At 45.2% G+C, this 115,343-nt stretch carries 86 protein-coding genes and 1 tRNA gene (1 of these 87 running past the window's edge); 57 read left to right on the top strand and 30 right to left on the bottom strand.

What is annotated here, in order from left to right:
* Together NL643_RS13785 and NL643_RS13780 are read left to right on the top strand one after the other, a co-directional pair.
* On the top strand, nucleotides 1-1,032 hold the 3' portion of the coding sequence (locus NL643_RS13785) for a 6-phospho-alpha-glucosidase (RefSeq protein WP_006741068.1). It extends 297 nt beyond the left edge of the window; the window shows 1,032 of its 1,329 coding nt (coding positions 298-1,329); its start codon lies off the left edge, out of view; its stop codon occupies nucleotides 1,030-1,032.
* A 55-nt stretch (nucleotides 1,033-1,087) separates the two neighbouring features.
* On the top strand, nucleotides 1,088-2,638 hold the full coding sequence (locus NL643_RS13780) for an alpha-glucoside-specific PTS transporter subunit IIBC (RefSeq protein WP_074190707.1): 1,551 nt from the start codon (nucleotides 1,088-1,090) through the stop codon (nucleotides 2,636-2,638).
* Nucleotides 2,639-2,816: 178 nt separating this feature from the next.
* On the opposite strand, the gene NL643_RS13775 is transcribed toward NL643_RS13780, so the two are convergent.
* From NL643_RS13775 to NL643_RS13765, 3 genes are all read right to left on the bottom strand, one after another.
* Nucleotides 2,817-4,844: an acetoacetate--CoA ligase gene (locus tag NL643_RS13775; RefSeq protein ID WP_253644620.1), complete on the bottom strand. Its 2,028-nt coding sequence runs from the start codon at nucleotides 4,842-4,844 to the stop codon at nucleotides 2,817-2,819.
* 86 nt (nucleotides 4,845-4,930) lie between these two features.
* On the bottom strand, nucleotides 4,931-5,857 hold the full coding sequence (locus NL643_RS13770) for an electron transfer flavoprotein subunit alpha/FixB family protein (protein WP_253644619.1): 927 nt from the start codon (nucleotides 5,855-5,857) through the stop codon (nucleotides 4,931-4,933).
* Nucleotides 5,854-6,606, bottom strand: a complete 753-nt coding sequence (locus NL643_RS13765) for an electron transfer flavoprotein subunit beta/FixA family protein (protein WP_253644618.1) — start codon at nucleotides 6,604-6,606, stop codon at nucleotides 5,854-5,856. The genes NL643_RS13770 and NL643_RS13765 overlap by 4 nt, the downstream gene beginning before the upstream one ends.
* 156 nt (nucleotides 6,607-6,762) lie before the next feature.
* Between NL643_RS13765 and NL643_RS13760 the strand changes: the two genes are divergently transcribed.
* The 10 genes from NL643_RS13760 to NL643_RS13715 all read left to right on the top strand — a co-directional run bounded on the left by NL643_RS13760 (nucleotide 6,763) and on the right by NL643_RS13715 (nucleotide 19,573).
* Complete coding sequence (locus NL643_RS13760; RefSeq protein ID WP_253644617.1) at nucleotides 6,763-8,400, top strand: electron transfer flavoprotein-ubiquinone oxidoreductase; 1,638 nt, start codon at nucleotides 6,763-6,765, stop codon at nucleotides 8,398-8,400.
* A gap of 241 nt (nucleotides 8,401-8,641) precedes the next feature.
* Nucleotides 8,642-9,442: an ABC transporter ATP-binding protein gene (locus NL643_RS13755; RefSeq protein ID WP_005373297.1), complete on the top strand. Its 801-nt coding sequence runs from the start codon at nucleotides 8,642-8,644 to the stop codon at nucleotides 9,440-9,442.
* A complete protein-coding gene (locus NL643_RS13750) occupies nucleotides 9,442-11,394 on the top strand; it encodes a long-chain fatty acid--CoA ligase (RefSeq protein ID WP_253644616.1) in 1,953 nt (650 codons plus the stop codon). The genes NL643_RS13755 and NL643_RS13750 overlap by 1 nt, the downstream gene beginning before the upstream one ends.
* Nucleotides 11,394-12,287, top strand: a complete 894-nt coding sequence (locus NL643_RS13745) for a branched-chain amino acid ABC transporter permease (protein ID WP_005392598.1) — start codon at nucleotides 11,394-11,396, stop codon at nucleotides 12,285-12,287. Before NL643_RS13750 ends, NL643_RS13745 begins: the two co-directional genes overlap by 1 nt.
* 11 nt (nucleotides 12,288-12,298) lie before the next feature.
* Entirely contained in the window at nucleotides 12,299-13,366 is a 1,068-nt protein-coding gene (locus tag NL643_RS13740; protein ID WP_253644615.1) for a branched-chain amino acid ABC transporter permease, read from the top strand.
* Between the two features lie 54 nt (nucleotides 13,367-13,420).
* Nucleotides 13,421-14,665, top strand: a complete 1,245-nt coding sequence (locus NL643_RS13735; RefSeq protein ID WP_253644614.1) for an ABC transporter substrate-binding protein — start codon at nucleotides 13,421-13,423, stop codon at nucleotides 14,663-14,665.
* Nucleotides 14,666-14,745: 80 nt separating this feature from the next.
* A complete protein-coding gene (locus NL643_RS13730) occupies nucleotides 14,746-15,567 on the top strand; it encodes an ABC transporter ATP-binding protein (protein WP_005392594.1) in 822 nt (273 codons plus the stop codon).
* A gap of 9 nt (nucleotides 15,568-15,576) precedes the next feature.
* Nucleotides 15,577-16,779 (top strand): phenylacetate--CoA ligase family protein, encoded by a 1,203-nt coding sequence (locus tag NL643_RS13725; RefSeq protein ID WP_253644613.1) that lies wholly within the window; start codon nucleotides 15,577-15,579, stop codon nucleotides 16,777-16,779.
* A gap of 124 nt (nucleotides 16,780-16,903) precedes the next feature.
* Nucleotides 16,904-17,509: a methyltransferase domain-containing protein gene (locus NL643_RS13720; protein ID WP_253644612.1), complete on the top strand. Its 606-nt coding sequence runs from the start codon at nucleotides 16,904-16,906 to the stop codon at nucleotides 17,507-17,509.
* Nucleotides 17,510-17,659: 150 nt separating this feature from the next.
* Entirely contained in the window at nucleotides 17,660-19,573 is a 1,914-nt protein-coding gene (locus NL643_RS13715; protein ID WP_253644611.1) for a BCCT family transporter, read from the top strand.
* 91 nt (nucleotides 19,574-19,664) lie between these two features.
* Here NL643_RS13715 and NL643_RS13710 read toward each other — a convergent pair whose 3' ends face one another.
* The 3 genes from NL643_RS13710 to budA are packed head-to-tail and all read right to left on the bottom strand — an operon-like array spanning nucleotide 19,665 to nucleotide 22,938.
* A complete protein-coding gene (locus NL643_RS13710) occupies nucleotides 19,665-20,423 on the bottom strand; it encodes an SDR family NAD(P)-dependent oxidoreductase (protein ID WP_005392589.1) in 759 nt (252 codons plus the stop codon).
* Nucleotides 20,420-22,123 (bottom strand): acetolactate synthase AlsS, encoded by a 1,704-nt coding sequence (gene alsS, locus NL643_RS13705; protein WP_182036081.1) that lies wholly within the window; start codon nucleotides 22,121-22,123, stop codon nucleotides 20,420-20,422. Before alsS ends, NL643_RS13710 begins: the two co-directional genes overlap by 4 nt.
* A gap of 29 nt (nucleotides 22,124-22,152) precedes the next feature.
* Nucleotides 22,153-22,938, bottom strand: a complete 786-nt coding sequence (gene budA, locus NL643_RS13700; RefSeq protein WP_253644610.1) for an acetolactate decarboxylase — start codon at nucleotides 22,936-22,938, stop codon at nucleotides 22,153-22,155.
* A 97-nt stretch (nucleotides 22,939-23,035) separates the two neighbouring features.
* Here budA and NL643_RS13695 point away from each other — a divergent pair, with 97 nt between their 5' ends.
* From NL643_RS13695 to NL643_RS13685, 4 genes are all read left to right on the top strand, one after another.
* The gene (locus NL643_RS13695; RefSeq protein WP_253644609.1) at nucleotides 23,036-23,917 is read left to right on the top strand and encodes a LysR family transcriptional regulator; all 882 of its coding nucleotides are present in this window, start codon (nucleotides 23,036-23,038) and stop codon (nucleotides 23,915-23,917) included.
* A 129-nt stretch (nucleotides 23,918-24,046) separates the two neighbouring features.
* Nucleotides 24,047-24,703 (top strand): hexitol phosphatase HxpB, encoded by a 657-nt coding sequence (gene hxpB / locus NL643_RS13690; RefSeq protein ID WP_203347538.1) that lies wholly within the window; start codon nucleotides 24,047-24,049, stop codon nucleotides 24,701-24,703.
* Nucleotides 24,704-24,893: 190 nt separating this feature from the next.
* On the top strand, nucleotides 24,894-24,974 hold the full coding sequence (locus tag NL643_RS22775; RefSeq protein ID WP_309474313.1) for a hypothetical protein: 81 nt from the start codon (nucleotides 24,894-24,896) through the stop codon (nucleotides 24,972-24,974).
* A gap of 141 nt (nucleotides 24,975-25,115) precedes the next feature.
* Nucleotides 25,116-25,871 (top strand): PhzF family phenazine biosynthesis protein, encoded by a 756-nt coding sequence (locus NL643_RS13685; RefSeq protein WP_203347537.1) that lies wholly within the window; start codon nucleotides 25,116-25,118, stop codon nucleotides 25,869-25,871.
* A gap of 69 nt (nucleotides 25,872-25,940) precedes the next feature.
* Here the strand turns inward: NL643_RS13685 and NL643_RS13680 are convergent, their stop codons facing one another.
* Genes NL643_RS13680 through NL643_RS13670 form a run of 3 tightly spaced genes read right to left on the bottom strand, consistent with a single transcriptional unit; the run spans nucleotide 25,941 to nucleotide 28,526 of the window.
* Nucleotides 25,941-26,105, bottom strand: coding sequence for a DUF2474 family protein (locus tag NL643_RS13680; protein ID WP_253644607.1), 165 nt, complete (start codon nucleotides 26,103-26,105; stop codon nucleotides 25,941-25,943).
* 20 nt (nucleotides 26,106-26,125) lie between these two features.
* Nucleotides 26,126-27,133, bottom strand: coding sequence for a cytochrome d ubiquinol oxidase subunit II (cydB, locus tag NL643_RS13675; RefSeq protein ID WP_203347536.1), 1,008 nt, complete (start codon nucleotides 27,131-27,133; stop codon nucleotides 26,126-26,128).
* A gap of 28 nt (nucleotides 27,134-27,161) precedes the next feature.
* On the bottom strand, nucleotides 27,162-28,526 hold the full coding sequence (locus NL643_RS13670) for a cytochrome ubiquinol oxidase subunit I (RefSeq protein WP_253644606.1): 1,365 nt from the start codon (nucleotides 28,524-28,526) through the stop codon (nucleotides 27,162-27,164).
* 136 nt (nucleotides 28,527-28,662) lie between these two features.
* Between NL643_RS13670 and NL643_RS13665 the strand changes: the two genes are divergently transcribed.
* Nucleotides 28,663-30,096, top strand: a complete 1,434-nt coding sequence (locus NL643_RS13665; RefSeq protein WP_301339124.1) for a PLP-dependent aminotransferase family protein — start codon at nucleotides 28,663-28,665, stop codon at nucleotides 30,094-30,096.
* Nucleotides 30,097-30,105: 9 nt separating this feature from the next.
* Here the strand turns inward: NL643_RS13665 and NL643_RS13660 are convergent, their stop codons facing one another.
* Entirely contained in the window at nucleotides 30,106-30,654 is a 549-nt protein-coding gene (locus NL643_RS13660; RefSeq protein WP_253644604.1) for a sugar O-acetyltransferase, read from the bottom strand.
* A 248-nt stretch (nucleotides 30,655-30,902) separates the two neighbouring features.
* Nucleotides 30,903-31,223: a DUF1840 domain-containing protein gene (locus NL643_RS13655; RefSeq protein ID WP_005392576.1), complete on the bottom strand. Its 321-nt coding sequence runs from the start codon at nucleotides 31,221-31,223 to the stop codon at nucleotides 30,903-30,905.
* Between the two features lie 132 nt (nucleotides 31,224-31,355).
* On the opposite strand from NL643_RS13655, the gene NL643_RS13650 reads away from it, so the two are divergent.
* Entirely contained in the window at nucleotides 31,356-32,192 is an 837-nt protein-coding gene (locus NL643_RS13650; protein ID WP_367651909.1) for a phosphate/phosphite/phosphonate ABC transporter substrate-binding protein, read from the top strand.
* An 11-nt stretch (nucleotides 32,193-32,203) separates the two neighbouring features.
* Complete coding sequence (locus NL643_RS13645) at nucleotides 32,204-34,825, top strand: ATP-binding protein (RefSeq protein WP_253644602.1); 2,622 nt, start codon at nucleotides 32,204-32,206, stop codon at nucleotides 34,823-34,825.
* Nucleotides 34,826-34,911: 86 nt separating this feature from the next.
* Here the strand turns inward: NL643_RS13645 and NL643_RS13640 are convergent, their stop codons facing one another.
* The 6 genes from NL643_RS13640 to NL643_RS13615 form a co-directional block, all read right to left on the bottom strand.
* Nucleotides 34,912-35,814 (bottom strand): hydroxymethylglutaryl-CoA lyase, encoded by a 903-nt coding sequence (locus tag NL643_RS13640; protein ID WP_253644601.1) that lies wholly within the window; start codon nucleotides 35,812-35,814, stop codon nucleotides 34,912-34,914.
* Nucleotides 35,795-37,843, bottom strand: coding sequence for an acetyl/propionyl/methylcrotonyl-CoA carboxylase subunit alpha (locus NL643_RS13635; protein ID WP_253644600.1), 2,049 nt, complete (start codon nucleotides 37,841-37,843; stop codon nucleotides 35,795-35,797). The genes NL643_RS13640 and NL643_RS13635 overlap by 20 nt, the downstream gene beginning before the upstream one ends.
* Nucleotides 37,836-38,618 carry an enoyl-CoA hydratase/isomerase family protein gene (locus NL643_RS13630; RefSeq protein WP_253644599.1) on the bottom strand — a complete coding sequence of 261 codons (783 nt, stop codon included), beginning with the start codon at nucleotides 38,616-38,618 and terminating at the stop codon, nucleotides 37,836-37,838. The genes NL643_RS13635 and NL643_RS13630 overlap by 8 nt, the downstream gene beginning before the upstream one ends.
* Nucleotides 38,619-38,726: 108 nt before the next feature.
* Nucleotides 38,727-40,334: a carboxyl transferase domain-containing protein gene (locus NL643_RS13625; RefSeq protein WP_253644598.1), complete on the bottom strand. Its 1,608-nt coding sequence runs from the start codon at nucleotides 40,332-40,334 to the stop codon at nucleotides 38,727-38,729.
* Between the two features lie 114 nt (nucleotides 40,335-40,448).
* Complete coding sequence (locus NL643_RS13620; protein WP_253644597.1) at nucleotides 40,449-41,618, bottom strand: isovaleryl-CoA dehydrogenase; 1,170 nt, start codon at nucleotides 41,616-41,618, stop codon at nucleotides 40,449-40,451.
* Between the two features lie 45 nt (nucleotides 41,619-41,663).
* Nucleotides 41,664-42,050 carry a MerR family DNA-binding transcriptional regulator gene (locus NL643_RS13615; protein WP_005373242.1) on the bottom strand — a complete coding sequence of 129 codons (387 nt, stop codon included), beginning with the start codon at nucleotides 42,048-42,050 and terminating at the stop codon, nucleotides 41,664-41,666.
* Between the two features lie 209 nt (nucleotides 42,051-42,259).
* Here NL643_RS13615 and NL643_RS13610 point away from each other — a divergent pair, with 209 nt between their 5' ends.
* The 14 genes from NL643_RS13610 to choV all read left to right on the top strand — a co-directional run bounded on the left by NL643_RS13610 (nucleotide 42,260) and on the right by choV (nucleotide 59,960).
* Nucleotides 42,260-43,438: a thiolase family protein gene (locus tag NL643_RS13610; protein WP_104973579.1), complete on the top strand. Its 1,179-nt coding sequence runs from the start codon at nucleotides 42,260-42,262 to the stop codon at nucleotides 43,436-43,438.
* A gap of 70 nt (nucleotides 43,439-43,508) precedes the next feature.
* Nucleotides 43,509-45,002 (top strand): CoA-acylating methylmalonate-semialdehyde dehydrogenase, encoded by a 1,494-nt coding sequence (locus tag NL643_RS13605; RefSeq protein WP_253644596.1) that lies wholly within the window; start codon nucleotides 43,509-43,511, stop codon nucleotides 45,000-45,002.
* A 90-nt stretch (nucleotides 45,003-45,092) separates the two neighbouring features.
* Entirely contained in the window at nucleotides 45,093-46,247 is a 1,155-nt protein-coding gene (locus NL643_RS13600) for an acyl-CoA dehydrogenase family protein (protein WP_253644595.1), read from the top strand.
* Between the two features lie 49 nt (nucleotides 46,248-46,296).
* Nucleotides 46,297-47,073, top strand: coding sequence for an enoyl-CoA hydratase (locus tag NL643_RS13595; protein ID WP_229613336.1), 777 nt, complete (start codon nucleotides 46,297-46,299; stop codon nucleotides 47,071-47,073).
* A 10-nt stretch (nucleotides 47,074-47,083) separates the two neighbouring features.
* Nucleotides 47,084-48,214: an enoyl-CoA hydratase/isomerase family protein gene (locus NL643_RS13590; RefSeq protein ID WP_253644594.1), complete on the top strand. Its 1,131-nt coding sequence runs from the start codon at nucleotides 47,084-47,086 to the stop codon at nucleotides 48,212-48,214.
* Nucleotides 48,215-48,232: 18 nt separating this feature from the next.
* Nucleotides 48,233-49,129 carry a 3-hydroxyisobutyrate dehydrogenase gene (mmsB, locus tag NL643_RS13585; RefSeq protein WP_253644593.1) on the top strand — a complete coding sequence of 299 codons (897 nt, stop codon included), beginning with the start codon at nucleotides 48,233-48,235 and terminating at the stop codon, nucleotides 49,127-49,129.
* Nucleotides 49,130-49,138: 9 nt separating this feature from the next.
* Nucleotides 49,139-49,897: an SDR family oxidoreductase gene (locus tag NL643_RS13580; RefSeq protein ID WP_005392559.1), complete on the top strand. Its 759-nt coding sequence runs from the start codon at nucleotides 49,139-49,141 to the stop codon at nucleotides 49,895-49,897.
* A 429-nt stretch (nucleotides 49,898-50,326) separates the two neighbouring features.
* Nucleotides 50,327-52,375 carry a tetratricopeptide repeat-containing diguanylate cyclase gene (locus tag NL643_RS13575; RefSeq protein ID WP_006741032.1) on the top strand — a complete coding sequence of 683 codons (2,049 nt, stop codon included), beginning with the start codon at nucleotides 50,327-50,329 and terminating at the stop codon, nucleotides 52,373-52,375.
* A 530-nt stretch (nucleotides 52,376-52,905) separates the two neighbouring features.
* Nucleotides 52,906-53,505 (top strand): transcriptional regulator BetI, encoded by a 600-nt coding sequence (gene betI / locus NL643_RS13570; RefSeq protein ID WP_005392557.1) that lies wholly within the window; start codon nucleotides 52,906-52,908, stop codon nucleotides 53,503-53,505.
* 18 nt (nucleotides 53,506-53,523) lie between these two features.
* Nucleotides 53,524-54,984: a betaine-aldehyde dehydrogenase gene (betB, locus tag NL643_RS13565; RefSeq protein WP_253644592.1), complete on the top strand. Its 1,461-nt coding sequence runs from the start codon at nucleotides 53,524-53,526 to the stop codon at nucleotides 54,982-54,984.
* 181 nt (nucleotides 54,985-55,165) lie between these two features.
* A complete protein-coding gene (betA, locus tag NL643_RS13560; protein WP_253644591.1) occupies nucleotides 55,166-56,881 on the top strand; it encodes a choline dehydrogenase in 1,716 nt (571 codons plus the stop codon).
* 38 nt (nucleotides 56,882-56,919) lie between these two features.
* Nucleotides 56,920-57,858, top strand: coding sequence for a choline ABC transporter substrate-binding protein (locus NL643_RS13555; protein WP_253644590.1), 939 nt, complete (start codon nucleotides 56,920-56,922; stop codon nucleotides 57,856-57,858).
* 78 nt (nucleotides 57,859-57,936) lie between these two features.
* Nucleotides 57,937-58,779: a choline ABC transporter permease subunit gene (gene choW, locus NL643_RS13550; RefSeq protein WP_005392552.1), complete on the top strand. Its 843-nt coding sequence runs from the start codon at nucleotides 57,937-57,939 to the stop codon at nucleotides 58,777-58,779.
* 2 nt (nucleotides 58,780-58,781) lie between these two features.
* The gene (gene choV, locus NL643_RS13545; protein ID WP_104970601.1) at nucleotides 58,782-59,960 is read left to right on the top strand and encodes a choline ABC transporter ATP-binding protein; all 1,179 of its coding nucleotides are present in this window, start codon (nucleotides 58,782-58,784) and stop codon (nucleotides 59,958-59,960) included.
* A gap of 103 nt (nucleotides 59,961-60,063) precedes the next feature.
* Here choV and NL643_RS13540 read toward each other — a convergent pair whose 3' ends face one another.
* Nucleotides 60,064-60,720, bottom strand: a complete 657-nt coding sequence (locus NL643_RS13540) for an NAD(P)H-dependent oxidoreductase (protein WP_237285001.1) — start codon at nucleotides 60,718-60,720, stop codon at nucleotides 60,064-60,066.
* A 238-nt stretch (nucleotides 60,721-60,958) separates the two neighbouring features.
* Here NL643_RS13540 and NL643_RS13535 point away from each other — a divergent pair, with 238 nt between their 5' ends.
* A complete protein-coding gene (locus tag NL643_RS13535; RefSeq protein ID WP_046875967.1) occupies nucleotides 60,959-61,363 on the top strand; it encodes a globin in 405 nt (134 codons plus the stop codon).
* A gap of 84 nt (nucleotides 61,364-61,447) precedes the next feature.
* On the opposite strand, the gene NL643_RS13530 is transcribed toward NL643_RS13535, so the two are convergent.
* From NL643_RS13530 to NL643_RS13520, 3 genes are all read right to left on the bottom strand, one after another.
* Nucleotides 61,448-62,230 carry a slipin family protein gene (locus NL643_RS13530; protein ID WP_109169864.1) on the bottom strand — a complete coding sequence of 261 codons (783 nt, stop codon included), beginning with the start codon at nucleotides 62,228-62,230 and terminating at the stop codon, nucleotides 61,448-61,450.
* A 10-nt stretch (nucleotides 62,231-62,240) separates the two neighbouring features.
* A complete protein-coding gene (locus NL643_RS13525) occupies nucleotides 62,241-63,617 on the bottom strand; it encodes a nodulation protein NfeD (RefSeq protein WP_047008242.1) in 1,377 nt (458 codons plus the stop codon).
* Between the two features lie 255 nt (nucleotides 63,618-63,872).
* Nucleotides 63,873-66,521 carry an EAL domain-containing protein gene (locus NL643_RS13520; RefSeq protein ID WP_253644589.1) on the bottom strand — a complete coding sequence of 883 codons (2,649 nt, stop codon included), beginning with the start codon at nucleotides 66,519-66,521 and terminating at the stop codon, nucleotides 63,873-63,875.
* 709 nt (nucleotides 66,522-67,230) lie between these two features.
* On the opposite strand from NL643_RS13520, the gene NL643_RS13515 reads away from it, so the two are divergent.
* From NL643_RS13515 to NL643_RS13505, 3 genes are all read left to right on the top strand, one after another.
* On the top strand, nucleotides 67,231-68,199 hold the full coding sequence (locus NL643_RS13515) for a cytochrome-c peroxidase (RefSeq protein WP_167394253.1): 969 nt from the start codon (nucleotides 67,231-67,233) through the stop codon (nucleotides 68,197-68,199).
* A complete protein-coding gene (locus NL643_RS13510; RefSeq protein WP_253644588.1) occupies nucleotides 68,192-70,549 on the top strand; it encodes an ATP-binding protein in 2,358 nt (785 codons plus the stop codon). Before NL643_RS13515 ends, NL643_RS13510 begins: the two co-directional genes overlap by 8 nt.
* 98 nt (nucleotides 70,550-70,647) lie before the next feature.
* Nucleotides 70,648-71,115, top strand: a complete 468-nt coding sequence (locus NL643_RS13505; RefSeq protein ID WP_005392541.1) for an OsmC family protein — start codon at nucleotides 70,648-70,650, stop codon at nucleotides 71,113-71,115.
* Between the two features lie 75 nt (nucleotides 71,116-71,190).
* Here NL643_RS13505 and gdhA read toward each other — a convergent pair whose 3' ends face one another.
* The gene (gene gdhA, locus NL643_RS13500) at nucleotides 71,191-72,543 is read right to left on the bottom strand and encodes an NADP-specific glutamate dehydrogenase (RefSeq protein WP_253644587.1); all 1,353 of its coding nucleotides are present in this window, start codon (nucleotides 72,541-72,543) and stop codon (nucleotides 71,191-71,193) included.
* Nucleotides 72,544-72,845: 302 nt separating this feature from the next.
* Between gdhA and NL643_RS13495 the strand changes: the two genes are divergently transcribed.
* Together NL643_RS13495 and NL643_RS13490 are read left to right on the top strand one after the other, a co-directional pair.
* Nucleotides 72,846-73,856: a DUF2804 domain-containing protein gene (locus NL643_RS13495; RefSeq protein ID WP_085344413.1), complete on the top strand. Its 1,011-nt coding sequence runs from the start codon at nucleotides 72,846-72,848 to the stop codon at nucleotides 73,854-73,856.
* 7 nt (nucleotides 73,857-73,863) lie between these two features.
* A complete protein-coding gene (locus NL643_RS13490; RefSeq protein WP_005397136.1) occupies nucleotides 73,864-74,721 on the top strand; it encodes a sterol desaturase family protein in 858 nt (285 codons plus the stop codon).
* A gap of 17 nt (nucleotides 74,722-74,738) precedes the next feature.
* Here NL643_RS13490 and NL643_RS13485 read toward each other — a convergent pair.
* A tRNA-Gly gene (locus NL643_RS13485) sits at nucleotides 74,739-74,813 on the bottom strand.
* 371 nt (nucleotides 74,814-75,184) lie between these two features.
* Here NL643_RS13485 and NL643_RS13480 point away from each other — a divergent pair.
* Entirely contained in the window at nucleotides 75,185-75,703 is a 519-nt protein-coding gene (locus NL643_RS13480; RefSeq protein ID WP_005397138.1) for a DUF4136 domain-containing protein, read from the top strand.
* A 575-nt stretch (nucleotides 75,704-76,278) separates the two neighbouring features.
* The gene (locus tag NL643_RS13475; protein ID WP_005397139.1) at nucleotides 76,279-76,959 is read left to right on the top strand and encodes a DedA family protein; all 681 of its coding nucleotides are present in this window, start codon (nucleotides 76,279-76,281) and stop codon (nucleotides 76,957-76,959) included.
* 125 nt (nucleotides 76,960-77,084) lie between these two features.
* Here NL643_RS13475 and NL643_RS13470 read toward each other — a convergent pair whose 3' ends face one another.
* The 4 genes from NL643_RS13470 to NL643_RS13455 all read right to left on the bottom strand — a co-directional run bounded on the left by NL643_RS13470 (nucleotide 77,085) and on the right by NL643_RS13455 (nucleotide 82,136).
* Nucleotides 77,085-77,408, bottom strand: a complete 324-nt coding sequence (locus tag NL643_RS13470; protein ID WP_047008249.1) for a hypothetical protein — start codon at nucleotides 77,406-77,408, stop codon at nucleotides 77,085-77,087.
* An 86-nt stretch (nucleotides 77,409-77,494) separates the two neighbouring features.
* On the bottom strand, nucleotides 77,495-77,953 hold the full coding sequence (locus tag NL643_RS13465; protein WP_006741015.1) for a hypothetical protein: 459 nt from the start codon (nucleotides 77,951-77,953) through the stop codon (nucleotides 77,495-77,497).
* 331 nt (nucleotides 77,954-78,284) lie between these two features.
* Nucleotides 78,285-78,926: a murein L,D-transpeptidase catalytic domain family protein gene (locus NL643_RS13460; protein ID WP_005397144.1), complete on the bottom strand. Its 642-nt coding sequence runs from the start codon at nucleotides 78,924-78,926 to the stop codon at nucleotides 78,285-78,287.
* 843 nt (nucleotides 78,927-79,769) lie between these two features.
* Nucleotides 79,770-82,136 carry an EAL domain-containing protein gene (locus NL643_RS13455; RefSeq protein WP_253644586.1) on the bottom strand — a complete coding sequence of 789 codons (2,367 nt, stop codon included), beginning with the start codon at nucleotides 82,134-82,136 and terminating at the stop codon, nucleotides 79,770-79,772.
* Nucleotides 82,137-82,608: 472 nt separating this feature from the next.
* Here NL643_RS13455 and rbsD point away from each other — a divergent pair, with 472 nt between their 5' ends.
* From rbsD to vctC, 13 genes are all read left to right on the top strand, one after another.
* Nucleotides 82,609-83,028 (top strand): D-ribose pyranase, encoded by a 420-nt coding sequence (gene rbsD / locus NL643_RS13450; RefSeq protein WP_005397153.1) that lies wholly within the window; start codon nucleotides 82,609-82,611, stop codon nucleotides 83,026-83,028.
* A 23-nt stretch (nucleotides 83,029-83,051) separates the two neighbouring features.
* Nucleotides 83,052-84,557 carry a ribose ABC transporter ATP-binding protein RbsA gene (gene rbsA, locus NL643_RS13445; RefSeq protein WP_104972464.1) on the top strand — a complete coding sequence of 502 codons (1,506 nt, stop codon included), beginning with the start codon at nucleotides 83,052-83,054 and terminating at the stop codon, nucleotides 84,555-84,557.
* Complete coding sequence (gene rbsC / locus NL643_RS13440) at nucleotides 84,554-85,537, top strand: ribose ABC transporter permease (protein WP_006741011.1); 984 nt, start codon at nucleotides 84,554-84,556, stop codon at nucleotides 85,535-85,537. The genes rbsA and rbsC overlap by 4 nt, the downstream gene beginning before the upstream one ends.
* A gap of 77 nt (nucleotides 85,538-85,614) precedes the next feature.
* Entirely contained in the window at nucleotides 85,615-86,493 is an 879-nt protein-coding gene (gene rbsB / locus NL643_RS13435) for a ribose ABC transporter substrate-binding protein RbsB (RefSeq protein ID WP_005397160.1), read from the top strand.
* Between the two features lie 225 nt (nucleotides 86,494-86,718).
* Nucleotides 86,719-87,636, top strand: a complete 918-nt coding sequence (rbsK, locus tag NL643_RS13430) for a ribokinase (RefSeq protein ID WP_253644585.1) — start codon at nucleotides 86,719-86,721, stop codon at nucleotides 87,634-87,636.
* Nucleotides 87,637-87,669: 33 nt separating this feature from the next.
* Nucleotides 87,670-88,692, top strand: coding sequence for a substrate-binding domain-containing protein (locus NL643_RS13425; RefSeq protein ID WP_006741009.1), 1,023 nt, complete (start codon nucleotides 87,670-87,672; stop codon nucleotides 88,690-88,692).
* Between the two features lie 500 nt (nucleotides 88,693-89,192).
* Nucleotides 89,193-89,924: a nicotinamide riboside transporter PnuC gene (gene pnuC, locus NL643_RS13420; RefSeq protein WP_237285012.1), complete on the top strand. Its 732-nt coding sequence runs from the start codon at nucleotides 89,193-89,195 to the stop codon at nucleotides 89,922-89,924.
* Nucleotides 89,925-89,934: 10 nt separating this feature from the next.
* Nucleotides 89,935-90,666: a nucleoside phosphorylase gene (locus tag NL643_RS13415; RefSeq protein ID WP_046875984.1), complete on the top strand. Its 732-nt coding sequence runs from the start codon at nucleotides 89,935-89,937 to the stop codon at nucleotides 90,664-90,666.
* A 132-nt stretch (nucleotides 90,667-90,798) separates the two neighbouring features.
* Nucleotides 90,799-91,479, top strand: coding sequence for a Crp/Fnr family transcriptional regulator (locus tag NL643_RS13410; protein WP_005397172.1), 681 nt, complete (start codon nucleotides 90,799-90,801; stop codon nucleotides 91,477-91,479).
* A 163-nt stretch (nucleotides 91,480-91,642) separates the two neighbouring features.
* A complete protein-coding gene (locus tag NL643_RS13405) occupies nucleotides 91,643-92,551 on the top strand; it encodes a siderophore ABC transporter substrate-binding protein (RefSeq protein WP_253644584.1) in 909 nt (302 codons plus the stop codon).
* A 22-nt stretch (nucleotides 92,552-92,573) separates the two neighbouring features.
* On the top strand, nucleotides 92,574-93,509 hold the full coding sequence (gene vctD, locus NL643_RS13400; protein WP_041853077.1) for an iron chelate uptake ABC transporter permease subunit VctD: 936 nt from the start codon (nucleotides 92,574-92,576) through the stop codon (nucleotides 93,507-93,509).
* A complete protein-coding gene (vctG, locus tag NL643_RS13395) occupies nucleotides 93,502-94,452 on the top strand; it encodes an iron chelate uptake ABC transporter permease subunit VctG (RefSeq protein ID WP_005397178.1) in 951 nt (316 codons plus the stop codon). Before vctD ends, vctG begins: the two co-directional genes overlap by 8 nt.
* A 2-nt stretch (nucleotides 94,453-94,454) precedes the next feature.
* Complete coding sequence (gene vctC, locus NL643_RS13390) at nucleotides 94,455-95,210, top strand: iron chelate ABC transporter ATP-binding protein VctC (protein WP_253644583.1); 756 nt, start codon at nucleotides 94,455-94,457, stop codon at nucleotides 95,208-95,210.
* Nucleotides 95,211-95,264: 54 nt separating this feature from the next.
* On the opposite strand, the gene cueR is transcribed toward vctC, so the two are convergent.
* Together cueR and NL643_RS13380 are read right to left on the bottom strand one after the other, a co-directional pair.
* Nucleotides 95,265-95,651 (bottom strand): Cu(I)-responsive transcriptional regulator, encoded by a 387-nt coding sequence (gene cueR, locus NL643_RS13385; protein WP_253644582.1) that lies wholly within the window; start codon nucleotides 95,649-95,651, stop codon nucleotides 95,265-95,267.
* An 87-nt stretch (nucleotides 95,652-95,738) separates the two neighbouring features.
* Nucleotides 95,739-96,707 carry a helix-turn-helix domain-containing protein gene (locus NL643_RS13380; RefSeq protein WP_203347508.1) on the bottom strand — a complete coding sequence of 323 codons (969 nt, stop codon included), beginning with the start codon at nucleotides 96,705-96,707 and terminating at the stop codon, nucleotides 95,739-95,741.
* Nucleotides 96,708-96,823: 116 nt separating this feature from the next.
* Here NL643_RS13380 and NL643_RS13375 point away from each other — a divergent pair, with 116 nt between their 5' ends.
* Together NL643_RS13375 and NL643_RS13370 are read left to right on the top strand one after the other, a co-directional pair.
* Nucleotides 96,824-98,830, top strand: a complete 2,007-nt coding sequence (locus tag NL643_RS13375) for a TonB-dependent siderophore receptor (protein WP_253644581.1) — start codon at nucleotides 96,824-96,826, stop codon at nucleotides 98,828-98,830.
* Between the two features lie 42 nt (nucleotides 98,831-98,872).
* Nucleotides 98,873-99,154 carry a DUF2218 domain-containing protein gene (locus NL643_RS13370; RefSeq protein WP_005397185.1) on the top strand — a complete coding sequence of 94 codons (282 nt, stop codon included), beginning with the start codon at nucleotides 98,873-98,875 and terminating at the stop codon, nucleotides 99,152-99,154.
* A gap of 98 nt (nucleotides 99,155-99,252) precedes the next feature.
* Here NL643_RS13370 and NL643_RS13365 read toward each other — a convergent pair whose 3' ends face one another.
* Nucleotides 99,253-99,498 carry a YgjV family protein gene (locus NL643_RS13365; protein ID WP_005397186.1) on the bottom strand — a complete coding sequence of 82 codons (246 nt, stop codon included), beginning with the start codon at nucleotides 99,496-99,498 and terminating at the stop codon, nucleotides 99,253-99,255.
* A gap of 860 nt (nucleotides 99,499-100,358) precedes the next feature.
* On the opposite strand from NL643_RS13365, the gene NL643_RS13360 reads away from it, so the two are divergent.
* A complete protein-coding gene (locus NL643_RS13360; RefSeq protein ID WP_253644580.1) occupies nucleotides 100,359-115,262 on the top strand; it encodes a retention module-containing protein in 14,904 nt (4,967 codons plus the stop codon).
* Nucleotides 115,263-115,343: the final 81 nt, after the last annotated feature.

Below are 115,343 nucleotides of genomic sequence, written 5' to 3'. Positions count from 1 at the left end.
ATCCCGCTATCCAACTCTTGTGTTGGGCAAGAGACATGTGGCGCGGGAGGAATGGCATATGGACTTCGCTCTATCGGCGACATGATCCAGCTAGTGAACGAGATCCGACAAACGTGTCCAGATGCGTGGATTCTTAATTACACCAACCCGGCGGCAATTGTCGCTGAAGCTTTAAATCGTGAATTTCCGCATGATAAGCGAATTCTAAATATCTGTGATATGCCAGCAGCGATTATGGTCAGCTATGCGCAATTGTTAGGGTGTGAAATTTGGGACTTTGTTCCTGAATACTTTGGGCTTAATCACTATGGCTGGTTTACCAAAATTCGTAACAAACAGGGTTATGACTTAACGGATAAAATTAAAAATATCATCTTAAAAGAAGGGATCAGTGCGGTTGATGCGGAAATAGCGGATGACCCATCGTGGCAAGCCACATTCAAAAACATGAGAACGATGCTTGCTGATAATCCAGAGTTTTTGCCGAATACGTATCTTCAATACTATTTGTACCCTGAAAAAATGGTGGCGAAAGAGGATATCAACAATACTCGCGCAAGGCAGGTAATTAACGGCCGTGAGAAGCGAGTGTTCGAATTGAACGCAAGAATAATTGAAGCGGGCACCACGAAGCACGAAACACTGCATGCCGATATCCATGGTCGATACATGGTGAGAGTCGCGGCTTCGCTAGCCTACAACTTGAGCGATGTATATCTCGTCATCGTACCGAATAATGGTGCTATTACAAACTTACAAAATGACGCTATGGTAGAAGTTCCTGCAGCGCTAACTAGTGATGGACCGAAAGCTTTTACTGTAGGAAAAATCCCAACTTTCCAAAAAGCCATGATTGAGAGCCAACTTGGTTACGAGAAATTAGTCGTGGATGCTTGGTACGAAGGAAGTCAGCAAAAGCTGATTAATGCACTCACACTTAACCGTACCGTGGTTAATGTGCCAAAAGCTAAAGAAATAACAAAACAATTACTAGAAGAAAATAAAGCCTACCTTCCTCAATTTTTTCAATAACAACTGGACGTTCGGGGCCTACTTGTAGGCTCCGTGAATGAAACAAGAGGTTTATATGAAAGACATTATTCAAAGGTTCGGGGCCGCGATGTTTGTTCCCGTTCTATTATTTCCAGCAGCGGGCATGTTATTGGGTTTCTCCGTTGTGCTGTTAAATCAAGAAGTGTTTCCTTGGGCACTGGAGGGGAGTGCTTGGGTTAAAGTCTCGACGATCATTTTACAGGCATCACTCGCCGTATTTAAAAATATGGCACTTATTTTTGCCGTTGGGTTACCTATCGCTTTAGCTAAAAAAGCATCTGGTCGCGCTGTACTTGCAACACTCGTTTCCTACATTACGTTTAACTACGTTATTGGTGGAATCCTTCAATTTTGGGGACCAGAACTGGGCGTTAACTATACGGAAGGTGAGCGAGGTTTGACTGAAGTTGGTGGCATTCTAACGCTTGATACAAACTTGCTAGGTGCCATTTTAATTGCAAGTCTTTCTGTTTGGGTTCACAACCGATTCTTTGATAAAAAGCTACCGGATTGGGCGGCTGTATTTGGCGGAACGCCATTGGTTGTGATCATTAGTTTCCCAATTATGGTCGTGATGGCAATTCTAACTTGTTTGACTTGGCCAAGTATTCAGCATGGTATTAACAATCTGCAATCATTTTTGGTTTCTGCTGGATCTTTAGGGGTATGGCTATTTACGTTTTTAGAGCGAATCATGATACCAACGGGGTTGCATCATTTCGTATATGGTCCCGTTTTTTATGGGCCAGTTGCAGTCGATGGCGGGACGGTTGCCTATTGGATTCAAAATATACAGACATTCGCCCAGAGCTCGGAAAGTTTAACGACACAATTTCCCCAAGGTGGTTTGATGTTGACGGGAATGGGTAAAGTGTTTGGTTGTACGGGTATCGCACTAGCACTTTATTCAGTTGCGAAAAAAGAAAATAAAAAGATGGTGATGGGGTTAGTGCTCGGAGCCGCAATCACAGCAATTCTTACAGGGATCACTGAACCAATAGAGTTTACATTCTTATTTATCGCACCTGCGCTGTTTGCTTTGCATGCGTTGTTATCTGCGACAATGGCAACGATCGCCTTTATGTTTGGTGTTTCCGGTAACTTTCAGACTGGCTTGATAGACTTTATTTTCCAAAACTGGTTGCCTTTGGCTGGTAACCATGCGGGAACATACGTGATTCAGATTATTATTGGTCTCATGTTTACTGGTGTTTACTTTGTGACGTTTCGCGCGCTTATTTTAAAATACAACATACTTACTCCGGGACGTGAAGGTGCAGATAGTAAGTTGTATTCCAAAACTGACTACAAAGAAGCGAAAGCGGTCCACAACAGTAGCGCAAGTCCGTCACAAGCTAGTGCCTTTATTGAAGGTTTGGGTGGAAAAGAAAACATTGAATTGTTAACTAATTGCGCGACGCGTCTGCGTGTTAAAGTTAAAGATGTCTCCCTTGTAAAGGAGAACGCATTTTTCACACAGCACGGAGCGGTGAATATTGTTAGAAATCAAGAGAGCCTTCAAATCATCGTTGGTTTAACGGTGCCACAAGTTCGCGAAGATATGAGCCAACTGATAAAAGCTTAACCCCCAAACTAATGCTCCAGCTCATATGGTTCAAAGGTGAGATAGAATTATCTCACCTTTTTTGTGTACATGAAGCATATTTCGCTCAGTTTCCACAAAAGTGGGGAGGAGTTATCGAGCGAGCTAAAAATACAGTTAGGTTATACCCGCCTGTATTGTTGGAAGACTTGTTGGGTTTCTAAGTGACAGTGGCGCCTTCTATGTTGAAAAGCGTTTTAATTTCTTCCAGCACTTCTGGGTTAGCAATAGCACCAATATTTTTCACAGCTTGCCCGTTCACCAGTTGTTTCACGGCTAGTTCGACCAGTTTTCCTGATCGTGTTTTAGGAATATCACTGATAGCAAAAATTTGGCGTGGTACATGGCGCGGTGAACATTTTGTTTTTAATGTTTGGCGAATTGAATCGGTGAGTTGTTGGGTTAACTCGACGTCGTGAGCGAGTTTTACTAGTAACCAGATTTCTTCAGACTGCTGGTTTAACTTGCCGACGGCGATGGAGTCCTCGACCTCGGGTAACGCGTTCACTTGCTGATAGATCTCAGCGGTGCCGATTCGTACGCCGCCTGGATTCAATGTCGCATCGCTACGACCATAAAAAATAAAACCGCCATGTTCGGTTTGCATCACATCGTCGCCGTGGTGCCAGATATCAGTAAACTTGCTCCAATAAGCGTTGTGATAGCGTTCGCCGTCGTCGTGCCAAAAACCGATAGGGAAATTAGGTAGCGAGTTATTGCACGTTAGTTCGCCGCGTTGCTTTGTAATCGCATTTCCCTCGTCGTCCAAAACACGCACGTCGATTCCAAGCCCTGAACCTTGGCATTCGCCTTTGTAAACTGGTGAGATAGGGTTTCCAAGTACAAAACACCCACAAATATCGGTGCCGCCAGCGATAGAAGCTAGATGTAAATCCTGCTTGATGTGCTGATAGACATAATTAAATTGTTCTGGGTAAAGCACTGAGCCAGTCGAACACAGGGTTGTGAGTGATTTCAGGTCATGTTCTGACTTGGGAGAGTAACTCGCATGCTCCAGTGCCTCTAAGTATTTCGCTGACGTACCAAACAGTGACACGTTATGTTCTTCCGCTAATCGCCATAAGACGGAGTGATCAGGGTAAACCGGACTACCATCGTAAATCACTAAGGTAGCACCACTCGCAAGTGCTGAAACATGCCAGTTCCACATCATCCAGCCACATGTTGTGTAGTAGAAAACCTTGTCTTGTGGTTTGATATCGCAATGTAGTTGATGTTCTTTGAGGTGATTGAGCAAGGTACCGCCCACGGAATGGACAATACACTTAGGTTGACCTGTTGTACCAGAAGAATACAAAACGAATAACGGGTCATTAAACAGTGTTGGTTGATATTGAACTGGTTTTGGAGAAAAGTGGTGAGTAATATCAGACCAATACACAAAGTCAGAAGTGCTAGCATTCTTAGCATTTTGTAAATATTCGATTTGGCATACGCTAATAGTAGCGTCTTCGGAGGTACTGCTTAACTTACTACTAAGAGTGGTGTTTTTGTCCGTCATATCGAAAGCTTTGCCTCCGAACTGGTAGCCATCACAGCAAAAAAGAACTTTCGGTTTGACCTGACCAAAACGCTCTACGACGCTATCGATACCAAAATCAGGAGAGGTTGAAGTCCAAATGGCGCCAAGGCTGGTAGTAGCCAACATGGCTATAACGGTTTCTGGAAGGTAGGGCAAATAACCCGCAACGACATCGCCTTTGCCAACACCACAAGTGATTAGCCATTGCTGAACGACAGACACTTGTTCGAGCAACTGTGTACCAGTGAACTGCTTGTGTTCACCGCGTTCATTGCTAAAAACAATAAACTCGCGCTCTGGTGATTGCTCAGCCTGAGATAGGAGATTCTCTGCGTAGTTCAGCGTGGCGTCAGCAAACCATACTGTGTCTCTATTTACATGGTGATGATTAGAACCTGTTTGTGTCCATTTGGGACTGCCAAGGCTCTTGATTTGCGAACCCATATCTCCGATTACGTTGCAAAACTGCCAAGTATGTCGCCAAAATTCATCATTGTGCTCAATGGACCACTGGTGCAAAGACGCGTAATCATTGATTGAGATATCTTCGGTTTGGTGCGCATTAACCGTCTCGATAAACCGTAACAAGTTGCTATTGCTGACGCGCTCAGCAGATGGTGACCAAATAAGTGCAGAATTTGGCATAGGTCCCTCTAATTTCCATTCTTTTGAATATGACCAAAACAAAATAAAGGGGCGAACATAGCAGTGTTCGCCCTTTATCTGATTGTTTAAAGTTGTTCGGCAAGCTGAGGTAGTACCTCAAATAAATCACCAACCAATCCATAGTCGGCAACTTCAAAGATAGGAGATTCTGGATCTTTGTTGATCGCGACAATCACTTTGGATTCCTTCATTCCTGCAAGGTGTTGGATGGCACCGGAGATCCCAACTGCAATATAAAGCTTAGGCGCAACGATTTTACCGGTTTGACCCACTTGTAAATCGTTGGCAACAAACCCTGCATCAACCGCCGCGCGAGAAGCGCCAATGGCAGCACCTAGTTTATCGGCGACTTGTTCGATCAACGCGAAGTTTTCTTTGCTACCGACTCCGCGTCCACCTGACACAACCACCTCTGCCGCGCTTAATTCAGGACGCTCTGACACGGTTTTATCAACAGAAACCAATTCAACCATTGGGTCTGAGATAGTGACCTGCTGATGCTCGATATCAGCTTGGTTGTGACAAGTAACCGGCTCAAACGCAGACGCGCGCACGGTGACGACGCGAACCTTGTCGCTGGTGGTCACTTTGGCAAATGCGTTTCCTGCATAAATAGGGCGGATAAAAGTGTTTTCATCGATAACTTGGACAATATCGGAAATTTGCCCAACGCCGAACTTCGCTGCTACTCGCGGTGCAAGATCTTTCCCTTTTGATGATGAGCTAGCCCAGATTGCGTCAAAACCTTCAGCAATACTCACTACAATAGGTGCGATACTCTCGGCAAATTGATGCTTAAGTTGCTCATCATCGACACAAATTACGTTTGATATACCATCAACGCGACAAGCTTGCTGAGCGACTTCTTCACACTGGTGGCCTACTACGATCAAAACATTGTCTTGGCTGACTTGTTTTGCTGCATTAACCACTTTGAGTGTGTCCGCATGCAATTGGTTATTGTCATGCTCTGCTATGATTAAGTTCTTCATGAAATCACCTTCGCTTCGTTACGCAGCTTATCGAGAAGCTCTGAGACAGATTCAACCTTGATACCACCTTTTCTTTGCGCTTGCGGTGTGACTTCTTGAATGGTTTGGCTAAATACCACTTCAACACCCAGACTGTCAGGTGTGATTGTATCTAACGGCTTGCGCTTGGCTTTCATGATATTAGGCAAAGAGGCAAAACGCGGTTCATTCAGGCGTAAGTCAGTACTGATCACAGCAGGTAAGTTCATCGCGACCGTCATCAAGCCGCCATCCACTTCTCTCACGACCTGAACTTTTTGATCTTCTATCTTAACGTCGGAAGCGAAAGTTGCTTGAGGCCAGTCAAGTAGGGCTGCCAACATCTGAGCTACTTGGTTGTTGTCGGTATCAATCGACTGTTTACCCGTAATCACAAGCTGTGCTTGTTCTTGCTCAACCAGAGCTTTGAGCAGCTTAGCGACGACTAATGGCTCTATTTTGTCTTCAGTATCGACATGAATAGCGCGATCGGCGCCTAATGCAAGCGCGGTACGTAGTTGCTCCTGACATTGGCTACCGCCAGCACTGACAACGATGACTTCATCTGCAATACCTTGCTCTTTTAGTCGTACGGCTTCTTCAACGGCTATTTCGCAAAATGGATTAATCGTCATCTTGACGTTATTGGTTTCAACATCGCTATGGTCCGCTTTCACGCGAACTTTAATGTAGGGATCAATGACCCTTTTGATTGGCACTAGTATTTTCACGTTAGATTCCTTTTTACAGTGAAGACTATGTGTTTACAGGGAAGACGATGTGATGACGTCTTTAAAATGATGTTAATTTACCTTTACGTTTGCGTCAACTTTAAATATATTGTTGCTTAACAAGTTGGCAACATGCAAAGAAAAAGGAATGCAATCATGGAAAGAGACTGCATGGAATTTGATGTTCTGATTGTAGGCGCTGGTCCCGCAGGTTTGTCTGCGGCATGCCGAATCAAACAATTAGCAGCAGAAAAAGAACAAGACCTCTCTGTTTGCGTGGTAGAAAAAGGCTCTGAAGTTGGAGCGCATATTTTATCGGGTGCAGTGTTTGAAACGCGAAGTTTGGATGAACTGTTTCCTTATTGGCAGGAAAAAGGCGCACCGCTCAATACCAAAGTAAACCAAGATAAAACCTACTATCTAGGCAATGAAATTAATGGTCATGAGCTGCCTTCTTGGGCGGTGCCTAACACGTTACATAACGACGGTAATTACATTATCAGCTTGGGCAGTCTATGCCGATGGATGGCGTTGCAGGCCGAGAACTTAGGGGTGGAGATCTACCCAGGTTTTACCGCCAGTCAAGCGATCATCGGTGAAGATAGTCGTGTTTGTGGTGTGGTCACGGGAGACATGGGGTTAGACAAAAATGGTGAACAAAAAGGAAATTTCGAGCCTGGTATTGAGCTGCGCGCGAAGTTTACTTTATTTGCTGAAGGCGCGCGGGGTCATATTGGTAAGCAATTGATTAAACGATTTAATCTTGCTGAAGAGAAAACACCGCAACATTACGCTATCGGTTTTAAAGAGTTGTGGGAAATCCCATCAGAGCATCATCAGCAAGGTTTAGTAGTGCACGGATTAGGTTGGCCGTTATCAAACGAAGCCACAGGTGGCAGTTACCTCTACCATTTAGAGGGAAACCAAGTTGCCGTTGGGTTGATTGTTGACTTGAATTATAAGAATCCGCACTTGAGTCCATTCGATGAGTTTCAACGTTTTAAACATCACCCGTTGATTGAGCAATACCTCAAAAATGGTAAACGCATTAGTTATGGCGCAAGAGCGATCACCAAGGGCGGTTTCCATTCGCTTCCCACGCAACAGTTTGCTGGTGGTTTGTTGATTGGCTGTGATGCAGGAACGCTTAACGGCGCTAAAATTAAAGGCACGCACACCGCAATGAAATCAGGCATGCTTGCCGCCGAAGCAGTATGTGAAGCCCTTGAGAGTCAGTCAGTTACTGCTGATTATCAAAAGCTCTTCAAACAGTCTTGGCTGTATGAAGAGCTTTATCAAGCACGTAACTTCTCAAGTGGCATTCACCGCTTTGGATCGTGGCTGGGCGGTGGCTTAGCGCTGCTGGAACATAACGTGTTAAAAGGTAAAGCTAAGTGGCATATCCGCTGTGATAAGCCCGATCATCAGTCTCTGTTATTGGCGGAAAACAGCAATGAAATTGTCTATCCGAAGCCTGATGGCGTGTTAAGTTTCGATCGCCTCTCTTCTGTTTATCTATCCAATATCTTCCATGAGGAAGATCAGCCGTGCCACTTACGTTTGGCGAACCAGCGCATTCCCATCGAGCAGAATCTTGAGTTATATGCAGAGCCAGCACAGCGCTATTGCCCGGCTGGCGTGTATGAAATCGTACAGGGGGATCAGCAGCCAGAGCTACAAATAAATGCGGCAAACTGTATCCACTGTAAGACCTGCGACATCAAAGATCCAAGTCAAAATATTACCTGGACACCGCCGGAAGGTGGTGGTGGCCCTAACTATCCGAATATGTAGTCGCCTGAGAATAATTTTTATTAACAATTTATTTACTTAAAGTTTGCGTTAGTTCAAATCTTTCTCGATGAACTCGATTGCAACTTAATCTTTCAAGCACTATTCTGATTTTAAATTGACGTTTACGTAAACTGAATACAAAGTTGATGCATAGGTGTAAAAGCGGTTACCAGTATCAAAGTTAGGTTTGATCAAATAGTGCTCAATGGAACGCACTTAAATAACGAAAGGGAGATCAACTATGGTATCGGAATCGCCTCTGTTGCAGGTAAACGATATTTCATTGGCTTTTGGTGGGGTGAAAGCTCTAACTGACGTGAGCTTCCATGTGAATGAAAAGGAAATTTTTTCAATCATTGGTCCAAACGGTGCAGGTAAAACCTCAATGCTCAATTGCATCTCTGGTCGATACACACCAAACAAAGGCTCTGTAATCTTCGCTGGAGATGATGTAACCAAACGAACACCTAGCCAACGAGCTGAGTTAGGGTTGGGAAGGACCTTCCAGAACTTAGCACTCTTTTCTCATATGTCGGTACTGGACAACATCATGGTTGGCCGACACCACCTACTGAAAAATAACTTCGTCACGGGGCCACTCTATTGGTTCTCCAATGCGCAGAAAGAAGAGATGGCGCACCGCAAATATGTGGAAGACGTGATCGATTTTCTAGAAATCCAGCACATCCGAAAAGCGACTGCAGGCACCCTATCTTACGGCTTACGTAAGCGTGTAGAGCTTGCTCGTGCCATTGCCTTAAAACCTAAGTTACTGCTGCTTGATGAACCAATGGCAGGTATGAACTTGGAAGAAAAGGAAGACATGGCACGTTACATCATGGATCTGAATGAAGAATTAGATATCACGATCATCATGATTGAGCACGACATGGGCGTGGTCATGGACATCTCTAATCGCGTTTTGGTTTTGGATTTCGGTAAACACATTGCTACGGGTGAGCCTGAAGAAGTGATGGCCAACCCACATGTGAAACAAGCGTACTTAGGCGAAGAGTTACCGACATTAGAGGAGAGTGCATAATGGCACAGCAACATAATGATTGGGCAGATATAACCCGCTTAGATACCTTTCCAAAAGTGTTGCAACACAATGCCAAGAACTGGCCCGAACAAGTCGCAATGCGTGAAAAGGAGTTTGGTATATGGCGAGAGTTCACTTGGAAGGATTATGAAAACCGCGTCAAGTGGATGGCACTGGCACTACAAGATTTAGGTATTGGTGAGCAAGATGTCGTTGGTTTGCTAGGTGATAACCGTCCTGAATGGGTATGGGGCGAGTTAGCGGCACATGCGATCAAAGGTTTCTCGCTGGGCATCTATCAAGATTCCATGCACGAAGAGGTGGCGTACCTCATAAACTATGCCAAAGCAAAAGTCGTGGTTGCGGAAGATGAGGAGCAATGCGATAAGCTACTTGAGCTCGGTGATGAGATCCCAAGCGTAGAATTCATTATCTATTGTGACCCGCGTGGAATGCGCAAGTACGACGACCCACGACTAATTGATGTTGAGCAGGTCTATAAAAAAGGTCAACTGATCGACAAAGCGGATCCCGATAAATATCTCAATATGGTTGCGGCAACCAAAGGCAGCGATCTTTCGATTCTTTGTACCACGTCGGGTACGACTTCCAAACCAAAATTAGCTCAGCTACACAGCGGCACGTTCTTGGATCACTGTGCGGCTTATCTGCGTGCAGACCCGCGCTCCCCAGGCGACAACTACGTTTCTGTTCTGCCTTTGCCTTGGATTATGGAGCAGGTGTATGTGGTTGGTCAGGCGTTGATTTCTCGTCAAATAGTCAACTTCGTGGAAGAACAAGAAACCATGATGTCTGACTTGCGCGAAATCGGTCCAAACTTCGTCCTACTTGCGCCGCGAGTGTGGGAAAACATTGTGGCAGATGTGTCTGCGCGAATGATGGATTCCACGCCGTTTAAGCAGAAGATGTACAAACTGGGCATGAGCTTAGCGAATAAAGCGTTGGAGCAGGGTAAACGTTCAAAACTCGCTGAATGGATTTTGCTACGTGCTCTGCGTGACCGCTTAGGTTTCTCGAATCTAGCATCTGCTGCGACGGGTGGTGCGGCGATGGGACCGGATACTTTCCGTTACCTACAAGCTATTGGTGTGCCACTTAAGCAGCTTTATGGTCAGACCGAAATGTGTGGCGCATACACTGTGCACCAAGCGGATGATGTGGATTATGATTCCGTTGGTGTTGCGTTTGATAATGCAGATGTGAAAGTCATCAACCCGGACAGCAATGGCGTTGGTGAAATCATCGCGAAAAGTACCGGCATGTTTACTGGCTACCTGAACAACCAGGAAGCGTATGACGAAGACGTACAAGACGGATGGATGCATACGGGTGATGCGGGCTACTTTAAAGACTCTGGTCACTTGGTGGTGATTGATCGTCTGAAAGATATGTCGGAAACCAGCCATGGCGACCGCTACTCTCCGCAGTTCATTGAAAACAAACTCAAGTTCTCGCCGTTTATTGCAGAAGCCGTAGTGGTGGGCAAAGGTCGACCTTGGCTATCCGCCATCATCTGTATTCGCTACGCGATTGTTGCGAAGTGGGCAGAGCAGCGTGGTTTGGCATTTACTAACTACACCAACTTATCCGCTCAGCCAGAAGTGTATCAAGCGATTCGTGAAGAAGTGCTGAAAGTGAACGAATCACTGCCAGATGCACAGAAGATCAGCAAATTCATTCTACTTTACAAAGAGCTGGATGCCGACGATGGCGAGCTAACTCGTACGCGTAAAGTGCGTCGTGGTGTGGTTGCGGAGAAATACGGAGACATCATCGAAACCATCTACAGCGACGATCCAAAAGTCGATGTGGATACGGTGATCACTTATCAGGATGGCACCAAAACACGCATTCAAACGTCGCTAGTGATTGAAACGCTTATTGAACATGAGCCAACACTGGTGGATAGCGAACAACGGAGGATCGCATAGTGAATACGGATTTATTACTGCAACTCGTCATTAATGGCGTGATCGTTGGCATGTTGTATGGCGTGGTCGCCATGTGCTTTGTACTGATATACAAATCGACTCAGGTGGTCAACTTCGCTCAGGGTGAGTTCTTGTTGATTGGCGCGTGGGTATGCTGGGCGGCGCTTGTTCATCTGCAACTGCCATTTTTTATCGGCTTTTTACTCACGCTCGCGTTCATGATGGTGTTCGGTATTGCGGTGCAAACCATTGTGCTCAGGCCGTTAATTGGTGAACCGATTATCTCTGTGATCATGGTGACCATCGGTCTGTCTATGTTCTTCCAAGCATTGATGAAATGGATATTTGGTGTCTCAGCTGTGTCGTATCCGCAAGTGTTCGAAACAAATGTGGTGAATATCGGTGGTTTGAACGTTGAGTTCGCTTACATTCTGAGTTTGATCTTCTCGATGCTCATCATGGGCGCGTTCTACTGGTTCTTCAAATTCAGCAAAATGGGTCTGGCAATGCGCGCAACGGCATTTAACCAGCAAGTAGCCCAGAGTCTTGGCATTTCCATCAAGAAAGTGTTCGCCATTAGTTGGGCTATTTCGGCAATGGTATCTGCAACAGCAGGGATTGTTATCGGGATCGTTAACGGCGTATCTGACGCGCTATCCATTATTGGTATCAAAGTTTTCCCAGCCGTTATTTTAGGTGGCTTAGATTCTGTAGTCGGCGCAATTGTCGGTGGCATCACCATCGGGGTGCTAGAGAACTTAGCTGAGTTTTTTGATAGCCAATACCTGCAAGTGGGTAACCTGTACAACATCGCACCATTCTATGTGCTGTTAATCATTCTTGCCTTCAAGCCATACGGCCTGTTTGGTACCAAAGATATCGAGCGTATTTAAGGAGAAATAACATGGCTCAACTTAGCATGCGCCCATGTGGGGATTTTCGAACCACATACAAAAGTGATACGCCAATTTTTGAAACCAAAACCATCAGAAGCCTTGCGATTGCTGGTGTCATCGCCATGCTGGCAGCACCGCTGGTCTTGGATATTTACTTCCTCAATCTGTTTATTCAGGTTGCGTATCTCGGAATCGCGGCGCTGGGCTTAAACATTCTGGTTGGTTTTACCGGACAAATTTCCCTAGGTCATGGCGCGTTCTTTGGCTTTGGTGCCTTTGCATCGGCTTGGCTGAATAACCAGTTCAATATTCCAGTCGTGTTTGCGATTCCGCTTGCGGGTTACTTAACCATGATTGTGGGGATGCTGTTTGGTCTGCCAGCTGCGCGAATTAAAGGCTTATATCTCGCGATTGCGACTTTGGCTGCGCAGTTTATTTTAGAGGACTTCTTTGCTCGTGCAGATTGGTTCAGTGGCGGCTCATATGGTGCTGGTGCAAATCCTATCAATCTGTTTGGCTTTGAGTTTACGACCGATGAAAGCTTCTTCTACATTGCTCTGTTTGCGCTGATCTTTATGTACATGTGGGCATCGAACTTGATCCGTTCTCGTGATGGTCGCGCGTTTGTCTCGGTACGAGATCACTACCTGTCGGCAGAAATCATGGGTATCAACCTAACTAAGTATCGTCTGCTCTCATTTGGTGTGTGTGCGTTCTATGCAGGCATCGGGGGTGCACTCTACGGGCATTATTTAGGGTTCGTATCAGCAGAAGGTTTCACCATCATGATGTCTATCCAGTTCTTGGCAATGATCATCATTGGTGGCTTGGGTTCAGTCAAAGGCACATTGATGGGTACGATATTTATCGTATTACTGCCAGAAGTATTGGAGTTTGGCGTGACGGGGTTGGCTGCGTTTAGCAATAACACTTCGTTCGTTGATGGGCTTGCTTACTTCAAAGAAATGGCGATCGGCTTGGTCATCATGCTGTTCCTTATTTTCGAACCTCAAGGGTTATCGCATCGCTGGCAACAGATTCGAGCATATTGGAAACACTATCCGTTTTCTTATTAATCGGTACGTCGTGTACTTAAGTGGAATATACCTAAATAACAAGGACAACGAGTTATGAACAAAGGACATTTAGCGACAACGTTGGTGCTATCTTCGGCACTGTTTACTACCGCCACTTGGGCAAAAGACTCTGTATTTGTCGGGCAGTTGGTCGACTTTTCTGGACCAACAGCCTACGTGAGTAAGCCTTATGGTTCTGGTGTGCGAGACGCATTACGCTGGATCAACCAAAACGGTGGCATTAACGGTACTGAGCTCGAATTTGAAACGGTAGACATGGCGTATAAAGTGCCAGTAGCCATTTCCAACTACAAACGTTGGGTGGCGCGTAAAGACATGGTTGCGCTACAAGGTTGGGGCACGGCAGATACCGAAGCACTCATCTCGTTTGTGACCAAAGACAAAGTGCCAGTGTTCTCTGCCTCTTATTCAGGTCACTTAACGGACCCAACCGGCAAGAACCCAAAAACCGCGAAACCAGCGCCTTATAACTTCTTCTATGGTGCGTCGTACTCAGATGCGTGTCGTGCACTAGTGAAGTGGGCGAAAGAAGATTGGGAATCAAAGGGCAACCAAGGTACGCCGAAATTTACCCACATTGGCGATAACCACCCATTCCCGAATGCGCCAAAAGAAGCGTGTGCAGAATATGCTGAAGAGCTTGGTTTTGAGGTACAAAACCCAGTCGTTGTGTCACTCAAACCGGGTGATTTCAAAGCACAATGTCTGTCACTCAAAGAGTCTGGCACCAACTACGGTTACATTGCCAATATCGGTAGCTCGGTAATCTCACTCGTGAAGTCTTGTAATACGGTAGGTACAGAGTTCCAGTACATGGCGAACATTTGGGGCGGTGACAAACCAGTACTTGAAGCGGCGGGCGATGGCCTTAAAGATTATGTTTTTCCTGGCATGACGGCGTTTTGGGGAGACGATAACGAAGGCATGAAACTGGTTCGTGAGATTTCTAAGCAGTCTGAATCAGAACCGGGCGAGTTTAGAACTCACCACTACATTCGCGGCATTTGTTCTGCGTTCTACATGAAAGAAGCGATGGAGTGGGCGAAAGACAACGGTGGCATTACGGGTGAAAACATCAAGAAGGGCATGTATGTCCATGACAACTGGGTCCCACAAGGCTTAGAAGGTGTTTGTGTACCTGCGAACTGGAAGCCGGAAGATCACCGTGGCACAACAACCGTGAACGTCTTTATGGGCAACAACGATGGCGGCGCCGTTGATATTAAGAAAGTATCTCAGGTGACATTGTCACGTCGTGACGATTGGCTAGGTTACTAATCTACGACTTATTAATAACAAAGCTTACTGAAAATAAGGATGGGTGAGAGAACGCTCTCACCCTAGCAAGGAGTAGTTTGATGGCTGAATTAGCAACGAATATCGAACCGGCAGAAATACTGCTTTCAGTGAACAACATTGAAGTCGTCTACGACGAAGTAATACTAGTGCTTCGCGGTGTGAGTTTAGAAGTTCCAAAAGGGCAGATTGTGACCTTACTTGGTGCCAACGGTGCGGGTAAATCCACAACGTTGAAAGCCATTTCTGGTCTATTGAAAACCGAAGATGGTGAAGTGACGCGCGGCGAAATCAACTTCATGGGCGAGCGCATAGACAACAAAAGCCCGGAAGAGATCGTCCGTTCGGGCATCTTCCAAGTGATGGAAGGGCGCCGAATTGTTGAAGATATGACGGTAATAGAAAATCTTCGCTTAGGCGCTTACACGCGCACGGACAACGAAGTCGAGCAAGACATCGAAATGGTGTTTGATTATTTCCCTCGCCTTAAAGAGCGCACTGGTCTAGCGGGTTATTTGTCAGGTGGTGAGCAGCAAATGCTAGCGATTGGTCGTGCACTGATGGCTCGTCCAAAAATGATCTTGTTGGATGAACCTTCGATGGGGCTTTCGCCGCTGTTGGTGAAGGAGGTGTTCAGCATTATTAACAAGATTAATAAAGATCAAGGCATTACCATGCTTTTGGTTGAGCAGAATGCCAACTTTGCCCTTCAAGCGGCCGATTACGGTTACATCATGGAATCAGGTAAAATCGTTCTGGATGGTAGCAAGCACGAACTGCTAAACAATGAAGATGTGAAAGAGTTCTACCTTGGCGGTGGCGATGAAGATCGCAAGAGCTTTAAGAACCTGAAATCTTACAAACGTCGTAAGCGTTGGTTGTAAGGAGCGATGATGAACGAACTATTTGATGCGAAAGAGTCTTTGTCTCCACAGGCACGAGAAGAATCGCTGTTTCAACGTCTGTCAACGTTGATTGAAAATGCAAAAGCCAACAGCGAACATTATGCGGCGCATTTTGCTGAGTTAGAGCCTACGTTGGCGAATAATCGTGAAGGGCTTGCTCAGTTTCCGATTACGCGCAAATTCAATGTGCCAAACCAGCAGCAACTTAAACCGCCGTTTGGTGGTTTAAATAGTGTTGCGGTTGGTCAGATGGCGCGTGTTTTTCAGTCTCCGGGGCCTTTGTATGAGGCACAAACGGATGAGGCGGATTTCTGGCGTATGGGGCGCGCGTTCCACGCAGCTGGGTTTTGTGCGGGCGATTTAGTGCATAACACGCTCTCTTACCATTTCTCGCCTGGCGGATTTATTATGGATGGAGGCGCAAGAGCTTGTGGCTGTGCGGTATTTCCGGCGGGTGTCGGGAATACCGAAGCACAAATTGAAGCGATTAAACAGCTGCAGCCAACGGGTTATACGGGCACGCCTTCTTACTTGCTGACGTTGCTACAAAAGTACCAAGAGAAATATGGTGAGTCGCCGAGTTTTACCAAAGCGCTAGTCTCTGGTGAAGCAGTCACTGCAGACATGCAACAGATGTTTGAGGACAAAGGCATTACAGTCTCTCAAGCCTACGCAAGTGCTGAGCTTGGTTTGATTGCTTATCAAGTCACAGGCGAGCAAGGCTTGGTGATTGCCGAAGATATTATCGTTGAAATCGTTAATCCTGATGGCATTCCTGTACAACCGGGAGAAGTCGGTGAAGTAGTCGTGACATCGCTCGATGAGAAGTTTCCGCTGATTCGCTACGCAACGGGAGATTTATCGGCATACCTAGAAACGGGCTCGGATTCGCCACGCACGAATGCGCGAATTAAAGGCTGGATGGGGCGTGCGGACTCAGCGGTGAAAGTGAAAGGCCTGTTTGTTTATCCGCATCAGATCCAAGAAGTCTGTCGTCGCCACGATATTAAAGGCTCCTTGAAAATTGAGCGTGATGGCTTCAACGATACCATTACTTTCTGCTGTCATGATGTTCATGTATCAGCAGAGGACATTCAAGCAACACTCCAGTCTGTCACTAAACTGAAAGGCAATGTCCAGTTTGTACCGAACCAAGCGGAGCAGCCGTTAATCAATGACCTGCGCAGTTAACCCATCATTGTAAAACGCATTTATAAAAAGCTAACAACGTAAAAATCAAAGGCTAGGAGAGGGGATACCACATTGTGCTGCGTATCCCTTTCTTTTTGTGCCAGTACAATCAGGAGGGCGATAAATGAAGCAGGCACCGACCATCAATCAACAGTTTTGGGATAATTTGTTTACCCAAGGCACCATGCCGTGGGATGCAAAAACCACACCTCAAGAGCTAAAAGCTTACCTAGAAAACGCGCTTCATAGCGGTCAGTCTGTATTTATCCCTGGCTGTGGTGCTGCTTATGAACTCAGCTCTTTTATTCAATATGGGCATGATGTGATCGCGATGGATTACAGCCAACAAGCAGTAAAAATGGCGCAATCGATGTTAGGCAAGCACAAAGATAAAGTCGTGCTGGGGGATGTATTTAACGCTGACTCTACGCACTCATTTGATGTGATTTACGAGCGTGCCTTTCTCGCTGCACTACCGAGAGACCAGTGGCCAGATTACTTTGCTATGGTGGATAAATTGCTGCCAAGAGGCGGTTTGTTAATTGGTTATTTCGTTATAGATGATGATTACCACTCTCGCTTTCCTCCATTTTGTTTGCGAAGTGGGGAGTTGGAGGGTTATCTAGAACCGACGTTTAAGCTTGTGGAATCCTCAGTGGTGGCAAACAGTGTTGAGGTTTTTAAAGGTAGAGAGCGCTGGATGGTGTGGCAGAAAAGTTGCCGTATTTAAACGCTATGGCATCAAATAATGAATACAAAATCAGCGTCACATAATGCATCTTTTAAAGACAATTATTCTTGTGGTAACGATAAGTGTTGTGAATTGGCGAAGTTGTGAGAAATGTAGATCATGTCCTTTGAAAACATAAGGATATATAATATGGACAAATCATTTTCTCTCATCGATAAGCCTACCTTCTTAGGCTCACTCTTTCTTTTACTCAGCGTCGTTATACCTTTAATTTTATTTCCCACACAAGGTGCGGATTGGATAGCTTCGGCCAAATTTTTCATGACCGATAAGCTTGGTGTGTTATACCTCGCACTGGGTATCGCAGCAATGTGTTTTATGATTTACACGGTGTTCAGCGATCTTGGCCAAATCAAACTTGGTGAAGCCGACGAGCAACCAGAATTTGGTAACGCCTCATGGGCTGCAATGCTATTTTGTGGAGGTATTGGTGCAAGTATTCTGTATTGGGGGTGTATCGAGTGGGCATACTACTATCAATCACCACCATTTCAGTTGGAAGCAGGCAGTGAAGAAGCCATTCGCTGGGCCGCGACTTATGGTCTGTTTCACTGGGGACCGATCGCTTGGTCAATTTACCTTATTCCTGCTCTGCCTATCGCTTACTTCTTTTATGTACGCAAACAACCTGTTTTGAAAATCTCTAGTGCGTTAATGCCTGTATTAGGAGAAAAGCGCGCAAACGGTGGTATTGGCAAGTTTATCGATGTGCTGTTTATTTTTGGTATGTTGGGTGGCGCGGCGACTACGCTTGGCTTAGCAGCGCCTCTTATCAACGGTGGTCTACATCATATCTTCGGTCTTCCAAACAATACCTTCAGCCAAGTGGCTGTATTACTTCTCTGTACTGCGATTTTTGGTTACTCCGCGTATGCAGGGCTTGAGAAGGGGATCAAATTCCTTAGTAACATTAACTTCTGGGGTGCGATGGGCTTGTTACTCTTTGTACTTGCCGTTGGGCCAACCGTGTTCATGTTAGAAACGGGCTTAGATTCTATTGGTCGTATGTTGTCTAACTTCTTTGTTATGGCAACCTGGGCGGAGCCGTTTGGTGGTTATGGTGAGTTTACAGATACACACTTCCCGCAAGACTGGACTATTTTCTACTGGGCATGGTGGTTGGTCTTTGCTCCTTGCATGGGATTGTTTGTTGCGCGTATCTCGCGTGGAAGAACGATCAAACAGATGGTCGTAGGTTCTATATTTTACGGTTCTTTAGGTTGTTTCTTATTCTTCATTGTTTTAGGTAACTATGGTTTATCGTTGCAATTGACGGGTGAGCTTGATGTCATCGGAATCCTCAACGAATCAGGCGCACCGGCGGCTATTTTTGCAACGTTAGATACACTACCGTTAGGGCCAATCGTTATTGGTGTTTTTACACTGTTGTGTATCATTTTTACGGCGACGTCGTTTGACTCTATCTCGTACATTCTTGCGTCTGTGGTTCAAAATGATGTGACGGAAGAACCGATGCGCTGGAACCGTTTGTTCTGGGCGTTTACTTTGTCTTTTCTGCCAACCGTCCTAATGTTCATGGGAGGTTTATCGACATTACAAACCGCTGCGATCGTGGGCGGTTTACCGTTGTTAGTTATCTCGGTGATGTTGATGGTGTCCTTTGTTCGCGCGGCGAGCCTAGATATTAAACATCAAGCAGAATACGAAGAGCCAACCATTAACATTGAAGAACTGCCGGAAATTGACCCTTGGTCAACAGAGGGAATGGCTTTGGCGAAATTTGAGCGCTTTAAAGACTTAGCTCAACAGGCGGCTGAAGAAGAGCGCGAAGCAATGGCGGCCCTGATGAGCATGCGTAAGAGAATTCGCGCATTTGCCTTAGAACATAGTTGTGAATCTGGGTTTTCGGACCATCATTTACCAGAAGAGATGCAAACAGAGCTACAGCAACTAACCGAAGCGCTTGAGTTGGCTCAACAGAAGAAACAAGAACTGTCTGAACAAGCCCAAGAATCTCGAATGGAATTTAATCATGTGTTATTAGGCGGCGCGTCGGCAGGTTTAGCAACGTCGCAGGCTTAAGAACAGACACACAAGAGCCGAGTACAAACTCGGCTCTTTTTTTGGCGTGGATACCTTACAGTTAAAAATCCTGCTCAGTCAGTGTTAATGCTTATACTATTTTAGGTTGACCATCTGATGCGGTGGCACCGCCGTCTACAGGTAGGTTTACGCCATTAATGAAAGATGCGTCATCACTTGCCAAGAAAGTCACGACGGACGCAATTTCTTCAGGTTCGGCGGCTCGGCCGAGCGCAATGCGCTCATTGAATTTATCGCGGATTTCCTGCGGCCAGCCGTTCGTCATGTTGGTTTTTACTAAGCTTGGGCATACGGCGTTAATTCTTACGCCCTCCGCACCATGGTCCAATGCCATCGCTCTAGTAAGGTTGACCACAGCGCCTTTACTCGCGCAATAGAATGCGGCACCCCAGTCACCACCCAAACCAGAAACGGACGCGGTATTCACCATACAACCTTTCGTTTTTAAGAGTTCAGGTAACGCAAACTTCGCGCAATAAACGACGCCGTCAATGTTTACACCAGAGATCTTCTTCCAGTCTTCCACACTACCTTCAATCACGGAACCTGGGACATGTACACCAGCATTGTTTACTAAAATATCCAGTTTACCGAAACGGGTAACAACATCAGAAATCAGTGCTGCGACTTTGTCTGGATCAGAAACATCAATGGAATGCGCAGACACACGCTGTTTATCAAAGCCCTCAACGGCGTTTGCCAACTGCTCTTCATTCCAATCGGCAAGAGCGACGTTTGCGCCTTCTTCATACAAACGTTTTGCGATGGCCAAACCAATACCATTGGCAGAACCAGTGACGAGTGCGACTTTATTTTTTAATCCTCTCATGCGATTTCTCCTTCGAAACTTACAAAAACGGGATCTTGATTTTTCTCTGTGCGCGGCAACATCAGTTTGTCGTTGTCGCTGTAATCTACGGGGATAGCCACCACTGCTGGTCCTTCAACGTCCATGGCTTTATTCAATGTCGGTAGCAATTCGTGTTGACTAGTTACTGCGAAGCCTTTCGCGCCAAATGATTCGGCGTAGGCCTTGAAATCAATTGGTCCAAATTTCACACCAGAGCAGCGCTGATATTTGTTGATCTCTTGCATTTCTACCATGTTGTAGGCGTTATCAACCCACACAATATGGACGATATTGCAGTTCAGTCTAACCGCGGTTTCTAACTCCATGCTCGATTGCATAAAACCGCCGTCTCCCGATATCGATACCACTTTGCTGCCAGGTTTCAGTAGGCTGGCACCAATGGCCCATGGCAGTGCAACGCCCATCGTTTGTTGGCCGTTAGACACCAGCATTTGGCGAGCTCGAAAACAACTTAAGTAACGAGCGATCCAGATGTGGAAGCTCCCCATATCAAGACATAACGTGGTATCTGGTGTGATGATAGATTGCATGGCTTTAATCAGTGCCAGTGGATGAAACCCTTGCTTGTTATAGACATTGGGATAGGTCTTGATCACTTGCCGTTGCAGTGCTACCTCTTCCAGTACTGAAAGTGCCGTTGGGGAAAGGCGAGCATATTCAGAGATATAGCTGCCCATTTTGTCTAATGACTGCGCAATGTTTCCGACGATTTCAACACAAGGCTGATAATTAAGTTGGTATTCTGCCGGTTCAATATCGAGATGAATCACTGGGTTGCGGTGGCTGTTCCAAAGCTCAGGGTCATACTCTATTGGGCTAAAGCCGATGGTGAGAATTAAATCGGCATCACGCAGTAAAACATCGCCGGGTTGGTTGTTAAATAAACCAACACGACCAGCAAAGTGGTGATAGTAGTTGATGTCTACCGTTCCGGCGGCTTGGTAAGTGCCGACAACGGGTAGCTGCGTATTTTGAAGAAATCGGGCGATAGCAGCAGCGTTTTGGCTGCGGCTCGCGTGAAGGCCAAGTAAAACCACACAGCGCTTTGCTTTACTGATTCGACTGACCGCTTCTTCGATTGCTGCGATGTCTGCGCAACCATGCTGTGTATAAGGCGAGGGGACAATAATGTCCGTTTGGGTTTGCTCGGATAAAACATCTTGGGGGAGACTCAAAAAGCAAGCCCCAGGACGACCTGACTCTGCGATACGAAATGCGTTCGCCATGATCTCGCTTGCGGCGTCCACATGCTGCACTTCAGCACTGAACTTGGTTATAGAGCGAAAAATACTGACGGTATCCATGCTTTGGTGTGTTTGTTTTTGCTGGTCAGTTCGTTTCACCGCACCACCGATAGCAATCAGCGGATCACCTTCGGAGTTTGCTGTTGCCACTCCTGTAACTAGGTTTCCACAGCCTGGACCTGACGTAACCATTGTGACGCCTGCTTTGCCGGTTAGTCTTCCCATAACGCCCGCCATAAACGCGCCGTTAGCCTCGTGACGTACAGGAATCATTTGGATGTTAGTGTCTTCAATCGCATCGAACAGTCGATCGATTTTTGCACCGGGAATACCGAAAATGTACTTAATGCCGAGAGACTCTAGCTGTTGAGCGATCAACTGAGCTCCATTTTTATTTGAAGGTTTGGATTGCATTTGTTGTCCTTATTATTTGCCTGACTTTGTTACTTTTCCGCCTTTTCTATAGCGGTATTTATATCTTCCGGAGCCAAATTGGCACTGAGGAAGTCTGTCGATACCGGGGTATCAATCACTAGCCGCGAGACTTTGCCAATCTGGAGGAACCCTGACGAAATGCTGTAATCCTGAATATGACCACCTCCTTGGCGGTCATCGGTAATAAAGTGTTCGTGATAGCCGGGCACATTGATGCCAGTCGTATATTTAGGACTGCGAAAGCCGGCGACCACGCCTTGCTTATGCGTGAAGCGGAACGTTGGTTGTTCTTTGACCACTTCAAGCATTGGCCGATAAGGGCGTGTTTGTTTAGGTACGGTGCGAGTACGAACTGAATCGAAAACGCCATCAATGCGCACTGCGCAAAATAGGTTATCGCTTGGAACCATGTCGTCTATGAGGCTATGGACTTCATGACGTGACATGCGCGATGTCAGTGGCAGCTCGATATCAGGCTTAAAAAAAGTCATGACAGCAAAGGGCGTTCTTTGCGCCAGGTCTGCCGGGTTTGCGGAGCCATCGGACTTGAGTTGAAAAACTTCCTTATCAAAAGCAATCAACTCACCATCCAATTCATTGAACGTACCTAAACCAAAATCCCCATGTTTCAGCAGTTCTTCTATGGTTGTTGAGCCTTCGTAAACACCAGCGATCAAAGCACTCATTAACGAAGTCTGATAAATCTCACCATCTCCGGTAACGTGATGGTATTCAGAAAATTCTTTCGCTACTTCAAGCGAACAAGCACATAGAGGGTTATAAAATCCACGCATGAGTAAGACCAGTTATGCAATGAAGAGTATATTTAGATTGACTTCTACACGGTGCTAAATCCAATATAAAAAAGATTTATTTTGATATGGAAAATATATGGAATTTCGCTACCTGAAGTATTTTGTCGCGGTCGCCGAGACTCGTCACTTTACCCGAGCCGCTGAACAGTTAGGGATTGCGCAACCTCCTTTAAGTCAACAAATCAAAAAGTTAGAGCACGAGCTTGGTGTGGACCTATTTAAGCGCTTGTCTAGAGGGGTAGAACTGACCCATGCTGGGCAAGTCTTCTATACGGATGCGGTAAATATTCTTGCTGATGTGGAACGCGCTAAAGCAAAAGCCCGACAGATTGCCCGTGGTGAAAATACGCAGGTTAAAATCGGGTTCGCAACGTCAACATCAACCTGCATTAAGGTATTAGAGAGGGTGGGGCGTATTCAAGAGAATGGGGTTCATTTACAGACGGCGGAACTGTCAATGCCAGAGCTTGCCACTCAGTTAAAAAGCAAACAACTTGATCTCGCAATCATGCGGCTACCCTGCTACGCCAGTGAGCCTTTTGAGCGCAAGGTGTTGTTTAACGACCCGTTTGTCGCGGTGATTCCGGCGGGGAACGAGCTGGCAAAGTATCCCTGTATCCAGATGAAACAGTTGAGAAGCCATAAAATTTTACTGTTTCCACGAGAGACTGGACCTGCATTGTTTGATGGTATGAGCACACTTTTTGCCGACGCAGGAGTAAGGCTCGAACCACAGTTTGCAGCACCGCAACTTCGTACGACGATTGCCATGGCGCAGGCTGGGTTAGGCATTGCTATCGTTCCACGTTCACTGGCTGAACATCTCGATGATTCTGCGACAGTCGCCGAGATTGATGATATCCCCGTAACCAGTCGTGTTGTCGTTGCTTGGGAGGCGTCTAATCTCAATAAGCTGGCGTTAAAAGTAGTCACGAACATTAGTCATGTTGAGGCTTAAAGATGAATTATCGAACTGGCTCTGATAGCCCCAGGCAAATGTGATACTCTCCCTCGCTATATGCAAAGCTATGCTTTGGTTGAATAGACAAACCTTACTCAACGAATAGAACTTACTGAGGATGTGCCAATGATATACGCTGCGGTCTTTGATATGGACGGGTTGCTGATTGATTCAGAACCTTTGTGGAAGGAAGCGGAAAAGCAGGTGTTTTCATCAGTTGGCGTTCAGGTGACCGAAGTACTGTCAAAGCAGACTGCAACGATGACGACAGGTGAAGTAACAAGGTTTTGGTATGAACGTAATCCTTGGCAAGAAAAGAGCCTAGAAGAAGTAGAGAATGCTGTTGTGGATAAAGTGGAGGCATTAATAATTGAAAAAGGATGCGAATTAGAGGGTGTTACAGAAACACTCAAATGGCTTAAGGAAAAAGGGTTTAAGATAGGGCTGTCTACTAATTCACCTTATCAACTCATTCCCACCATTTTGAACAAACTCGGTATTGCCAGTTACTTTGACGCGATATCATCGTCAGACGATGTAGAACAGGGCAAGCCAGAGCCAGATGTCTACCTTTCAACAATCAATAAACTAGGTGTAGATTCAAGTAACTGTATTGCCTTTGAAGACTCTTATTCGGGTATGCTTGCGGCAACACGAGCAAACATAAAAACAGTCGTGATACCTCAACCTGATAAGTTCTACCAAGAGTTTAATGAAGCCAGTCTAAAGCTGCAAAAGCTATCAGAGTTTAATGAAAGCCATTTAGTGGATTTAATAGGATAAAGCTATTCATTACGATTGGTAATATTTATGACAGATGTCATACCATATGGAGAACTTTGATGAGACATTAGTTGCTTATGTGTAGGAGTGGTGAGGGATGAAATGAAGCTTAATGTCGTTGCATATTTGATCAAAGAAGGCTACGAAGAGGCCGATATAATCAACCCTAAGAAACAAGAAGAAAGGTGAAGTGCACTTGCCCTTTTTTTCAAAAGTAAACCTGCGTCATCACAGTAGACGGTTACAAAACATGGGTTTACGGTTGAACTAGCCAAGATAGATGCATAAAAAGACTAACAAAGCATTTAAGAGGGACTCCCGAGGCTTGTCATTTTTAGGTTTCGTTTTTGGTTTCGGGTTAATGATAGCGTTGTTCACAACTTAGTGCAGCGTTAAACCGCAAGGATGATGGATGATTAAAGCGCAAGTATATGATGTATTTTGTGATGAATTGGCTCAAGGTAACCCTTGTGGCGTTGTCGAACTAAATCACTGGCTGAGTGATTCTGAGTTACTTCAAATCACTCATCAGGTCGCTCAACCTGTCACATCATTTGTGGTTCAGGCTGGCAGTGACTACCACATTCGCTGGTTTAGCCTAGAAGGAGAGATCAACCTATGCGGACACGGAAGTTTGGGCGCAGGCGCTGCAATCATTTCCAACTATCATAAGAACGAGGTCATTCTACAAAGTCAGTATGGTCATGTTACCGTTACTGAACTGGATGGAATGTACAGGATCGTGATGCCAAGTTGGCAAGCCAAGCCTCATGTCATCCCCTTGGATATTTCAGGCTTCTCAAATCGCCCCGTAGATGCTTTTACAACGCGTGATTTGGTTGTTGTTCTTGAATCAGAAGATGATGTTGTTCGCTATCAACCTAACTTTGATGAGCTGATTAAAATTGATGAGTTTCATGCTGTCATCGTGACGGCTCAAAGTTCTGATAGTGGCTATGTGCTGCGTTACTTTGCACCTAAAATCGGTATTTCAGAAGATCTTGCCACAGGTTCGGCTCAGTGCTCATTAGCGCCTTATTGGTTTGAAAGGCTGGGCAAACAAAAATTGACGGCTCGTCAGCTATCTCGTGCTGGTGGTTATTTTGAAGTGGCTCGTTGTTCAGAATCTACTATCGTATTGTCTGCACACGTAAAAAGTCGCACTTAACTTTAAACGCCTCTAGCTCTGACTAAGAACCGGAGGCGGTCGATTTTTGATTGTCCTATAAGTGCCTAGCTAAGATTTTAACCCTGCAGCGGTCATCATGACGCGAAATAACATAGATACTAACCCTAATGCAGCGACGCTAACGATCCAAAATACTAACCCTAATGCAGCGACGCTAACGATCCAAATTCCAACCATCCAAGCCCATTGGCGGCACCAATTTTTGACTTTCATACTCACTCCTTATCAACTCGTTAATGGTACGCTTCGTCTTCTTTCACTTTTCCAGAGAAGACGTAGTAACTCCAAAAGGTGTAAGCCAGAATGATCGGGATGATGATCACCGCTCCAACGAGCATAAAGCGTTGACTGCTTGCAGGAGCGGCTGCTTCCCATATTGATATGCTAGGAGGAATGATATTTGGCCAGATACTGATGCCAAGCCCAGCGAACCCGAGAATCACGATAACCAATGCCATCACGAAAGGGCTGCGCTCTTTACGCTTTGTAACGGAGTCGGCAATCTTCAAACATACCAGCCCAGTAATGACAGGTACGGGCAGTAAGTAGAACAAATTAGGCAGAGAAAACCACCTTTCCGCAATGGAAGGGTAAGCAAGTGGGGTCCAAGCGCTCACAATGACTAATGCGGAGATCATCGCCAGCAGTGTTTTGTTAGTGAAGCGGTACATCGTGTTTTGCAGTTCACCTTCCGTTTTCATGATGAGCCATGTGCTACCAAGCAGCGCGTACGTTGCGACTAAACCCAAACCACAAAAGATGGGAAAAGGGGTGAGCCAGTCTAGTTGGCTACCTACGAAAACGCGGTTTTCCACCGCAAAGCCCTGAATTACCGCGCCGACAACGATGCCTTGGAAAAACGTGGTTAACATCGAGCCGACCATAAAAGAGTGGTCCCAGAACTTTAAGTGGTTTTCCAATGCTTTAAAGCGAAACTCAAATGCTACGCCACGAAAGATCAAAGCAATCAACATCAGTGTTAAAGGGATGGTTAGCGCTTCAATAATTACCGCGTAAGCCATCGGAAAAGCGCCAAATAGAGATGCGCCTCCAAGCACAATCCAAGTTTCGTTGCCGTCCCAAACTGGCGCGACACTGTTGACCATGACGTCTTTTTGTTTTTCATCCTTGATGAAGGGCATCAGTATTCCAATACCCAAATCGAAGCCGTCCATGATGATGTACATCAAAGTGGCAAAAACGATGATCGCGAACCAAATCACGGATAAATCAAAATGCATACTTTCTACCTTCACTTTGTGACAAATTCTAGATGCGGCCTGAAACGGTCGTCATGTCGTGCTCATCGTGTTCGATTGCATCGGGGCCTTTCTTGATTTGGTGGATCATGTAGTAATACCCAAAACCAAACACCAAGCTGTACACAACAAGGAAACACAGCAGGCTGATGCTCATTTGTAGGCCTCCGTGTGCAGAAACCGCATCACGCGTTTTTTGTACGCCATACACGACCCAAGGTTGCCGACCAACCTCTGTCGTAAACCAGCCAGCGAGTATTGCGATAAGACCAGATGGCCCCATAAATAATGAAAACTTGAGGAACCAACGCGAGGTATAGAGCGTGTTCTTTTTTCGTAGCCACATGCTGTATAAGCTTTGAAAAATCATCAGGAGTCCTAGCCCGACCATGATTCGAAATGACCAAAAGACGATAGGTGAGTTCGGTCGTTCCTCTTTCGGGAAGTCTTTCAGCGCCGGGATTGGCTCAGTTAAACTGTGGCGTAGGATCAAACTTCCTAGAACAGGAATTTCTAAGGCATAGTCTGTGCGTTCTTGTTCCATGTTTGGCATGCCGAACAATATCAATGGGGTTGGTTTGCCATCGCTGTTATCCCAATGTCCTTCGATGGCGGCGATTTTGGCGGGCTGGTATTCCAGAGTGTTTAGCCCGTGCACATCGCCAATCACGGCTTGGAGTGGCGCAAGGAACACTAAGATCCCGAGCGACATAGAAAACATGGTTTTTACCGCAGTCGATTGATTGCCTCTCAATAAATGCCAAGCGGCTGACGCGCCTACAAAGAGTGCTGAACTGACGAAAGCCGCGACGCTCATGTGCGCCAAACGATAAGGAAATGAAGGATTGAAAACGATAGCAAACCAGTCGGTTGGCACCACACGTCCGTCGACAATTTCATAGCCTTGTGGCGTTTGCATCCAACTGTTGGAGGCGAGAATCCAGAACGTCGAAATGATCGTTCCTAACGCCACCATCGAGGTTGCAAAAAAGTGCAGCTTTTCGCCGACGCGACGCCACCCAAACAGCATTACGCCAAGAAATCCGGCTTCGAGAAAGAAAGCCGTTAACACTTCATAAGTCAGTAATGGGCCTGTGATAGAACCAGCGAAGTCGGAGAAACCACTCCAGTTGGTGCCGAATTGATAGGCCATGACAAGACCAGATACAACACCCATTCCAAAGTTAACCGCAAAAATTTTCGACCAGAAGTGATAGAGCTTTTGGTAATCGGGATTACGTGTTTTTAGCCATAAGCCTTCCAGCACGGCGAGATAGGTGGCCAAACCTATGGTGATAGCGGGGAAAATAATATGAAAGGATACCGTAAAGGCGAACTGTATCCGTGCAAGCATAAATGCGTCGAGGCCAAACATTAAACTTCCTTTGATCTTTTAAGTTTTATGAGAGGGCTATTTTAAAAGGAGCGGAATGAGGGAAGTAGGTACAGACAGTGACTATAAACCTATAACAGATTAAATATTGAAGTGTTATTATTTTGAATTCAGCTTTATGGAGGGGGATCCGCGTGTGGCGAAGTATCAAGAGTTAGTGGAACAGCTTAAAAGGCAGATAAAATCGGGGATATGGCATCCGGGTGACAAGCTGCCTTCTCTGCGTCGCCAATCTGAACACTCGGGTTTAAGTTTGATGACGGTGTTGCATGCCTATCAAATTCTGGAATCTCAAGGCTGGGTGACGTCACAGCCGCGCTCTGGTTATCGAGTCGCTCCCAATATTAAGAGTTCAAATGAACCCCAAGCGCCAGCCGCGGTTTCGTGGACAGAGCAGGTAGACATCAATGAGTTTATCTTTGATGTGCTGCAGGCGAGTAAAAATCCATCCATGATCAATTTTGGCTTTGCCTATCCAGATCCAAGTTTATACCCACGCTATCACGTGAATCGGGCGATGGGCGCAGCCGCTCGCAATATGCCGATTTCCACCACCTTTGATAACTTACCGCCGGGAAACGAACAATTACGCACCATCATCGCGAAGCGTTATGCTGCGAAAGGCATTGAAATTTCACCCGATGAAATTATCATTACGGCAGGCGCGCTGGAGGCGTTAACGCTCAGTTTGCAAGCCTGCACAAGACCGGGAGATTGGGTGGTTGTGGAGTCGCCTGCATTCTATGGCGCATTGCAATCCTTAGAGCGGTTAGGTTTGAAAGCGCTCTCAGTAAGAACAGACCCAGTCACGGGTATTGACCTAGATTCATTGGAACGAGCGCTGCAAACACACGATGTGAAAGCATGTTGGCTGATGTCGAACTTCCAAAATCCTCTGGGTTTTACGCTCTCCGACGAGAAAAAACAAAAGCTGATTGAACTGACACAGCGATATAACGTGCCAGTGATTGAAGATGATGTGTACAGCGAACTGCATGCCGGGAATGACTCGGTTTACCCACTAAGAATGTTTGATGACACGGGCAATACCATGTTGTGCTCCTCGTTTTCAAAATCATTAATCGCAGGGCTACGTATTGGTTGGGTTGCGGCAGGAAAGCGGGCGCTAGAGGTACAAAAGTTACAGTTAATGAGTACATTAGCGACGAGTGCACCAGTGCAAATGACATTGGTGCACTATTTAACAAGCCGCAATTATGAATCGCATTTGAAGCAGTTACGAAAAAAGCTGTTTGAACGTAAAAGTAAGATGACGGATCTGCTTAGTGAGCTGTTACCTGGAGAAGTCAAAGTGTTAAGCCAAAGCGGCGGGTACTTTATTTGGTTAGAGCTTCCCAAGCATATCGACGCCTTGCAGATATATCGAGAAGCGCTAAAAGATAATATCAGCATCGCACCGGGAAAGATGTTCAGCCTGACAGAACAATACGATCACTGTATTCGTCTTAACGCTTCTTTTGAGCTTAATGACAAATACGTTCATGCTCTCAATTTGCTTGCCAACATTATTCGCGATCATTTGGCAAAATAGCGACTTTCTTCAGTTTTTGGGTTTAATGGAGCGCGCCGGATTTCCAGCAACTCGATTGCCTGGCGCAACATCTTTGGTTACGACAGAGCCAGCGCCGATGACGGCCTCATCGCTAATGGTCACGCCTGGCAGTATGATTGCGCCCCCACCAATCCAAACGTTATTGCCGATTTTTACCGGCTTGGCGATCTCATCTCCGGCTAAGCGTCTTTGCGTATCGAGTGAATGAGCGGCTGTGTAAATTTGCACTCTAGGCCCAATCATGACGTTCGCGCCAATCTCAACCTGCCCATTGTCCAGAATAATGGCATCCCAGTTGATGTAGGTGTTTTCCCCGATGGACAAGTGGTAACCGTAGGTAAGTTGAAGCGGTGGCTCTATACAGGCGCTGTTTTCTAATTGGACGCCCATCTCCGCCAATAGTTGTCTACGGATACCTGGGTTTGGCTCGTGGTTAAATTGGAAGACAAGCTGCGCAGTTTTGGCGCGCATTAGCTTTAGTTCTTCATCCAGACAATTGTAGGTTTCTCCAGAGCGCATCCGAGTCAGTTCTGACATAACAATCATTCCATTAATGGTTTGCAGTTGAGGCCACAATGATAAGTGAGTGTTTCAGTCAATAGGAGGTTTTTATTATGAAATCAGATGTTTATCACTGATTTATATTCAATAGGTTAGTTTTGAGTAAGCACTCGTTAAGAGTCATTCAAATAGAGAAGTGAAGTGAATTGGGTAAGTTCCTTTTAGCAGGGGAGGAAAGTATAGATTGGATGTCGCTTTCCTCTCCACAGCTTGATTTGGAGCATTTATTGGCTGTCCCACATCACTTCGCATTCTTCTTTAATTGCCGATTTTAAAAGCTCAATAAGTGGAAATGCTCTGCGTCCTAAACTGACCGTTTGTTCCTCTTGCTCCTCATCTTCTTCCATTGCTTGACTGTTGTTCTTCTCTATCGCTTCTTGTGCTGCGAGAGCGGAGGTCAATCTAGATAGAGCATCAGGGATGTCTTGAGCGGAAATAGACCCTGGTACTGAGCCACTATGGCCCATCATTTTGATCATCTTTATCGCAATATCGCCAAACATAGTGACGTTCGAGTGGCTATGGCAACGAAATGTAATAAGCATTTACCTGCTCCTGTTTTAGGTGTTCATTTGAGTATAAATGGTATCTGAGACACGAGGCAATTTAATCCGATAATTCGCAATCTTTCAGATAGCTATCTATCTTTAACGAAAGACAAACATAAGGAGATGATTTTGTTGAACTCCCAACTAAAGACGTTGATTTGGCGGCTTCACAAGCGAATATTTACGTTGCTTATGATGTTATGCACATGGTCACCTTCTGTCGTTGCTCAACCTTCCATTGTTTTTGGTGTCGTACCGCAACAGTCGGCGACCAAACTAGTGCAACAATGGCAGCCATTACTGCAACGCTGGGGAGATCTTGCTGGCGTTGAGATTAAGTTTGCCACGGCACGTGATATTCCCACGTTCGAAGCACGCTTGATGGCTGGAGCCTACGACATTGCATACATGAACCCATATCACTTTACCTTGGTGAATCAAAACCCAGGTTATACGGCTTTAGCAAGAGCGAAAAATAAGCGCATTACAGGCATTATTGTAGCAAGGCGAGGGAAGCCGGTTTCCCTTGATGAGCTGCAAGAAAAGACCATCGCTTTTCCTGCTCCACGAGCATTTGCTGCCTCTATCATCACACAATCAGAGTTGGCGCAGAAAGGCATCAAGTTTACGCCTAAATACGTTGGTTCGCACGACTCAGTCTATTTGGGGGTACTTAAAGGTTTGTACATTGCTGGTGGTGGCGTGAAGCGTACCTTTGAGAGCTTACCGAGTGAAATAAAAGACCAACTTAGCATCATTTATACAACTGCTGGTTATACGCCTCATGCTATTGCGGTTTCAAATAATGTCGATGAAGAGATTACTCTTGCCTTACGAAAGGCAATTTCGCAACTTAATGATGATCCAAAAGCACAGGAGAGTTTTACTTTACTCAACATTGACGGGTTACAGCTTGCACAAGACCAAGATTGGCAAGATGTTGTTCAATTGGGAATCTCAAGATAAATGGTTGTCCTATGACGCTGCGTTCGAAAACGATACTTGGCATTGCTCTTATTGAGGCCCTTGCGCTCGGTGTACTCATCATTAGTGGGCTTAATTGGTTGGAAAGTTCCAACGAGACTAGCCTCGAGGTTGGGAGCCAACACTTGGTGAGTGTATTTGCTCAGGCGTCGAGAGATGCGGTGATTGCGACGGACTTAGCCTATCTAGACAGTTTTGCTCGTTCTGTCGTGAGTGAGCACGAGCTGGCTTATATTCGTATTGTTAATCAAGATGGCGTCGAGCTGACGCTACAGGGGGATTACAGCGGTGTTGATACTGGTGTGAGACCGTTTGATGTGACCGATGGAGTTTACGATGTTGCGCAAGAGATTACTCTTGGAGAGCAGACTTTCGGTAAGGTTGAAATGGGTGTGAATGTTGAACATGTACATCAAGTTCTTTCATTTGCGACTCATGCAAGTTTGGTTATCGCCTTTATTGAAATGTCGCTGGTGGCGATGTTTTCGTATGCTCTCGGTAGCTATTTGATGAAGCGGCTCGATCTTCTTCGTACTGGGGTAATCAAGGTTTCACAGCAAGGTCCGGGTTCGCAAATTTCGATTTCAGGCAATGACGAAGTTACACGTGTTGGCGAAGCGTTTAACCAAATGTCACGCTCTTTAGCGCAAGCGCAAACTAAACTTCAGCAAGAGCATCAAACCCAGCAACAGTTATCGGCCAAAATATCGCAGCTTGCTGAGGTTGCTGAACATGCGCGTGATACCATCATCATTACTCACCCTGACGGCACTATTGCATGGGTAAATCCTGCGTTTGAACAGCTAACCGAATATACGTTGGAAGAAGTTATTGGCAAATCGCCGGGCGAGTTACTCCAAGGGCCAGACACAGACCCAAATACGGTGGCATTGCTCTCAAAAAGTGTCCGTAAGCACTCTCCTATTAGGGTTGAAATACTCAACTATACCAAGTCGAAGCACCCGTATTGGGTCGAGTTGGAGCTCTCTCCTGTGTTTGATGAAGATGGCGGGCTGTTACGTTTTATTGCGGTAGAGCGTGACATCACCGACAGGCGCAGGATGGAGAGGCGTCTGTCGTCTGCTTTAGATAAATCGAAAAAGGCGATGCAAGCCAAATCGGAATTTTTGGCGAACATGAGCCATGAGATTCGCACCCCAATGAACGCGATCATGGGGATCAGCGAGATATTGCTTGAGAACGAAAACCGTCGAGAGCCAAGGGAGTTATTACTCTTGCTGCACAAATCTGCCAACAACCTTGTGACGATCATTAACGACATCCTCGACTACAGCAAAGTAGAAGCGGGCAAGTTGACGTTAGTTGAAGAGGAGTTTGACTTGCGTTCACTCGTCGAGAGTTGCACCGCTTTGTGTGCCTATCAGGCGGATAAAAAGAACCTTAAGTTGTTGGTTGATATGCCATTGTCTATGAATACGGTCGTGGTCGGCGATAAAGGTCGGATTAATCAAATCTTGCTTAACTTGATCGGTAATGCGGTGAAATTCACGGATGAAGGTCATGTGCTACTCAAAGTCAGAGAAAGTGAGCACGGTTTTGATTTTTCCGTGAGTGATACGGGCATTGGTATTCCCGAAGATCGATTGGCTCATATTATGGATAAGTTTGAGCAGGTTGATACCTCCGCGACAAGACGCCATGAAGGTACAGGCTTGGGGTTGGCAATCTCAAAACGTTTGATCAGCATGTACAACGGCGAGCTTTGTGTGCATTCGGATTTTGGCAAAGGGTCGTGTTTTAGCTTTAGTTTGCAGTTGCCTAAGCAAAGTCAGCTTCTTTCCGAACCGATAGAGCTGAGTGCAAATCGACTATTGTTGATTGATGATTATCAACCGCGCGTGCAACACTTGATACATTTAGCTCAAGAGATTGGCATTGAAGTTACTCATGCCAACGATTGGTCAACTGCGCAGTCTTTGGGTAAAAAATTGGATGGTTTTGATCGTATCCTCGCGAGTGTAAACAATGCTCAAGATAGAGATGCGCTTTATGAGCTTGATGCGACAGAATCCGCCGCCAAACGGGTACTGTTCCTTGCACCTTGCGTGATGGAGGAAGGGCAGGCATGGTCGTGCGAGCGGGATCGTTTATTGCCGCAACCGGTCACGCAGCATAAACTGCAAGCTCTGTTTTCTGCCAAGATACAAAAGCGTCGAGAACTTTCCTCAGATGAGAACCCTGACTTTTCTAGCCTGCACCTATTAGTCGCAGAAGACAGCCATATCAATCGAATATTGATTGAAAAAATGTTGCAAGACACAGGTGTTAAACTGACGTTGGCGGAAGATGGTGTTGAAGCCGTTGAACTTTATAAACAGCTTTCTCCGGACTTGGTGATTACCGATATTTCTATGCCAAACAAAGATGGTTTTGGCGTGACAAAAGACATTCGTGAGTTACAGGAAAGTGGTGCGTTTCCTTGGTGTCCAATCGTCGCGTTTTCCGCACATGCGATGCAAGAGCAGCAACAAAAAAGTATCGCATTAGGTATGGATGATTACCTGACAAAACCAGTTCAGAAAAGTGATTTGCTTAATATGATCGCGAAGTGGGGATGCCACACCCTTGCAGAGGAAAAGCACGCTTCTGTTTAGTGTTTCGGTTAGATTAAATCGGCTCAAAAAAACGAGCATGTTATTAAACATGCTCGTTTGTAGTTGTGTATCGTGGGTTGAGCAATTTACAAGCTGTTTGGGTCACCCAAAGCGAGTGCTACTTTGGAAGACGGACGTTTAGCTAATGCATGGCAAATTTGCCAACCCGCTTCATTGATGATGTTGAGATCAATCTCCGTTTCAATCCCAAGTTGCTCACAAAGATAAAGCACATCTTCCGTTGCAACATTACCACTGGCACCTTTCGCGTAAGGGCAGCCGCCCAAACCAGCAACCGCACTATCAATGGTGTTGATGCCCATTAACAAGGCTTGGTAAATATTGGCCAAAGCTTGTCCATAGGTGTCATGAAAATGTACCGCGAGCGCGTCTTTTGGCAGTTGTGTTAACAGCGAATCCAGCATGGCGATAACGCGATTGGGCGTTGCTTTACCGACAGTATCGCCCAGAGATATTTCATAGCATCCCATATCAAAAAGCGCATTCGCTACCGCTGTGGTTTGCTCTGGTTTTATTTCTCCCTCGTAGGGGCAAACCATGGTGCAGGATAAATACCCACGCACAGGTATGTTGTGCTGGTTCGCCAGTTCGATAACCGGCTCAAAACGGGCTAGGCTATCTGCAATGCTGCAGTTAATGTTCTTTTGGCTGAACGCCTCCGAAGCCGAACCAAACACCGCAATTTGCTTTACGCCACTTTCCAGCGCACGTTCTAACCCTGCTAGGTTTGGTGTGAGCGCACTATAAACCACGTCAGGCTTTTGTATGATACTTGAAAATACTTGATCGGAATCGGCCATTTCAGGCACCCATTTCGGCGAGACAAAAGAGCCTGCTTCAATGTGTTTTAAGCCACTGGTGCTTAGTTGGTTAATCAAACGGATTTTATCAATCAGCGTCACTGCCGTTTCATTCTGCAAGCCATCACGAGCACCAACTTCGACGATATTAACCTTCGCTGGTAGCATATTCGTGCTCCTTATCTTCACAGACATTTTCGAGTGCAGAAATTAAATGCAGCAGGATGGAACCATGCTGTACTTGGTCTCCATGTTGATAAAACACTTCATCAATTATCGCTGCGACCGGAGCCGTGATGGTGTACTCCATCTTCATCGCTTCGAGCACTAACAGCGGATCGCCAGCCGCTACTTCGTCTCCCTTATTCACCATGACCGCCGAGATCACACCGTTCAGTGGCGCGGTTGGGCTAAGTTCATCGTCTTGACCTTTTGCGGATTCAAAACTTGGTTGATGAGCGAAAGTGCGTTGCTGACCAAGATAAAACAGCGTTGTCTTTTGTTCGTCGCTAAGCGCACTAAAGGTGTAACGCTCATTATCAATATCGACGATAAACTGGTTGCCACTTTCAAGCAGGATGACTTGATGCAACTCCTCGCCGCATCGGACAGTGAAGTGAGATCCTGTATCTTGCGATGATTGTTGCAAACGTACCTGATGGTTGGCATTGGCATCCGTGAAGTTAAATCGATAAACGTTGGCAACCGACAGTCTAAAACCCTGTTTGGTTGGCGCGGGTAACGTTGAGCTGCCTGATTTAGCAGTGAGAGCATTCCAGCGAGCAACCGCTGCCAACGTTAGCCAGATAGAATCCGACACATTTTGTTGCGCGCTGATGCCTTGCTGGTGTTTAACCAAGAAGTCGGTATCAAGTTCGATATTGGCAAAGGCTGGCTGTGAAATAATGCTGTGCAGGTAACCAATGTTTGTCGTGACTCCACGCACGTGATATTGAGTTAACGCCTGTTTAAGCTGCTTTAGGGCGATATCACGAGTTTGCCCCCAGACGATCAGTTTGCTGATCATCGGATCGTAGTATTCGCTGATGGTATCGCCTTGGGTAACACCACTATCAACGCGCACGCACGCTAAGCGGACATTGCTGTCTGAAGTGGGCTCATGCAAGTAATCAATGCGGCCAGTTGACGGCATAAAGTCGTTGTCTGCGTCTTCGGCGTAAATTCGCAGCTCGATTGAATGGCCGTTATGAGTGATTTCGGATTGCGAGATCGGTAAACACTCACCAGCTGCGATTTTGAATTGCCATTCAACCAAATCAACGCCAGTGATCAACTCGGTGACAGGGTGTTCAACTTGCAGACGGGTATTCATCTCCATGAAGTAGAACTCACCGCGGCTATCGAGCAAAAACTCAACCGTGCCAGCGCCAACATAGTCGATCGCTTGAGCGGCCTGAACCGCGGCTTTACCCATTTGTTTACGCAGTTCATCACTAAGACCGGGAGCAGGCGCTTCTTCGACTACTTTTTGGTGACGACGCTGAATGGAACAGTCGCGGTCAGACAGGTAAACACAGTTGCCATGTTGGTCAGCAAATACCTGAACTTCAACGTGGCGAGGCTGCAATATGCATTTTTCGATTAGAAGCTGCTTATCGCCAAAGCTTGAAAGCGCTTCACGCTGCGCACCGTCGATGGCCAAGGGCATTTCGGCTGCGCTATTGACCACTCGCATGCCTTTACCGCCGCCACCTTGTGTCGCTTTAAGCATCACTGGGTAACCGATTTTTTCCGCTTCCGCTAATAAATGCTCAACGCTATTGTCTGTGCCGTGGTAGCCCGGAACCAAGGGCACGTTCGCCTGTGACATGATTGCTTTGGCTTGAGATTTAGAACCCATTGCCTCAATTGCGCTGGTGGAAGGGCCAATAAAGACGATGCCATTTTCGCTGCACGCTTTGGCTAGTTTCGGGTTCTCAGAAAGAAAACCATACCCAGGGTGGATAGCATCGGCTTGCCATTTTTTCGCTGCGCTGATAATCGCATCGATATCGAGATACGATTCACTTGCCGGAGCCGGGCCGATAAATTCAGCGAAATCTGCTTGTTTAACATGTAAGCTGCTGCGATCCGCTTCGGAATAGACGGCAACCGTCTCTATAGCCATGCTTTTTGCGGTTTTAATAATTCGGCATGCAATTTCACCGCGGTTTGCGATCAGTATTCTTTTAAACATGATTCCTCCAATTGGCGGCGCGCTTTTCAAAAAATGCACTCAGTCCTTCCTGTCCTTCGCTGGACACGCGGGCGGTTGCAATGGCTTGGCTGGTGTATTCAATTAATGAGTGGTCGATAGGTTGGTTATCACAACGCAAACAAAGTGCTTTCGCCGCCTGCATGGCTTGTGGGCCATTATTAAGCAGGTGTTCAACCATACGATTGACCGCCTCTTTTGGCTGGGGATCGATTTGGTGAAGAATGTTCATCGATAGCGCGGTTTCGGCATCAATCAACTCGGCAGTTAAAAAGTAGCGTCGGCTTTGGCGTTGTCCAATTGCTCGGATTACGTAGGGACCGATGGTCGCGGGCAATAAGCCGAGTTTCACTTCACTCAAACAGAAGCGGCTCTCAGGTGCGCCAATGGCAATATCGCAGCAGCAGATCAGCCCAAGCGCGCCACCAAATGCTGCGCCGTGCACCATGGCAATCGTTGGTTTACTGAAGGTATCCAGCGTATGCAAAAGTTTTGCTAGTTGCTGTGCATCTTGCAGGTTTTCACTTTCGGTTTTGGTTGCCATTGATTGCATCCAGCCCAGATCTGCTCCCGCAGAAAAGTGTTTTCCCTGTGCACTTAACACCAGTGCACGGAGAGAATCGTCCTTTTCGAGCTGTTCTAGTGTCTCAATTAGTGAGGCAATCAATGCGTCATTAAACGCGTTGTGTTTTTCTGGCCGATTCAGGCTCAACCAGGCAACGCCATTGCTGTCTTTTTCAAGCAGTAGTCCGGTCATGTGACTTCCTTTGTCTGACATTTCAGTCTGATATTCCAATACTCGCTAATCAGCACTTTATTCATCATTGATGGATAGCGAGGAGTTAGGGTTTTGCTTTGTATCCGACTACATACGGAAGATGCCAAATTTGCTGTCTGGTATTGGTGCATTAAGCGCAGCAGATAGAGCAATACCCACAACATCACGGGTTTTTGCAGGATCAATAATCCCATCGTCCCACAGGCGAGCACTGGCGTAATAAGCATGGCTTTGAGTCTGGTACTGCTGCGCGATAGGACGTTTGAACGCTTCCTCTTCTTCAGTGCTCCAGCTTTCACCTTTGCGCGTTTTGATATCGCGGGTCACTTGCGCCATTACGCCAGCTGCTTGCTCACCACCCATTACGGAAATACGTGCGTTTGGCCACATCCACATCATGGTTGGATCATAAGCGCGACCACACATGCCGTAGTTGCCTGCGCCATACGATCCACCAATAACCACGGTAAACTTCGGCACGTCTGCACACGCAACAGCAGTTACCATTTTCGCACCATGTTTGGCGATGCCTTCGGCTTCGTACTTCTGACCGACCATAAAGCCCGTGATGTTCTGCAAGAAGAGCAGAGGAATTTTGCGTTGTGCGCACAGCTCAATAAAATGCGCGCCTTTTTGTGCTGATTCCGAAAATAGAATGCCGTTGTTAGCGACAATGCCAATCGGCATACCGTGAATATGGGCAAAGCCACAGACCAAGGTTTCGCCGAACAAGGCTTTAAATTCATCGAACTGGGAATCATCAACAATTCGGGCAATGACCTCTTTAACATCAAACGGCTTTTTAAGATCGGTTCCGACGATGCCGTACAGCTCTTGAGCAGGAAAACGTGGTTCCTGTGGTGCTTTTTGCTTGAGTTGAACGGGTTTCAAGTGGTTGATTTGTGAAACCGCTTGTCTTGCCAACTCTAACGCGTGGTGATCATTTTCTGCGTAATAGTCCGCCACACCAGAGGTACGGCAGTGAACGTCTGCGCCACCAAGATCTTCCGCGCTGACTTCTTCTCCTGTTGCTGCTTTTACCAGAGGAGGGCCCGCTAAGAAGATCGTGCCTTGCTCTTTGACTATGATGGAAACATCACACATGGCAGGAACGTACGCCCCGCCAGCGGTACATAGCCCCATGACCACCGCAATTTGTGGGATACCCTTGGCTGACATTCGGGCTTGGTTATAGAAAATACGGCCAAAATGGTCTTTATCTGGGAATACCTCATCTTGGCGGGGTAGGTTAGCGCCGCCAGAGTCGACTAAGTAAACACACGGAAGTTGGCATTTTTCTGCAATTTCCTGTGCGCGTAAGTGCTTTTTCACGGTAAGTGGGTAGTAACTGCCGCCTTTTACCGTCACGTCGTTCGCTACGATCATGCACTCGGTGCCATCAATTACACCCACACCCGCGACCACACCAGCACATGGAACGTAATCAGGATACACATCCCAGCCAGCAAACTGACCAATTTCTAGAAAGGACGAACCAGGGTCGAGTAGGGCAAGAATGCGCTCACGTACCGGAAGTTTGCCTTTCTTCTGTTGATGTTCTCTAGCTTTCTCACCGCCACCATCTTCTATTTGGGCAGTCACGGTATAAAGTTGATCTACAAGCGACGCCATAGAGCGGTAGTTTTCCTGATACTGCTCTGAATGGGTATTAATTTTGGTCGTCAAACAAGCCATAAATAGCCGATCTCCATTCGGTAGACGGGTGACACCAGCCGTCTTTATCTATGTTGAATAAGATTTAGGTTGAATAAGGAAGTTATTTAGAGTCAGAGCGCCTAGGTATGATGATTAGGCGCTTTCGTTAAACAATTCGCGACCAATAAGCATGCGGCGAATTTCTGAAGTGCCCGCACCAATTTCATACAGCTTGGCATCTCGCAACAAACGGCCCGTATCAAACTCGTTGATGTAGCCGTTACCGCCAAGTAATTGAATCGCATCCAGTGCCATCTTGGTTGCCAGCTCTGCGCTGTAGAGGATCGCACCAGCAGAGTCTTTACGTGTGGTTTCACCACGATCACAAGCGGCAGCGACGGCGTAAATGTAGGCTTTTGCGGCATTCATTTGCGTGTACATATCGGCGATTTTTGCTTGAACAAGCTGGAATTCACCGATGGATTTGCCAAATTGTTTGCGGTCATGGATATAAGGCACAACGATGTCCATACATGCTTGCATAATGCCAAGCGGGCCACCGGCAAGCACCACTCGCTCGTAGTCCAAACCGCTCATCAACACTTTCACACCTTGGTTTTCTTCGCCGAGAATATTTTCCGCAGGGACTTCGCAGTTTTGGAAGACCAGCTCACACGTATTCGAGCCGCGCATACCCAACTTGTCGAGTTTTTGTGCTTGAGTAAATCCAGGAAAGCCGCGTTCCACAATAAACGCCGTGATGCCTTTGGAGTGCTGGCTTGGGTCGGTTTTTGCGTAGACAACATAGGTGTGCGCATCTGGGCCGTTTGTGATCCACATTTTGTTGCCGTTTAGCAGGAAAATATCGCCTTTACGTTCCGCTTTAAGCTGCATAGAGACCACATCAGAGCCGGCGCCGGGTTCACTCATTGCAAGGGCACCAATATGTTCACCGGAGATGAGTTTAGGTAGGTATTTCTCTTTTTGCGCTTGTGTTCCGTTGCGGTGGATTTGGTTGACACAAAGGTTGGAGTGAGCACCGTAACTTAACGCAACCGAAGCGGATGCTCGGCTGATTTCTTCCATGGCGATAACGTGGGCGAGATAGCCCATGCCTGCACCACCAAACTCCTCGCTGGTGGTCACACCTAAAAGACCCATGTCACCCAGTTTGGACCAAAGATGGTTTGGAAAGTCGTTAGATTGGTCGATAGATTGCGCTAGCGGCGCAATTTCTCTTGCAGCAAAACTATTGATTTGCTCGCGAAGCAAATCGGTATTTTCGTCATAAACAAAGTTCAGGGAAGAGTAGGTAGATTTCATTGCGTGTCCTTGCCTTTACGTCACCTACATCCCAGTGCTGAGGTGTCAGGTGACTTTTTCGCCTTTCATGGATCTCAGTGTGTTTTGGCATCGCAACTGTGCCGCGTTTAACTCCATCATTACCGCTTGAATGTCGTTTGCTTGCTGTTGCAATGCTGCCTTCTTCTCTTCGATCAACCGAATCATATAGTTCAACTGCTCAGTACTTTGATCGGTATCGTAGAGTTCAAATAACTCTTTGATATCTGCAAGAGAAAAGCCCAATCGCTTACCTCGCAAAATCAGTTTTAGTCGAATTCGATCGCGACCATTGTAGATTCGAGTGTTGCCTTTACGTTCTGGAGTTAGGAGACCTAAATCTTCGTAGAAGCGAATACTTCGGGTAGTAATGTCGAACTCTTTCGCGAGCTCGCTGATCTTAAATGTGTTCATTCCTTAACCTTACGACTTTCGTATAACATTCATACGAATATACAATTCGTTAACGTTAAAGTAAATAAACAACATCCACTCTGGAGCCTTGATATCACTCGCATTTACTCGAAATAAAAGAATCACTCGAACAAACAATAACCGCAAACTTGACGTTAACGTAAATGTTAGTATAGTTATGACGTAAACGTCAACAAAAGGTTAATGGAATGAAAAATGAAACATGGATTGTTGCCGCCAAGCGAACGCCTATCGGCTCTTTTCAAGGTGCATTAGCTTCAACAGATGTCACGGAACTCGGTGCGAAGGCCATCCAAGGGGCACTAGCCGAAAGCCAACTCGATGTGCAAAAAATAGACGAAGTGTTAATGGGATGCGTTTTACCCGCTGGCGTGGGGCAAGCGCCAGCAAGACAAGCAAGTCTTAAAGCAGAAATGCCACAATCGATCGGTTGTACGACACTGAATAAAGTCTGTGGTTCGGGTATGAAAACCGTCATGCTGGCACATGATCTTATTCAATCTGGTAACGCGCACGCGGTTATCGCTGGTGGTATGGAAAACATGTCGTCTTCTCCTTATCTACTTAAGAAAGCGCGTGATGGTTTCCGCTTAGGCCATGAGCAAGTGCTTGATCATATGTTTTATGACGGTTTGCAGGATGCCTACCAAGGCGAATTGATGGGTGTCTTTGCCGAACAAACCGCGCAAAAGTATCAGTTCAGCCGTGAAAGTATGGATATCTGGGCGCAGCAGTCGGTGACTCGTGCGCAGCAAGCGATTGAGCAAGGTTTGTTCAAAGAAGAGATCGTGCCTGTTAACGTAAAAAGTCGACGCGACGAAACCTTGGTGGTAGACGATGAGCAACCGAGCAAACTCGACGTCAATAAAATTCCCACCTTACGACCTGCGTTTGCCAAAGATGGCGGCGTAACGGCAGCAAATTCCAGTTCTATTTCTGATGGTGCATCGGCAATGGTATTGGTTGATAGTGAATTTGGCCGTCAGGAAAACCTTCAACCTCTAGCCAAAATTGTCGCGTACAGCACGCATGCAAGACAGCCTGATGAGTTCACCATCGCACCCGTATTCGCGATTGAAACGCTGCTGGAAAAAACGGGCTGGGACAAATCAGACGTGGACCTTTGGGAAATCAATGAAGCCTTTGCCGTCGTGACACAATACGCGGTGAAAGCACTCGAATTGGACGAGAGCAAAGTGAACCCTCGCGGCGGCGCTTGTGCGTTGGGGCATCCAATTGGTGCGAGTGGTAACCGAATCCTCGTGACTTTGATTCACGCTCTTAAACAAACAGGCGGTAAACGTGGCGTTGCATCGCTTTGTATTGGTGGCGGCGAGGCTACCGCAATCGCGATTGAAATCTGCTAATTCATTCTCAACAAAGTTTCACTTACATAACAGTAGTCAGTGAAACGCTGAAAAATACAAGGATGTCATCATGACAGAACAAGTAAAGCAGTATATCGGTGGTGAATTTGCCATCTCCGACTCAAAACAATGGCTAGATGTAACTAACCCGGCAACCAACGAAGTGATTGCGCAAGTACCTTGTGCCACGGAATCAGAAATGAATGCGGCGATCGCTAGCGCAACAGAGGCGTTTAAGCGTTGGAAAGAAGTCGCTGCGCCGGAGCGTGCAAGATTGATGCTGCGCTACCAACACCTGCTAAAAGAGCAACACGATGAGTTGGCGATACTGCTTTCAAGTGAAACAGGTAAAACCCTCGCTGATGCGAAAGGTGATGTTTGGCGCGGGATTGAAGTGGTAGAACAAGCGGCGAACATTTGTAGCTCAATGATGGGCGAAACGGTTGAAAACGTCGCAACCAATATTGATGGTTACTCTTACATTCAACCGCTCGGTGTTTGTGCGGGTATTACTCCGTTTAACTTCCCTGCGATGATCCCATTGTGGATGTTCCCGATGGCGATCGCTTGCGGCAACACCTTTATTTTGAAGCCGTCGGAACAAGTTCCGCTGACTGCAATGAAATTGGCGGAGCTGTTTGAACAGGCAGGCGCACCAAAAGGCGTGTTGCAAATTGTCCACGGCACCAAAGAGCAAGTCGACCGTATTCTGACTGATCCAGTCGTTCGTGCGATCTCTTTTGTCGGCTCAGTGCCAGTTGGTGAGTACATCTACAAAACGGGTACGGACAACCTAAAGCGCGTGCAGTCATTTGCGGGTGCGAAGAACCACATGGTCATCATGCCAGATGCAAACAAGCAGCAAGTCATCAATAACCTAGTTGGCGCGTCAGTCGGTGCCGCAGGCCAACGCTGTATGGCGATTTCGGTGGCGGTATTTGTCGGCGAAACCAAAGAATGGATTCCAGAGCTTAAAGAGGCGTTAGCTCAGGTTCAACCTGGCGCGTGGGATGATGAAACCGCCGGTTATGGCCCACTGATTAGCCCGCAAGCGAAGCAGCGTGTGGTGAATCTGATTAATGAAGGCAAAGTGTCTGGCGCGAACTGTGTTCTGGATGGGACAGATTGCCAAGTACCTGGCTTCCCGAACGGTAACTGGGTGGGACCAACGCTATTCACTAACGTGACTACTGACATGTCGATTTATCAGGAAGAGATTTTTGGTCCAGTATTACTGACGATGGAAGTCGACAATTTAGATGCGGCAATTGAGCTAATCAACGCGAATCGTTTTGGTAACGGTACGTCTATTTTTACGGCGAATGGCGCAGCAGCGAGAAAGTATCAACACAATATTGAAGTGGGTAACGTGGGTATCAACGTGCCGATTCCGGTGCCTTTGCCGTTCTTCTCATTTACGGGTTGGAAAGGCAGCTTCTACGGCGATCTGCATGCTTACGGCAAACAAGCGGTTCGCTTCTACACCGAGACGAAAACCGTCACCGCGCGTTGGTTTGAAGATGACATTCCAAGCGGTCCAAACATGACCATTCAATTGAGCTAGTCACAGAAGTAGCGATACCTCTAGCCAAGCCTTTCAAACCTTTAGATGGCTTGGCTTCAAGTGCAACGAATTAGACCTTAGGACTTCAAGATGGATTTTGAATTAAACGAAGATCAACTCGCGTTTGCCGAAGTAGCAAAGCAGTTTGCAGACCAAATGTTAGCGCCGCACGCGGCCGAGTGGGATGAAAACCATCATTTCCCTAAAGATGTACTGCGTCAAGCAGGTGAACTTGGCTTTCTGAGCATCTATACGCCGCCAGAGCATGGTGGTTTGGGATTGTCTCGTTTGGATGCGGCGATCATTTTCGAGCAGTTGGCTATGGGTTGTACCGCGACTACTGCGTTTATGACCATTCACAACATGGCGACGTGGATGATCACCAGCTTTGCCAAAGCCGAAGTGGCGCAGCAGTTTAGCGCGGATCTAATTTCGGGTGAAAAGCTCGCTTCCTACTGTTTAACCGAACCTAATGCCGGCTCTGACGCCGCTTCGCTCACGACAAGTGCGGTACGTGAAGGCGACGAGTTTGTATTGAATGGCGCAAAAGTATTTATCTCTGGCGCGGGTGATACTGATGTTCTCGTCGTGATGGCGCGTTCGTGCGGCGAAGGAGCGGGTGGCGTTTCTGCATTCGTTGTTCCTGCTGATTGCGAAGGCATTAGCTACGGTAAAAAAGAAGCCAAAATGGGTTGGAACTGCCAGCCAACTCGCATGATTACCTTCGAAAATGTTCGTATTCCGGCTGACTATCTGTTGGGTGAAGAGGGAGAAGGCTTTAAGTTCGCCATGCTTGGCCTTGATGGTGGTCGAATCAATATCGCTACTTGTTCCGTCGGTACTGCGCAACAAGCACTGAACGAAGCCAAGCAATACATGAACGAACGCAGACAGTTCGGCCGTTCACTGGCGCAATTTCAAGCGTTGCAGTTCAAGCTTGCTGATATGGCGACTGAGCTGGTCGCTGCGCGTCAAATGGTGCGACTCGCTGCCGCTAAACTCGATGCACAGCACGCAGAAAAAAGTGCGTACTGTGCCATGGCAAAACGCTTTGCTACTGATGTGGGCTTTAAAGTCTGCGATCAGGCGCTGCAAATTCACGGTGGCTATGGCTACATCAAAGAATATCCAGTCGAGCGCCATTTCCGAGACGTTCGTGTTCACCAAATCCTTGAAGGTACCAACGAAATCATGCGTCTGATCGTCGCAAGACGATTACTAACGGAAGGCGTTGAGCTGCTTTAGTCAGCGAGACACAGCCTTACCTAAAGAAATTAAAAAGGACTGAAAGATTATGACGGCACAAATCAAATTAGAGCGTGAAGCGCACATTGCCAAGCTCACGATTAGTAACCCGCCAGCAAACACTTGGACGCTTGAATCTTTGAATCAGCTAAAAGAGTTGGCGATTGAACTCAGTAATGATCGCTCTATTTATGCGTTGGTACTGACGGGCGAAGGTGAGAAATTCTTTTCTGCTGGAGCGGATCTCAACAACTTTGCATCCGGCGATAAATCGCAAGCAGCAGATATGGCGTTCGCTTTTGGTGAAGCCTTTGAAGCGTTGTCTGCGTTCGATGGCGTTTCTATCGCAGCGGTTAATGGCTATGCGATGGGTGGTGGTCTGGAAGTGGCGATGGCGTGTGACATTCGCATCGCAGAAGAACAAGTACAAATGGCACTTCCTGAAGCATCGGTCGGCTTGTTACCTTGCGCGGGCGGAACGCAAAACCTGACCGCGTTGGTAGGTGAAGGTTGGGCGAAACGCATGATCTTGTGTGGTGAGCGTGTGACGGCCGAGCGAGCGGAAAAAATTGGTTTAGTCGAAGAAGTGGTTGCAAAAGGCAAAGCACTGGAAGCGGCTATGGAACTTGCACAGCGCGTCGCAGGTCAATCTCCGAAATCCGTGTCTGCATGCAAAACGCTTATTCAAGGTCGACGCAGCCAAACTCACGCGGCCGGATTGGTCTTGGAGCGTGAACTGTTCTTACAGCTGTTTAATACACAAGATCAGACTGAGGGTGTAAACGCCTTCTTGCAAAAGCGTAAGCCACAATGGACAAACAGCTAGCGGAGGACAAATGACAGGTACAGTAAATGTTTCAAAACTTGAGTGCGCTGATGGCTCTGTCATTGGTGTGTTGGAGCTTGATAATCCAGCTGCTCTCAACGCGTTGAGTTACGTAATGATTGAGAAGTTGTACAAACAGCTCAATGAATGGCAAACGGACGACAGCGTCGTCGCGATCTTTTTGCACGCCAAGGGTGAAAAAGCGTTTTGTGCTGGTGGTGACATTCAAGCGATTTACCGTGCACTTGAAAACAAAGAGCAAGACTTTGATTCTGCGTTTTCAGCGATGGAAACCTTCTTTGACCTCGAATATCGCTGTGATCATCTTATTCACACTTATCCAAAACCGATCATCGCGTGGGGGCATGGTTATCTGATGGGCGGCGGTGTGGGCTTATTTATGGGCGCAAGTCATCGCGTAGCAGAAACCACCACACGCTTTGCGATGCCAGAGATTAAAATCGGCCTTTACCCAGACGTAGGCGCGACGTACTTCCTAAATCAGCTGCCAAAACACTTGGCACTTTTTCTGAGTTTGACGGCTTGCCAAATCAACGCGACAGACATGAAAGCGTTGGGATTAAGCCAATGGATTGCACAGCCAGAAAGCAAACAAGCACTGTTGGATCTACTCGCATCGGTAAGTTGGAAAGGTGAAGCAAACATCAACGAAAAAATCGCCACTACGCTACGTTCGGTACAAGTGGACGAGCCAAGCGAAGGGATGTTGATGCCATATGCGGGATTGATTGAGCAGCTTTGTTCGGGTGATTTAGATTCGATTGTTCGCGCAATCAGCAGTGCCGACGTTGATGATAAGTGGTTCATCAATGCGCAAAAAGCATTGAATTATGGCAGTCCGTTGTCGCTCAATATCACTTATCAGCAGCTAACGCAGTATCAAAACCTCTCTTTGAAAGCGTGTTTTGATATGGAATTTAACCTGACGCTACGTTGCGGCTTAGAAGGTGATTTTAGAGAAGGGGTTCGTGCGCTGATTATCGATAAAACCAATCAACCGACTTGGCAACATCGCACGGTTTCTGACGTAACGCCACAAGTTTTGGAACGCTTCTTTGCGCCGATTGATTCACTCGAATATCCATTGACCGCATCACCTGTTGCCACTGCGGCACTCTAGTTAAGGAAGAGATATAACATGGACAAAATTGCATTTATTGGCCTTGGCAACATGGGTGCGCCTATGGCTAAGAACCTACTCAAAGCGGGCTTGAACGTCGAAGTGTTTGATTTGAACCCGAACGCAGTAGAGGAACTTACCGCACTTGGTGCGTCGAGTGCAGACTCGGTAAAACAAGCCGTTCAAGGGGCGAACGTGGTGGTCACCATGCTACCCGCCAGCCAACATGTTCAAAGCGTCTATCTCGGTAGAGATGGCATTTTAGATAGCGTCGAATCGGGCACCTTGCTGATTGATTCATCCACTATCGATCCGTCGACCGCTCGTTTGGTCGGTGAAAAAGCACAGCAACTTGGCATCAGCTTTGTTGATGCACCGGTATCTGGTGGCGTTGCGGGCGCAGCGGCAGGTACGTTGACTTTCATTGTTGGCGGCTCACAAGAGAACTTTGTTCAAGCCAAGGTGGTGCTTAGCCACATGGGTAAAAACATTTTCCATGCAGGTGATGCCGGAGCCGGTCAGGTGGCGAAGATCTGCAATAACATGATGTTGGGCATTTTGATGAGCGGCACTTGTGAAGCACTCAATTTAGGCATGGAAAACGGACTTGATCCCAAAGTGTTGTCAGACATCATGCTGCAAAGTTCAGGCCGTAACTGGGCGCTAGAGCTTTACAACCCGTGCCCGGGTGTGATGGAAAATACGCCTGCAAGCAATGGTTATCAGGGCGGCTTTATGAGCCAGTTAATGGCGAAAGATCTCGGTCTTGCGATGGAAGCGGCGGTTGCCAGTCAAACATCAACGCCAATGGGCAGCTTGGCTCGTAACCTGTTTAATTTTCACAACGGTCAGGGCAGCGGACAAAAAGATTTTTCAAGCTTGTTTGAGTTCTACCAAAAGCAAAATCAGGCCTAAGGAGTGCTTATGGATCTAGCAAATAAGGTTATTGCGATCACGGGGGCCGGGCAGGGGCTTGGTAAACAAATGGCGCTGTCGCTAGCGGAAAGCGGTGTTCACCTTGCGCTTATCGACCTCAATTCAGACCAACTGGCTGAAACGAAAGCGGAGTGTGAATCTTTCGGCGTCACCACTCGTTTTTATGTAGCGAACGTGACGGAAGAACAAGAAGTGTGCGCTGCTTTTACGCAAATTGAAGCGGATTTCAAACAGCTCAATGGCGTGATCAATAACGCAGGCATTATGCGCGATGGCATGTTCATCAAAGTTAAAGATGGTCAGGTTAACGCGATGTCGCTGGAACAATTTCAGTCTGTTATGGATGTGAATGTGACAGGTACTTTTCTGTGTGGCCGCGAAGCGAGCAAGGTAATGCTGAACACCGATAGCAAAGGCGTTCTGATCAACATATCTAGCGTCGCGCGTGCGGGGAATATTGGTCAAACTAACTATTCTGCATCCAAAGCGGCGGTAGCCACCATGGCGACGGTGTGGGCGAAAGAGTTAGGGCGTTTCGGAATTCGCTCAGTAGCGATTGCTCCGGGTGTCATCAAGACTGCCATGACGGACCAAATAAAACCTGAAGCGATGGAGCGTTTAGTCAAAATGATTCCTGTCGGACGCTTAGGTCTTGCTGATGAAATTTCTTCGACCATCAAATACGTGTTAACCAATGAGTTCGTGACTGGAAGAGTATTCGAAGTCGATGGCGGAATGCGAATGTAGCCCCTCCTCATTTTAAAAAGGGGAGCGAGCCTGATTGTCCGCTTCCTTCCTCCTTTCTTATATTGTTTCTATCGATAATTTTTAATGGATGTTTTAGTAACGGCTGCTGTACCGATTACATTTACAACTCTTTTGTATTTTTGGTATGAATAAGTGCTCTCGTGTTAATTTTTATGTAAATGCATTAATTCACAATCAAGACAATTATTTGTCTCATTGATGAGATTTTGCTTCTTGGGGTATGAAAAACACTCTTATTGATTATATTGTGACCGAAAACCATTTCGACATCTAAAGATGGTGATTTATTATTCAGCGCAAAATACATGGGAATATGAGGCTGGCTGAATAACCTTCAGCTACCTTAATAATAAAATAACCAGAATTCTCTATTACACTGAAGTAACTACCCATTAGGGAAGAGCAATAATGTCACTATTTCATTCGCTTAGGACGATGCCACTACTATTGGGGTGTCTGTGTCTTTCTATTCAGGCATCCGCAGAAAAGGTTGAACAAGAAGGTAAGTTTTTACAGTCGCTAGAAGGCATTGAAAATCAAATTTACGCATTACCTCAGAGCTCTTTAGCTTTGATTGAGGCGTTAGAAGAAGACTCTCTACTACAAAATCAACCAACAGAGCTACTGGTACGTTATTGGCTTGCAAAGTCCACGGTTCTAGAGCTACTTGGGCGCGCGGAAGAGAGCCAAAACGTCGCACAAAAAGGGTTGGAACTTGTGCGTCCACAAAGCCATGAGTATCTCTTATTTAAGTTGATTCAGATGCGAACTATGGTCGGAAAGAGCGATATCGATACCGCGCTTTCTTCGTTGGATAGTTTGTTGGAAACATCGCGTGAAAATGGCGATAAGCAGCTCGAGTCGGAGATCCTGTTGCTAAAAGGACGTTACTACGATGAGCAGGGCGAGTTTAAAAAATCCTATGCCGCAATTATGTCGTCAATGGATGCGGCTGAGTCCTCTGGCGTTCAAGGATTGGTCGAACGGGCGGCGCTAGAGCTTGGTGACGTACTGGTCAAAATTCAGGGCTATGACCGTTCAGAAGCATTGTTGGAACAAGCGTACCGTTATTTTAGGGATAGACGCATGTCGTTCAATGAGCTGCTGAGCGTCTTAACGATAGCAAAGCTTCATAAGGCACAGTTCCAATACGAAGAGGCGATTGTATCGTATCAGAGAGCGCTAAAGCTCGCGCAAATCATTGGTGACGGGCGCTTTAGGTTTCGAGTTAATCTCGAGCTTGCTGCGTTATACCGTGAGACGAACCAAGAAAATAAGATGGTTCGCCACTTAAAGTTGGCGGAGAACTTACAGTATAGAGAAACCTCTAGCGCCTACTTAGCTACATTTAAGCTGTTGCAAGCCGAATATATGCTAGAACAGAAGCAGTTTGAGACACTTCTAGCGATGATCGCGCCTATGTTGCCGGAAATTATCGAGAGCCGATATGTTAAGCAACAGCAAATGGAACTACTAAAAGTGGCTGCCATGGCCTACGCGGGAAGCAATGACTTTAAATTAGCGTATAAAACTTACGGCAACTATCACGATAAATTCATCCAATTTAGCAACCAAAGAGAAGTTGAAAATCTTGAGCGTCAGCAGACGCTATTTGAGCTAGAAAGACTTGAATATGAGAACGAAGATCTCAACTGGAACAACGTGTTGCAGCGTATGGAACTGGAAAATAACCGTCGTACCTTTTATCTATTGGGTGAAGCGCTACTAGCACTCATTGGTGTTCTCTTTTTGATGGCAGTGGTATTCCTTGTTGTGAATCGATCACGTTTAAGAATGCGCCGCCTAGCAAAGACAGATACGTTGACAGGGTTATTCAATCGCCGTTTTTTAGAAGATTGGTTCACTAAACCCGTAGAGACGAAACGTGAACGCAAAGAAAAGCCGACGCCTCAATCTAAGCAAGAAAAGGTGCAGCATTTTGTGTCTGAGCAAGTCGAGCAAGTTAAGTACGGCTACCTAGCTTTAAACAAATGGGTGGATAGCAAGCTCGATAAACAGAAAATGGTGCCAAAGAAGCCGCAGTCGGGGCCGGTAAGTTTAGCGCTAATCGATGTAGATTATTTTAAACAGGTAAATGATACCTATGGGCATGTGTTCGGTGATGCCGTACTAACAGGCGTTGCCAAAGTGCTAGAAGAGACGGTGCGTGAAAATGACATTGTTGCACGCTTTGGTGGTGAGGAGTTTGTTGTTGTGATGCCCAATACCGATCATGAAGACTCTCTCATTACCGCTGAACGATTACGTAGCGCTTTATCCTTACATGGGTTCGTCACGGAACAGAATGAAGAAGTGAGAGTGACCTGTAGTTTTGGTGTTGTGACGACTGAAGATAGTGAGATGAATTTTAAATCACTCTGTGATCAGGCAGATAAATTACTTTATCAAGCTAAAGCGGATGGACGTAACTGCGTGAAAGGGCGCAAGCTGACCTAATAAAATCAAGAATGCAGGCTCATCAAACGGTGAGCCTGAACTCATCCTTCCTACTGATTACTTCAAAATCGCTTAGCTTAAGAGTATCGAATTACATACTCATAGCGTTCAGTATTTTCTACTCGTTTTATCTCTCCCATTTTCAAAGTACTAATGTCACTTGTGTATACGAAGCTATAACACACGAGTATGTCTGTTTTTTATACAAACAAAGCCGATACAGGTGAAATGATTAGTGGTCGATGTAAAATTTTTCTGGTGTGGATTTTTGTGGCACGAAAAACAATTCTCTGAAAGGTGTGTTAAAAATTAATGCTTCAATAAGTTATTGGTTTGTTTGTGTTTTTATTTGGATTTTTAAACACATCTTTGACTTTTACGACAAGTTATCGCATAGAAATTTTGCGTACACCATCAACTTTCCTTCCTTTGTTAATAACCTTTTTCTTAAAAAATGATTTGAGTTCGAACTAATTTTCAGGCATTTTATATTTAACTAACCGTTCAATTAAAAATAACAAGGACGCAAAATGCCAAAGGTGGGGATGCCTGAAATCAGAAAACCACAGCTGGTGAAAGCGACAATGTCAGTGATTGATAGAGTCGGTTTACACGCTGCGAGTATTTCGTTGATCAGTAAAGAAGCAGGTGTATCAACGGGAATTATCAATCACTATTTTGGTGGTAAGCATGGGTTGTTGGAGGAAACGATGCGAGAGATCTTGCGTCAGCTTTCGTCCACTATCACACAGAAGTTACGTGAGCTGCCAAGTGATGCTCATCACCAAAGAATTAATGCCATCATTGACGGTAACTTTGTCGGCTATCAGGCAGAAAACCAAGTTGCTAAGACTTGGCTAGCGTTCTGGTCGTACTCAATGCATGACGAGCAGCTTAAGCGTTTGCAGCGTGTCAATGAACGACGTTTATTGTCCCACCTAAGAAAAGAACTCAAAGCATTATTAAATGCAGAGCAGGCCGAACTGGTTGCTCATGGTATTGCGTCACTTATTGATGGTATTTGGCTGCGCGGAACGCTCAACCCGCAAGGCATTGATGCAGAAAGAGCGAGAATCATCATCAACGACTATCTCGACAAACAACTTACGTTTTATTCTGAAAAAATATAAAAGTCACAGGTCTTCAAAATGGAAATGAAAGCACACTATATCAATGGTGCGATGTACAACGGGTGTTCAGATGAGCACTTCACCACTTACAATCCGGCGAATGGTGAGCCATTGGCCAACATTAAACAAGCGAACCAAGACGATCTCGAAGCGGCGATTGAGTCGGCAAAGAAAGGTTTTGCTGCATGGTCAGCAATGACTGCGATCGAGCGCAGCCGTATTTTACACAAAGCCGTTGCCATTTTACGTGAGCGTAATGACGAGCTGGCTGCATTAGAAGTGGCAGATACTGGTAAGCCAATTCAAGAAGCTATCGCGGTTGATATAACAACAGGTGCCGATGTTCTTGAGTACTATGCGGGTCTTGCTCCAAGCTTGCAAGGTGAACAGCAGCCACTCAGCGAAGACCAGTTTTTCTACACACGTCGCGAGCCATTGGGCATTTGCGCAGGTATTGGCGCTTGGAATTATCCAATTCAAATTGCGATGTGGAAATCGGCGCCAGCACTGGCTGCGGGCAACGCTATGATCTTCAAACCATCAGAAGAAACACCATTAACAGCGCTTAAGCTAGCAGAAATTTATTCAGAAGCGGGCATGCCAGATGGCGTATTTAATGTCGTACAAGGGGATTACCGAGTAGGGCAGATGCTAACGGCGCATCCTGACATCGCAAAAGTATCGTTCACGGGCGAATCAGGCACCGGTAAAGTAGTCATGAGTGACAGCGCTAAGACACTAAAACAAGTAACGATGGAGCTGGGTGGTAAGTCTCCACTGATTATTTTTGATGATGCGAAGTTAAACGATGCCGTTTCTGCGGCCATGGTGGCGAACTTCTATACGCAAGGTGAAGTTTGTACGCACGGTACACGCGTGTTTGTTCATGAAGGTATTTATGATGACTTTATTACACAACTTAAAGCTCGAACTGAGTTGTTAGTTGTCGGCGATCCGCTTGATGAGAACACGCAAATTGGCGCGCTGATCTCTAAAGATCATGAATCGAAAGTACTAGAAGCGATTGAAGCCGCGAAAGCGAGTGGCGCGACGTTACTGACTGGTGGCTACAAAGTAACAGAGAATGGCTTAGCCAATGGTAACTTTGTTGCTCCAACCGTATTTGTCGATTGCGATGATGACATGAGCCACGTTCAGCAAGAAATCTTTGGTCCGGTAATGTCAGTGCTGAAATTCCGTGATGAGTCGGAAGTGGTTGCGCGTGCAAATGGCACCGATTATGGCTTGGCTGCAGGCGTATTTACTCAAAACCTATCTCGTGCTCACCGCGTGATTCATCAAATTGAAGCTGGTATTTGTTGGGTGAACACATGGGGTGACTCACCTGCGGAAATGCCAGTTGGTGGCTACAAACAATCAGGTGTTGGCCGTGAAAACGGTGTCGAAACCCTTAAACATTACACGCAAACGAAGAGTGTTCTGGTTCAGCTAAGCGACTTCGAAAGCCCTTACAAATGATACCAATCGTAGTAGATAACTGACCACTTTAGCTTGTTAAAATGCTCGATAACTGCGTTGTCAATTTTGATTGTAGGCTAACTACTTATCGAAAATTTCCGCCTTGTTCTCAAGCATTTTTCCTACGCTAATTTCGTTCACTTATCTACTGTGATTGGTATTAACTCCTAGGAGAATCAAAATGCAACAACACTACGATTATATCATCGTCGGTGCGGGTTCGGCCGGCTGTGTGTTAGCGGATCGCTTAAGTGAAAGTGGTCAATATTCGGTCCTATTACTCGAAGCGGGTGGGTCGGATAAAAGTATTTTTATCCAAATGCCGACGGCGCTTTCTTACCCGATGAACACTGAAAAATACGCGTGGCAGTTTGAGACAGTTGAAGAGCAAGGGTTGGATGGCCGTCAACTTCATTGTCCTCGCGGGAAAGTTCTGGGCGGTAGTTCGTCGATCAACGGCATGGTTTACGTTCGTGGACACGCTTGTGACTTTGACCAGTGGGAAGAGGAAGGCGCGAAAGGCTGGAATTATCAATCGTGTTTGCCTTATTTCCGTAAGGCAGAGTCTTGGATTGGTGGTGCTGATGAATACCGAGGCGATAATGGCCCCGTCGGCACATGTAACGGCAACGATATGAAGCTCAATCCGCTGTATCAAGCTTTTATTGATGCAGGCAAAGAAGCGGGCTACCCAGAAACAAAAGATTACAACGGTTATCAGCAAGAGGGCTTTGGCCCAATGCATATGACCGTTGACAAAGGCGTACGCGCTTCAACCTCTAATGCATACTTAAGCCGTGCTAAAAAACGCAAAAACTTCACCCTAATGAAGCGAGTGACGGTTCATCGCGTTTTACTGGAAGAAACAGGCTCAGAAGGCAAGAAAGCGGTTGGTGTTGAATTCGAAAAGTCAGGTTCAGTTCAGCAATGTTTTGCGAACCATGAAGTGATTTCGAGTGCTGGTTCGGTTGGCTCAGTTCAGCTGTTGCAGCTTTCAGGCATTGGCCCTAAAGAAGTATTAGAAAAAGCAGGCATTGAGGTGAAACATCCGTTGGAAGGGGTAGGTAAAAACCTGCAAGATCACTTAGAAGTGTACTTCCAATATCACTGTAAGCAACCTATCACGCTCAACAGCAAATTAGGTTTGGTGAGCAAGGGCTTGATTGGCACTGAGTGGATATTAACTCGCAAAGGCCTTGGGGCTACTAACCACTTTGAATCATGTGCGTTTATTCGTTCTCGTGAGGGACTAAAGTGGCCAAATATTCAATATCACTTTTTGCCAGCGGCAATGCGTTATGACGGACAAGCTGCTTTTGACGGTCATGGTTTCCAAGTGCACGTTGGACCTAACAAGCCCGAAAGTCGCGGCTCGGTCGAAGTTGTATCTGCGAATCCGAATGATAAGCCGAAGATTGAGTTTAACTATATTTCCACTGAACAAGATAAGCAGGATTGGCGTGATTGTATTCGCCTTACTCGCGAGATCCTCAATCAGCCAGCCATGGATGAGTTTCGTGGTGATGAGATCCAGCCGGGTCTGAATATCACAACGGATGAACAAATTGATGAATGGGTGAAGCAGAATGTCGAGAGTGCTTACCATCCATCTTGTACCTGCAAAATGGGCGCAGACAATGACCCATTAGCGGTTTTGAATGAGCGATGCCAAGTACGCGGTATTCAAGGCTTGCGTGTGGTGGACTCTTCTATTTTCCCAACCATTCCGAACGGTAATTTAAATGCGCCAACTATTATGGTGGCAGAACGCGCCGCGGACATGATTTTGGATAACGCCCTGGAAACGTCGAACAACGCACCAGTTTGGATTGCACCGAACTGGCAAGAGATGCAACGAATGCATCCGCCAAAAAGAGATCTCGATTCGATCTCATAAAAACGAAAAAAGTCAGTAATCATTACAAGGAATTCAATATGTCTAAGATGACAAAAATCTTCTCAACAATCGCACTAAGTACTTTAGCAACAGGCGCTTATGCCAACCAATGTGAAACGGTACGTTTTGCAGATGTAGGTTGGACCGACATTACGGCGACCACCGCTGTGACATCTGAGCTGCTAAAAGGGTTGGGGTACAAAACGAAGACCGATCTACTATCGGTACCTGTTACTTACTCTTCTATGGCCAATGGCGATATCGACATTTTCCTAGGTAACTGGATGCCAACGATGGAAGGTGACATCGCGAAATACCGTGATGCAGGTACCGTTGAAACCGTACGAGCGAACCTCGTCGGCGCAAAATACACACTCGCGGTTCCAAAATACGTTTATGACGCAGGCGTGACCAACTTCGCTGACCTAGTAAAACATGCCGACAAATTTAAAGACCGCATTTACGGCATTGAACCAGGTAACGATGGTAACCGCTTAATTCAGTCAATGATTGATAGCAACGCATTCGGCCTAAAAGACTTCAGCCTAGTTGAATCCAGTGAAGCTGGCATGGTGTCTCAAGTATCACGTGCTGCGCGCCGCAACCAATGGATTGTGTACCTAGGTTGGGCCCCGCACCCAATGAACAGCAACGTTGAAATGGAATACCTAGCGGGTGGTGACGACTTCTTCGGCCCTAACTACGGTGGCGCGAATGTGTACACAAACGTACGTAAAAACTACCTTGCTGAGTGTCCAAATGTAGGTCAGCTAGTGAAAAACCTAGAATTCAACCTAGAAATGGAAAACGAATTGATGGAAGCGATTCTCAACCAGAAGCAGAAACCGTCGAAAGCAGCGCAAGCATGGTTGAACGCAAACCAAGAACAAATTGAAGCGTGGCTAGAAGGCGTTAAGACGGTGGATGGTCAAAACGCAGTAACAGCAATTACAAACTATTTAAAAACTAACGCTTAATTAAGCAGTTTTTAAGCGCGTTTTTTTGAAAAAGAAAGTGGGCAGTCATGCCCGCTTCATTAACACAAAGGTTTTATTTTGAATTTTATTACGGACAACAAACTACCGTTGGGCCAATGGATGGAAACTGGCGTCGATTGGTTAACCATCAATGCATCGGGTTTCTTCGATGCAATCTCTATTACACTTGAAACGATCATTCTTTTCGTGGTGGACATTTTTAAATGGATGCCACCTGCAGCGCCAATCATTATGACGGCGGCAATTGCTTGGTTCTTACACCGCAGCATTCCGCTAGTTGTATTCATCGTGTTGGCCTTGCTCGCAATTCTCAACCTTGGTTACTGGCAAGAAATGCTGGAAACCTTTGTCCTTGTGTTTGCAGCGACAACGATTTCCGTATTAATTGGCGTGCCGTTGGGCATTATGGCGGCACACCGTCCTTGGTTATATACCTTGTTGAGACCAATCCTCGATTTGATGCAGACCGTGCCGACATTCGTTTACCTAATTCCAACCTTGGTTCTGTTTGGCTTAGGTATTGTCCCTGGCCTAATCTCGACCATCATTTTCGCTATCGCTGCGCCAATTCGATTGACGTACCTCGGTATTATTAAAGTGCCGGAGGAGCTACTTGAAGCGGGCAAAGCATTTGGTGCAAGCCGCATGAAGTTGCTGTTTAAGGTAGAGTTACCTGCGGCATTACCAAGTATTATGGCCGGTGTTACACAATGTATTATGTTGTCTCTTTCTATGGTAGTTATTGCGGCTCTTGTTGGTGCAGATGGACTTGGTAAGCCAGTCGTACGTGCACTGAATACCGTAAACATCTCGCAAGGTTTTGAAGCGGGTTTAGCGATTGTACTCGTCGCCATCATTCTTGACCGCTTGTGTAAAGCACCAAACCAGAAGGAGGCTTAATCATGGACGCAATTACTATTCAAAATCTTGATGTGGTTTTTGGTCAGCAGCAGTCACAAGCGTTAGCACTACTAGACCAAGGCAAGTCTCGACAAGAAATCATCGACGAAACTGGCCAAGTGGTTGGGGTTGATAATGTTTCGCTGAACGTGAAACAGGGTGAGATCTGTGTTTTGATGGGGCTTTCAGGCTCGGGTAAATCAAGTTTGCTGCGAACAGTTAACGGGTTGAACGAAATTTCTCGTGGCTCTCTGAAAATTAAAGACGGCGACGACATGGTTGAGCTCTCTAACTGTGACGAACAGAAGTTGCGCCACCTTCGTACTCACCGCGTATCCATGGTGTTTCAGAAGTTTGCATTGATGCCATGGTTAACGGTATTAGATAACGTTGCGTTTGGTCTAGAAATGCAAGGCATTGGCAAAGCAGAGCGCCGTAAAAAAGCGCGTGAACAGCTCGAAATGGTCGGTTTGTCTGAGTGGGAAACGAAATTCCCGCACGAGCTCTCTGGTGGTATGCAGCAGCGTGTTGGCCTAGCGCGAGCGTTCGCGATGGACACAGATATCTTGTTAATGGATGAGCCGTTTTCAGCGCTTGACCCATTGATTCGTGCTCAGCTTCAAGATGAATTGATTCTGCTTCAAGAAAAGCTAAACAAAACCATTCTTTTTGTGAGCCACGACTTGGATGAAGCGCTTAAAATCGGTAACAACATCGCCATTATGGAATCAGGAAAGTTGATTCAACACGGCAAGCCAGAACAGATCATTCTTGCTCCAGAAAACGATTATGTGGCTGACTTTGTTGCCCACACTAATCCATTGAACGTACTTAAGGGACGCTCTTTGATGCGTGACGACTTAGTTCGTGAAGATGAGCGTGTTCTGATTTGCCCTGACAAAGATATTTGGGTGACCCAAGAGAGCAAAGGCTTAAGCTTAGCGGATACAGATAAGTCGTTGGTTCAATGGAAGAGCGATTCTTCGAATCTTGATGAGGTAAACGAAAACTCTCTGGTTCAGGTTAGCCCGGAAATCAGTATGCGAGAAGCGATTGAGCTTAAGCAGCGCAGCAATCAGCCTCTGCTTATGGTGGAGGACAACCAGTTAGTTGGTGTGTTAAGCGACCACGAGCTTTACGATGCATTGCTTGGTAACTTTAAGTCCGAGCAAGTGGCATAAAGTTAGAGTAGAGTTGAAGCCAAGCTAAAAAAGAGCCGCACATTAGTGCGGCTCTTTTGGGTTTAAACAATGAGTTAAATAGTTAAGCTAAGGAAACGGTCGACTATAGCGTCGTAATTACATCATCCATCGCAAGGCGAGCTTTTGGTAGACCATGATTATAATCTTCCCCGTCTTTGTGGTAGCCAATCGCCAGTGCAACTTCACAGACATGGCCTTCTAATTCTTCTTTGAATACTTCTCCAATCAGTGTTGGATCTATCCCTTCCATCGGCGTTGAGTCAATACCCAGACGAGCCAAGGTGTGTAGTAGATTGCCTAGCGCTAAATAGACTTGTGCTTTTGTCCAGTTCCCGTTAAAGCCATTTTCATCCGTATTTGCATCGGCAAAAGCGTAGGCGCCCATAAAGTTGTTGTACATTTCCGCCGGTAGGTGGCCAGACGTTACTTCGGCATCCACACGTTTCGCGAACTTCTCTTTGGTGAAGTTTGGATCGTACGCAAAAAGAATCGTATGTGACGCGGCTTTAGCGTGTGGCTGGTTAAACTGGTGCATATTTGCAAACGTATCGTGGAAACGTTGCTTGGCCTCATCACTTTCAATCACGATGAATTTCCACGGTTGCGAGTTAATCGAAGACGCTGAAAGACGGAGTGCTTCTTTGATGATTGCCATATCTTCTTGAGAAACGCGTTTGGTTTCGTCGTATTTTTTAGCAGTGTAGCGGCTGTTTAGATCAGTAATGATTTGATGAGACACGTTTGTATCCTTTTTATTTTTGTGACAAATGAGTATGCGCTTAGCATCGACAACCATGCGTACCTCGAATATAGATTCATAATACGGGATATTTTTTCATTGATAAGAGGGCGTTTATTTGAATCACTTTTTACTTTTTATTGAAAATTGGCGTGCTTCATAGGGTTAGGCATCATCATTTAGATGCTTTTGATGATTATTAAATTACACTCATATTAAGAGAGTAATGGAGAGCAACATGAACGTGATTCAAGTTTTCAACGATAGTTATGAACGTTGTATCGCGAACCAAGGCTTTTTCGACTTGTTTTACAGGAATTTATGGTCAAAAAGTACAAGCTTCAGACAAAAGTTTGATGGTGTCGACATGCACCAACAGGTGCGAATGCTTAGAGGATCTATCGTGTTTTTTATGATGGCCGATACCTCTAACGAGGCGCACAAGATGGTGGAAAAATATGGTAAGAAGCATGCGAGTTCCGATATTGGCATTGAACCACAGGATATTGATGTTTGGTTTGAAAGCCTTATCGAAACGGTTCAAGAGTGTGATTTTGAATACGACGATGATGTCGAAACAGCGTGGAGAGCTTGTTTTAACACAGGTTTGTCGGTAATGAAGCGGGAGTGCTCCAAACACTAAAAGAGAAACTAAATGCTCTTCGAAAACAAGCAAGTTAAAGCAAGGAAGTAACGTGTAAACAGCTTACTTCCTTGAGTATGGCTTTTATTTGTCTTGTGTCTCGTTATTCTTTTTTACCGCTTCGGCGATATCACTGACGGCTTCGACAAGGTTGATCGGCATAGGGAAGATAATAGTCGATGTTTTGTCTGTCGTGATTTCCGTGAGTGTCTGCATGTAACGCAATTGCAGCGCATTCGGCGCTTCGTTGAGCATTTGAGCTGCCTCTTTTAATTTATTAGAAGCTTCTAGCTCACCGGTAGCGTGAATGATTTTCGCACGACGGTTACGTTCTGCCTCAGCCTGACGCGCTAGCGCTCTGACCATGCTGTCATTTAAATCAACATGTTTGACTTCAACCGTGGCAATCTTGATGCCCCAGTCATCAGTCTGTTGATCGAGGATGGATTGTAAGTCCTTGTTGAGACGCTCGCGCTCTGAAAGTAATTCATCCAGTTCATGCTGGCCTAATACTGATCGCAGCGTGGTTTGCGCTAACTGGCTGGTGGCATCGCTGTAACTTTCAATGTTGTTAATTGCCATTTGAGGATCGACTACGCGAAAATAAACAACCGCATTGACGCGCACAGACACGTTATCTTTGGTTATCAAGTCTTGTGTCGGCACATCCAAAACGACAGTACGTAAATCCACCCGTACCATTTGTTGGATAAATGGGATAAGAATGATTAAGCCAGGGCCTTTTACTTCTTGAAAGCGACCAAGAAAGAATACAACCCCACGTTCATATTCTCTCAAAACCTTAAACATTTGGGTCGCAAGTGCGAACAACAGCACCACGATCACCGCAACAGTATAGAGCATCATAAAGCGCCTCCTATTTATTTTGGCGGTCATCAGGCATCACGGTTAAGGTCAGCCCTTTCACATTCACAATGGTGACATGATCACCTTGTTTGAGTTGTTGATGGTCTTTGGTTTTGGCTCTCCATAGCGCACCATCGAGTTGAACGCGCCCTTCGCCATCGATAAAGTCATCGCTCACGACAGCGATTTTCCCAGGGTAAGTTTCTAAACCTGTTGTCACACGTCGTCGGCGTATTTTGAGCAGCAGGCCGACCGTCAACACGATCAGCGCGACAGAAAAGATAGAAATACCGAAAATTAAAGGAAGGGCGATCTGAAATCCTGGCAACTCACTGTCCATTAGGAATATGGAACCGAGCACAAAGGCGACAACACCACCTAAGCCCAAAATGCCAAAGCTCGGACTGAATGCTTCCGCGATCATCAGTGCAATTCCGAGTAACAGCAGACCAAGCCCAGCGTAGTTCACAGGCATCATTTGTAATGCATACATGGCGAGGAGCAAACAAATACCACCCAACACGCCGGGTAAGCCAATGCCTGGGTTGTAAAACTCAAGAAGCAAACCGTAGATACCAATGAGCATCAGGATGTAGGCGACGTTTGGGTTTGTGATAACGGCTAGCATTTCTGCTCGCCAATCGGGTGTTCTTTCAATCCATACGGGATTTTCCAGTGACAATGTCACATCGCGATTATTAACTTTAACAGTTTGTCCATCAATGGCTTTGACTAAATCCTCTGGTGAGTTGGCTATATAATCAATAACGTTTAATTCCAATGCCTCAGTGGCGTCCAAACTCGCTGCTTCGCTCACTGCTTTCTCTGCCCACTCTGCATTTCGGCCATGAAGCTTTGCCAAGCCTTTAATATAGGCTCTAGCATCATTAATCACCTTTTTCTCCATTGCGGTTTTCGCGGGAACTTTCTCTGAACCTTCGTTGGTTCCTTCTGACGTTTCTTCCGCGTTTTGATCTTTGCCATCATCTGATGAAGGGGGCTGAGGGGCACCACCTAACGCGACGGGTGTTGCCGCGCCAAGATTAGTGGCTTCAGCCATGGCAGCAACGTGGCTGGCGAGTAAAATGTATGTCCCTGCGCTAGCCGCTCTAGATCCTGACGGGCCAACCCAAGTCGCAACTGGAGTGGAGGAGGTGGTAATCGCGTGAATAATATCTCTCATTGCGCTGTCTAAGCCGCCAGGAGTGTCCATCTCTAAGATCACTAAACTGACACCGTTGAGTTGTGCCTCTTCTATCTCACGAGACAAATAGTCGCTGGTAGCAGGACCTATAGCGCCTTTGACGGGAACAATCCAGACAGTATTGGCCAGTGCTTGACTAGCAAACAATAGTAAAGGTAAGACCCATATCCATAGTCGTTTCATGCAGTCCTCCTTGTGCGGTCACAGGGACTTTTTGAAAACCTAATTCAAGTATATACGCAGTAATACTAGTGCAAATAAGTAATTGATCACTCGAATTAGTCATATCAGCATTTATCATGGCACATCTGAGGCTACGGGCCTTGATATGAATATCGGTAGCCACTAACCGTGGGGCGTCTGGTGTGAAGAGGCTCAACAAAAAGGCAAAGTGACGGGAAGCACTTTGCCTTCCTAATGTGTTTTAGAGGAGAGAGACTAACTGTTTACGTGGCGAGAAAATTGAACAAGTGCTTGCTCGGCAGGCATCGGTTTGTGGAAGTAAAACCCTTGCAACTCATCAATATTCCAAACTTTAAGCTTGCGTACTTGGCTCGCGGTTTCAACACCTTCGGCGACAATAGTTAACCCTAATTCTTGAGACATGTTGGCAATGTTTCTTACCAGTGTTTTCGCTCTGTCATTGGTTTCAATCTCGTCGATATAAGATTTATCCAGCTTCACAATATCCAATGGAAAATTACATACGCTACTGAATGATGCGTATCCAGTACCAAAATCATCCAAAGCGAGTCCAACACCAAGTCGCTTGATGTCTTGAATGCTTTGGATAGATTCTACTTCTCCGCCCATCAACATACTTTCAGTAATTTCAAGCACAAGCTGGCCCGCAGAGAGGTTGTATTGAGCCATCACTTTTTTTAGGTAGGGCATCAATCCTGAATGATAAAAGTGCTGCGCACTTAAGTTCACATGCACGCTTAACATCGACAGACCTTGCGCATGACGAACTCCGTTGAGCCGACTGATAAATTCGCACGATTGTTTGAGAATGGACTCTCCCAATTCGACGATAAGTTTTCCTTGTTCTGCCATCGGAATAAATACTTCTGGTGAAATCAGCCCTAATGTTGGATGTTGCCAACGAGCAAGTGCTTCGAAGCTAATGACTTCAGTGGTTTTAGCATCCACGATAGGCTGGAAAAAAGGTTTAATCGCATCTTGTCTAATGGCATTTTCTAAATCGCGATTGATCACCATAGACGTTTCCGCTTGCTCTGATAGTTCTTCATCAATGACTAATACTTCGTGAGAGTGACGACCCTTAGCGGATTGCGATGAGAAACGTGCTGCAAGCAGCAAATGCTCGACAGACTGGTGAGTAATGTTTAGATCCATCATCACCGCTTTACTGTCTAATGACATCATGATCCCGGAGAGCTGGACCTTATGTGACAAATGATTCAGTAATCGATTGGTAGCATCTATCGCTTTTTGGTGGTGCTCGATATCTGGAATCAAAACGATAAATTCATGCTCACTAATTCGGCCTATTTGGAATGCCCCTAATTGCTCGCGTATAGCGGATGCGATGTATTGAATCACTTCATCAAAAATGAGGTGACCGTATACCCCTGCAATTTGCTTGAGAGTCTTACTGTTAATGTACACAAACGAAAAATGGTTTGGCCGTGTCTCTACGAGCTCGTGCAGTGCATTGAGAATGACAGGACGGTTACAGAAACCGGATACCGGATCAAAGTCGGTGAGTTTTTGGATCATTTCTGCTTGCTGTTTTGTCTCTCTCATATCCTGAAGCAACAACATCAGTGCACTTTGACCATGATGTTGAATGAGCGTGGCTTCTATCAAACAGTCGATTTCTTCGGTATTGCTATCGAGCACTTGCGCTTCGAATTGTGTTTTACCGTTTTTCAGCTCTCTGAACATGGCGTCAACTCGACATTCATCGTCCTCCGATGGGCACAAGGTGTCTAGAGGACGATCTATCAATTGCGATTTGCTGTAGCTCAACAGATCTAACGCTCGTTGGTTTACATCGACAATTTTACGATCGATAACAATTAGCATGCCCAGTGAGGAGCTATGGTACAGAGCACCAAACTTTTCCATCGAGTCTTTCAATTGCAGTTGGGTTAACGATGTATTTTCAGAGAGCTTTTGTACCAGTTTTGTCGCTAACTCTAATTCGTCTACTTTTACAGAATGCAAGCCTTCAAGTTGGTATTGAGAGGCGATTTCGCTTATTCCTTCAGCAAAATGATTAAAGCGAGTGGCGACCTTATTTTTAAACGTGATGTAGGTGCCGGCAGCGATGATTGATGCTACAACGCCAACTGTTGCAAACAGATACATGAATAGCGTATTACCTTTCGCATAATGCTCTCGCTGTGTTTTCGTTTTTAGCCATGCGATCGGTTCACCAGATAAATCAGAGAGTGAGGCCCATTTTGTTATTGACCGCGAGGTCTTCTCTATATCCCGCATCTGATTACTGTCTGATTCACTTACCATCTGTGTCTCTAATGAGTTTTCCGCAGTTAAAATGGATTTAAAGTCTCCAGGAAAGCGCAAAGATAGGTTTCTTCCCCAAAGCATCCATCCGTTAGAAGGGCGGTCGCCTTCACTGTTTCTAACTGGGCTGAGGCTAAGACCCCAAATAGTATCGTTGATTTTAAACAACCCTGAGATGCTCTCTCTATGGATATCAAGCTTGTGATTCATGGACTTGATGTAATCTTGAAGAGTAGGTTGATTCGCCATTTTAGCGGTGAGTTCTGAAGAAGTGTCGGGGTTATCCTCACGAGTCAAGGAGAGCAGGGTTTGTCCATTAGTCGTGATAAACGCCATCATATCGAGGTTTAACGCATCAATGCTCTCTGTGTAAAGGTTTCGCTCGGTATATTTCGCAATATCACGATCAACAAACAGATCGTATGTTTCGTCCCAGTACGCCCAATCGTATGAGGCGCTTTCTTGCTGGCTCACCATCATGTCGATGACAGCGAGTGCTTGCTGATTCGCATGGTTAATTTCCATGTCTTCGAGCTCATCTAAGCTATACAGGAAAAAATAACGGCTAATAAAAAGGAAGCTGATGACCATGCCCAGCAGTCCTAATGAAAAGTATAGGGCGGTTTTATAGCGAAGATTCAAGTTAAACAAGCGAAGTGTTTTCATTAAAAAATAGTTATAGATGTTAATTCACTGAAAGTGTACGACATGTTCTAACAGAAATTGTTGATATAGATTCAAATTATAGAGATAAAATGAAGGATTTTCTGAGCTGATATGGTAAGTGAAACGTTTGCTCTAATTACCAGATTTTCGTGTTTGCAATTAAAATGCTCAATAACGTACCGCGCATTCAAATTACGGTTTAATCGTGCAGCTAGTAAAGGTATAAATCTTTTTATAAAACAGTCTATTAGTGTAACTAGTGCTTTTCTTCTGTATCTAAACTTCTTTTGTAATAGTAAACTGCGAAAAAATGATGGGTAATTATGATGTTTATTGTTCAACGCTTGGTCAAACTGGCCATTATCTGTGCCATTTTCTTTACTATCTTCGATCTCATCTCCTATGGTGAGATTACTTGGGTTCAAAGGTTGCTGGCTTCTATAAGCTAAAATATGCACACATAACTCCACGAAGCGAGTCAATTCTTCGTTACTCGCCTTCGTCATTTGCTCCTTATGTGAGCTTTAAATAAAAGTCCCTCCGCGTGCAGCTCTGGTAACCGTTTTCCATTAATGGAAAAAACCTAAAAATGCAACTAACTTCATACTAATGGCAAGTGTAAGGTATGCAGTTGATGAGGCAATTCAGCATAATCACATTAGTTGTTGTGGCACTCATTTTGAGCCAAGCAACAATCGCAAGAAATGCTAAGGTGCTAGGTGATATTTCGTTAGTTCAGCCGATAGAAGGTGACCCTGTCGTAGATATTAAGCTGGCGAGAATTGGCTGGCATCTCTTTCGTGATCCTCAGCTATCTTCAAACGGTAGCATCAGTTGTGCGACGTGCCACAACTTGCAAACCAATGGCGCTGAAAATACCCCCGTCTCTACAGGAGTGAAAGGTGATGGAACTCGAAATTCCATCACAGTGTTTAATGCAGCGTTAAATTATCGTTTTTTATGGGATGGTACCGAAAACACTTTGATGGCTCAGATTGATGGGCCAATCCACAATCCAATAGAAATGGACTCAAACTGGCAAACAATAGAGCAGTACGTGAAAGGAAGCGAACGTTATCAAGCGCTATTTAGTCGTGATGGTGAGCTACCGATTAATATTAACAATATTAAGTCCGCCATTGTGGAGTTTGTCGAAGGGCTCCAAACTCCAGGTGCACCATTCGATGCCTACTTACTGGGTTACACCCATGTCCTCAGTGAGCAGCAAATTAGGGGGTGGAAAACATTTCAGTCTTCAGGTTGCGTACAGTGTCATCAGGGCAAAAATATTGGCGGAGCGATGATACAAAGGTTCGCCTATTTCAAAGATAAGCCAGTAGTAGAGGATTCGGGACGGCACCTGATTACGACGGAAAGTGAAGAACAATTCTATTTTAGAGTCGCCAGTTTACGTAATGTCGCCCTAACAAGCCCTTATTTTCATAACGGACGAGTTGACCAGTTATCTGAGGCGATACAGATTATGGCGAAAACGCAGCTCGGAATTACGATGAGCGATGAAAGTGTCGCTGATATTGAAGCGTTCTTACAGTCCTTGACAGCACCCAGACCCGTGATTTTAGAGGTGTTGGAAAATGAATAAATTCAAACTGGTTAATCTCTGCTTTTTTATTGCCATGCTGACGTGTTGTGTATTGGCGTATATGTCACATGTGAATTCAAAAAGTGCACAAGAATTCCACGCGGAGTTGACGGATATTGGGCACAAGTTGATTGAAGAGCGCGATGTTATCGTGAATCGATATGCGGTTGAAGATAGGAAGAATTATGAACTGACGACATCTTTAGTAGATATAGAAGTCGCAGCTAAGAACTTGCTAAATTCATCAAGGGAGTCAGTTTGGTTCCCTGTGACGCCCAATTATAAAAAAGTTGAGGATACGCTCAATCTATTCAAAAACCGTGTGCTTGATACAACGCTGAAGCTCGATATGTTGATTGGCGTTCAGGTAGAGAATCAATACGCGTTATTAATGCTATTCAACTTATATCAGCAAGATATTTCTACCGATACCGGAAAGACGTTGAGTGGGCATCACTATTTTGAGTTTCTCAACCAACTGCTTTTGACACAAAACGTAGTTGAGAGTGAAAGTGAAGCCAATTTCTTAGATCGGCTTCAAGCGAGCGATAAAAGGATAGAACTACTCACGAATGAACTGCTTGATCATGGATACTTTGTTTTTATCGAGGATGCGGAGCATCGGCTACTCAATATTGCCCAAAGTGAAGCGCGTTTCACTTGGTTGTTTGTTTTTATTGCCGTGATGTTGTTAGTCAGTGCATTTTTGTATCAGTCGCAATATCGAATGTACAACTTGAAACAATTGAACCTCGAAATCGAGGAGGCTCGAAATAAAGCCGAGCGAGCAGCAAAAGCCAAATCAAGTTTTCTCGCCGCAATGAGTCACGAATTAAGAACGCCGATGAATGGTGTATTAGGCCTTTCTCAAATGATTGCAGAGGAAACCAAAGAGCCGACGACTAAAGAGTACGTGAAAGTCATTCTTGATTCTGGCCAACACTTGATGACGATTCTTAACGATATTTTGGATTTCTCTAAAGTTGAAGAAAACAAACTGGAATTTGAGCAGGCTAAGTTCAATTTAGACCAAGTCATTTCTCCTGTGTGTAGCGCAATAAAACCGCTCATCGATGAAAAAAATATCGAATTGATCGTGGAAAATGAAGTGCCTGAATACATTGAATTTACCGGAGACTGCGCACGTTTACGACAGATTTTGTTTAATCTTGCTGGCAACGCGGTGAAGTTTACCAGTGAAGGGCATGTGTTAATCAGAACGGAACTTGATAAGGTAAATCAGTGCTTGGTGATGATTGTGAGCGATACTGGTATTGGTATTGCGCTAGACAAGCAAGAACATGTTTTCAATTCGTTTGAGCAAGCCGATTCTTCAACTACTCGAAAATTTGGGGGCACAGGGCTTGGTTTGGCAATAGTTAAAAAATTAACTGGCTTGATGGATGGCAAGATTACATTGAAAAGTGTGGAGGGCGTCGGAAGTCAATTCATCGTCGAACTGCCCATTCCTTGGGTTGAATGCGAACTTCCAAAGGCACAAGAGCCACCAAAAACGCGCAAGAAAACACACAATTTGCAGATATTGCTTGCTGAAGATAACCGAGTGAACGCCATTGTGGCGAAAGGGTTTTGCGAAAAGTTGGGACATGAAGTGGATGTTGCTGAAAACGGATTGGTGGCGGTTAAAAAGGCGAGAGATAACGAATATGACCTGATTTTGATGGACAATCACATGCCTGAGATGAATGGTGTTGAAGCGACGCGTGTGATTCGACAAGAGTTAGGTATCAAAACATTACTCTTTGCGTATACGGCAGATGTATTTCGTGAGGCGCATGATAGCTTTATTGAAGCCGGAGCGGATCATGTGCTTACAAAACCGCTACAGCAAGAGAGCTTTTCGGACGCTCTTAAACAGTTTGCTGCGAGGCTCGAACCAAAAGAGAATTTACCATTAACGAATGACAACAACGTTCTCCAGTTGCAGCGCAAGCCAATAGAGAAGTTACGGCTGACAGAAGAAGAGTTATCCAGTTCAGAGATGCTCATTTCTTTGCAAGAAGCGCCGGAAGCGATAGATGAGCTACTAAAAAGTATTATTGTCGATTTTGAATCATCGGTTGATGAACTTATTGATTATTTTATGGCTGAAGATTTCGCGTCTCTAGAAGATACGTTGCATAAAACAAAAGGTATGGCATTGAACCTTGGTTTGCCGATTTTAGCTGGACAAACGGAGGCGCTAGAAAACACGCTCAAAGCGAAGCAAACTCCTGAAATTGAGCGGTTACAGATGCTAATCAACCGATTACAAGTTAACATCCATCAGGCTAATCGACTTCTGGATGACATACAGAAAAAAAACGTCGATCCTCAACAAATTTTGTAACCTCTCTGAGTTCATACGTTCCTTACCTTGTTTCGTTATGGTTTACTATGACGTGAATGGATGTGTTGATTCGTCAATGAGAAAATCAGGGAGTTAGAATGAGTAAGCATTCCGCTTTAATCGAATGGCATCGCGAAGCTGACGAAGTATTCAGTGATAACCAGTATAGTCGGGCGCACATTTGGAAGTTTGATGGCGGGTTGCAAGTCCCTGCGTCACCATCTCCACACGTAGTGCCGTTGCCATTATCTGTAGAAGAAAACGTTGATCCGGAAGAAGCATTTGTTGCGGCACTTTCCAGTTGTCACATGCTTGTTTTTCTTTCTATTGCGGCGAAACGACGTTACGTTGTGGATCGCTACCTAGATGAAGCAGTAGGGGAGCTGAAAAAAGGTGAAAATGGAAAAGAATGGGTGTCTAAGGTAACACTAAACCCTAAGATAACATTTGCTGGTGATAATCAACCGACACGATCTCAATTAGAAAAAATGCACCACATGGCTCATGAGAATTGTTTTATCGCCAATTCGGTTAAAACTGAAGTGACGACGCTTATTGCAGATTAAATGAAGCTCTTTGTCAAAGCGCAGTGTATCGCCGAATAGTGTTAAGCCAGCAGTCAGGCTGCTGGCTATTGTGAACTAAATGATGCCTTGCTCGATCATCGCATCAGCGACTCTTCTAAAGCCGGCAATGTTTGCACCTAAAACTAAATTACCAGGTTGACCAAACTCTCGACTGGTTTCGTTTGCATTAATAAAGATGTTTTTCATGATGGTCTGTAACTGGCTATCGACTTGCTCAAAGGTCCAGTTTTGCATGCTGGCATTTTGTGCCATTTCAAGCTGACTGGTTGCAACGCCGCCTGCATTGGCTGCTTTCGCTGGCCCATAAGCCATTTCGGAATCCACGATGATATTGGCCGCATCACGAGTGGTTGGCATGTTTGCGCCTTCACTAATCAAAACACACCCATTATCGATAAGAGCAAGAGCATCGTTTGACGTTAGTTCATTTTGGGTCGCGCAAGGGAATGCGGCGTCAGCTTGATATCGCCATACAGCATGCCCTTCATTAGGATAGTCACCCAACGGCGTATACTCTGCTTCAGGGTAAGTGTCTAAATACTCTTCTAAACTTGCTCTTTTCACTTCTTTAAGTTGCTTGAGGAGCTGCAGATCAATACCGTGCTCATGATAAATCGTGCCTCGAGAATCGCTGCATGTTACTGGGGTTGCTCCCATGTGGTATAGCTTTTCAATTGCATAGATAGCGACGTTACCTGCGCCAGAAACGAGGCAAGTTTTGCCTTTTAGTGAATCATTACGGTCATTGAGCATGCATTCCGCAAAATATACGGTTCCGTATCCCGTTGCTTCTTTTCTAACAAGTGAGCCCCCCCAAAGAAGGCTCTTGCCTGTAAGTACCCCTTCGTAGCGGCCCGTCAATCGCTTATATTGACCAAACATATAACCAATTTCACGCGCACCGACGCCGATATCGCCAGCAGGAACATCGGTAACAGGACCAATGTGGCGGTATAACTCGTTCATAAATGATTGGCAAAATCGCATGATTTCACCGTCAGATTTTCCTTTCGGATCGAAATTTGAACCGCCTTTTCCGCCACCAATTGGAAGGCCAGTAAGCGCGTTTTTAAAAATCTGTTCAAAGCCGAGGAACTTTATGATGCTCGCGTTCACTGAATGATGGAACCTCAGTCCGCCTTTGTATGGACCTAGGGCGGAGTTAAACTCGACGCGGTAGCCTTTGTTTACTTGCACATTCCCAGCGTCATCGACCCAAGGAACTCGAAACATGATTTGACGTTCTGGTTCTACGATTCTTTGGATAATCGCTTGTTCTTTATATTTATTATTGCTTTCTATGACTGGAGCGAGAGAAGTTAATACTTCTTCTACGGCTTGGTAAAACTCTTTTTGAGCCGGGCTACTGTGTTGCAACGCAACAATAGTATCGTGTATGTGTGACATAGCTCTCTTCCTTGATATGAATAAGCAATCAGTTTATATGAATTTATTCCCATTAAATAGTGATTTTGACCAATTCTCAATGGCTATACTGGTCTTTCCTGCGGATGAGAACGATCAATTTCCACCTTCTGTTCGTATTGATGAGGAAGATTAAGTGAGTGACATGAGTGGATAGTTGAGTGATCGGTTTCACATATAGCGAGCAGAAGCCAAATTAGTCGATATTGTTGTGCTGTCACGCAAACTGTTTTTGTTAACGTAGTGTTAACATCTGAGCGTGTTGACTCGAAAAAGATAAAAATATGCATGAGCTTAAGACTCTGGACTCGTTTATTCAGCAAAACGGTCTACCAGTGTTTGGCCATCTTGATGGGATTCCCACATCTTTACAGTTAGATAAGTTTACCTACCTTGATGAGATGGATAAGCCAGCGTCTAAGTGGCGCCGTTACTGTGACTATAAGCAGTTTCAGTTCGTTAATTTGGTCACACCTAACTACGTGATTGGGGTTGCGATTGCGGATATTAGGTATTTAGCATCTGGTTTTTGCTATCTGTTTGATATTCAAAATAATGAGTTAGTGGAGCAGCAGTGGTTAAAGCCTTTTAATATTGATTATCAAACTCAGCCTTCCAGTTGGTCTAGTCATGCCCATCTTGCTGACAAAAGTATTCAGTTTTCTATTCAGAATGGTATTTGGCACGTCCACTTTGTGACGAAATATGTCAATGCTGATCTCTACTTACGTCCAGAAAGTATGAGTTTGCCATTAATGTTATGTACACCAACCGGTTATGCGGGTTGGACTTATACGCAGAAGCACAATGCGTTAACGGTAGATGGCAATTTATTCATATTAGGAAAGGAACAAGATCTCTCAGAAGTGGCTGCTGGTTACGACTTTTCCGCTGGGTACATGCGACGGGAGACAAGCTGGCGGTGGGCGAGTATTAATTGCTTTGAAAGCGGCAGACGGTTGGGGCTGAACTTAGCTGCGGGTGTCAATGAAACGGGCTACTGTGAAAATGTATTCTGGATTAATGGTGAACGGCATTTTTTACAGCCTGTTCAGTTTCAATTTTCACGAAATGATGAAGGACAAAGGTGGCATATCACGTCGGAAGATAAACGGATTGACCTAGTATTCACGCCTTTAAATCGACGTTCAGAAAAGAAGAACTTTTGGTTTCTCAAAAGCAATTTTCGTCAATATATCGGCTATTTCTCTGGCTACATCGTTGATGGGAATGGTATCAAACATCAGTTAGAAGAAGTCATAGGTCTTACTGAAGATCACTATGCAAAATGGTAGAAACACAATGGATTGGACACAGTTGATGGAACGCCCTGAATTACTTCTGATGATTTTGGCGCCAGTTTTCTTTTTATGTATGGTTGCAGAGTACTGGTTTGGACAACGAAGGGGACGTTTGCCTGAAAGCGCGACGTATTATATTCCGGAAGTTGTATGTAATTTTGTACTTGCGGGCTTACACCAAGCGACAGACATACTCACGGGTTTACTGATTGCTCAGTTATATTTGTGGTGGTTTGATTGGCGATTGTTTGATATCGAAATGAGCGTTTCAGCGTTTTTGCTACTTGTCGTTCTGCAAGACTTTTTCTATTACTGGTTTCATCGAGCTAGCCACCGTATTCGTTGGATGTGGGCTGCGCACGTGGTCCATCACAGCTCGGAGAGAATGAATTTCAGCACCGCGTTTCGTCAAAGCTTGATGTATCCGTTAGCGGGAATGTGGATTTTCTGGTTGCCTTTGGTGATTATTGGCTTTGATCCCAAGTGGGTCGTCTTCGTTGTGCTGTTTAATCTGGGCTTACAGTTTTTTGTTCATACTCAATCAATTCGCTCGCTTGGACCGCTAGAGTGGGTATTTAATACGCCATCTCATCATCGTGTTCATCATGGTATAAACCGTCAGTACATCGACAAAAATTACGCGGGAGTGTTGATTATCTGGGATCGGATGTTTGGAACGTTTGAACCAGAAGTGGAAACCGTTAGGTATGGAATTTCTAAACCGGTAAACAGCTTTAATCCCATTCGTGTGACGTTTGCAGAATGGAAAGACATGTTTTATGACGTAACACGACCAAATTTAACGTGGAAACAACGTTGGCGCTGTCTATTTGCTCCACCATCGGATTCTTTTGAGTAGATTGAGATAAAAGAGATTGGAGCGGGCAGCGGGAATCGAACCCGCATCATCAGCTTGGAAGGCTGAGGTAATAGCCATTATACGATGCCCGCGCATCGATAGGACTCAGTTAATATGCCACACTGAACGAAAAAGAAAAGTCTTTTCTCATCAATTGTTTGTCAGGTGCCTAAAAAAGTAGCGTCTTGGTGTTAAAGTGTCCATTGTCTCTGTTTTTCAGGAGGGTCAGCGATTCCGCTTCTAAAATCGATGGCTGCTAATTAGGTGCAAACACACTGTCTACTAGCGTTTAGGCATTGATGATATTCAAGATTGTCAGTGTAAAGGTTAATCGCGTTTATTGAACAGTCAGGTTTCATGGTCAAGACTAGATATTGAAATGATTACTTTTTACTGCTGAAGCGTATGTATAGCACTAGCGTAATTCCGCTGAAACAGTCAGCTTAACCAAAGGAGATTTAACATGTGGAAAGGTTTGATATTAGGGGCGGTGATGATGCTCGTATCTGCTTGTACAACCGTAACGACGGATGTCGATAAGCAAGCCGATTTTTCAGCTTACAGAACGTTTGATTTCGGTGCCCAAGCAGAAGCCCCTACGAGTATTGATGGTCGACGTATTGAACAAGGATTGGCTGAACAGCTTGAAGACAAGGGCTTAATTAAAGTGAATAGTGGTGGGGACCTTTACGTTCATCATGATATCGTCGAAGAGTCCGAGCTTGTCTCTTCTGGGTCTTCGGTGAGTTTCGGTTATGGTTGGAATAGCTTTGGCGTGATCACTTCAAGCCCGGAACGATACAAAGAACGTAAGTATGGCAAACTGGTGGTAGAACTTGTTGATGCAAAGGCTAATCAGGTTGTGTGGAAAGGTGTTTCAAGCAGGAAACTATCTGAGTCTATGAGCTCTGAGAAAAGAGAGTCTCTGATTGAAGAAGAAATTGCGAAAATGTTTGAAAACTACCCTTACGGTGAAAAATAATTAGTATTCTTAACGATTAAGAATACTAATTGCCAATCGTTACGCACAGGGTTAAAAGAACTTATTATTTTGGTTTTGGTTACCTTTGTGCGTACGACTCTGATTGCTTTACTCGGACTACTTTTCTGCTTGTTGGCTCCGAGCATGAGTATGGCGCACTCATACCCAAATTTTCTTTCCTTTCATAACCAGAATATTGCTGTTGACGCTAAGTCGAAGCACTTTTCAGAACACCCTGCCTTTCCAATACAACAAGACTATCCGAGTTTAAACAGCCGGAATATATTGAGGGTTAGCCATTCTAAGGAAACGAGCTCGAACGACGATGTAGAACTCGAATGGTTTGAAACGCTTGCTGTAGTTTGGTGGACACATCGTTCGGCAATTCACTCGATGGGGCTGCTAAAACGCATCGGCAATGAGGCTTTAGGTCGTTGTGTTGAAAGTATTTTTACTCATTCTAAATACAGAATCGGTGCGAGGAAAGAATCGAATCTCATATACCGCTTTATACATGCTCGCTAACACATTCCATGTTTTTACAATTTTTGGTTAGTTATGCTTAGGAGCGGTTTATGTTTGATTCGATAATTCAGGTCTTGAGTGCCTTTTGGCATCAAGATTTTACGGCGTTAATGGCGCCAGGCGGTGCAGGATTGGTTTATTTTGTTGTTGCTGCGCTTATCTTTTTGGAAAGTGGTTTTATTCCTGCTGCGCCATTCCCATGCGACAGTGTCGTCGTATTATCCGGTACGCTGGCGGCAGTTGGCGTCCTTGATCCAATTATGATTATGTTGGTGATAGCTGTTAGTGCGGGGCTGGGAAGTTGGGCGGCTTACTTACAAGGCAAGTGGCTAAATCGCTTACCTAAGGTACGAGGCTGGGTGAGCGCGGTTCCTCAAAAGCGTTTGGAACAGGTCGACGTATTACTCAGTAAACATGGATTGATCGCGCTTTTTTGTGCGCGGTTTATTCCGGTTGTTCGTTCCCTATTGCCATTAATGATGGGGTTGCGAGTGAAACGTATTAGTAAATTCCATTACTTTGCGTGGTTGAGTGCGATTTTATGGACGCTGATATTATGCGGTTTTGGTTTATTGCTTCCTTTGCTACCAGAGAATATGAGCAAAGCGATCACAATGCTATTAATGGCGGCCCCAATAATTACTCTTGTGATTGGGGTGCTTAGTTTCTTGTTTGTTAAAGCACGTCGAGCGTTCTGTAAATCCAAGGATGTGTCAGAGTTTTCTCAGTAAGTTTACTTTGATTTGCATTTTTAAGCTTGTATACAGATTAGACATCTAATCGGCTGGTTTTTATCAGTAAAAAGAAAGGCGCAATGTATGCGCCTTTCTTTATGAGTGTCGTTAGGGTTTTGAGTTTAATAGCCAATGCTATATAGGTACTCGCCAACCTCTTTACACTGAGACTTGTAGATATTTTCTACTTCGGATTCATTCTTATCTGCTGCTTTAAATTCAAGCTCAGCAGAAGATAACTGGCTGAAACTATAGTTTCTTTCAGACATTAGGTAGTGTCTGAACATCGCTCTGTGTTCAGGAACCGCAATACGTGCATTAGAAACATTGGCACACTCTAGCAGAGTCTCATTGCTCATTTCTTCTGGCTTTGCTTCTGTGTTAGCGAAGGCAGAGCCCGTTGCAAATAGCAGTGCTAGTGCGATAGTCGTAGCGAATTTTGTCATTATATGGACCTCAAATTGGTTCTAGTAACAATGAGCGTATTGGTTCTCATCGTTACATTTCCGTGTTCTCTGTATGTCATAAAAAGTTAAACAACAGGGAAGGCGTTGCGACCATGAGTAAAGACGTACATCAAATTGGCTTCTTTTCTTCCTGAGAGTCGATAGAGAGAGCGTTTACTCATCAGCCCGCCATAACCATCAAGAGGTAAGCGAGATGCTTGTTTCGCCAATTCCAATAGTGGTGGGGAAGAGAAAGCAACAAGTAAAAAATAATCAGGAGTAAAATCAGATGATAAAACACCATCAGTGGCGGATGTTCGACGGCAGGAAACCAGCGCTAACAACTCGCGCTTTATGTGCAGATAATAACCTTCTGAGCCCCAAGAACTTGGAGAGGCAAATGTATGGAATTCGCTGTGTGCTAGTTCAAAATCGTCTTGTTGCGCAAGTTTAAGCAAGCGTTCAGAGGTGTAATGTTTAGTGTGGTGATACGTATGCGCATATGAGGCAACGATGAACCCTGAAAATAGGGACAATGAAAGCATCAATAATATACGGTGTAGATAACGCAAGAAGTAACCCTAAACATATAACGTCATAGACTATCACTATGACTACGGAATCTTAGTGACACTATGATAACAATGAAAATCGGTGTCTGACCAACTCAGCGTATACTAACGAGATGGAAGAGGGATGAACAGAGTTTTCTGATGTTATTTAGGTATAAGCTAATACCTAAATAATTTTAGCGTTGAAGCAAGCGAAAACTGGAGAAACAGGTAAAGAGAGTCTTGATAAAAGGAAGCTTGAGCCAATCCGATTATTTGTTGGGGAAGAAATAGAGCATTCTTCCCCCACATGAGTTGCCCCCGGTTATGCGCTTGCGTAAATAACACTGCCGCCTTTTATGGTGTCAATGATCTCACGAGACAACTTCTTTGGCAGTGCAGGGCAACCCCAACTGCGCCCAAGGTAACCATTCTTCTTGATAAAAGAAGGGTTAGCATAGTCGGCACCGTGCACAACGATATAACGTTCGCGAGCTTTATCGTTCAACCCTGAGCTTAGACCATCTAATCGAAGTGAATAACCATTTGATCCGTAGTAGGTGGTGTCAGTCAAAAACGTACCCAGCGATGTTTTACGCGAGTTCACCACGTTTGAAAACTGCGTCGCTGTTTTCTTTCCACTGTTCACACCGTGAGAAACATAAGTATTGTAGATAAGCTTCTTTTTATCTAAATCAACCACATAAAAGCGTTTTTCAGTCGATGGTTTACTATAGTCGATGATGGTTAGTACTGATTTCTTTCTATCGGGTGTTTTTTTGTACGCGATGTAAGCGTCACGAAACAATTTAAAGTCTACTACGCCATCTAACTTTGCTTGTTTGAACACTTGTTCAATTTGATTCTGTGGTATGTGACTTTTGACTTCGTTATCTGCTTGTTTTGCAAAGGCAAAAGGAGAGGCAGACAGAAATGTCCATATAAATAATAAAATTAACTTTTTCATCTTGGCTAAATAAAACTCTATGGTGTTACAAATTTACCGATTGCTTCATGCATTCGTTAAAACAACATGCACATCAATATAATTCTATTCCCAATGTTTCTTATTGTACGCTTAGGTACTTAATATTGGGTTAACGATAAGTTTTCAAGTTAAAAACTAACTGTTTGAAACTCAAATAAATTATGCAGTTAATCGATTGTTTCGATAAACTTCGGAATAAATAATATCTGATATGCGTAATTAATAAAACTGTGTTTAAGGATATTTGTGAGATGGCGAATTTATAAAAACGACGTTTTATTTTTTCTAGATTAGAAACTCTTTTTATTTCAATGTGTTTGTCTTTTGTACGTCTATTCAGCCTACGTTTAGATTTGTGATTTGACTCGTAACAAATCGTAACGTCAACTCGTTATGTGTGTTAGTGCATTTTAAGTGAGTGGGTAAACAACAAGATGGATAAGAAAGGTAGAGAAATACCGAGAAGAAGGGCATTTCCTGTTCACAAGTGATAAAGCTAAGTCTAAGTGGAGCCGACAAATGAGCTTCTACACGAATCATCTAAGCCGGTGATTAGCAGTACAAAAGTAAGTTTTGTCAGCTTTTAATTATTTCCTCATATTTTCAATTAAATACATAAAATCTGAACTAAACTTACCAAAAATTAATTCTATCGTTTTGATTAAATATTTAAATAACTGAGAGATTTCATCGAAAAATAATAATGCCAAAAATTAACGTACGAACTTATGTGGTTGCTTATATTATTGAAACTAAGGGTAAAGTCTTGTTTCTATATTATATAAGTACAGCAGCCACATACATGGCTTCAGTACTTAATCTTTAATAAGATGTCCCTTGAACAGTAATTGAACCTACTATGGAACCATCGAAGCGGCTATCGTCATTTGCGGATTGCCACCACAAATTCAGTTGTTCCTTACTCATTGGCTTACCAAATAAATAGCCTTGCATATAGTCACAGCGGTAGGCCGATAACCATTCATGCATAACATTGTGCTCAATACCTTCTGCGGTGACCGTTTTATTTTGAGCGTGGCATAGCTCGATGATGGGTTTGATCACATGACCATTGTTGGTTTTCATCAATGTAACGAGGAACTCTCGGTCAAACTTGATCTTTTGAACTGGATATTGAACAAGTTGAGTCAGCGATGTATAGCCAGAGCCAAAGTCATCAATGGCGAGACGATAGCCACGCTTCGACAGCTCATCAAGTAATGCTGTACCTTGTTGTTCTGCGGCAAAGGTTTCTGTTATCTCTAACTCAATACATTCTGGTTTCACACCGTTTTTGCTTGCTTGGTCATGAATATAATTCGCCATTTCGATGGAGTTAAGTTCTGCTGAAGAGAGGTTGATCGAAAGGACAATGTCTTTACCAAAAATATTTCTTAATTGGTGATATTCCGCTGTAGCGTTGGCGAAAACCCAGCGATCAATTTTATCAAATAAGCCCGCCTGTTCCGCGATTGGGATAAACTCTTTCGGAGGCACGGGACCAATGCCTTCCGCTTCCCAGCGCAATAATACCTCTAGTCCTTCAATCTCGTTGTCCCGATTATTCATATAGGGTTGAAAAACGAGATGGAACTCTTCTTCTACGTTGCTTTTTCTGAGCGCTCGCTCAAGCTGACTGCGTCTTTGAGACTCAACATTGAGAGCTGCTGAGTAATAAGCGTACTGGTTTTTCCCGGCTCGTTTGGCTTGATACATTGCCGCATCGGCACTGGAGAGTAATTTCGCGACGTCTGTACCGTCTTGAGGGTACTGAGCGATACCTACGCTCGCAGTCACGGGGAATGAATTGCTCCAAGATGGACTGAGATTGCTAATCGGTTTAAGCAACTCTGAGGCCAGCAAGTCGGGTAGGCGTTGTGCATCCTGATTTGAGCTCAATAAAATAGCAAATTCGTCACCAGACAATCTTGCTGCAAAACAGGGGCTATCGTAGTCGTACGAGAATTTTTGACAGACATTTTTGATGTGTGATGAAAACACCTTTAATAAGTTGTCTCCCAGTTCATGCCCGTATTTGTCATTAACGTACTTAAAGTTATCGAGATCGACATAAATGACCCACAAATGCTGCGAAGGGGAGACGAGTTCACGAGTTGCAAGTTCATGGAAACGATGGCGATTAGCGAGTTGCGTTAGGTGATCCGTTTCAGCCAGGCGTTTTGTTTTCTTATATATGACGTTGAGCTCTTCATACATATCAAAAAAGCGTGAGGATAAGCGTCCTATTTCATCGTTTGTTTCTAGCTTTTCAATGTTGCCGCGTTGATTTGTTTCCAGCTCTTGTAGCTGTTTATCGAGGCGAGAAACGGGGTGTAATACATAACGATACAAAACCAAAACAATTAAGGTGATGGTGCAAAACGCTGCCACACCAAAGGAAAGGGCCAGTTCTAGCCACACTTTATCGACTTTATTCCACATCAAATATTCAGCGGGGGAGAGTACCGCATAAAAGTGTGGCAATAGTTCAATCGTCTGAGCGAGAGGAATATCGAGATAAATAGGCTTGTTGGCAAAAGTTATCACGCTATGCGTGTCGAACTCGATTTCGTGCTTGATCTCATTGAAGGCTTCGAGCGATACCGATACCACCACGAAAAAGACATTTTGCGGATCAAAACTTAGAGGTTGTGTCCCTGTTCGTTTGTCGATCAGTTCGTATTGCAGAAGAATACTTTGCCCGCTGGAATTGTAAATAAAGCCAGTATGGTTAAACGCTTCTCTCGTACTAAAGCTTCGCGAGATGTAATCCAATACCTTAGGGTCGACTACACCTGAAGATTCGTAGTATTTATTTTCTGTGTAATAAAGAAGGTTTTGTTTCCCGTCGAGAATCGCCATGCTTGCATCGCCTGTATAGCCATGGCTTAACACATCTGCGGTTTCATCGAGTCGGTTAAATAACACGCGCTCACGATACGGATTGCTATGATTCACCAAGTAGTCTTGCAATACATCACTTTTGCTTAATGTGTATGCATAACTATTGAGGAATATGTTGGCTTGTCGGAACTGCCCTGCGAGCTTTTCCATTTGCAATTGGATATAGCTGTCTTCTCGCTTGATGAGCGTTACTTTTTGAATGCTGTAAATAATATAACTTGATACCAGCGCGCTTAATAAGATCACTGGCGCGACAAGCAAGATGACTCGATTGCTTAACTTCATTATGGCTTTTAGTTTCCGTTTGTGTCCCTACAAACGTCGCATACCATATAAGGTACTGAACGGATGATGTGTTTTGCAAATTGTAACCAGATTGTAAGGTGAGCGTTCTCCAAAATCAGACAACCATCCAAGAACTGTGATGATGTGTAAGGTTTCCATCTCATTAACTAGAGTGTTTCTCAGTAATGGGACGTATCTCTTTTTCAACTGTCTTTAAAAACCTCACTTCAAGTGTAGATTAAGCCAGTCATCGAAACGTTTCGATGATAAAGTGTGACTCATGTACCTTTTTACTATTCGATGACCCGTTAATTACGGATCATTCTCACACCTTATCGATCTCACTCTGGTCAAATTACCACAACGAATTATTATTTCATCGAAACGTTTCGATGAGTTTTCTGTTAATAACGAAAACACTTTAAAACAGGCGCTCATGGTTGTATGAACGTGTAACCGAAAGGTCGATGAGATGAAAAAAAGTACCCTAATTAACTCAGATATTTCTTACTTGGTGGCGACGCTAGGCCACACCGATGAGATCACGATATGTGACGCTGGCCTGCCAATCCCTGAGCATGTACAGCGAATTGATTTGGCGCTAACGCATGGCGTACCAAGTTTTCTTGATACTGTTCGCGTGATTCTATCTGAGTCGCAAATCGAAGGGGTCATCATTGCGGAAGAGTTTTCTGATGTAAGCCCTGTTTTGCATCAAGCATTGCTTAACGAACTGAGCAAAGAGAGCGAAGAAACGGGTAAATCTATCGAGATCAGCTACGTGTCACATGAAGCATTTAAAGCACGCACAGCACAAAGCCGCGCTGTCGTTCGAACTGGCGAATGCTCGCCATACGCGAACGTTATCTTTCAAGCGGGCGTGGTTTTTTAAGCCAGAGATATTGAGGACAGATTATGACTCAAGCCATTCTACAACTGAGCGACATTGAGAAAGCGTTCCCGGGCGTGAAAGCACTGGACAAAGCGAGCCTGAATGTTTACCCAGGCCGTGTCATGGCGCTCATGGGAGAAAATGGAGCAGGCAAGTCAACATTGATGAAGGTGCTGACTGGCATCTATCACATGGATGCGGGTAGCATCCAATATCAAGGCCAACCTGCCGCGTTTAAAGGGCCGCGTGACTCTCAGGAAGCGGGCATCAGCATCATTCACCAAGAATTGAACTTGATCCCTGAACTAACGATTGCTGAAAACATCTATCTAGGTCGTGAATTTACCGGCACGATGGGGCGTATTCAGTGGGGCAAGATGTATGAAGAAGCAGACAAGTTGCTTCAACGCCTTAACGTAAAGCACTCATCGAAAACGTTGCTTGGTGATTTGAGCCTAGGTGAACAGCAAATGGTGGAGATCGCGAAAGCGCTTTCGTTTGAATCGAAAGTCATTATTATGGATGAGCCAACTGACGCGCTGACCGATACCGAGACGGAGTCACTATTTAAAGTGATCAACGAGCTTCGAGAGCAGGGCTGCGGCATTGTTTATATCTCACACCGTCTTAAAGAAATCTTTGAAATCTGTGACGACATTACCGTGCTTCGTGACGGTAAATTTATCGGTGAATGCAAAGTAGCAGACACTGATGAAGACGGCCTGATCGAAATGATGGTTGGTCGTAAGTTAGAAGAGCAATACCCACGTATTGATGTGCGACATGGCGAAACTTGCCTTGAAGTGATTGGCCTGACTGGCTCTGGCGTTCACGATGTGAGCTTCACGCTGAAACGCGGTGAGATATTGGGTATTTCTGGTTTGATGGGGGCAGGCCGCACCGAACTGATGAAAGTGATTTATGGCGCGTTGCCAAGTGAGCATGGTGTTATCAACCTTGATAACAAAACCATTAACCCGGTTAGCCCACAAGATGGCTTAGCAAATGGCATCGCTTATATCTCTGAAGATCGCAAAGGCGATGGCTTGGTGTTAGGTCTCTCGGTTAAGGAGAATATGTCACTTTGTTCACTCAATCAGTTGACTAAAGGCTTCCAAATCCAACATAGCGATGAAGTGATTGCCGTGGAAGATTTTATCAAGCTATTTAATATCAAAACCCCTACGCGCGACCAAATCATTGGTAACTTATCCGGCGGTAACCAGCAAAAAGTGGCGATCGCGAAAGGGTTAATGACCAAACCTAAAGTTCTGATTCTCGATGAGCCAACACGTGGCGTCGATGTCGGTGCGAAAAAAGAAATTTATCAACTCATCAACAAGTTCAAAGCCGAAGGCATGAGCATCATCTTAGTGTCTTCCGAGATGCCAGAAGTGCTCGGTATGAGTGACCGCATTCTGGTTATGCATGAAGGTCGTATTACTGGCGAATTCGATGCGAAAGACGCCGATCAAGAAAAATTACTCGCCTGTGCCGTAGGCAAAAAGATCAATGAGGAAGCAGCATGAGTACTAATACCATGAGCAAACCAACCGAAGCTAGCAACAAGAAGTTGTTCACAAAAGAGTGGTTGATTGAGCAAAAATCACTGATAGCACTGATTTTTTTGATTGTTGTTGTGTCATTTTTGAACCCGAACTTCTTTACGGTCGACAACATTCTCAACATTCTTCGTCAAACCTCAGTGAATGCCATTATCGCGGTAGGTATGACACTGGTTATTTTAACCGCAGGCATCGACTTGAGTGTTGGTTCCGTACTGGCGCTATGTGGTGCCTTTGCGGCAAGCATGATTGCGCTTGAAGTCCCGGTGCTGGTGGCGGTTCCGACTGCTTTAGTCGCAGGTGCAGCGTTAGGTGCAATTAGCGGCATCATTATTGCTAAGGGCAAAGTACAGGCCTTTATCGCTACGCTGGTTACCATGACGTTACTACGCGGTGTGACTATGGTGTACACCGAAGGGCGTCCAATCTCGACAGGTTTTACTGACACAGCTGATGCGTTTGCATGGTTTGGTACTGGTTACGCGTTAGGTATTCCAGTACCTGTTTGGTTGATGGTGGTTGTGTTCGCAGCGGCTTGGTACTTACTTAATCACACTCGTTTTGGTCGCTACGTTTACGCACTAGGTGGCAACGAATCAGCGACTCGCCTATCTGGTATCAATGTTGACCGAGTGAAGATTGGTGTGTACGCCATCTGCGGTATGCTGGCAGCGCTTGCAGGCATCATCGTGACTTCTCGTCTATCTTCCGCTCAGCCAACTGCGGGTATGGGCTACGAGCTAGACGCTATCGCAGCGGTTGTTCTTGGCGGTACCAGCTTGATGGGTGGTAAAGGCCGCATCATGGGTACGCTAATTGGTGCGCTGATCATCGGTTTCTTAAACAACGCTCTTAACCTACTAGATGTTTCCTCATACTACCAAATGATTGCCAAAGCAGTGGTTATCTTGCTCGCAGTACTGGTAGACAACAAAAACAAATAATCCATAACCATTAAATCCTGAATACAAACCGAGCCAGTGGGCGTGTGCTGGCTCACCCTACACAAAGGACTAGAACGATGAAAAAACTTGCAACTCTTATCTCTGCTGCACTTCTTTCTTCCACTGTATCAGTAGCGGCACAAGCCCAAGATACGATGGCGATTGTGGTTTCGACGCTAAACAACCCGTTCTTCGTAACGATGAAAGACGGTGCGGAAGCTAAAGCGAAAGAATTGGGGTACGACTTAATTGTACTGGACTCGCAAAATGACCCGAGCAAAGAGCTGTCGAACATCGAGGATTTAAGTATTCGCGGTGTAAAAGCAATTCTTATCAACCCAACGGATTCTGATGCTGTGTCTAATGCGATTCGTATGGCGAACCGTTCTAAGATCCCTGTATTGACACTAGACCGTGGCGCAAGCCGTGGTGAAGTTGTGAGCCACATCGCGTCCGACAACGTGATCGGTGGTGAAATGGCAGGCCACTACATCATGGAAAAAGTTGGCGAAAAAGCAAAAGTAATTCAGCTTGAAGGTATTGCGGGCACATCGGCGGCGCGCGAGCGCGGTGAAGGTTTCATGAATGCCGTGAAGGGCAGCGATATGGATCTTCTTGCCAGCCAGCCAGCAGACTTTGACCGTACTAAAGGCCTAAACGTGATGGAAAACCTACTCGCGGCTAACCCTGATGTACAAGCGGTGTTCGCACAGAATGATGAAATGGCGCTAGGTGCACTTCGCGCCGTTCAAGCTTCTGGCAAAGACGTCGTTATCGTTGGTTTTGATGGCACGGAAGACGGCATTGCCGCAGTTAACCGTGGCAAGCTAGCAGCAACCATCGCACAGCAACCAGATCTTATCGGTGCTTTAGGTGTTGAAACGGCTGACAAAGTCTTGAAAGGTGAAAAAGTAGAAGAATACATTCCGGTGCCACTAAAAGTAGTGACTAAATAAGTTTGACGTTCAATAAAGCGTCCTAATTTTTGCTCTCTCCTCCGTTTATATCTGTCGTTTAGGAGGAGAGGGCAAACATACCCAAGAGACTTAAAAATGCAGGGTATAGATGCCTTTGACTTTTTATCGTGACTCCTTCGTTAGGAAGAGAAGTTAAAGTCATCTAATGTATTTTCCAAAATAGTTTTTCAAAAAAAGGGTTCATTCAGAACCGAGGATAACCGTATGAATAAGTTAGTGGTGTTAGGTAGTGTAAACGCTGACCATGTTCTTCAAGTGCCTTCTTTCCCTCGCCCTGGCGAAACGCTACATGGTCGTAACTATCAAGTTATCCCAGGTGGCAAAGGTGCCAACCAAGCCGTCGCGGCGGCGCGATTAAATGCAGACATTGGTTTTATTGCTTGTGTAGGCGATGACTCTTTCGGCATCAATATTCGTGAAAACTTCAATATGGACGGCATCGACATCACAGGTGTGAAGATGCAACCAAACTGCCCAACTGGCATTGCGATGATTCAAGTGTCGGATAGTGGTGAAAACAGCATTTGTATTTCAGCAGAAGCGAATGCCAAATTGACAGCAGAAGCGATTGAGCCAGATTTAGAACGCATTCGCCAAGCGGATTACCTGCTGATGCAATTGGAAACGCCGATGTGCGGCATTGAGAAAGCCGCGCGAGTGGCGAAAGATGCAAAAACTAACGTCATTTTAAACCCAGCCCCTGCTCGTGAACTGTCAGACGAACTGCTTGCTTGTATTGATGTCATTACACCAAATGAAACCGAAGCTGAAGTGTTGACGGGGGTAACGGTAACGGATAATGACAGCGCGCAAGAAGCGGCGAATGTGCTTCATAGCAAAGGTATCGAAATTGTCATGATCACTCTCGGTGCGAAGGGTGTTTGGATAAGTCAAAATGGTAGAGGTGAGCTCATCCCGGGGTTCCGTGTTGACGCGACCGATACCACCGCAGCAGGGGATACGTTTAATGGGGCATTCGTCACTGGCCTGTTAGAGGGTTTACCTTTAGAATCAGCAATTAAGTTTGCACATGCGGCGGCTGCAATTTCTGTGACCCGCTTTGGCGCGCAGACGTCGATCCCAACTCGCGAAGAGGTGGACGCGTTTCTCGCAGCACAATAGGGCTTAAACGCCTCATTAATTAGGAGTAATAACATGGCGACGATGAAAGACATCGCAAAACTGGCAGGGGTTTCCACTTCAACAGTGAGCCATGTTATTAACAAGACGCGTTTTGTGAGTGAAGAGATCTCCGAACGCGTTAATAATGCCGCAAAAGAACTCAACTACTATGCGCCATCTGCTTTGGCGCGAAGCCTAAAAGTCAATCGTACCAAAACCATTGGTATGCTAGTGACAACCTCAACCAACCCATTCTTTGGCGAAGTCGTAAAAGGCGTCGAACGCAGCTGCTACCAAAAAGGTTACAGCCTCATTTTATGCAATACCGAAGGTGATAACGAACGTATGCGCCAATCCATTAATACTCTTTTGCAAAAGCGTGTCGATGGTTTGATCTTGATGTGCTCCTCGCTAGAAGGGGAGCGTATTGATGTATTTGAGCGTTACCCTGATATCCCTGTCGTGGTGATGGATTGGGGGCCGATGCTGTTTACGAGCGACAAAATTCAAGATAACTCGCTTCGTGGCGGTTACCTAGCGGCGAAATACCTGATTGATTGCGGCCACACAGAAATAGGATGTATCACCGGCCCTTTGATTAAACACCAAGCACAAATGCGATACGAAGGTTACAAACGTGCGATGAACGAAGCTGGCTTGGAATTTAATGCTAACTGGATAATTGAATCGGACTTCGAATGTGAAGGCGGATATCAAGCATTTATGAAAATGGCGCAGCGAGGCACCTTACCCAGCTCGATTTTCGTTTCCAATGATATGATGGCGATGGGTGTGATTAACGCCGCAAATGAGCTCAATATTAAAGTCCCGGAACAGATTTCAATCATCGGTTACGATGACATACATATCGCGAAGTTCATGTCACCATCACTCACCACAATTCACCAGCCTAAATACCGTCTTGGGCAAGCTGCCGTGGAAACGCTTGTCCGAAAATTGGATGATAAATCAACAGAAGCGCAAGTCGTGCAATTAGAACCTACCTTAGTTGAACGAAAAAGTGTCAAGATATTAAAGTCAAGCAGCACTAGATGACCTGTGATGTTGAGCTAAAAAATCAAAAAAGTCGTTTCTCTTTATACTATAAAGCCTTACTATCACCATTGATTATAAATAAAAATATTAATTGTTGTCTGGCGGATTAGTTAAATGTTATCAAAAGGTTACGCTAAGTTCTCCGTAAAGCATCCTTGGTTTCACCGAGTTAATGTTATTGCGGTCATACTGATTTTTTTTGTGAGCTGTTATCAGCTCTTGGTGAATGAAGCATTCGAGTACGCAATTGGGTTTGTTATTACACTTTTGGCGTCAGCTTTATTTGCATCAGCTTCCGCATTCAAAAAGCGCTATTTAGGTTTGGATTCTTAGGCGCGTTAATTTCCAAGCGGTTCAAGTGAGTCATTTATTGCTTTCAAGCAAATATTGAACTGAATTATGATCGAGTGCATCAAGAGGGGGACAAATGTCCTCCTTTTTGTTAGGTGTCACGCCCTAATATAGGCATATTCCCAAACAAAATAATAAAGGACATCGACATGGACCTACTTGCCTTACTCGATATAAACAACACCCTGGTTAACATTCCAATTGGCGGCGGTTACGCAATGAGTTGGATCGAAGCTTTCGGTACGGTTTTTGGATTGCTTTGCATTTGGTTTGCTAGCCAAGAAAAAACCATCAACTACTTATTCGGTTTGCTGAATGTCACTCTTTTTGCCGTTATCTTTTTCCAAATTCAGTTATACGGATTATTACTTCTTCAACTGTTTTTCTTCTGTGCGAACATTTACGGTTGGTATGCGTGGACTCGTCCAAACGCGGAAGGTGAAACGCTGGAAGTACGCTGGTTAAACAAACACAAACTCATCGCCACTGCTTCTATTGGCGTTGTGTCTATCGCGTTGTTAACCATCTACATCGACCCTTTTTTCTTTGCATTAGCAAACATTGCTGTTGATAGCTTGAATCTCTTTGGTGCAGGTTTGGCTGATCCGGTACTTGAACCTGATGCGTTCCCGTTTTGGGATGCAACCATGACAGTACTTTCTGTTGTTGCACAAATTCTGATGACACGTAAATATGTGGAAAACTGGATTCTTTGGGTTGTGATTAACATCATCAGTGTTGGCATCTACGCGACACAGGGTGTTTATGCGATGTCTGTTCAGTATGCGATTTTGATGTTCATTGCTGCCAATGGTACGCGTGAATGGGCCCGTAGCGCCAAGCGCAATGGCGATAAAACCTTAGCTCAAGCTGCAGCTTAAGGAACGAAAAATGGCGAAACAACCTCATATTGGTGTTGATGAAACACAAGTCGCTCCTCTCGTCATTGTATGTGGTGAGCCAGACCGAGCTAATCGTATTGCCGCATTATTGGATGATGCAGAAATGATCTCGGAAAATCGCGAGTACCGTGTTTTTACTGGCAAATACAAAGACCAGCCTGTTTCAGTATGCAGCACAGGTATCGGCGCCCCATCGATGATCATCGCAGTTGAAGAGCTAAAACAGTGCGGCGTAACTCATGTGGTACGTGTCGGATCGGCAGGTGCGATGCAATCTGGGATTCAGCTTGGCGAGCTAATCATTGCCGAAGGTGCGGTAAGAGATGAAGGCGGCTCCAAAGCGTATGTGGATTCGGCTTATCCGGCGTACGCAAGCTTTTCCTTATTAAAGGAAGTTGAGCGTTACCTGTCAGTACAAGAGGCGCGTTATCATTTCGGTGTGGTACGTTCTCACGACAGTTTCTATACCGATGACGAAGATGCGATATGCCAATACTGGAACAAGAAGGGCGTCTTAGGTGCCGATATGGAAACCTCAGCTTTGTTTGCCGTTGGCCGATTACGTGGCCTTCATGTGGCTTCGATCTTAAATAACGTCGTTTTGTATCAACAAGATGTGAAAGAAGGGGTTGGCCAGTACGTTGATGAAGCGAAAGTAATGATGCAAGGTGAGAAGCTTGCTGCAATGACGGCGCTAGAAGCGTTGATTGCTCAGAGATAGTCCGTACTAACTTCAGTAACTCTTATAAATCAATGAATGTAAAGCGACAGGCCACTGTCGCTTTTTTATTTGGTGTTACGGGGTACAATCCACCTGAGATAGTTATCAGTAACTTTTCTGAGAGAGCAGAGAATGAAAATCAGCCCGTATCCAACTGGCCGCTTCAAAACATACCTTGAAAAAAAGAGCGTTGCCTTTCGTGAGATGATCTATCAGTGTCAAATTAGTACGCGTTACTTTGATGCTGGGGAAGAAATTCTCCGTCAAGGTGAGCAACTTCAGTATTTATATGTTGTGCCGGTAGGTCGAGTGTCAATGAGTATATTGGCCGCGAATGGGCGACGCTTTCAATTAGGAGAGGCAAACTGCGACTACCATATCTATGGTGAAATGGAGTACTTCACTCAGACTCCTTGCCAATGGAATGTGATTGCAGATGAGCACATGCAGGTTGATGTCATCTGCATCCAAAAACTAACTGAAGCGCTACAAAAGCATCCAGAAATGATGGTGTTCTTTGCTTCAGCGTTGGCCGAAGATTATCAAGACTCTATGGATATCTATACCAATCGGTTATTGCATCCCATTACTTATAATATTGCGTATGATCTTTTCGTCCGTAATCAAACCAACACATTGCTCGGTGGCTTTGACAAAGTGAATCAAGAAGCTGAGCGATTTGGTACTTCTGGTCGTGTTTATCGACGTGCAGTTAAAGATTTGATTGAAAAGGGATTGATTGCAAAAACGGAAAACGGGTTGGAGATTATTGATGAGCCTGCACTCAAAGCATTTATCGAAGCGCATGAATGATACACCTAGATATTGCAATGAATGGTTTTTATAAGTCTTTGATATAGTTGAAGCTCGAATAAGCGTAACTAATGTAAAGTACCTTAAATTTTGTTGAATGCAGTAAAGAGTAACGTTATATTGCGAACGCGCATGATAATAGATCTCATTAAGGCTTAACAAAATGAAAAAATTCGTCGGTGCGGCTTTGCTGTCGCTATTTACTGTTTCTCCTTCTTTCGCTGCTAAGGTTGTGATTGACCATTACATGGGTCAAACCGAGCTAGAACAATCACCAGAACGCGTGGTTGTGATTGGCTTTGGACCGCTAGATGCGCTGGACAACTTTGGTATCGATCCTGTTGCAGTCTCTAACTCTTCTAATCTGCCTAGCTACCTTTCAAAATACAGCAAAGATAACTACACCTCTGCGGGTAGTTTGTTTGAACCTGACTTTGAAACCATTTACATGCAAAAACCGGATTTGATATTGGTTGGTCCGCGAGCGTCTGCGAAATATGAAGAGCTGAGTGAAATTGCTCCTACGGTCGTTTTTGCTGCGAAAGAGAATCAAGGTTACTGGGAAGGTACGCAAGCACAGTGGCGCAATATTGGTAAAATCTTCGATATCGAAGAAAAAGTAGAGCAGAAAATTGAAGCGCTAGATGCTCAATTCAAAGCAATCCGTGACTACAATCAATCAAATAACAATGATGCGTTAACGATTTTAAGCATGGGTGACAACATCAGTGCGTTTGGATCTCAATCGCGATTTGGTGTGATTTATAACGATTTCGGTTTCTTGGAAACAGTTGAAAACGTGAAGACGGGCACTCACGGAGATGTTATTTCTTATGAATTTATTCGTGAAGCTAACCCGAAAAATATACTCGTAGTTGACCGCAATTCGCTGAAAGGCACGCCAGATAACGATATTCGTAAGTCCATGGATAACGACTTAGTCAAAGCAACCGCCGCATATAAGAATCACAAAATCACTTATTTAGATGTGGACGCGTGGTATTTGTCGATGTCTGGTGTGACTGCAACAGAAAAAATGGTCAGTGAGATCAAGCAAACCGTTGAACTTTAATCCAAGATAGCAGAGGTTAACTTTGAAAAAGTTATTGCTAACCCTTGTGGTTTTAAGCACGGTTTCGTTGTTTGTTGGGGTGGCAAACATGACGCCCCAACAGTTATTTTCGGGTGATGAGAAAGCGTTAGAGCTTTTCTTTACCAGCCGTATACCACGTTTATTCGCCATACTGCTTGCTGGTGCAGGCTTAAGTATTGCAGGCCTTATTATGCAGCAAATCAGCCAGAACCGATTTGCTGCACCTTCTACAACCGGTACGATCGAATGCGCCATGCTGGGCTATGTACTGAGCGTGGTTTTCTTTGGCAACGACAATCACCTATGGCTTGTCTTCGGTATTTCGGTGTTCGGGACGCTAGCATTTATTTTCTTTATTCAACGCATTCAATTTAAGAGTGTGGTCTTTGTGCCACTTGTCGGAATTATTTTCGGCAATGTCATCCAATCCATGACCACGTTTATCGCTTACAAATACGATGCACTTCAAAGTCTGAATGCTTGGACAGTAGCGAATTTTGCCAACATCTTACGTGGTGATTTTGAACTGCTGTACATCGCGGTACCAATGGCTATTCTCAGCTATCTTTTTGCCGCACGGATTTCAGCTGTGGGTATCGGAAAAGATTTCGCGGTTAACTTGGGGTTAAATTATCAGCAGGTTGTCACGATTGGCGTGCTGTTGGTGTCAATCATGTCAGCAAGTGTCGTGATGATTGTGGGACAGCTGCCATTCCTTGGTCTGATTGTGCCGAACCTCGTTAGTCACTTTTATGGTGATAACCTCAAAAAGAACATTCCGCTTACGGCCATGTATGGGGCGACTTTAGTGCTGTGTTGCGACTTGGTGAGTCGTTTGATTATCTTCCCTCATGAAATGCCAATCTCTATCGTGATCAGCATATTGGGTGGCGTGGTATTCATCGCGATGTTGTTGCGAGGTAAGCAACATGCGTGATTCAACGAAAATCCTACTGCTAGGTGGCATTGCGGTACTTTTTGCATGTTTGTTTATTGGTATTGGGCTAACGGCTGACAACTACCAGTATTTTTTATCTCGTAGAGTTCCTAAAGTATTGGCGATAGTGTTAGCGGGTGTGGCTATTGCTCAGTCTTCACTTGTATTTCAAACCATTACGCACAACCGAATTTTAACGCCAAGTATCATGGGGTTTGATGCGCTGTATGTGTTGACGCAAATTTTGATCGTGCTGATTTTTGGTGGTTTGAGTACTTTAGTTCTTAACTTGTATGTCAATTTCGCGATTGCCGTAATTGTAATGGTGTCGTTTTCGTTATTGTTGTTTGGTTTTTACTTTTCTAAAGGAAGCAAGAACTTGATTACGTTGCTATTGGTCGGCTTGATCTTTGGTCAGCTATTTTCCAATGCGGCGTCATTTTTCTCTTTGCTGATGGACCCAAATACGTTTGCAATCGTTCAATCGAAACTTTACGCCAGCTTTAATAATGTAAAAGTGAATTTGGTTTACTTTAGTGCACCAGCTTTGATGTTTGCATGTTGGTTGCTATTTAGTATGCATCGCACTTTAGACGTGTTTTGGCTCGACCAAGACAATGCGAAAAGTTTGGGCGTCGACGTACCTAAGGTGACGCGAAATGTATTCATTATCTCGGCGGTTCTGATAGCTATTTCTACGGCTCTAGTGGGACCAATTATGTTCTTTGGTTTGCTGGTGACCAACTTAAGCCGAGAAATGTTCCGAAGTTACCAACACAAAACGCTACTGGTTGGTTGTTCGTTTCTCTCCATCAGCTCGTTACTGGCTGGGCAATGGATTATCGAGAACGTGTTCAGTTTTGAGACGACGTTGAGTGTCGTTATTAACTTTATTGGTGGTGCGTATTTCTTATATCTACTACTGAAAAACAAAGTTGTATAAATATGATAGTGATAGACAAATTAACGAAGGCCTTCGGTTCAAATAAAGTGGTTGATGAGGCCAATACTCAGTTTGAAAAGGGCAAGGTAACATCGATTATTGGCCCGAATGGCGCGGGAAAGAGCACGCTGTTATCTATGGCTTCGCGCTTAACGGAGCGGGATGGTGGTAGTGTTATCATTGATTGCAAGGAAATTGCGGAATGGGACACTAAAGAGTTAGCGAAAAAGCTGGCGGTACTTCGTCAAGCCAACTCGATTACCATGCGATTTACCGTGAAAGAGTTGGTCTCTTTTGGCCGTTTCCCATACTCCAAAGGAAATCTGACCAAAGAAGATCATGTGGTGATTGAACAAGCGATCGACTATCTAGATTTACAAGGTATCCAAGACAAATATTTGGATGAATTAAGTGGTGGTCAGCGACAGCTTGCGTTTATTGCCATGGTGATTGCACAAGATACAGACTACGTTTTTCTTGATGAACCACTTAACAATCTAGATATCAAACACTCTCTTCAGATCATGAAAGTCGTGCAGCGGTTAGCTCATGACATGAACAAAGCCATGGTGGTGGTTATTCATGATATTAATTTCGCAGCGTGCTACTCGGATGTCATATTGGCGCTTAAGCAAGGCAAAGTTGTGGCAAGTGGTGCGGTGGAAGAGGTGATTCAGGCGTCTACGCTAGAGGATATCTACGAAACGCCGTTTAACATTATCGAATTAAACGGCAAGCGCATGTGTACTTACCACTAATCCAACCTCAGGGCTTAATGATAGCTATTCCTCAATGAGGATAGATAGGCGAGTTTACTTGGTGAGCTCGTCTATGATTGGGCATCGGCTTTCAGCGTCTCCCGGACAAGAAGAAACCCAACCTTCAAGTTGCGTTTTGATCTCCATAAGGTGCGCGATTTTTTCTTCAACCTCCATAAGCTTATCTATGGTTCTTGCTTTTACTTCGCTGCTTTTTCGGTTGGGATTATGGGCAAGTTGCACCAACTCTTTGCATTCTTGCAGTGAAAAGCCTGCGTTTTTTGCGCGTGATACTAAGTTAAGCTCTTGAATATGATTATCTGAATATTCTCGATAGCCAGAGTCGCTGCGCACTGGTGGAGATATGATCCCTTTGTCTTCATACAATCGAATCGACTTAGATGAAAGCCCAGTAAGCTTTGCGACAGCACCAATATTCATGTTTAACCTCCATAACGTTTAAGGCGAGTATATACCGATGTTGTGGATAAGACACTCCTAAATAACAGTCAGTTACCTAGGGCCTCTTTACTCTTTTATCACTTCATGCGGTGGTACACCAAATACCTTTTTGAAAGCGCAGGTGAAGTTGGAAGGGTGGTGGTATCCGGCTTCATAAGCAGCTTCCGTGATCGTCACTAGGCCACGTTCCAAGTGTTGCCTCGCAATCTCAAGGCGCCGAAAGCGAATATAACCATTTACGGTCATATTCAGTGATTGCTTAAATCGGCGCTGCAGGTTTGAAACGCTCATTGAAAACACGCTTGCCAACTTCTCTAAGCCTAGTTCTTGCTCAAGGTGAGTTTCTATATAGCTAACAATATCCTCTATTCGACCATCTGTATGTCGTTCAAGGTTATTTTTATTAGCACTGAAGTGCTTGGGGATTTGCTCAGTCGCTTGATGCAAAATTTGATAGATCAAGCTTTCAACTTCCAACTTATCTTGGAATTCTTGTGGTGTTTCTCGACTTGTCAGCGTTTTAGCCAGTTCGCATAACGCCTGGTTAAGCTCTAGTGGATGGAACGCCTGATGAGAGTTAAAAAAGGACCGATGACGACAGGTTTGGTCAAGGCGAGCCTCTAGCCACTGGGGCTTAACCAATATGTTGATCTTATTAATGAGGTTATCTTTGAGCAGTGAGCGCCGAAAGTTTGCAGGTTTGAGTAGGTTCACCACGACACCTTTAGGGCCGTCGCTTGCGTCTAAATCAAATTGCAAATCGTCGTAGCCAAACGAGAGCTTACCTTCTAAAAGAATAGTGACCAACAGTGAGGCGTGTGCAGTAGAAACAATATGTGAATCAACAAGCTCTAGGCAGCGTCCACCATGAACAAAGATTTGATCATTGTACTGATATGATAGGAATTTGCCTTCTGCCAGTTGAGTTTGACAAGGTTGACCTTGCGTGACGATCCACTGCTTTTCTGTGGCTTCCAGTTTTTGGGTTAAAGCGATCTTGGCAATTCTAGTTCGTTTTGGTGTGACTTCCTGCATTTGACACTTCCTCATAACACTTGTGCGATTTCGCATAATCAAATCGCCTTTGTATTTATAAAACTCATGCTTATTATACCTGAGAATTATTATCATTAATATTTAGGAATGAAGTTATGGAAAGCCCTGCTTGTTCATCTATCAAGCTTTCAAGCCTTTGCCTTGCAGTGGGAATGGCGCTATCAAACCCTGTTTTAGCTCAAGATACCGAGTCACATTTTGAAGAAGTCGTTGTATGGGGAACAAAAGTTTCTAGCAATACTGAGTCGATGTTTGCGGACGACATGTCACTGAAGCAAGCGGGTCATATGTCTGATTTACTGCGCGATATTCCCGGTGTGGATGTTGGTGGAACACACTCTGTGAATCAACGTATTACCATTCGTGGTTTGAGCGAAACCGATTTGGACATTCGTCTTGATGGTGCTTCTCAGCATGCAAGCATGTTCCATCACATTGGTAACTTGACGCTAAACCCTGACATTCTCAAATCTGCCGATATCCAGGTGGGTAATAACTCTGTGACTCAAAATGGCTTAGGCGGCTCGGTTTATTTTGAAACGAAAGACGCTCGCGATTTACTTCGTTACGATGAAAAGTTTGGTGCTCGTGTTTATGGCGGTTATGCATCCAACGACAACCAACAAGGCTCGTTGACACTGTACGGGCTTTTGTCCGAAAACATTGATGCGATGGTTTATGGCCATTACGTTACGCGCGATGACTTTGAAGATGGTGACGGCAACAAAACCTATGGCGCTGCGGGTGATGTTTACAACATTCTGGCTAAGTTGGGGTATGAACTAAACGACATCCATCGTTTTGAGCTCTCTTATGACATGTACCGAGACAGTGGTGATTACAGTCCGCGTCCTGATATGTCGGGGAGTGCGAACAATGGCTTATCGAGCACGTTACTTATTCCTACGGATTATGACCGAGATACCGTTACCTTGAGTTACGAGCTGCGAGGCGAACAACATCAAGGTAACGTCACACTTTATAATACCGAGACGGAAATTAAACGGGATGAGAGCGTTATGGCTCCTCGCTGGCCTTCGAACCGTTTATCGAAGAACACCGCTAAAAACCAAAACTTTGGTTTGAATGGTAAGTTCCAGTCGGATGTTATGTTAGGTGAGTTTGATAATCGAATCACCTATGGTTTCGACTACATGGATAAGACATCTTCAAGTTACTACGGTAGTCGTAAGTTCATGGATGAATCGGCCATTTCAACCGCACTGTTTGTAGAAGACCAGTTCTTCTTCTCTGATGCTTTCTTTGTTACCGCAGGTATGCGTTTTGATGATTACAAACGTGAAGCTGAAACGGGGACGAGTAACTATGATGATGTGACCTGGGCCCTAGCAGCAGAATGGGCAGTCACTCAGGATTGGACGTTGTTTGCGAGCGCACGCTCTCTATTCAAAGGCCCTGAGCTGATGGAAACCTTTATTGCTTACCAAGACGTTGCATTTTTAGAGGATGGACTAAAGCCGGAAACGGGGTTGAACACACAGGGTGGTGTCCGTTTTGATAAAACCTTTGATAAGCATTTCTTTGGAGCGAATATTACGGCATTCCAAACGGAAATTGATGATTACATTGCAGACCAGTACCAAAACGCGACTCAAACTTACCTGATTTACAACTTAGGTGATGTCGAGATTAAAGGCTTTGAGGCAAGTGCTTCTTATGGCTACGACAAGTTTAACAGCAAACTTTCTTACTCTAAGTCGGACACCAAAAACAAGAATACTGGTGGCCCTGTTGCTGGGGGTAATGGGCGTAGCATTGATATGGGTGATAGTATTGCTCTAACTTTGGATTACCAGTCAGACGCTTTAGAAACGATCTTCGGGTGGAACTCAATGTTTGTTCTAGAGGAAGACAACGTCTTTGATGGTCAGCCAAAGAAAGCAAGTTATGATGTACATAATCTATATGCTCAATGGGTGCCGTCTGATATTGATGGACTGTCGGTGACCTTTGGTATTGATAATGTATTTGACGAGTTGTACAGCTCTCATGCGTCTCGTTCGGGTACGGCACGTGGCTTCACGCTTGATGACTACGAGCCGGGTCGCAACTTCAAACTTTCTGCTGCTTATCAATTCTAATAGGGCTCCCGAGAGGGGGCGCTTCAAAACACGAGTAAATTCATGATTAAAGAAAGCACCCGAATAGATAGCGAACACGCTGACAAATACTTAGTGACACTTTGTCGGCATTTTGGACGAAAGGTTCCTGCTACTTGGAATGAAAACAGCGGTTTGGTGACATTTCCGACGGGAAAAGCGGAGTTTGCTCTTTGCGAGTCTAGCTTGACCATTATTTGTGAGGCGGATTCCGAAGAGAAACTGGGCAAAGTGAAGGCGATAATCTCATCACATGTAGACATGTTCTCTCGTCGAGAAACATTAGCACTTAACTGGGTTCGCTAGAGCTATTGATGAATGTGCAGAAAGTGAGAGCGCATTAAAAGCAAAAAGCCCGCGATCTTATCATTCGCGGGCTTTTATTGTTCGAATGCTATTGCTTTTTAGGCTCTAGATTCTAGGCTTTTTTTTTCCTGTTGCATTTTTGCTAGGAAGTAGATATTAACGCAAGCAATAAAGCCGTTAGTTAATACTACAGGCCAAGAATCAATCATTAGTCCGTAAGCAGTAAATAGCGCACAACCAATAAAGTTAAGGATACGAAGCTTAACAATATCTTTCATAGTTAGCGAAATTGCGACCATGATTGAAGCTGCATAACCTAAAATCTCAACCATATTCATGTCCATTTTTTGACCCTCTTAAAATCTGCCGAATTTTGTCGGTACCAATTCTTCTCATCTTGAGATTAATGAGGAAGCTCCATGCCTCGAATGGTCTTTTTTTGTTGTATGGACGCACTATATCAATGGAAAAACCGTGATAAAAGCCTCAAATCAAGGTTAAGAGAAGGTTAGCGATTACGCAAACGTTTAGGACGGGAATTACTGATAATTTTACTTATTGTGTTGATTGATAATAACGATGGTATTAATAGCTCTCACATCATTGAAAGTGGGGGAATATTTACATATTATTGAAAATGATAATTATTTTCAAGTGTGATGTTTATGTATTTTCTTATTAGCTTGCTCGTATTTTTTTTACTGTATATCAGGACAAAGCCGAATTCGTGGTGCTCGGGAATTCATATTGTGAGCCACATTTTCATGGTTATATTTTGTCCAACGATTTATGTCATTCAATATTTAATCGTCACGTTTTTTTCGTCACCAATATTGATTAAGTTGTCATCACGTTCAGGTGTATACAACATTCTTATTGCTTTTCTTCCATTATTGATTGCAACCGGTAGTTTGGCGTTTAGCTGAGCGTTTTCATCTATCTTCTTTTTTAAAACGACTACACTTATACGGAATAAGGTATCAATTTCATATAATTAATCGATATTGCGGCGTTAGGACATGTGTCACATTTCTGTGACTACTAGTAAGTTTTACTTACTTTGCTCATTAGTGCGCCATTTATCGATTGTTTAATGAGTTGATACTTAGTCTAATCGTCTAAAGGTGTGCTGTATGCCGCACTAAATCATTTAAAAACTATCTAAAAAGGTTAATGGGAAACGTAGGCCATTAGCGGAGGTCAGATGAGTACGCAAACCGTGCCGCAGAACGCGATTGTAAATGCTGTCAAAGGTGAAGTCTTGGTTTTAGGTCTGGATGGAAAAGTCAGGTCTATAAAAGCGGGGGATGAGTTAATATCTGGCGAAGTGATCATTACAGAAAATAACGCTTCTCTTGATGTACAGATACATAATGAGCTGTATCTGGTTGATGCTAATTGTGTCGCGTGCCTTCCAGAACCTTCTTTTGAACAACCAGAAACCTTGCTGCAATCTCCAGTTAATGGCCAGGTTACTTTCGATCCAACAGCTATCGAAGGTGCTAACTTTGACGCTAATGATGTCGCGGCTATCCAACAGGCCATTTTAGATGGTGCTGACCCGACTGCTATTTTGGAAGCAACGGCTGCTGGTGCTGGCGCTGAAGGCTCAGCCAATGCTGGCTATGTGACCGTTGAATATAATAATCCGGAAGTACTTGCCTCCACCTTTTTTGAGACGTCAGCGACTCGTAGCGGTGTAGAAGAACGCGATGAAGCTGATGATTTGGATGTCACTATTTTTGCCGATGGCGGACAATCACTGGAATCTAGCGTAACAGAAGGCTCAATTTCTCTATCAAGCTATCCGCAAACCATTTCTTCTAGTGTGCTGGTTGAAGCAGGGGATCTCGCACTTGATACCGCTTCATTTGTACCTGAAACGTCCTCATTAGAGTCTCTGTTAACCGAGTTAAATAGTGACATTACCTCTGGTGGTCAGCCAGTGGCGTTCGTTTACGACGAAGCGCAAAATGCCATTATCGGCACTCAAGGTGGTAACGAAGTGCTTCGTATCGAGATCGAAGCGACATCTTTAGGCCGTGATTTAGAGTTAGAGGTCGTTACCACGATTAGCCAGGGCATTGACCATGTCGCGTCTGTTGCTGATGGTCAAGTTTTCATCTCCGGTGATCAAATCAATATCGCTTTTGACATTACAGGCGCAGATATTGGTGGTAACAGTATTCAAGCACCTATCGGTTTCACGACAACTGTTATTGATGGCGATGATCCGGTGCCGCAAAACGTTACTTTTGAAAACGTTGAATCTTCTTCTACACCAATCACTGGCACTTTTGTTGATATTGGTAGTGATCAATTGGCAACGGTCACGTTTAATCAAGAAGGACTTAGTCAGTTCGATGGCCTACTGAGTGATAATCAGGCGACAGAAGCGGTACTCTCTGAAGACGGCAGTACTATCACCTTGTCCATTGCTGGCTCGAATGAAACCGTCTTAACCATCAGTCTGAACACCGATGGTACCTACCAATTTGAGCAATTTAAGCCGTTGGAACAAACAAACGGTGAAGATACGATTGAGCTCTCTTTACCAACCACAATCGTTGACTTTGACCAAGATACGGCAAGCAATACCTTTACGATGTCCATTCTTGATGGCGATAATCCAGTAATTGAAAACGTGACGGGATTGTCTTTAGACGAGGCGGGGGTTGACCAAGGTTCACAGGAAGGCGAGGCAGTAACAAGTGGTACCGGGTCGATCACGACAGCGGTCGGTAGTGATATCATTGACCACTATGAGTTGGAACCTACAGAGTTTAACGTTGGTGGAGAACTCCAATCTCAAGGGCAGGTTGTTCAACTGGAACTCGCGTCCGAGAGTAACGGCGTGCGCACTTACGAAGGCTTCATCGAACTGGATGGCGTGCGTATTACCGTATTTGATGTGGCGATCGATGCCCCTGCATTGGGCGAATATCAATTCAACTTGTATGAACAACTCGACCATACGGGTGCTAATGATGACTCGCTTACTTTCTCACTGCCAGTTTACGCGGTAGATGCGGATGGCGACCGCTCCTCGATTACTGAAGGTTCGAACACACCAGAAGCGGCGCAAATTGTCATTCAAGTTCAAGATGACGTTCCTACGATTGATGGCGTTGATGCGCTGGCCGTCGATGAAGACGATTTATCAAGCATCGGCTCCGATCAAAGCGACTCTGTGCTCGCGCAAGGTAGCTTCACGACGACCCAGGGCTCAGACCGTGTTGTAAGTTATCAATTAGAGAGCGGCACTGATCCACTCAATGGGTTGGAATCACAGGGTCGATCTATCTCTCTGTCGGAAACAGCCAACTCAGATGGTCGCTTTACCTATTCTGCAACGGCAGAAGGGGACGCTATCTTCACCTTACAAGTGAACCCTGACGGTTCTTATTCATTTATCCTTGAAGGTCCAATCGATCATGCTGTGGGTAGCGATAGCTTAACTTTAGACTTCAATATTGTCGCAACGGACTTTGACGGTGACACCAGTTCACTTGTTCTACCGGTTACCATTACTGATGATGTGCCAACCATTAACGACGTTGTTGCTCTTACCGTCGATGAAGATGACTTAAGTTCGGTAGGCTCTGACCAATCACAGCCAACGCTGGTTGAAGGTCAGTTCACGACGACTCAGGGCTCAGATGGCGTCGTACAGTATCAGTTGGATGTAAACGCTGATCCTTTAAATGGCCTGCAATCTCAAGGTCAAATCGTCTCCATTGCCGAAACGCAAAATGCAGACGGCAGTTACACCTACAGCGCAACGGCAAATGGCAGTGCAGTTTTCACATTAATTTTGAATACCGACGGCTCGTACAGTTTTGAGTTGCAAGGTCCAATCGACCATGCGGCAAATAGCGACAGTTTAACTCTTGATTTTAGCGTTATTGCTACCGACTTCGATGGTGACACAAGTCAAATTGTACTGCCAGTCACCATCGTGGATGATAAACCGACTATTACCGATGTTGATGCGATTACCGTTGATGAAGATGATTTAGGCACGATTGGTTCAGATCAGACTGACCCGATTTCTATTGATGGCAACTTCACCACCACACAAGGCTCTGACCGAGTGGTGAGCTATCAGCTTGATGCTTCTGCAACACCAGTTGACGGCCTTACATCGCAAGGCGTGGCAGTCACGCTGACTGAAACCGCAAACGGTGATGGCAGCTTTACTTATAAAGCAACAGCGGGTAGTGAAGCGGTCTTTACGCTTACAGTGAATACTGATGGCTCTTATAACTTCACGCTTGAAGGGCCAATTGATCATGCTGTCGATAGCGACGAGTTGACGCTCAACTTCCCAATCATCGCGACCGACTTTGATGGTGATACCACAAACGCCACGATCCCTGTGACGATCGTGGACGATAAGCCAGTTATCACTGACGTAGATGCCATTACGGTTGATGAAGATGATCTAGCGTCAATTGGTTCAGACCAAAGCAATCCAATTTCTATTGATGGCAGCTTCACCACCACGCAAGGCTCAGACCGTGTGGTGAGCTACCAGTTAGATGCCTCTGCAACACCAGTTGACGGTTTAACATCGCAAGGTGTGGCTGTCACGCTAACAGAAACCGCAAATGGTGATGGTAGTTTCAGTTATGAAGCGACAGCGGGTTCTGAAGCGATCTTTACGCTGACTGTGAATACTGATGGTACTTACAACTTCACGCTTGAAGGACCAATTGATCATGCGGTTGATAGTGATGAGTTGACACTGAACTTCCCAATTATAGCCACCGACTTTGATGGCGACACAGTAACTGAAATCATTCCAGTCACGATTGTTGATGATGTACCGACTATTACAGCGGTTGATGCGCTGAATGTTGATGAGGATGACCTTAACGTTGTAGGTTCCGACCCAGGCGGCGATCTGTTCGTTAAAGGCGCGTTTACCACCACACAAGGCTCTGACCGAGTGGTGAGCTACCAACTGGATTCAACCTCTGATCCTGTCGCGGGCCTGACGTCTCAAGGTGAGGCGATTACCTTGGTCGAAACGGCTAATGGTGACGGCAGCTTTACCTATGTCGCGACCGCAGATGGTAATCCTATTTTTACCCTAAACGTCGCAACGGATGGTACGTACGACTTTACGCTTCAAGGACCAATCGACCATGCGGCCAACAGCGACAGCCTAACCATTGATTTCCCGATTATTGCCACCGATTTTGATGGTGATACGGCCACGGCAACTATTCCAGTCACGATCACGGATGATGCACCCGTCATCGATAACGTCGTGCCGCTGGCTGTGGATGAAGATGATCTCTCAGGTATTGGCTCAGACCAAAGCGACGCTGTTTATGTAGAAGGTGCGTTCACGACCACTCAAGGGTCAGACCGTGTGGTGAGCTACCAACTTGACTCAACGGCTGATCCTGTTTCGGGGTTAACTTCGCAAGGTGAGCCTGTTACCTTGGTAGAGACTGCGAATGCCGATGGCAGCTTTACTTACGTTGCTACCGCGGATGGTAGCCCTGTCTTCACCATGAATGTGAATGCAGACGGTACATACAACTTCCGTCTGGAAGGTCCGGTCGACCATGCGTTAAACAGCGATGAGTTAGTACTGAACTTCCCAATCATTGCGACGGATTTTGATGGTGATACGACTACTGCGACCATTCCTGTAACCATTACTGATGACGTTCCAAGCATCGACAACGTTGTTCCACTGACAGTAGACGAAGATGATCTCGCCACAATTGGCTCAGACCAAAACGATGATGCGTTTATGTCTGGTTCGTTTAGTACGACAGAAGGCTCGGACAGCGTTGTTAAATACCAGCTTGATGCAACCGCGGATCCAGTAGCAGGGTTGACCTCTCATGGTGAGCCTGTCGTGCTTGCTGAGACGGCAAACGGTGATGGTAGCTTTACTTACACTGCCACAGCAGATGGCAATGCCGTATTTGAATTAGTGCTGAAGCCAGATGGCAGCTACACCTTTACTCTGCAAGGTCCACTAGACCATGCGATGAATAGCGACAGCCTACAAATCGATTTCCCGATTATCGCAACAGACTTTGATGGCGACACTTCAACTAAAATACTGCCTGTCACTATTGTTGATGATCAGCCAAGCATCACTAATGTTGATGCGATCAGCGTGGATGAAGATGACCTGGCTACGATTGGCTCTGATCAAAAAGAGTCCGTGTCGATTGATGGTCACTTTGTCACGACGGGCTCTGATCATGTTGTGCGTTATCAGTTAGACGCGTCCTCTAACCCTGTTGATGGCTTAACCTCACACGGGGTAGTGGTGACAATGACGGAAAGCGCGAATGCGGATGGCAGTTTTACCTATACCGCTACCGCAGGATCAGAAGCCGTATTTACCTTGACGGTGAACAGCGACGGCAGTTACAACTTCACGCTTGAAGGTCCAATTGACCATGCAACAGGTAGTGATGAGCTGACGCTGAACTTCCCAATCATCGCGACGGATTTTGATGGTGATACCACCACAGAAACGCTCCCAGTCACCATCGTCGATGATAAGCCAACTATTACCGATGTCGATGCGATTACCGTTGATGAAGATGATTTAGCCACGATTGGCTCAGACCAAACTGACCCGATTTCAATCGATGGCAACTTCACCACCACACAAGGCTCTGACCGAGTGGTGAGCTATCAGCTTGATGCTTCTGCAACACCAGTTGATGGCCTTACATCACAAGGCGTGGCGGTCACGCTGACTGAAACCGCAAACGCTGATGGCAGCTTTACCTACCAAGCAACAGCAGGCACTGAGTCGGTCTTTACACTGACAGTGAATAATGATGGCTCTTACAACTTCACGCTTGAAGGGCCAATCGATCATGCTGTTGATAGCGACGAGTTAACGCTCAACTTCCCAATCATCGCAACAGATTTTGATGGCGACACGTCTGCTGAGACAATTCCTGTCAAGATCGTTGATGACAAGCCGACACTTGGTGGCATTGAAGCAACCAGTGTGCAAACGGTTGATGAGGACGATATCCCAACAGTCGGATCTGATGGTACGCAATCGAACAGCATTGCTGGTAACTTCATCGCGACTGATGGCTCTGATGGCATTGTGGAGTACGGCGTTTCTGACCTAGCGACGTCAGTACAAGGCCTGACCTCAGGTGGTCAATCATTGGTTATGGTTGAAGTATCAAACGCAGGTGGCGTTTCAGTTTACGAAGCTCGTATTGATGGCACGACGACACCAGTATTCCGTGTGACACTCGATGCCTCTAATGACAGCTACACGTTCGATTTGCTTGCTCCTCTCGATCATCCAAATGCTGATGGCCAAAATGAACTGGTCATCAATTTGCCGATAAACGCGACTGACTTTGATGGAGACGTGTCGAACGACATCACCTTACCAATTACGGTTGTGGATGATGTTCCGACCATTGATGGTTTACTAGCAGGCAGCGAACAAACCGTTGATGAAGATGACCTACCAGCAGGTACTGATGCTGCAAGTGCAGAAGATACTGTTATTTCAGGTACTTTTGATATCACCGAAGGTGCTGACCAAGTTGCTTCTATTCAGCTTAGTGACCTGACCACGCCTGTTGCGTCACTGACTTCAGATGGTGAAGCTATCAGCTTAGTTCTGTCTTCTAGCGCAAACGGTGTGAACGTATACCAAGGTGTTGCTGGCAATCCTGCTGAAGTGGTTTTCGAACTGACGTTGGATGCAACGAACAACACCTACGAGTTCGATTTACAGAAGCCGCTTGATCATCCAGATGGTAATCAGCAAAACGAGATTGTTATTAACCTCCCTGTGACGGCGACAGATAATGATGGTGATACTTCACCAGCCTTCACATTGCCAATTACCGTTGTGGACGATGTTCCAGTTGTTACCAATATTGAAAGTCTACGTGTAGACGAAGATGACTTACCTCTTGGTTCTGATGGCACTAAAGAGCCATTAACGGTATCAGGTGAATTTGAAGTCACTAGCGCAGATGGTATTGATGCTTTCGAATTGGATCTGAGCTCAAACCCTATCCCGAATCTGAAATCGGGTGGAGAAGAGGTAACACTTTCTCAAGACGTTGGTGCCTCAACTGCTGACGCACTTGTTTACGTAGGGCAAACTCCGGGTGGAGTGACGGTGTTCACGTTGACACTTCATCAAGATGGTAAATACGACTTTGAGTTATCTGGTCAGTTAGATCACGCGGTTAACTCTGATGAGATTTTGTTGAATCTACCTGTGAAGGTCACGGATGGCGACAACGATACTATCACTGCGACCTTGCCAGTGACGATCGTAGATGACAAGCCAACCATTGATGCTATTAGCTCTGGTAGTACCTTGTCTGTGGATGAGGATGATATTCCAAGCCAAGGTTCGGACGACACGCCAGAATCCAATATCATTGGTGGCAATTTTGACGTTACCGATGGTGCCGATACTATCGTTAGCTTCCAGCTGGATAGCTTAACGTCACCTGTTTCTGGACTTACTTCAGGTGGTCAACCGCTTGAGATGGTTGAGTTCTCAAATTCAAATGGTGTGATTGAGTATCGAGCTTACGTACAAGGTACGACGGATACCGTCTTTAAACTGACGCTAAATGGTTCAGCAGACAGCTATGAGTTTGAACTGTTGGGTGCACTTGATCATCCTGCGGGTAACGATGAAAATTCGTTAGTCATCAACTTCCCAGTCAACGCGACCGATTTTGACGGTGATGTATCAAACAACATCACTTTGCCAATCACGGTTGTGGACGATGTTCCAGCGATTGTGAAAGTGACAGACTCTAGCCAACAAACCGTTGATGAAGATGATCTTGCCGGTGGCTCTGATACGACAAGTAATGATTCTACGGTATTAAACGGCGGATTTGAGGTCGTTGCTGGTGCAGACAATATTGTCAGCTACCAAGTTTCTGACCTCGATGCAGTCGTGTCAGGCTTAACGTCGAATGGCAGCAGCGTCGAGTTGAATCTAGTAGGCACCAATGGTGGAGTAACCAGTTACGAAGCGGTTATTACTGGCACATCAACTAAGATCTTCACGTTGTCTCTTGATGCGAATAACGACAGTTACCAATTTGAACTGTTGGGACCAATTGACCATGACGCCGTTCAAGGTGAAAACAACCTTGTCATTGATATCCCAATTACAGTCACAGATTTTGATGGTGACACGTCATCTTCACTGAATCTTCCAATTACCGTGATTGATGACATTCCCGAAATTAAATCAGCAGATGCTTTGGCTGTTGATGAGGACGACCTCACCAATGGCTCTCAGGCAACCAACAAAGACAGCCTTGAAGCAACGGGTAATTTCGATACGGTGGAAGGGGCAGATACCGTTGTCTCTTACCAGTTGGATCTTACTTCTAACCCGATCCCGGGAGTCACTTCAGGTGGTCTTGCGGTGACGTTAGTTCAAACCGCGGTAAGCAACAACAACTTTACTTATCAAGGTCAAACACCTGATGGTAACTCAGTGTTCACGCTAGTTTTGAACGCTGACGGCTCTTACAAGTTTACACTCGAGGGGGCGCTAGACCACTCAACCCAAGGCGAAGATACTCTCATACTCGATCTTCCAGTCTTTGCTACAGATGTCGATGGCGATACGGCAGGTATTAACTTACCAGTGACGATTACCGATGATGTTCCAACCTTGTACGATGCATCTATTTCGCGTGTTGAGGGACAAGGCAGCCGCACGGTTCACTTATTCCAAGACCCTGTAGAAGCTGATGACGATCTTGGTGCTGACGGCGCACAAGTGACTTCATTTTCGGCTGATGATTCAGGCATTTACTTTAAGCAAAACGGTGTTGATTCTGATTCTGTCGATTTGAACGGCAGCGACCAAGTCGTATTTGTTCACAAGGTTCTTGACGGAGTGGATACTGAAATCGGTCGTTTGGTTGTTCGAACTGATGGCCGTGTGTCATTCCGTCCGAATGACGATCTTGACCATACCGAAACCGACTCGATTGATTTCACCATCAACGTTGTTGCAACCGATGGTGATGGCGATATCGCAGATGCCGATGTGGATATCTCGATAAGAGACCGTAATGCGCAAATTGACACGTCTACCGTTACTGCGTTCGAGGACCAAGGGCGTGATGGTGTCGTTGTGGGCGTTGACTCTGCAAATACTCAGGACAACTTGTCGACGCTGGATGTGACGCCGGCGAAAGTCGATTTGGTTATCGATTTGCATGATATCGATCGTAACGAAAGCTTAGGTGATATCACTATTCGAGATGCAAGCACGCACAACGGTACGTTCTATTACCGAGATGGCAGCGGGAACTTCATTGAATTGACACCAGTAGGCGATACAGTTGTTCTCGATGCCTCGAATGTCGAGCAATCATTTAGTGGCGAGCTTGTCTCTTTAGATAACTTGTATTTTGTCCCAGATCGTCATACCTCGACTGACGTTTCAGGTATTGATCCTCGTATTCGCGTTGAAATACTGAACAATGGCTCAGCTGACCACGTTATTAATGGTAATTTGAATATTCAAGTTGAGAGTGTGGCAGATATTGCGACTTGGACGACGAGCAGCGAGTTTAACTATTCTGTCGATGAAGACGGAAACAACGTCGCACTTAATATCACGGCGGAAACTCAGGATACTAGTAATCCTGAAGATATAGTGTACGAGCTCATCTTTACACAAGGAGAAGGTAACGCGGAGTTAGTCTATTCGGATGGTAGCGCGATTCCAAAAACTGGTGGTGTTTATCTCGTAGATGCCAGCCGAATTGGTGACGTTCAAATTGATCCAATCGATAATTTCTCGGGCGAAATCAAGATTGATGTAACCGCGATTACAACAGAAAACAATAATCCGTTCTCAGGGAAGGAAACGGCACGTTCAGAGACAGAAACTATCATCATTGATGTTAACCCAATCGCGGACCCAGGTAGTTTTACAGTCAACCGAATCAATGTCTTTGAGGATAACGCTCGAACTCAAGACACCGTCAATCCTGTCACGGATCATGATCCACTTCAGTTAAGTGAAGTGATTACCATGAAGCCGTCTGCGGATTTAGATGGTTCTGAAGCACTGTTTGTGCGTATTTCTGACTTCTCAATTGATGGCGTTACGTTAGTGTGGCTTGATTCAGCAAACCCAAGCCAAATAGTGGAAGTGACCGATTCAAGCGGCAATGTACTCTATTACGAAGTGCCAGAATCTGAGTTAGCCAACGTCGAAGTGCTTCCTCCGTTGCACAGCAATGATGACTTTACTTTCAACGTTGAAGGTATCGTAAAAGATACGGCATCGTTATCTAGTGGGGTTGCCGAAGATATGTTGTCACTAGGTAGCAAAACAGTGATCGTCGGTGTGAAAGGCGTAGCTGACATACCATTTATTGAGCTGAATGATAAATCAGGGATCTGGCATGAGTTTAATGACGGCAATGTAAGAGGTATTGAGACTAATATCGATGAGAATGGTCAAGTAGAGTTGGGCTTTAGTGTTATCTCTGGCGAGTTACCAGATAACCCGAATGACCACTCAGAGTCGGTTACGGTTCTGCTGTCCAATATTCCGGCAGGTGTCGAGGTATTTGATAGCGATGGTGCATCCGTCGATCTGACCTTTGTAGGCTATGACGCGCAAAATCAGCCAATCTATGAAGCCAATATCACCACGGCGAATATTAATTCTGGAATTGTTATTAAACCGGAAGCGTCATCGACGGAGAACATTCATATTACAGCGACGACGATCGTCACAGAGAATGATGGTCACAGTCGAACCTCATCGGGTGAGATCCGAATTATTGTCGCTCCTGTCATTGATGCGCAAGATAACTACACGGTTCAATCAGAAGGTGATGAAGATACACGCTTTAATATTGATTGGAAGCCAACGTTGGCTCAAAGCCCTGATACAGATGAGTTCTTTAGTGATGTGACGATTTCTGGATTTCCTCCAGGCAGCACGGTTTATGTCGATGGCGTAGCACAAACATTGGTTTCTGGAACATTAACACTTTCGCCACTAGCGAACGAGTCGGAGCAAGACTTTTCTGCTCGAATCTCTCAAAGCGGGTATGTCCAGGTGCAATTAGAGCAAGACTCTAGTACTGACTTTGATTTGAATACTACGGTGACGGTGAAAGAGATTGACCACGAATATGTCGATGCTTCTAATCCAGGGCAGGGAATTGCAGAAAAAGCCATCAATGGCATGGTGCATGTCCAAGTCAATCCAATCGTTGAGCCAGAAAATACAACAGGATCGCTAGACGCCCAGACACGTTTGCTTGTTACTGAAAGCACTGGCGTTGTCACTGACATCGTGAAGTCAGACGGTCAAGGGAACATTGATTTTACGATCAATACTTCAACGGGTGGGGAGTCTGGTGCGAATATCATCAAATACCAAGAGTTTGACGCCTCTTCAGATGAAGTGGTGACTCAGCTTGTTGTTCAGTTCCACAATGTCGACCCTGAGATTCTCAATCAATTGGTCATTGTTGGTGCATTGAACGAAGGCGGCGGTCGATGGACTGTCATTGACGAAGAAAACTTCTCAATTAAAGCGCCTTCAGGTCTTGATTTAACGCCAAACGACGACAGCGATGATGGTGACAACGGCGGTCTATCTCAAATTGGGTTAACCATCTATGCCGAGGTCAACGATTTAGGTGAAGATGCCGTTGAAAAAGACGCAACAGTGGCAAGAGAAACTGACGTGACACTTGAGTTTCCGACGGTTCTCACGCCGCAAACAAGTGTTGCCGCTGAAATTCAGGTGGCTGATGACGTTCAAATTGAAGCATCGGAAGATAATGCGATCGACCTTGGCACTCAATTGACGTCGAAAGTCGATGCGATTAATGCGGATGGTGTGGAAGATGTTTTGACTGTTGTTATTGATCCATCCGCACCCGGTATTCCTCCAGGCTTGGTGATAACAGGCACTGATATCGATTTTGTCAATGGTAAATACGTTTTCCAAGCAGATATTGATGCTAGTGGCAATATCACAGGTTTGGACGGTTTAACGATGCACTTGGCAGAAGATTATGCTGGTGATTTCGAATTGCCTGTGAGGTTTGTCACCAAAGACACAGAGTCTGGCGACGAAAAAGAAAACAACGTGCGAATTCCAGTTCAGGTTTTACCGATTGCAGATGTTCCGAGTTCGGCGGGTGATCAGCCATTAGATGGTGATGTTACACCAAATGTGACAGTGGATATCACAGGTACTCTCGGTTTAGACGCTAACAAACAACCAGTTAATGACCTAAATAGCGATGTACCAACGGCGGATGGTGTGGGTTATGAAGATGGTTTAATCCAACTTAATCTAAATGTCGATTTTGCTGACCGTTATAACAATATCCAAGGTGGTCAGGAAACGCTAACGAATATCAAGTTAGCACTCGATGACACAACACTGGGGGAGTTTGTTGACGCAAATGGCAATAGCTTAGGGACAAGTATTGAGTTTAATGAAGCAGAGATTTTAGCGGGTGCGCTTGATACTGTTCTGTTTAAGCCGAAAGAAAATTATCCCGTAGGTGGGGGACAAAACACCGTCAAGATTAATATCGAAGGAGAGATCACAGACGAGGCTGTATTTGATCAGTCTATCCTAAATAACCCTGGCGATAATATCGATATAAGAACTTTTACTGATGACGTGACATTCGAAGTTACGCCAGTGGTGGACGATATTACGATTACAGGTGCCGATCCTACGAAGCCAATTACCGTGGTTGGTGACGAAGATACTTTAATTTCGTTGAATCAATCAGGCTCTGGGGTTTCGATCAGCTTAAACGATAATGATGGCTCTGAAAGTTTCGTTTCACTCAAGTTAACAGGGATCCCTGATGATTTTGTCGTGCAATCCAATTCCTCTGATTATGTTGTTAAGAACAACGGCGGAGGAGAATGGAGTATTCAGCTAAAAGACCTTACTCAGACATCCGTTGATTTGAGTGACATCCAAATCAAACCGCCGAAAAACTTCAGTGGTGAGGCAGAGATTGGCATTACCGTGTTCATCCAAGAAGAATTGTTGCAAGTACCAACTGAGCGAACTAATAACTTTACGCTGGTTGTGAATCCTATTGGTGATGATGTTGATGTGAATCCTGATACTGCAGCTGCGGGGAATGAAGGAGAAGATATTGTTATCAACGTCAATGCGCTGGTGGTTGATAACAAAGAGTCCATCGGAGATGGCGCAACCTACCAGGAAAATGATCCAGAGACGCTGAGAGTTGAGATTTCAAATGTTCCTGATGGGGCGAGTGTTTCATTACCTGATGGAACGGTGTTTACTGACCAAGGAAATGGCGTCTTCGTATTAGAAATCGATGCTCAAGATTTGGGGCAAGTGGTCTTTAATTCTGGTGATCGAAACGATAACTCATGGGGTGGGTCACTGCATTTCAAAGTGCAAGCTGTTGATACCGGGCTCGATGGTCGCCAAAGTTTAGGTTCAGCCGAGGAGTTTGACGTAGCTGTTGATGTTGAAGCGGTGAATGATCGACCGGAGTTCGCGAATGTCATTGACGTTGAAACACCAGAAGACAACGCTATCCTGCTGGATACATTTGGTATTTCGGATGTGGATGCGGTACTTGATGATCCTACCGCAGAGTATGTCTTGAATATTGCTGTCGATAGCGGTTACTTGGTGCTCAATCCATCGATTATTGCCAATTACGGATTGACGGTTTCTGGAGACGGCACGGGTTCAATTGAACTGAAAGGAACCGTATCTGACCTTAACGCCGCTATCGCTGATGGTTTAGTGGAGTTTAACCCAGCGCTTAACTTCTTTGGTAACGTCAATGTCGACATCTCTGTCGATGACCAAGGCAACGAAGGTATCGTGATTAGCGGTGTCGATGAAACACTCAATTCAAATAGCAGCCAATTTGTAATTGAAGTCACAGAGGTGAATGATGCGCCAACAACATCGGAAGTGACGCTGACAAGTATTGATGAAGACAGCGGCGCTGTTATTATGACCGCAGCGGACTTGCTGGTTAATGCGGTTGATATTGAGTCGGACAATTTAACCGTTAGCAATGTTACGCTTGTCGACCCTGCAGCAGGGACGCTTACTCAACTGAGCTCAACGGAGTGGAGCTTTGAACCTGCTCCTGATTTTTACGGGGATGTAAGCTTTAATTACGATATTACGGATGATGGCATGACCAATGGCGTCTCGGATCCGAAGACCGTCAGTGGCTCAGCCGTGATGACAGTGCAGGCGATTAACGATGCTCCGGAGATTGATGGCTCAATGGTCACAAATACGATTGTGGAGTCATCGGATCAAAAAATCTCAGGTTTCGAAATTACCGATGTTGATTTTGCAGGTGTTCATGAGAATGAAATCATGACGGTGTCACTCAGCATCGATGAGGGTGATATAAGTGTCGTTGTCCCGGCGGGGAGTGGCATTACTCAAGGCGTTGGTTTAGCAGGTGAAACTGTACTGATGGGGACTTTGTCTCAGCTTAATAGTCTTTTCGCTTCGACGGATCCGGATGTCGGTGTATTTATTGATGCCAGTGACGTGAACAGCAATTCTATTGCGCTTACCGTTACCGCTGATGACAATGGTATCTTCTATGACAACTTAACGGGTACCTCACTACAAACATCAGAAACGTTTGATATTAACGTAACGCCTGTCGCTGACGTACCAAACTTGGCCATTGATCAGAACTTTAGTTACATTCAAAGAATTAGTGCGAGTCAAAGTGCAAGCCGTCAAGGCATCGCGCTGGTGGGTATTATGGCTGCGTTGACCGATGTCGATGAAGTACTGGCCTTAGAGCTCACAGGCGTGCCAAGAGGAGCCACGATCACGAGTGAGGCCACAACATCGAATATCAGCTTTGATGGTACAACATGGACTGTTCCAGAAGATGAAATTGATACGCTACACATCAATAATGCGATCCCGGGAGATTACGATATTACATTGACTGCGGTTTCTACTGCATCAAATGGTGACCAAGCGTATTCAACGCCATTAGATATTAATCTAAACGTTACTATAAGGACTTCCTCCCGATGTCAATGGGTGCTCTGAACGCAATCACAATGAAGATTAAGATGCAGTACTATAAGCGGTCATACTGGAATATTCTGTTCCGGACCAAAATGAAAGACG

It is taken from the genome of Vibrio sp. Y42_MX_L11 (assembly GCF_024181785.1).
GTDB classification, from domain to species: Bacteria; Pseudomonadota; Gammaproteobacteria; order Enterobacterales; family Vibrionaceae; genus Vibrio; species Vibrio diabolicus.
Note: the sequence above shows the minus strand (reverse complement) of the source record. Positions and strands in the feature narration are given on the sequence as shown.

Coding starts and splice junctions, on each gene's coding strand:
- rbsB (WP_005397160.1), top strand. CDS start 85,615: ATGAAAAAACTTGCAACTCTTATCTCTGCTGCACTTCTTTCTTCCACT.
- alsS (WP_182036081.1), bottom strand. CDS start 22,123: ATGCAATCCAAACCTTCAAATAAAAATGGAGCTCAGTTGATCGCTCAA.
- NL643_RS13715 (WP_253644611.1), top strand. CDS start 17,660: ATGGACAAATCATTTTCTCTCATCGATAAGCCTACCTTCTTAGGCTCA.
- NL643_RS13600 (WP_253644595.1), top strand. CDS start 45,093: ATGGATTTTGAATTAAACGAAGATCAACTCGCGTTTGCCGAAGTAGCA.
- cueR (WP_253644582.1), bottom strand. CDS start 95,651: ATGAATATTGGTGCTGTCGCAAAGCTTACTGGGCTTTCATCTAAGTCG.
- NL643_RS13455 (WP_253644586.1), bottom strand. CDS start 82,136: ATGAAGTTAAGCAATCGAGTCATCTTGCTTGTCGCGCCAGTGATCTTA.
- NL643_RS13625 (WP_253644598.1), bottom strand. CDS start 40,334: ATGGCTTGTTTGACGACCAAAATTAATACCCATTCAGAGCAGTATCAG.
- betI (WP_005392557.1), top strand. CDS start 52,906: ATGCCAAAGGTGGGGATGCCTGAAATCAGAAAACCACAGCTGGTGAAA.
- NL643_RS13775 (WP_253644620.1), bottom strand. CDS start 4,844: ATGCCAAATTCTGCACTTATTTGGTCACCATCTGCTGAGCGCGTCAGC.
- NL643_RS13645 (WP_253644602.1), top strand. CDS start 32,204: ATGACGCTGCGTTCGAAAACGATACTTGGCATTGCTCTTATTGAGGCC.
- gdhA (WP_253644587.1), bottom strand. CDS start 72,543: ATGTCACACATACACGATACTATTGTTGCGTTGCAACACAGTAGCCCG.
- NL643_RS13665 (WP_301339124.1), top strand. CDS start 28,663: ATGGAGGGGGATCCGCGTGTGGCGAAGTATCAAGAGTTAGTGGAACAG.
- choV (WP_104970601.1), top strand. CDS start 58,782: ATGGACGCAATTACTATTCAAAATCTTGATGTGGTTTTTGGTCAGCAG.
- NL643_RS13685 (WP_203347537.1), top strand. CDS start 25,116: ATGATTAAAGCGCAAGTATATGATGTATTTTGTGATGAATTGGCTCAA.
- NL643_RS13760 (WP_253644617.1), top strand. CDS start 6,763: ATGGAAAGAGACTGCATGGAATTTGATGTTCTGATTGTAGGCGCTGGT.
- rbsC (WP_006741011.1), top strand. CDS start 84,554: ATGAGTACTAATACCATGAGCAAACCAACCGAAGCTAGCAACAAGAAG.
- NL643_RS13520 (WP_253644589.1), bottom strand. CDS start 66,521: ATGGTCATCAGCTTCCTTTTTATTAGCCGTTATTTTTTCCTGTATAGC.
- mmsB (WP_253644593.1), top strand. CDS start 48,233: ATGGACAAAATTGCATTTATTGGCCTTGGCAACATGGGTGCGCCTATG.
- NL643_RS13755 (WP_005373297.1), top strand. CDS start 8,642: ATGGTATCGGAATCGCCTCTGTTGCAGGTAAACGATATTTCATTGGCT.
- NL643_RS13630 (WP_253644599.1), bottom strand. CDS start 38,618: ATGACCGGACTACTGCTTGAAAAAGACAGCAATGGCGTTGCCTGGTTG.
- NL643_RS13735 (WP_253644614.1), top strand. CDS start 13,421: ATGAACAAAGGACATTTAGCGACAACGTTGGTGCTATCTTCGGCACTG.
- NL643_RS13780 (WP_074190707.1), top strand. CDS start 1,088: ATGAAAGACATTATTCAAAGGTTCGGGGCCGCGATGTTTGTTCCCGTT.
- NL643_RS13725 (WP_253644613.1), top strand. CDS start 15,577: ATGAACGAACTATTTGATGCGAAAGAGTCTTTGTCTCCACAGGCACGA.
- rbsK (WP_253644585.1), top strand. CDS start 86,719: ATGAATAAGTTAGTGGTGTTAGGTAGTGTAAACGCTGACCATGTTCTT.
- NL643_RS13505 (WP_005392541.1), top strand. CDS start 70,648: ATGAGTAAGCATTCCGCTTTAATCGAATGGCATCGCGAAGCTGACGAA.
- NL643_RS13605 (WP_253644596.1), top strand. CDS start 43,509: ATGACAGAACAAGTAAAGCAGTATATCGGTGGTGAATTTGCCATCTCC.
- NL643_RS13405 (WP_253644584.1), top strand. CDS start 91,643: ATGAAAAAATTCGTCGGTGCGGCTTTGCTGTCGCTATTTACTGTTTCT.
- NL643_RS13595 (WP_229613336.1), top strand. CDS start 46,297: ATGACGGCACAAATCAAATTAGAGCGTGAAGCGCACATTGCCAAGCTC.
- NL643_RS13730 (WP_005392594.1), top strand. CDS start 14,746: ATGGCTGAATTAGCAACGAATATCGAACCGGCAGAAATACTGCTTTCA.
- NL643_RS13360 (WP_253644580.1), top strand. CDS start 100,359: ATGAGTACGCAAACCGTGCCGCAGAACGCGATTGTAAATGCTGTCAAA.
- rbsA (WP_104972464.1), top strand. CDS start 83,052: ATGACTCAAGCCATTCTACAACTGAGCGACATTGAGAAAGCGTTCCCG.
- NL643_RS13615 (WP_005373242.1), bottom strand. CDS start 42,050: ATGAACACATTTAAGATCAGCGAGCTCGCGAAAGAGTTCGACATTACT.
- NL643_RS13590 (WP_253644594.1), top strand. CDS start 47,084: ATGACAGGTACAGTAAATGTTTCAAAACTTGAGTGCGCTGATGGCTCT.
- NL643_RS13410 (WP_005397172.1), top strand. CDS start 90,799: ATGAAAATCAGCCCGTATCCAACTGGCCGCTTCAAAACATACCTTGAA.
- NL643_RS13575 (WP_006741032.1), top strand. CDS start 50,327: ATGTCACTATTTCATTCGCTTAGGACGATGCCACTACTATTGGGGTGT.
- NL643_RS13680 (WP_253644607.1), bottom strand. CDS start 26,105: ATGAAAGTCAAAAATTGGTGCCGCCAATGGGCTTGGATGGTTGGAATT.
- NL643_RS13380 (WP_203347508.1), bottom strand. CDS start 96,707: ATGCAGGAAGTCACACCAAAACGAACTAGAATTGCCAAGATCGCTTTA.
- NL643_RS13415 (WP_046875984.1), top strand. CDS start 89,935: ATGGCGAAACAACCTCATATTGGTGTTGATGAAACACAAGTCGCTCCT.
- NL643_RS13370 (WP_005397185.1), top strand. CDS start 98,873: ATGATTAAAGAAAGCACCCGAATAGATAGCGAACACGCTGACAAATAC.
- NL643_RS13740 (WP_253644615.1), top strand. CDS start 12,299: ATGGCTCAACTTAGCATGCGCCCATGTGGGGATTTTCGAACCACATAC.
- NL643_RS13555 (WP_253644590.1), top strand. CDS start 56,920: ATGTCTAAGATGACAAAAATCTTCTCAACAATCGCACTAAGTACTTTA.
- NL643_RS13720 (WP_253644612.1), top strand. CDS start 16,904: ATGAAGCAGGCACCGACCATCAATCAACAGTTTTGGGATAATTTGTTT.
- NL643_RS13710 (WP_005392589.1), bottom strand. CDS start 20,423: ATGAGAGGATTAAAAAATAAAGTCGCACTCGTCACTGGTTCTGCCAAT.
- budA (WP_253644610.1), bottom strand. CDS start 22,938: ATGCGTGGATTTTATAACCCTCTATGTGCTTGTTCGCTTGAAGTAGCG.
- NL643_RS13635 (WP_253644600.1), bottom strand. CDS start 37,843: ATGTTTAAAAGAATACTGATCGCAAACCGCGGTGAAATTGCATGCCGA.
- NL643_RS13660 (WP_253644604.1), bottom strand. CDS start 30,654: ATGTCAGAACTGACTCGGATGCGCTCTGGAGAAACCTACAATTGTCTG.
- NL643_RS13465 (WP_006741015.1), bottom strand. CDS start 77,953: ATGCTTTCATTGTCCCTATTTTCAGGGTTCATCGTTGCCTCATATGCG.
- NL643_RS13495 (WP_085344413.1), top strand. CDS start 72,846: ATGCATGAGCTTAAGACTCTGGACTCGTTTATTCAGCAAAACGGTCTA.
- NL643_RS13535 (WP_046875967.1), top strand. CDS start 60,959: ATGAACGTGATTCAAGTTTTCAACGATAGTTATGAACGTTGTATCGCG.
- NL643_RS13525 (WP_047008242.1), bottom strand. CDS start 63,617: ATGAAACGACTATGGATATGGGTCTTACCTTTACTATTGTTTGCTAGT.
- NL643_RS13480 (WP_005397138.1), top strand. CDS start 75,185: ATGTGGAAAGGTTTGATATTAGGGGCGGTGATGATGCTCGTATCTGCT.
- NL643_RS13640 (WP_253644601.1), bottom strand. CDS start 35,814: ATGCTACCAGCGAAGGTTAATATCGTCGAAGTTGGTGCTCGTGATGGC.
- NL643_RS13695 (WP_253644609.1), top strand. CDS start 23,036: ATGGAATTTCGCTACCTGAAGTATTTTGTCGCGGTCGCCGAGACTCGT.
- NL643_RS13770 (WP_253644619.1), bottom strand. CDS start 5,857: ATGAAGAACTTAATCATAGCAGAGCATGACAATAACCAATTGCATGCG.
- NL643_RS13610 (WP_104973579.1), top strand. CDS start 42,260: ATGAAAAATGAAACATGGATTGTTGCCGCCAAGCGAACGCCTATCGGC.
- NL643_RS13375 (WP_253644581.1), top strand. CDS start 96,824: ATGGAAAGCCCTGCTTGTTCATCTATCAAGCTTTCAAGCCTTTGCCTT.
- NL643_RS13460 (WP_005397144.1), bottom strand. CDS start 78,926: ATGAAAAAGTTAATTTTATTATTTATATGGACATTTCTGTCTGCCTCT.
- NL643_RS13580 (WP_005392559.1), top strand. CDS start 49,139: ATGGATCTAGCAAATAAGGTTATTGCGATCACGGGGGCCGGGCAGGGG.
- NL643_RS13515 (WP_167394253.1), top strand. CDS start 67,231: ATGAGGCAATTCAGCATAATCACATTAGTTGTTGTGGCACTCATTTTG.
- NL643_RS13475 (WP_005397139.1), top strand. CDS start 76,279: ATGTTTGATTCGATAATTCAGGTCTTGAGTGCCTTTTGGCATCAAGAT.
- NL643_RS13750 (WP_253644616.1), top strand. CDS start 9,442: ATGGCACAGCAACATAATGATTGGGCAGATATAACCCGCTTAGATACC.
- NL643_RS13655 (WP_005392576.1), bottom strand. CDS start 31,223: ATGCTTATTACATTTCGTTGCCATAGCCACTCGAACGTCACTATGTTT.
- pnuC (WP_237285012.1), top strand. CDS start 89,193: ATGGACCTACTTGCCTTACTCGATATAAACAACACCCTGGTTAACATT.
- cydB (WP_203347536.1), bottom strand. CDS start 27,133: ATGCATTTTGATTTATCCGTGATTTGGTTCGCGATCATCGTTTTTGCC.
- hxpB (WP_203347538.1), top strand. CDS start 24,047: ATGATATACGCTGCGGTCTTTGATATGGACGGGTTGCTGATTGATTCA.
- vctG (WP_005397178.1), top strand. CDS start 93,502: ATGCGTGATTCAACGAAAATCCTACTGCTAGGTGGCATTGCGGTACTT.
- NL643_RS13670 (WP_253644606.1), bottom strand. CDS start 28,526: ATGTTTGGCCTCGACGCATTTATGCTTGCACGGATACAGTTCGCCTTT.
- NL643_RS13365 (WP_005397186.1), bottom strand. CDS start 99,498: ATGGACATGAATATGGTTGAGATTTTAGGTTATGCAGCTTCAATCATG.
- NL643_RS13425 (WP_006741009.1), top strand. CDS start 87,670: ATGGCGACGATGAAAGACATCGCAAAACTGGCAGGGGTTTCCACTTCA.
- betB (WP_253644592.1), top strand. CDS start 53,524: ATGGAAATGAAAGCACACTATATCAATGGTGCGATGTACAACGGGTGT.
- NL643_RS13620 (WP_253644597.1), bottom strand. CDS start 41,618: ATGAAATCTACCTACTCTTCCCTGAACTTTGTTTATGACGAAAATACC.
- betA (WP_253644591.1), top strand. CDS start 55,166: ATGCAACAACACTACGATTATATCATCGTCGGTGCGGGTTCGGCCGGC.
- vctC (WP_253644583.1), top strand. CDS start 94,455: ATGATAGTGATAGACAAATTAACGAAGGCCTTCGGTTCAAATAAAGTG.
- NL643_RS13530 (WP_109169864.1), bottom strand. CDS start 62,230: ATGATGCTCTATACTGTTGCGGTGATCGTGGTGCTGTTGTTCGCACTT.
- NL643_RS13510 (WP_253644588.1), top strand. CDS start 68,192: ATGAATAAATTCAAACTGGTTAATCTCTGCTTTTTTATTGCCATGCTG.
- NL643_RS13490 (WP_005397136.1), top strand. CDS start 73,864: ATGGATTGGACACAGTTGATGGAACGCCCTGAATTACTTCTGATGATT.
- NL643_RS13470 (WP_047008249.1), bottom strand. CDS start 77,408: ATGACAAAATTCGCTACGACTATCGCACTAGCACTGCTATTTGCAACG.
- rbsD (WP_005397153.1), top strand. CDS start 82,609: ATGAAAAAAAGTACCCTAATTAACTCAGATATTTCTTACTTGGTGGCG.